Consider the following 87,430-nt stretch of genomic DNA (forward strand, 5'->3'; position numbering starts at 1 on the left):
TGTACCCGAAATTGCTGCAGTGGTCGCATTGGTGGCGGTGAACGCCGGAATATTTCCCGTACCGCTGGCACCAAGGCCAATGGCTGTATTGCTGTTTGTCCAGGCAAATGTCACTCCGGCGGGAGTTCCTGCCAATGTGTTTATCGGAACCGCTGCTCCTGCACAATAGGTCTGAGCAGCCTCAGCAGTTACAATCGGGGTTGGATTTACCGTTATGGTGTATGTTATTGGTGTACCAAGGCATCCGTTTGCTACTGGAGTGACGGTTATTGTTGATGTAATCGGAGCTGTAGTGGCGTTTGTTGCAGTAAAACCCGGTATTGATGCGACGCCTGTTCCGCTTGCAGCAAGGCCTATGGCTGTATTGCTGTTAGTCCAGTTGAAAGTAACACCGGCAGGTGTACCTGTAAGACCATTGGCCGGCGCAGCTGCACCAGCGCAATAAGTAAGGTTTGTTTCTGCATTGGCTGTCGGTATAGGATGTACTGTAACCAAAACTGTCGCAGTCCCGGTACATCCCGCAGCAGTGCCCGTTACCGTATAGGTAGTAGTCGCAATCGGTGAAACTGAAACCGGAGATCCGGTTAAGCCACCAGGATTCCATGCATATGTTGCTCCCGCAACACTACTTCCACCTGTTAATGATGAAGAAGCACCGTTACAGATAGCCACTGGGCTGGCTGTTGCTGTAATCGTCGGATTCGGATTGACAACAACCGTCGTTGTCACCGGCGCGCTAGCCACGCCACCAACAGTAATTACTAAGGAATAAACACCGGCATCAACCGTCTGAATATTCGTATGAGACGGGTTCATGGCTGTTGAAGAAAAGCTATGAGGTCCTGTCCAGGCATAAGTGGCTCCGGAAACAGGATTCGCAACCGTTAAGTTCAACGTTTGTCCAACACATAATGGACCGTTGTTTGAAATCGGTGGTGCTACGATCGAACAATCTGTTGTCCCGGTTCCACCTGTTTGGGAGAATTCGATATTGGTGGGTAAATCTTTGAAATTTGTAATAAGCAACACATAAATCTCTCCAACTAAAGCATTCGGGATGACAGCTGTCTCTGTTGCATTAATCGAATAACTGCAACTAATTCCAGAATTACTCATCAAATCCGAAGCACAGGCCGCAGTCAAAGATGTAAATGGTCCCCAGCAAATAAAGTCAACATCATAATCAGATTGAATAAAAATGCTCAGGTCTCCATCATTAGCGATCTGCAAATAATACCATGCAGGATTGGGGGTTGTTAACAAGCAGCCCACTGAACCCATATCCGGGACACCAACAGCTGCCGGATAATTATAAGTAGTACCAGTACAGAAAGGTTCGGAAGCATCGCAGGGTGTTGGAGGAGCACAACTTACTTCGGCTGACCAACCCGTACTTACTCCGCTACTTGTCGATGTAAAAACAAAAGTCAGGCAACCGTTTGAAGAAGCCACCACTCCCGGAGAAGTTGTACCAGAATAGGTTCCCATAACAGGAGAAGATGTATTCGGCCCATCATATATGGTAAGAATGTCGCCGGTTGCCGTAGAAAAAGTTGTGAAATCAACAATCATCTGTTCTCCTGCGTTGGCAGAACAATAAGTCATTGTGTAATTCTCATTATTTGCATAACTGCCTAACCCGGCACCACTATCATAAAAATAACCGCTGCAGGTTGTAACGGTTCCGTTATTTCCCATATTGGTGCCAGGCGGCGGAGCAATACAGGCAATATTTGCAGACCATCCTGCTTCCTGAATCGTTCCGTCAGAGGTAAAGGCAAATGTCAGACAGGATCCTGTAGAAGTCACTGTGCCAGGAGAGGTAGTTCCACTATAGGTCCCAATAATTGGAGAAGAAGTATTCGGTCCATCATAAATTATCAGGTCATCAATACTTTCAGTTTCAAAGGCTGTGAAATCCATCTCCATCAAATATCCTGCAGGAGTAGCACAATAAGTCACTACATAATTTGAGTTGGCAGCATAATCACTGTTGCCTCCATTATCCTGAAATTTGCCAGTACAGGTGCCGCTATATGTTGTATGTGGCACTGTTCCGATGCAAAGATCAAATGTTGATGTCTGGCCAGTTGTAGATGTCCATGTATAAACCCTGATATAATAGGTCTGACCGATTGTTAGCCCATTAACTGTATTTGAGTTCCCATCGCTGCAAAGAATATTGGTCAATGAAGCACAGGTGCCGCTGTAAACAGCAAAATTCATGTCGGTTGTTGAGCCGGCAACATTCAATAAATCAATCTCATGAGATGTTTCGGTTGCAACAAATGAAAACCAGACATCATCGTCATCTGTACCAAAGCAGGAATTTGTATTTGCCGAAGCAGTGGCTCCAGCTACAGTTCCAGAAGTTGTACTGCCGCAGTTCAAATCAGGATTAACTGTCACAGGAATTGCTGTAGCACATTCGTCGTTGGTGGCCGGCATGATGGGATATGTACAAATATCGAAAGTTGATGTTTGACCCGTAGTGGCAGTCCATGTATAGACCCTAACATAGTAAGTCTGGCCAATAGTCAGGCCTGTAAGGGTTCCGGAATTGTTATCACTGCATAAAAGCTCAGTTAGAGAAGCACAAGTGCCGCTGTAAACAGCAAAATACATGTCGATCGTTGACCCAGCTATATTCGTAAGACTAACAACATGTATAGTACTTTGAGCGACAAAAGAATACCAGACATCATCATTTGGAATGGCTCCGCACGCACTGGCCTGAGCCGATTGTGTCGATTGAAACACCGTTCCGCTGACTGAATTTGTACAACTGCCCGAAGGATTGACAGGTAAAAGTACCGCATTTGCACATTCATTATTGGCAGGCGGCGGTGCTACACAACTGATGTTGGCTGCCCATCCGGGTGTACTTGCATTGTTGTTATCTGTTGTCCAGACAAAAGTAAGACAAGTGCCCGATGATACTACCGTGCCGGGGCCTGTGGTCTGACTGTAAGTTCCCAATAATGGAGAAGCTGTATTTGGGCCATCATAAATTTTCAGGTTATCTGCGGCTTCATTGGTCTCAAAAACAGTGAATAAAAACTGCAACGATTGTGCAGTACCAGAGCAAAATGTCATTGTTCTGGTGCCGTTATTATCTATGTAATTGGTAGTGCTGCCCTGAGGATCGGAGAAAACACCCGAACAGGTTGTTACTGTGGAGCCGGTAACCAAAGGATATTGCGTAGGCGGTGCAACACAACTAATGGAGGCAATCCAGCCAATGTCTGCAACCGAAGCATCCGATTGCCAGACAAAGGTGAGCTGACCGGTTGGATTGGTTGCCGTAATTGTTCCCGGACCAGTGGTTCCGCCCCATGTCCCAAGCAACGGAGAAGCAGTCGATGGACCGTCGTATATTTTAAGAAAGTCATATGTGATGCTTTCAGTGTCAAAAGTTGTGAAGATAAATCGTAGCATCTGCCCGGCCGTCGAAGGCGTAAAGGTCATTTCAAACGATTCACTTAGGGCATAGTTTGCCGTTCCACCTGCATCATAAAAAGTGCCTGCGCAGGTCGTCTGATCCGTATTGGACATGTTGTAAGTCTGTCCTATACTTAAAATTGAAAAGAAAAATAACGAAAAAATGGGTAGAAATATCTTTTTCATTGTGATGTCAGGTTTTAAATTAATTCAATCAAAGAATTGTTCTTATTGTTTTTTTTCGTCGCTACTCACAAAATCAACCGAATACTCGTACCCGAACTCCTTTTGCGAAGAGAGTAACACGCTCTTGATTTCGTCCACGTAAGAAAATTCCTTCACTCTAACCCAAAGTATCTCTTTTTCAAAATACGCCGAAGTCTCCACAATGTATTCCTCCTGCTTCAACTTTTTCTCCAGCAATGCAAAATCGGCTTCAGATTTCACTCCTCGAACCGAATATGTGAGCAGAACGCCAGGTCCTTTCTTAGGGATATTCCTTGCCTGCGCAGAGAGTTCCTCTTTTTCACAAAGCACTCTGGCTTCCCATCCGGCCTCAAAACTTTCGGCTCCCGAATGGAACACAAAAGTCAGCGTTCCTGAAGCTGATTTTATATTTTCTTTTATTGAATTTGTACTGGTGTACGTGTCAATTAAATTTGTTTCGGAATAATCACCATCATACACTGCAAGCCAGTCTTCACTGTTTAGTCTGAATAAATTAAACTGAACCATCAGTTTTGCATCTGCAGAACCGGAATTGAGTGTAAAGACATAATCCTCACCAGTTGAGTAGTTTCCTTCTTTTCCGCCAGAATCATAAAAATAACCGGAACAGGTTTGCTCCGAACCGTTTTTAATGGTGAATGATTGCCCGTTTACCCCCTGTAAACATAACAAACCCAGCAGTGTGAGAATTGTAATTTTCATATTATTTTTTATTTGTTCCCCTTAAAAAAAAACAAGCCAAACCTGATAACCCCCCCCAGGATTACGCAGATATGGCCTCAAAATCACCGCAGCTGAAATCGTTATCTGTATAAAAGATTGAAAAAAAACAGGAAAGCTGAATCAGTTTTTGCTTTTTCACGCCTCTCACTCAAATTATTCATTCAGTTTTGGAAAATTTACCCCTAAGACCTTGCTAAAGTTTGAAAGTTTAATTTAAAATGAAAAATAATTAGCTGAATTATCAACAATGGTTGACAACTGGGGTTAATTCTTCTATAGAATCGCTACAACAACCTATTAATATAGTGAATATCAAGACCTTACAAATTGGTCAATTCTTCGTGCATATTTTCCCATCCATGCATGGTTTGCTCCAATTGTTTTTTCAGATTGGTGTATTGTGCAGCTAATTTGCTGTAATCCTGACTATTACCAATTTCTTCAGGGCTATTCAACTGATTTTCAATAATCAACATGGCAGATTCAATTTGGCTGATTGACTCTTCGGCCTCGGCAATTTGCTTTTCGATTTTTCGCTTCTGACGATCTTTCTCTTTGTTGTCGAGATATTGTTGCTTCGAGGCGCTGATTTCTTTTTCTGCTGAAGTGCCTTTTTGCGAGCGCTGCGCGTCGGCCTGCTCCTGATCACGGATCTCCATCAGCTCATTTATGTCATAGTCAAGCTGACGGATCTGATGGTCGCGAAATTCAAAAATTCGGGTAGTAAGCCCCGACAAAAAATCACGGTCGTGCGAAACCACTATCAGCGTACCATTAAAATGCAGCAAAGCACTCTTCAAAACGTCTTTGGCTGCCATGTCCAGGTGGTTGGTGGGTTCATCAAGCACCAGAAAATTGATGGGTTGCAACAGCATCTTGGCTAGTGCCAGCCGCGTTTTTTCACCGCCAGAAAGAACACTCACTTTTTTCTCAACATCTTCGCCACTGAACAAAAAACTGCCAAGAATATTCCGTAGCTTAGGCCTGGTATCATTATCCGCAACATCCTCCAGCGTCTCGAACAAGGTTTTATTCCGGTCGAGCATTTCCGTCTGATTCTGCGCGAAATATCCAATCTGAACATTGTGTCCCAGTTTCAGCTGCCCGCCAAAATCGATGGCGCTCATGATCATTTTCACTAAAGTCGATTTCCCCTGCCCGTTCTGTCCGACAAAAGCTATTCGCTCGTTACGCGCTATGATGAAATCGGAAGATTTTATCACCAGCTTTTCGCCATAAGACTTGGTTACCTGTTCCGCTTCAACCACAATTTTTCCACTCTCTTTGGCAGGAGCAAAACGGAAAGCCATTCGTGAGTGATCGGTCTCTTCGATTGAAATATCCTCGTATTTTTCAAGCCGCTTCACGCGCGACTGCACTTGTTTGGCTTTCGACGCCTTATAGCGAAATCGCTCAACAAAAGATTCTATCTGTGCAATTTCGCGCTGTTGGTTTTTCAGTTCGGCACTTTGTTGCTCAATACGTTCCTGCCTCAGTTCCACATAATCGGAATAGTTGGCCGGATAATCATATAGTTTTCCTTGTTGTATCTCAATGGTGCGTGTGGTCACATTATCGAGCAATACACGGTCGTGCGAAACCAGCATTACAGCACCGGGATAATTCTGCAAAAATCCTTCAAGCCAGCGAATACTCTCAATATCGAGGTGGTTGGTCGGTTCATCGAGCAACAACAGATCGGGGCGCTTCAACAACAATTTAGCAAGTTCTACGCGCATCTGCCAGCCACCGCTGAATTCCGCCATAGGCCTGAACATCTCTTCCCGTGCGAATCCCAGCCCTTTCAGCACTTTCTCGATTTCTTCCTGATAATTGCTTCCGCCCGTCAAATGGAGTCTTTCAGTAATTTCGTGCAACTTTTCGGACAAAGCCAGATACGAATCCGACTCATAGTCCTGACGTTCGGTGAGATCCTTTGTTAATCTGTCAGTTTCAGCAATCAGTTTTTGAACTGCTTCGAAGGCTGATTCAGCCTCTTCATATACGGTTTTAACCGATGTAAAACTGCGCTCCTGAACAAGATAGCCAACTGTTTTATCTTTTGGGAACCCAAGATGGCCGCTGTAGCTTGTATCCAAGCCCGCAATAATTTTCAGCAACGTTGATTTACCAGCCCCATTGCGGCCTACAAGTCCTATGCGATCACGCGAATTCACTACAAACCCGATGCGATCGAACAACACACGCCCCGGAAACTCTACCAGCAAATCATTGATTGAATACATGGTGCAAAAATAAGAAGAAAGATAACACAGTGGTCAGTAGCCAGCAGGATCGACGCATTAAACTCCACAAAAATCTGCAGGAATCGTAGGATCACAGAGTTCCACAGAGGTATCACAGAGTATCACAGAGTGACAAAATAGCAAAAGCCGGTTAACAGTGTACACAACGAGTTGTGTAAATCAATTACAGCACATCGAATTCTGAAAGCGCTCTTTCAGATTCACTTTGCTGTAATTGATACCGGCTTTTGCCGCGTAAATTCAACTCCGTGTGACTCCGTGTGTACTCCTTCAAACTCTGTGTAACAAAGGTTATAAAGGCATGACATTGTACGCTTGAAGTCGGCATCGGATGCATTAATCAGAAGTATATACAGGCATTTAAATGCGTTGGCCCTGCAGTAGCCAGTGCCCAATAGCGAGTATATTTGTAACAATTGTAAAGTGTTATGTCTTTAAGTCGTAACGTCTGTAACGAAAGATTTATCTCACAACTGGCTATTAACAACTGAAAACTAAAATTATTATCTTTGCTGCATCATCAAAAAATAATAGTCGTGAAAAATACATTCCTGTCCGAACGCATCACAAAAATGAGTGAGTCAGCCACACTGGCAATGACCAAGAAAAGTCGTGAAATGAAAGCTACCGGCATTGATGTTATCAACCTTAGCATCGGCGAGCCCGATTTTTTCGTTCCTGATTTTATTAAAGCTGCCGCCAAAAAAGCAGTCGATGACAACTTCTCATTTTATCCACCAGTTGCTGGTTACCCGCAACTGCGTCAGGCCATTTCAAACAAACTTAAACGTGACAATAATCTTGAATACGCACCTGAACAAATCGTCGTTTCAACTGGTGCCAAGCAGGCAATCTGTAACGTTTTTCTGGCTTGTCTCGATCCGGGCGACGAGGTAATCGTGCCTGCACCTTACTGGGTGAGCTATACCGAACTGATTAAACTCGCAGGCGGAGTTCCAGTCTATATTCCGACCACCATTGAAGATGATTTCAAAGTCACTCCGGAGCAGATCGAAAAAATGATTACGCCAAAAACAAAAGCATTCATTTTTTGTGCACCCAACAATCCTTCGGGAATGCTCTACACCCTTGATGAACTCAAGGCGCTGGCCGTTATGTTTGGCAAACATCCAGAAATCCTCATCATCTCGGATGAAATTTATGAGCTGATCAATTTCGATGGAAAAACATACAGCATTGGTATTTTCCCTGAAGTGAAAGACCGCACTGTGACTATCAATGGCCTTTCAAAAGCTTTTGCCATGCCGGGCTGGCGTATTGGCTACAGCGCTGCACCACTCGATATTTCAAAAGCCATCGAAAAAGTGCAGGGACAGGTAACTTCCGCAGCCAATGCCATCGCACAGATTGCCGGCGTTACGGCACTTCAGGTCGATCCCGCTCAGTGCGAAGATCTGCAGAAAATGAAACAGGCTTTCCTCCAACGTCGCGATTACGTTGTAAAACGTCTGGGCGATATTCCTGGCTTCAAACCAAATGTTCCAATGGGCGCATTTTATGTGTTTCCCAATGTTCAGCAATTGTACGGAAAATCCGACGGCACCACGGTTGTAAAAGACGACAGCGACCTGTGTATTTACATTCTCAACAAAGCGCATGTCGCACTGGTTCCCGGTTCTGCTTTCGGTGATCCCAACTGTATACGTTTCAGCTACGCAACCAGTATGGAAAACCTGACCAAAGCATTGGATTGGATTGAAAAAGCTATCAAAGAATTGAAATAAATTCATTTTTATTTTCAATCTTGTTATACCCTGAGCGCCGCTGTCATGCTGAGCGGAGTCGAAGCACAAACAGCGGCGCTTATTTCTTATAAAGCTACTCTCGCTCTCATTCTCACTCTGATTTTCCGCTCTCGCTCTCATATACTCTCTTTCTCGCTCTCACTCTCACACTGTTGTTTCCGGGGGGAATTGACTTATTAAAATGTGTCCTATGGCCAAAAGCAAAGTCGAATCCTGGTTTCTGAATACTGTTCAGGACAATAAAAAAATCAGCGCGCACTGCCTGTTGAATCCTGTGGTTACTGACAATTATGTAACACTCGGACAACTCACAGCATTGCGTTTTCTTGAGTGGGTATGCGATCATCCCGGAGGTGTGATTGCACTTCCGACTGGAAAAACACCAGAGTTTTTTATCAAATGGACACAGTTCTATCTCGAAAACTGGAGCCGTGAAATCAAAAAAGGCATATTGTCCGAAATTGGCTTCAAACCAAATGTGAAGCCCGATATGAAATCGCTGGAATTTTTTCAGCTCGATGAATTTTTTCCGATAGATCCGTCGCACGAACGCTCCTTCTCGCATTTCATCAATACTTTTTACATCAAAGGTTTTGGCCTCGACCGTCGAAAAGCGCATCTGATCAACACTTGCGACATGCCCGACCGTAGTCGTATGAATCTTTGCGAACTTTTTTCGGATGGCGAAATTGATCTGAGTCTGCGCACACGTCAGGTGAAATCAGAAAAGGAACTGCACAAAAAAAGAGCCATTCAATACATCGATCAGATGTGTGCCGAATACGAAGAATCCATCCGAAAAGCAGGCGGTATCGGCTTTTTCCTTGGGGGCATTGGGCCGGATGGTCACATTGCATTCAATATTCGTGGCAGCCGTCACGACTCGGTCACACGTCTCGATCACATCAATTACGAAACGCAGGCAGCCGCTGCATCCGATCTGGGTGGAATCGAAAATGTACGCCGCAAAGCTGTTGTTACCATGGGTCTGCAAACCATTACTGCCAATCCCGATTGTACTGCCATTATAATTGCTGCAGGCGCCTCAAAATCAAAAGTAGTGGCCGATGCTATATTGCATGAACCTTTACCGGAATTCCCGGCAACCAGCCTTCAGAAATTAAAGAATGCGCGCATGTTCATTACCCGAAGTGCCGCAGCAGGACTGATTGAGGAGAAATTTCCGGCATCGGCCGTTTCCGATCAGGCCATCAAAAACAAGATCCAGCGCGGACTTGATCTGCCTAAAGGGAAAGTGATCATGCACACCGCACCGCACCACGACGACATTGAATTGGCCTATTTTCCTGCCATCCATCATCTCGTGCGAAGCGACAAAAATGAAAATCATTTCGTGTATTGCACCAGTGGATTTACGGCAGTAACAAACATCTACCTCGCTTCGGTACTCGAAGCAACGGCCGCTTTCCTCAGTAGTAGCGACATTCAGGACAAAGCATCCGAAATAAAATTATTCGATATTTCATCCGGGAACTATGATATCACGGGCTATCTAAATGGTATCGCGCAGCAGCAAAAAGAAATTCAACTTTTACATATTGCCTGTCGCATGGTTCGCAATGTGGCTTCGCACCTGAATTCGCGCAGCTGGGAGAAAATAAAAAAATTCATTGAATCGATTTCAAACATCATTGCATCTCTCGAACCTGGCAGTAAAGAACCGGATGAAATCCATCTGGCCAAAGGCTGGGTGCGCGAATTCGAGGCCGAACTTGCCTGGGCGCATTTCGGATTGCCTGATTCCTACACGCATCACATGCGATTGAAATTTTACTCGGCCGATATTTTTCCGGAGTATCCTAACTACAACGAAGATGTGCTGCCGATTTTCAATCTGATGAAAAAAATAAAACCCGATGTAATTACACTGGCCATCGATCCCGAAGGAAGTGGACCTGATACACATTATAAATCGCTCATGGCAATTTCGACAGCCATCGACGAATATGTAAAGAAAACCGGACGCACCGATATCCGCATCTGGGGCTACCGCAACGTGTGGTCGCATTTCAAACTCGGCGAAGTAAATACCATCATTCCTGTTTCATTAAACTCGCTGGCAGTGTTACACAATATGTTCAACACCTGCTTCCTGAGCCAGCGCTCCGCCTCGTTTCCGAGCTATGAATTCGATGGGACCTTCAGCGAACTCGCACAGAAAATATGGGTTCAACAATTCAATGAACTTCGCACAATTCTGGGCGACAACTATTTTTACGAAAGCACCAGTCGTATGTTGAACCGCGCTTACGGAGCCATTTACATGAGCGATATGAGTTATCAGGAATTCACTGAATATCTGGTGCCACTCCGCAGACTACTTGAGTCGAAATCAATGCTGGAGAAATAGCGGAACGAGATACGAGATATGCATTAGGCATAAGTCATTAGGCGTAAGGCATAAGGCGTTGTGCGTTAAGCCATGGACCGCATGCCGCAAGCCTTCTCCAAAGCTCCTTGTCAGAGCTGATGGCTGACTACGCTTATTCCAGCCCGTACTTATCAATAAAATAAATCAGCGACGCCATTCCTGCGGCACCAAGCTGCATCTCACGGCGCACAATTTTATCAAATGTGTCTTTGGCCGAATGATGATATTCGAAATATCGTTGCGAATCGCACACAATGCCCGCAAGTGCAGTAACGCTCCCTTTCAGAAAACCTACATCCACCCCGCTGCCACCTTTATACCACAAATAAAATCCATAGGGTTCCAGCAATTTTTTCCAGGAGGTGATTTTGTTGTAAGCCGCTTCCGGTGCGTCAATTGAGAAACCAGTTGGTAACGCAACCCCTCGATCGCTCTCCAATGCAAACAGGTGCTTTTCACTTTTCGCTAACGCTTCTTCTGCGTATTTTTTTCCTCCGCGCTGATCCATTTCTTCATCAATGAACATTACCACACGCAAGGTATTATGCGGCTTGTAGCCAGTTTCAAAAAACAATCTTGCAACTTCGAGCGATTGCATGCATCCACCACCATCATCATGCGCACCGGCAGAATTATACCACGAATCGAGATGTCCGCCTACAGTGATAATTCGCTCCGGATGCGATATTCCACGTATTTCACCAATCACATTTCCTTGCTCAACTTCTGGTAGTTCTTTGCACGAACTGCTTAAAAATACTTTTGCCTGCGGATATTTCATCAACGCAGAATCAAGTTCTAATGCGTCTTTGGTGCTAATCGCAAATCCGGGAATTTTTATGTCAGTAGTTTTATAACGCATGATGCCGGTATGCGGGAAATCATCAATCGCTGTATTGATCGACCGCACCAAAACAGCCACTGCACCCAGCTTCGAAGCTTCATCTGCGCCCAGCACACGCATTGAGGAATTCTCGCCATACGCTCTGAAAGTATTCACGTATGTCTGATTCATTGGTCGGTTGAAATAAACAATCTTTCCATTTATGGTGGATGGATCTGCTTTCTTCATTTCATCCATACTATTGAAAATCACTACCTGAGCGGTAATCCCGCCTTCTGGCGTCTGCACCGATCCGCCAAGAATATCAACAGTCAACGGAAATTTCTCTTTGTCATTCAAAGTGTACCATGCTGTATCCTGCCCGGGAAGCCATTGCCGCACCATGCAAGGCTGAATATAAACCGAATCAAATGGCATGCTTTTCATTATCTGCAACATGTATTGCATTGCATTATCCATGGCTGGCAAACCAGCAAGACGGCCCGGAGCAACATTGCATAGCCCTTCAAGATTTTTGTAGGAGACTTCGCTTTTCAACGCATTGTCAAAAACAGATTTTATCATCAGGGAGTCCGCATCCTGCGCTGTTGTACAAAAAGCTGATGCTAAAATTATAACTAAAAGAAATAATCCTTTTTTCATAGATGTCGAGAAATTATATCAGAATAATTCTGCATTCTTAAATACGCCACTTTTCAGAATACCCTGCAGCTTTTTATTGCCAAGACCATCAATGATTGCATTGGCGTAACGATCATTGTGGACATCGCTGCCAACTGCAGAAACAAATCCTTTCGCTATCAAATCAAACGCTCTCTGCCGGACTTCAGAACCATAATAGCCACACAACGAAGGCAAATTAACCTGAAATACCACACCCGCTGAATGCAGATCAGCAAATATATTTTCATCAACCGGCCAGTAATTATAACGCTCCGGATGCGCCAGGACAGGCGTGTATCCTTTCATCATCACATCCTGAAGCAAATTTTTGAACATCGGGTGAGGATTGTAATAAGATACCTCCACCAAAACATATTTTTTTTCACCGAAAGAAATTAATCCTTCTTTGATGTGTTTTTCAAAACCATCATCAATCAGATATTCTGCAGCCACCTGCAATTCAAGTCCGGGTATTAAAGAAAATACAGATTTCTGCAACTTTTCAAAAACCGGAAAAATAGTTTCTATACCATTGCGATAATATTCAGCCTGCACATGAGGCGTGCAGACAATCTTCCGAAACCCGCATTCATACATACGTTTCAGAATATGCAATGACTCTTCTTCTGTCTTACAACCGTCATCTATGCCCGGAAGATAATGCGAGTGAATATCAGTCTTTAAAACTGAATAATCGACCAATTCAGGCTTTTGGAAAAAGTGACTAATCAAAGACATTTTTATTTTTCTTAAACCATTCTATTGTTTTACGAAGACCATTTTCAATTTCTGTATCAGGTTTGTATCCGATCAGATTCATGGCTTTGGCAATGCTCGCTGAAGATGAACGAATATCGCCCTGCCGCTCATTTTCATACACGACCTTCGATTTCCCACCACAAATTCCATTGACAACATTGAAAAGAGTATTCACTGAAGTTGAGCCACCACAGCCAATATTCATGACATTGTATCCAACCTGATCCAGCATGAACGCTGTGAGAATATTTGCATTGACAACATTGTCAACATATGTGAAATCACGGCTTTGCTCGCCATCACCAAATATTTTTGCATTTTCTTTTTTCAGCGCATGATCTATGAATAAAGGAATCACGGCAGCATAAGCGCCTTTCGGATTCTGACGCGGACCAAACACGTTGAAATATCGTAAACCTGTAATGCTCATGCCATAGAGATCGGTAAACACACTCGCATACAACTCATCTGTAACTTTACTAACAGCATAGGGCGACAATGGCTTCCCGGTTTTCTCTTCGGTCTTAGGTATCGTTGTGTCATCTCCATACACAGACGAAGACGAAGCAAAAACTACTTTTTTTACCTTATTAAGCCGACAAAGATGAAGTATATTTACAAATCCGTGAACATTGTTTATATCAGTGGCAGGTGGATTCTCAACCGAACGTGGGACACTGCCCAGCGCGGCCTGATGAAACAAAACATCTGCTTTAATGAAATGCGCCGCTATTGTATTGGCGTCATTAATATCTGCCTGCGCAAACGTGAATGCATCGTTGTCGAAATGATGCTTGATATTCTCAATGCTTCCTGTCAGCAAATTGTCGATGACAATAACGCGAGCAGCACCATGAGCCAGCAAAGCATCAGTTATATGCGAACCGATAAATCCTGCACCTCCGGTAACAATACATTTCTTTCCTTTGATTTTTGAAAATATACTACCTGTTTTCATACATTTCTTTATAATAATTCATATAACTTCCTGATGTAATTCTATCCAGCCATTCCTGATTTTTCAGATACCAGTCCACCGTTTTTTCAAGACCTTCTTCAAAGGTTACTGTTGGTTCCCAACCAAGCTCATTTTGAATTTTAGACGAATCAATGGCATATCGTAAATCGTGTCCAGCTCTGTCTTTTACATAGGTGATTAATTGTTCAGATGTGTGTGCTTCTCTTCCGAGCTTCGTATCCATTATACTACAAAGCAGCTTAACCAGATCAATATTTTTCCACTCGTTATTTCCACCTACATTGTAAGTTTCTCCAACTTTTCCTTCGTGAAAAACAAGATTAATAGCGGCGGCATGATCTTCCACATAAAGCCAGTCGCGTACATTTAAACCCTGTCCGTAAACAGGAAGCGGCTTGTTATGAATGATATTGTTAATGATAAGCGGAATCAATTTTTCCGGAAAATGGTATGGACCGTAATTATTGCTGCAGTTCGTAATCACTGTAGGCAAGCCATATGTATGATGATACGCCATCACAAAATGATCGCTCGATGCTTTGGCCGCAGAATAAGGGCTGCGTGGATCATAGGATGTTTCTTCACTAAACAAGCCGGTTTCGCCAAGTGAACCAAACACCTCATCGGTAGAAATATGATGGAATTTTTTACCATCCATGTTATCTTTCCAGAGATTCTTTGCGGCATTCAGAAGATTCACGGTTCCCATCACATTGGTCATGACAAACTCCGTTGGATTGATTATACTTCTGTCAACATGCGATTCAGCCGCAAGATGCACAATCCCGTCTGGTTTGTATTCGCTGAAAATTTTATTGATGTGTTCGAAATCACAGATGTCTGCTTTTATAAAAACATAATTGCTTTTTTTCTCAACATCGCGCAGATTATCTAGATTACCAGCATAAGTAAGTTTATCGAGATTAATAATTCTACACTCCGGATATTTATTTACAAATAACCGAACTACGTGAGATCCGATAAAACCTGCTCCTCCGGTAACAATAATGGTTTTTTTCATGATTTCTTTTCAATTTTATTTCTGTAATTTTGTTCCCACTTCCATGCTGAAAGCGTTATTTCATCGAGTGTTCGGGTAGGCTTGAACCCCAAAACTTTTTCAGCTTTTGTGGTATCGGCCCATACTTTTTCTATATCACCCGGACGACGATCAACAATTTCATAAGGAAGTTTAAGCCCGCTGGTCTTTTCAAAACTCTGAATGACTTCAAGCACTGTAAAACCATGTCCACTGCCAAGATTAAACACTTCAATATGATTGTCATTCATTTTTTCGCAATATTCAAGCGACTTCACATGCGCCTGAGCAAGGTCCGAAACGTGGATGTAATCACGCACTGCGGTACCATCTTTCGTTTCATAATCACCACCAAAAACCTTCAGTTTGTCGCGCAAGCCAATAGCTGTTTGTGTAATATATGGCATCAGATTATTCGGAACTCCGCGTGGCAACTCACCAATAAAAGACAATTCATGGGCTCCTGACGGATTGAAATATCTCAGCGAAACAATGCGCATTCCCGGTTGTGACTTGATGAAATTCGCAATGATTTCTTCTCCTATTTGTTTTGTATGTCCGTAAGGCGACCATGCCGGACTAAAAGGCGTATCCTCGGTTACAGGAAGTACCTCACTCTGTCCGTACACAGTGCAAGAAGAAGAAAAAACAAACGATTTTATTTTTCGTTCCTTGCAAAAACCAAGAACACTCACTAATGAGCCTACATTGTTTCGATAGTATTCAAGCGGATTTTCAACAGATTCACCAACACTTTTATACGCGGCAAAATGAATAACTCCATCAATATCATCCGGCAATTTATTCAACTCTTCGCGGTTGCCAACATCCATTCTGTAAAATTCAGGACCAGTTCCGGTGATTAAGAAAATCCGCGCCAGCACAGACTCTTCGCTGTTTGATAAATCATCAGCAATCACAACATCCAGTCCGGCATTGATTAATTCAACAACAGTGTGCGAGCCGATATAGCCAAGTCCGCCTGTTACCAGAATTTTTTTCATACTACTATAAACTCCAGTAGGTTAAGTTCTTTATATTGTGTCGCAGAATGCCTTTCACATCAATCAGAACACCTTTATCATCGGTCAGCAACGAAGCTATTTTCTCTTCATTCAGATCCATGTAAGCGTCATGCATTACTGCAAGCACCACTGCATCGTATTTTCCCTGCGGTCCCGATGCCAGTGGCAATCCGTATTCATGCTCAAACATTTTTGCATCGGCATGCGGATCGATCGCATCAACTTTCAATCCGTATGAAATTAGTTCATGGATTATATCAACTACTTTGCTGTTGCGGATGTCTGTAACGTTTTCCTTGAAGGTAACGCCCATTACAAGTACTTTGCTGTCGAGAATATTTCGACCTGCTTTGATGAGTTTTTTTACTAATTGTTTTGCCACATACGATCCCATACTGTCGTTCACAAAACGGCCTGCACGAATGATTTGCGGATGGTATTTATATTCCTGTGCTTTATGAACCAGATAATACGGATCAACTCCAATGCAATGTCCGCCAACAAGTCCCGGCTGAAATTTCAGAAAGTTCCACTTGGTGCCTGCTGCCTCAAGAACATCCAGTGTGTCAATTCCCATTCGTCCGAAAATAATTGAAAGCTCATTCATCAAACCAATGTTGATATCGCGCTGAGTGTTCTCAATGATTTTTGCAGCTTCAGCAACCTTAATGCTGGGCGCACGATGAACGCCGGCTTTGATCACAAGTTCGTAAATTTTTGCAACCTCTTCCAAAACTTCAGGGGTGTTCCCCGACACAATCTTTACAGTATTTGTGAGCGTATGCACTTTATCACCTGGATTGATGCGTTCCGGAGAATAACCAACATTGAAATCATGCGGAAATTTTAACCCGCTGAATTTCTCCATAATCGGAATGCAATCCTCTTCAGTTGCTCCCGGATAAACAGTTGATTCAAAAACAACCGTATCACCTTTTTTGAGAATCTTGCCAACCGTTTCACTTGCTTTCAACAGCGGTGTCAGATCAGGCAAATTATGATTATCAATGGGTGTTGGCACCGCAACTATATGAAAGGATGCGGCTTTGAGGTCATCCGTGTTGCATGTGTATGTTATTCTTCTATTCAAAAATTCTTCTGAAGGGATTTCATCACTCGGGTCAATGTTATTCTTCATGAGTTCAACCCGGTCCGGCTTAATGTCGAATCCGATAACATCGATGGTCCTTGCAAATTCAAGCGCAATGGGAAGACCTACATAACCGAGACCGATAACAGACAATTTTGTTTCGTGATTAAGTAGTTTTTCGTAAGTGTTCATGGTTGCTTTTTTTATTTATTGATTGTATTCAAAATCGGGTGATATTCACCACTAAGAGGAGCAATGGCTGAATTTCGAATGTTATACACCATTTCAATCGAGCGGCGTGCATCCTCAAGCCCAAAGCCATTTCCCGCAAGTATATGCCGGTAACTGTCAGTATGCAATTCAGTAAATCCCTCTGAAAATTCAAACTCAGAGCCATTCACACGAATTGAACGAAATGTCCTCTTTTGTCCTTTAACTTCTTCAGGAAGATCGTTCTCATCTATACTCAGAAACCAACGAACATTGGCGTTTTTTAATTTGAAATATCCTGCTGCCTTTTGATTATTGTGCAAGTGAACAACAGACTGTTCCACATCGCCAAAAATCCATGTCAGCATGTCGAAAAAATGAATTCCGATATTGGTTGCCACACCACCACTCTTGCTCACATCGCCTTTCCAGGAATGCTGATACCAGTGACCGCGACTTGTGATGTATGTCAGATCAACGTCGAAAAACTCATCTTTCTTTTGTTCAATATCTTCTTTCAATTTCCGGATTGAATCGTGAAGTCTGAGCTGAAGAATGTTGTTTATTTTCTTTCCGGTTTCGTTTTCGATTTCTGCAAGTGCATCAATGTTCCATGGGTTCAACACAAGCGGTTTTTCACAAATCACATCTGCCTGATTACGCATCGCCATGCGGATATGCGCATCGTGCAAATAGTTCGGAGAACAAATACTCACATAATCGATCTTGCTCTCGCCCGCTCTGCGAACTTTGTCGAGATGACGGTCGAATCGTTCCGACTCACTGAAGTAGTCTGCTTCCGGAAAAAAGGAATCGATTACACCAATTCCATCATAAGGGTCCAGCACCGCAGTCAGACGATGTCCGGTATCGCGGATGGCCTTCATATGTCGCGGCGCAATATAACCCGAAGCGCCAATCAGCGCAAAATTCAACGGCTTGCTCATTTTGTTTCTTTTGTTACGATGCCATTCCGCAAAATATATTTTTCCCCACTTTCGGGGCAATCGGCTGTTCCGTCTTCTCTGAAAATAAGGCGATGACCATATTCACTCACCCAACCCAGCTGCCTTCCCGGATTCCCAATCACCAAAGCAAATGGCAACACGTCTTTTGTCACAACAGTGCCGGCGCCAATCAGCGCGTATTCACCGATGGTATTACCGCAAACAATGGTCGCATTTGCGCCTATCGAAGCGCCCTTCTTTACAAGCGTTTGTTCGTATTTTTCGCGCCGTATTATTGCACTACGCGGATTTGAAATATTAGTGAACACCATGCTGGGTCCCAGAAACACATCGTCTTCGCAAATAACTCCTGTGTAAATCGATACGTTGTTCTGAACCTTTACGTTGTTGCCCAAAATTACTCCTGGCGATACAACTACGTTCTGACCAATGTTGCAGCCATTTCCAAGTGTGCATCCCGACATGATGTGCGAAAAATGCCAGATCTTGCAGCCTTCGCCAATAGTGCAGTTTTCATCTATAACACTGGTTGGATGTGCAAAATAATCTGCCATAATTATTTATTTAAAAATTCAAGAACAGAATCAGTGATGAACTTCAACTGTTCTGCATCAAGCTCTGTGTGCATCGGCAATGAAAATACATTTTCAGAAAGCCATTCTGTATTCGGGAAATCACCCTGCTTATAGCGTGGATCGAGATAAGCTTTCTGCAAATGCAATGGAACAGGATAATAAATCATGCATGGAATGCCACGTTCCTGAAGGAATGTGATCAGACCGTTTCTGTCAACACCTTGCCCGATAAGCGTGTATTGATGGAAAACATGACGCGATTTTTTGTAACGGAATGGGGTGATAAGTTTCGGATTGCCTGCAAATGCTTTATCATAATAATCTGCAGCGGCAATGCGGGCATTTATATAGTCATCCAAATGTTTCAGTTTAATATCAAGCACGGCAGCCTGAATACTGTCAAGACGACTGTTGACCCCAATTTCGTCATGATAATACCGGACTTTCATCCCGTGATTGACAACCACGCGCAGCTTTTCAGCAAGTGCATCATCGTTGGTAAACACAGCCCCACCATCACCAAAACAGCCAAGGTTTTTCGACGGAAAAAAGCTGGTACAGCCAAGATGTCCGATAGCACCGGTTTTCTTCGATGTTCCGTCTTCGAAATAATAATCAGACCCGATACTCTGGCAAGCATCTTCAATCACATACAGGTTGAATTCCTTCGCAATCGCCATTATCTCTTCCATTGGAGCGGACTGACCAAAAAGGTGTACTGGCACAATGGCTTTGGTTTTCGGAGTTATAGCCTTTCGTATAGCGTCAACTGATATGTTCATGGTGTCTTTCTCAACATCAACCAAAACTGGTGTCAGATGCAGCAGCGCTACAACTTCAGCAGTTGCAATAAAGGTGAATGATGTTGTAATGACTTCATCGCCCGGCTCCAGCCCAAGCGCCATCATGCTTACCTGCAACGCATCGGTGCCATTGGCACAGGGAATTACGTGCTTAACACCAAGATATTGTTCGAGATTTTTCTGGAATCGCTGAACAGCAGGACCGTTGATGAATGCTGTACTTGTAACAACTTCCATGATTGAGCTGTCTATTTCGCTCTTGATTTTTTCATACTGACCCTGAAGGTCAACCATTCTGATAGGCTTCATCCTCAATTTTTTTGCAAAGCTAATAAAAAGATGGTTTGCTTTATATAAGTGTATAGAATCAAATGTCAGGGTTAAGGTCGAGGTCAAGATCGAGGTCAAGAAACATAGTCACACTACTGGCGCGGTCCCGATAACAATCGGGATGTAATCCGTGACAGTGGCTGTCTTCCGCTTAATGCCCCGACGTTTTGTGCATTGCGCTCTGCGCATCGAGCTAACTAATACCTCACCACAACTCCGGTACTCGCACCATTTAAAATATCCTTCAGCGTGCTCTTGATCTCAACAATTTCCGGGTCATTTGTTTTTACAGCACGCACGTTTTTTTTAATATTCTTCACTTCATGCGGAGTCTCTATAATCGTTTTCACATTAATCATCGAGGCCACATCAACGCCCATGAAATCCTGTTTCAGCGGGCTATTATCTTGCTTATTAATTTGTTTCGCTATCAGCGGTCCAATGTTCTTTTTGCTGAATCTATGCTTGCCTGCTTTCATGTATTTTGGAACAATAAATCCATATTTCATTCCAGCCAGCTGCAACAGCGCTCTTTTAAAAACTTTGTGGTTTTTGAAACGAAACGATACCTGATAAATTCCCTTCTTCGTATCAGACTCAGCTTTAACATTGCTGATACCACTTACATTTTTCACCGCATTTTCAACCGTTTGCGGGAAATTCAGAATTTCATCAGATGGTTTAAACGCATCCATCCCTGTTTGCGATAGCGCGCTAAGATCAAGCTTCAGCGAATAATCTCCGCTTTTGTCAGGGTAAATAATAATCCTTTCCTCAAGCTCAATGCATGAGGTCAAAAGCAAAGCTGCCAGCGCAAGAAAAGCTGTTCGAAAATTATTGTACAATCGCATTGGGGTCAAATACTTTTTTCAAAATGTCATTGATACGGGCTGCCGGATCGGTGCGGATTTTCTTTTCTTCAACAGCAATCTGAGAGAATAAGGCTGCCAGTGCTTTTTCCGTCACATACTTCGACAAGTCAGTCTGAATCGGAGTTACCAAAGGAATTTTATTGTAGGTGCTGGTAATGTCTGCCCAGTATTTGGTGCAATTCACAGCATCCAAAGCTTTAGTAATTTCCGGCTTAAACAAGGCGGTAAGTGATGCGGTGGTTTTCGATTTGAAATATTCAGTTGCTGCATTTTCAGATCCTTTCAGAATGTTGACAGCATCGGTAATGGTCATTGATGTAATGGCATTCAGAAATATCGGACCAGCTTTGGCAACAGCGTTTTCAGCACCATGATTCATGGTTGCAATGAAATTATCGATCAACGTTTCCATCCCAAGTTGCTGTAGTTTTTCTTTTGCTTTTATAGCTTCCTGCGGGAATGGGATCAGGTACAGCGGATTTTTCAATATGCCGTCAGCTTTTCCAAGCATTCCAACAGCATTGTTTGTCCCTACGTTGAGTGCCTCTTTCAATCCATTTGCAACTTCACCTTCAGTGAGCACAACCGGCATGTTCGTAGGCAGATTCAGCTTGCCAAGGGTGTCGCAAGCAGTAAATAATACCAAAGCTGCAGCAAACGCAATAATGTATTTTTTCATGGCAAAAATATTTTCGTAAAGTTACAAAATCTGATTGATATTAATAACTTTACAATCACAATCAATATTTCAATAAATGGAAATGCCTCAGGGATCACTCATCAGCTACTTTAGTACGCTGGTAAAACAACACGGCGGAATCAATCTGGCACAAGGAATTCCAGGATTCAATCCACCACAGGAATTACTGGAAGAACTTAAAAATGTGGCTTTTGAAAACATTCATCAATATCCTCCTGGCATCGGGAACTTCGCGCTGACAGAGCAGCTGGTGAGCTTTTATTCTGAACAATATCCGCTGAAAAAAGAAAATATCATCATCCTGCAGGGCGCAACCGAAGCGCTGTGTCTGATTTTCATGTATGTTATGCGAAATAATAAAGGCCCTTTCACAACTTTATCATTTACTCCGCCTTACGAGTCGTACCGACAGCTGCCGAAGCAATTTGGAATGCCATTTATTGAGGTCGATCCCGATCAAAACGGAAATCTTCCACTCGAAAAAATTGCACAGCATATAGAAAAAGATAATGTGAAACTCATTTATCTTGCATCGCCCGGAAACCCGCATGGATTGGTGTTTTCAAAAGGAGATGTTAATGCAATAGCCGAATTATGTCAGCAAAAAAAGTGTTATCTGGTTTTCGATGCGGTTTACAGAACACTATATTATGAATCAAAACCCTACTCCCCTTTGTCAAAGCTGAATCCATATCTTTTTGTCGTCGACGGATTTTCGAAATGGTTTTCAATAACAGGCTGGCGGGTTGGTTTCCTCATGCACGATGAATCGCATTGTGCGGCATTACGCTCATTGCACGACTATACCGGACTCTGCACCAATTCAGTATTACAGGAAGCTCTGGCCAGATATATTTCAAAACATGATTTCGGAAAACAATACTCTGAAAAATTGAGAAACAGTCTCGCCGAAAATTATCGCTTTGCTTCTGAAAAACTCAACGGAATGGACTTTAACTGCAGAAAATCGGATGGAGGGTACTTCGTGTGGGCGGAGCTTCCACCGCGGTTTTCAAATGGGTTTGATTTTGCCGTTGACTTTTTTGAAAAACAAAAAGTAGCCATTGTTCCGGGAATTCACTTCAGCGAAAAGGCAAATACTATTGTTCGGTTCAATATCGCACGGCCGCTCCCTGAGCTATCTTCAGGGATGGAATTGCTAAGCGTCTTTCTTCAGAAAAAGAGCTGACAAATAATCCGGAAATTTATCGTTCAATATTCCTGATCGAGCCGTTTTCAGGGTCGAACAAAATATGGCGCAAATCAACTGGTAAATAATTAATGATTCCAAGCTGGCTGACAGCGACCTTTTCAATCAGCACCACTTCTCCATTCCCATTCCTGATTATGAAAACACAATCTTCGGGAATGTTATATGCCAACCCTTTGTTCTTGTTCCTTTTCGTATTTCCCATCGCGGTAGTTATCGCATCAGTACGGTCTTCTGATAATAACTGATAGTAATACATGCTCTCTGTGAACAAACTGTCTTCAACCGCTGATGCTCCTTCTGTTGTATAAAAGCTGAAGATAAAATTGTTTTCCACCGGTTTGTCAGGGTCAATATAAATTCGGTAATGTGTTGTGTATTCAACTGTTTTTCCAGTAAATAACGTCAGATACTCTTGCTGCATTTTATTGATTTCTCCCAGCATGGAATTAAAAGTATTCAAGTCGTAATCTACTTCCTGATAGCCTGAAATCAGATTCATTTTATTTTCTGAAATCAAACTGATATAATCCGCTGCATCTTTAGCCTTGTCTTCAAGCGACTTTTCAATGATGCTGTGTTGCAAAATCTGCTTTTCGATTGTAACAGTATCAAGAATAATTTTCTCAATAATTGTATCGGTTTTCACTTGAGTATTGCCGGTAGCAAAATGCTCAAATCCAAAACTTAAAGGCTTTGCTGAAACACCCTTGTCACTAATATGACTCGTACTCAATTCATTTTCCACTTCATCGGAAGTAGCATTCAGTGCCGTTATACAACCAAGCTCATTCAGAGTAAGCAGAAAATCTTCCTTGTTTTTCAACCCGCCTGTTTCAATATAAAAAAGTTTCGAAGTATCGGTTACAGCGAACGAATTCACCTGAATATTTTCAATGGAATAATCTGTTTTATTTTCAATTATAACATTGCTGATGCCGGTAAATTTCGCAGAATACTGCGCAAAAGGCCCTTTCAGATGATGGGTTTCCTTAACTGTTATATCGACTATTAACCGGGTTTTTGGTAGATAATATAAAACACCTTCTTTTTTCAGCTTGGTGTCACTCTTAACTGGGATGACTCTAAAAGAATGACATGAGCTCAGGCCAATTACCAATAATATGAGAATGCTTGTACGCATGGATTTTTTTTCAAAATTAATGAATTTCATCGAACTAAATCTATTACGGTTAAAGATTAAAACCTTTACCTTTGCAGCGGTATGAATACAAAATCAGCCATACGGCTCGGCAGCAATAAATCGCCTGTCATCATAAGCGAGAATCATGTAAAAGATTTCAGAAGGTGGTGGCAGCTCCGCATTGGAACACATAAAACAACTCCGGTAATTTTACTTATTGATGAGATTGTTTACGCCCTACATCATGACAAGATTGAAGACATTCTTAAAAATATGCCTGTTTCAGTATCCGAAATAAGGCAAATTGCTGGAGGTGAGAACTGCAAACAATTCGAAAATGCAGGTCGCATTCTGACAGACTGGATTTCTGCGGGTATTACTAAGGACACGGTAATTATATGTATTGGAGGCGGCTCCCTCACCGATCTGGGTGGTTTTATGGCTGCTATTTACAAACGCGGTCTGCGCACTGTCTACATCCCCACGTCGCTTTTATCAATGACCGACGCCTCCCTGGGTGGGAAAAACGCCATCAATTGCGGTGAGGCCAAAAATCAACTGGGCACAATCCGCTTTCCTGAATTCACGTTCATCACAACGGCCTGGTTTACATCATTACCCCCATCCGAAATGAAATCAGGATATGCCGAAATTATGAAACATGCATTGCTCGACGGTCGCAGTTTTATAAAAACAATGCTTGGCATCAGAAATGCCGAAATCGCGCCTTCTGCCCAATTACTTATTCGGAGCATTCGTGTGAAAATGAAAATTGTGACCGACGATCCATATGAAAAGCATGGAAGGCACTGGCTTAATCTTGGACACAGTTTTGGGCACGCCTACGAAAGTTATTTTAATTCTTTGGGCAAAAGTATTTCTCACGGACATGCCGTTGCTCTTGGCCTTGCAGAAGCATTGTGCTTTTCTGTAAAATTGTCAGGATTTCCTCCTGCTGTCGCAGCCGATATCACAAAGTGGTTGAAAGAACAATTCGATTTTAATAATCTTCCGGGCTGGAACGATATCAGCGCCTATATTCTAAAAGATAAAAAAAATCTGTCCTCAGGAATTCGTCTGGTGCTAATGAAATCGCCCGGCAAACCCGTTATTCAAGATATGGATGAAGCTGTTTGCAAAGACATTCATGCCGGTTTCCTGAGCCAATTGTAATTTATAGCGCATAAAAAAAGTGAGCCGAAGCTCACTTTACTGAAATATCGTTTCTTTAGAAATATAGAATTCTATTGTCCTCAATATCAGCTTTTCGCTGCAAAGACTTGAACAACTCATAGTTTACTTTAGACTGGAAAAACTGCATTTTCTGAGCCATAATTGCTTTGGGATCAGCAGGCTGCGGTTCAACAACATCAAGCACCGTGTAAACAAAAATTCCCATTTCACCTTTGACCGCTTTTGAAAGCTTGCCTTTTGGTGATGCAGTAATGTTTCCAATAATATCTGGCTCCGGGCCATATCCCGGCAACGAATATGTTGAAAAAGTTACATCAAATGTATCGACATCTGCTTGTATTTTTGTTGCCAGAGCTTCAACGGTAGCGGTTCCATTCAGCGCACTGTTCATCTTTTCCATCAGCATCTGAGCTTTCTTCTCTTTTTTGGCAAAGGGTTCTATAAGAGTCTTCACATCTTCAAAAGGAGCTTGTCCTTTTTCAGTCCGTGATTTCAAAACAGCGATAACATACTTGGTTTCTGTGTCAAGTGAAAATACTGTTGAAATTGCACTTGGCTCAGTTTCTTCGTTATAAGCCCAACGAACCACTTCACGCCCTTCAGCAATTCCTGCTAAAGTAAAATCCGTTGTTTTCACTTTGTCTGCAACACGTTTTGTATAGCCTTTATCAACAATGTTCTTTTCGAATGCTTCCGCTGTCTGACTTTCTGCAGCGAACACATTGGCCAGATTGTATATTGAATCACTCGTTGCAGGGCTTGGCTCAACCGTACGCTGAATTGTGGCGATCTTAACCTTGTTGATTGGTTTCGTTTTATCGATTACTTTAATAACATGATATCCAAACACAGTTTCCACCACAGTATAAGAACCATTAGCTCCTTCTACACAAGCCTTGTTGAATTCAGGGACCATCATTCCTTCCTGGAACCAGTCGAAATATCCTGCATTCTGTTTTACTGAGGGGTCATTACTGTTTGCAATTGCCACCTGCGAGAAGAACACACTGTCTTTGCCTCTGACAACAGCCAAAAGACTATCTGCGACAAATTTCGCCTCTTCTTTTGTTCTGACAACAGCCGAATCAGCATTAGCTGCACCCTGATAAGCAATCAGAATATGTGATGCTTTGAGTGAATCCGGAATCATTTTCCGATCAAGCAATTTGTGCATGTAATAAATATTGTTTTCGATATAAGGCGCTACAAAAGTGCCAATGCCAGCTCCAAACAATGTGTCGGCTTTTACAGGGAGAACCTCACGACGCAAATATGAGCTATCCCATGTGAAATCAATGTCTGCATTTGAATTGATGAAAGCCAGAACATCTGTATTGGCCGTCTTTGTGAAACGGGAATAAATGGTGTCGACTTTTTCCTTCACTATTTTGTGATCTGTTACAGATGGCTTGACATCGAATATCACAAAATCAACAGCTGCTGTGGGTTCATCAAAGACAAAATCAAATTTGTGCTCTTCATAATATTTTTTCAATTCCTCGTCGGTAACCGAAATAGTAGAATCACTAATTGAAGCATATCTCAACCCGGTATAAGTAGTTACAAATTTTCTGTTGCGGTCAGCATTTTCACGGTCAATGAAAGCCTTTGGCAAGTAAAAAGCTTTGTTTACCAACGATACATACTTGGTTCTGATTCTTTCTTCAATAATCATTTTTTCATACATCCGCCAGTTCTGCTGTTCCTCTGGCGTGCGCTCCTCAATGCTTTCAACATAAGTTGCAACCTGGTTGGGGTCAAAAACACCAGTTTCGGGGTTGGTAAAAAGCTGCTTGATCAATGGATGAACATACTTTCCGGTGAAAAGCTCTCCAAGCTCAGCATCACTTACAGCCAAACCCAGCTTATCATATTCCTCTGCAAGGATAAGGCTTTCAACCATTTTGTCATACACTTCGTTACTTATCTGAAAGTTGTCCGAGGATGTAAACTGGATATCCTGTCCATATTGCATCAAATATTGAGCTTTACGCTCTTCAACTTTTGCTGAAAAATCCTGATAATTGACTTTTTCACCAAAAACAACAGCCAGGGGTTCAACCGACTTTTTCCCTCCGCTTGATGTCATGAAATCGCTTAAAACAAAGAGTGCTAAAGCAACACCGATGATGCCGATGAGTAAACCCGAATGTTTCCGTATTTTTCCAATGGTAGCCATTCTTCTTATATTTTATTTAAAAAAACGAGTGCAAAGGTAATCATTTTGAACAAACAGTCCTATTCTGAGGCATTTTTATCGTCTTTAATTTCAATTTCCCCCTTGGGCCTCAGGATTCTGTACTGATCGAAACTTTCGTCCGATTCAAATCCATCACCCCAGATAATCTTGTCCGGAGTAATAATTTTTATAAAAACGTTGGAATAAACCCGGTTGGCCTTTTCATCCCAGATCAAATGGTCAGTATACATCTTTTCGGAATCTGCTGTAATGATAACAACATCATACTTGACCTCAATGCGCTGCAATTCGTCGAAACGCTCTCCATACCTTGCAGTCAACACAGTCTCCTCTCGCCCGAGCGAATCGTAAAAAATCACTTTCAAACCATCCGTCAGTTTAAGAATGCCTTTCTGATCCTTGCTTTCATACCTCTTCGTCACCGGAGCGGTAAGACAGGCCTCAATGTGGCCGCTGTCGCTATAATACATGGTCACATCCAATGCCTGTTCAACCGGAAGCGTGTCTTTGACGGCCACTTCCTGTATACTGTTCATGGAGTTGCCACATGAAAAAATCATTGTGACTGCAAAAGCAGCCACAATGATGATTTTTAATGATTTATAGTTGCGAACCACCGTATTATCGGCTTCTGACAACGGTCGACTCAGTGTACCAGCATGATACTGTGTAGCTGGATCCTACAGAGATATTTTCAAAAAACAGTTCTTCAGAGTTCGGAAATCCACCGTAGCAGGCATTGTAATTAGCATTTGCAGCATTAATGACGTTTTCGTCGGTCGAAACAGACTTGGCTTTTGCATATTTATCGGCGGCAGCCCAGTAGCCGGCTTTTTTGCTAACCGGAGTTTCGCCTCCGCAACTCGATGCCGTTGAATAATATAAGTCACCAATTAATAAATAAGGCCTTCCATCATTTGGATTCAGACTGGCCGACTGCAAAGCAGCATTGCGAGCGTTGGCAAATTGATTCAAATTGCGGTATGCGTCTGCAAGATTGAGGTACGCTTCGGCTTTCTGAATCGGATCTTCGAGACCACCAACAGCTTCGCTCAGATATTTAACTGCACTACTGAAATTCTTGATTTTCAAAAACGACTTTCCAAGAGCCAACGCGGAGGTAGGTGTTGGAGACTGTTTGTAGAGTTCTTCTGCAGCATTGAAATACAAGGGGTCTTCAGTGCAGCTTTTCTTTTCCATCAGCTGGGTTAGCTTCAGCAGCCAGTTCAGGTCTGATTTCTTTGTTTCAAATTTTGCACTATTGATGGCTATTATCTGCTCACAATTTGCCCATGGATCGAATAAGCTATTGATGTTGTTCTCAGCAATTTCGTAAATCTCAATTTTTCTATTGATTTTTACAGAATCTGCAGGATTGGCCTTGAGTTCCTGCCTGTAGATGTCCAGCTGATACTCTGCAACAGTCATTGCAACATCGTAATTTTCATAAATTATAGCAGTATCAAGCTTTCCGGCACGAATCATTTCATCGGTCACTTTGTAGAAGATTGACAGTACTGCAGCTTCACTTTCATTGCCCTGAACCTTTATGGATTTCTCAAGGGTATAATAAATAAGCTCAATCTCTTGAGGGCGATAGGTGTACAAATCATACCCTTTTCTGCCGAGAACATAACCTTCGCCATACATTCTTGCACAGCCAAAAGCTTCAATATTGCGATCATACAACAACATCAGCGTATCAATGCATAATTCTTTTGCAGCACTGTCAGGAGCATTGTCAATCATGTATCCGACAATACGCACTCCATCAAGGTAAAGGTTCTGACTAATCAATGGGGTATTGTCGAAACAATATCTCCAGGGACCCAGGGTATATTTAATTGCTTCCCCTTTGTATTTGGAGTCTCTCCATTGTTTAAAATTCTCGCGATACAGAGAGAAATTTTTTACGCCATTAACGCTATCGATGCCGTATTTTGGACCTTTAATGCTGCACGACAAAGGAAATCGGATGCTATCCTGAGCATTCACTGACTGAAACAATGGTAACATCAGTGCAAAAACAAGAATGAAATTTAAAACGGTTTTCATGACTCTATAATTCTAATTGTACTTTTTCTTTTCAAACCAACGCTCTTTCAGAGAAATTCCCAAAACAAACCTTATGTAGTTTTCCTCTATCAGATTCTGGTTGGTGGTCCCCATTTTCCCAAATTCAATGCCCGTTGTTATAACAGAACGTTGCAGTCGCGGATAAATGGATTTCAACGGCCAGGTGCAGCCAAAACTTATGCCAACTTTTGACAACTCCTCACCCTTAAGCGATAAATAAGTCTGATCGTAGTGCACCCCACCATACCACGTCATTCTTTTAATATACTTTTTAGTCGCCAAATTGTCCGGCGTGTATGAAAATCCGGCATTGACAGATAAACTGTTTTTCAATGAATCTGATTCGCCGAAAGCAGTGAATCCTGACCAGTCCTGCATTTTGAAATCAGCTCCGAATGACCAATTCTGGTCTTTAGTCAATAAAAAGCCGCCAGAAATGCTCATTGGCAGAGAAACGGAACCCTTTACTCCATCATTGACACCCGTCGTATCAATAATAATCTCATTGCCACCGACAGAATAGTATCGCATGGCGAGCAGACTCTGCTTTGCATTGAGTTCGCCCGGAAGGCCAAAAGCAGCACCCAGGATAAGTCTTGTTTTCTGTGGTGTCACAGAATCTCTTCTCAGAATAATTTCATATTGCACTCCAGCGTCGAATGCAAAGTCGCCAACATATCTCGATGACATTGTTTTTGTGTTGTAATAGGCAGAAGTATCAAAGACAATTCTTCGGGTCTGCGATAATGATCCAAAAACGTATGAAACATTTGCGCCAATACTCAGGTTGTCGAAAAGTTCAACTGCATGGCCCATCCAGAATTTGTTGAAGCCTCCACTCCCTTCATATTTCGCCGTATAATTTGCCAGCGAATCGATGGGAAACGTTGTCTCAAGATTGTATCCTACAGAACTATAAGGCTGAAGACCAAAGGCCATTCCCCAGTTTTTTGCGGCCTTAAAGGCAAACGAGAAACTATTCAAAGAACCTGACATTCGGTTGGATGTCTGAGAAGCAGTATTCTGATTCGAATAATTGCCTTTAAAACCACCGTTGAAAAGCATGGGAAGCGAATCCTGATCATGCAACAAGATAGTATAAGAAGCAGGGTTGAACGAATTAATTGCGTAGCGGTCGCGGAAAGCTGCTGTCAGTCCACCCATGGAAAAAGAAATAGGCTCTGTGTTATTTTGTAACTCTCCAAGTCCGTATCTGGAATAAGGCGATACCACAAAGGACTGAGCCTTAATTTGGAAGGTGGAGATAAGTAAAATCAGTACGACAAAGTAAATTTTCATGGATTCAGGTTCAGCAAATGATTCAGTCCTACAAGAACAATTTTTGGGACTGCAAAGATGTGATTTTCATGGGAAATATCAAAATATCCGGCATCTCCCCCACCTAAATAAACAGGGGCTTTGTTATCGTGTTCAACAAATTTGTCTATTCTGTATCGAATTTCAGCTAAACATCCATTCATTACACCACTCAGAATAGAATCTTTGGTCGACTTTCCCATTTCTTCGAATTTGTTCTCTGGCTCGATTAACGGCAGCTTTGCCGTAAAATTGTGCAGCGACCTCAACCGTAAACTGATTCCCGGACTGATGGCCCCGCCGGTATAATGTCCGTTGCTGTCAACATAATCAAATGTAATGGCAGTTCCAACCTGAATGACAAGAAAAGGAAATACACTTTTCGTTAGAAATGCTGCACCACAAACCGCGGCCCACCGATCTTCGCCCAAGGTTTCCATAGTCCTGTACTCAGACTTGACGGGAGCAATTTTACAATCCTTTACTGAAACAAAAGCATTGGACTTAAAATAATCCGTTTCAGATTCAGAAAGTGCCGTAACCGACGAAAATATTCTGCGCGAAGCCGGGAATTTTTTCAAAAGTGCTTCAATAAACTCAATCGAAAAAGATTCAGCGCCGGATTCCAGGATATTTTCACCTGAAAAAACAGCGTATTTACAGCGTGTATTCCCAATGTCGATGGTCAGATTCAAATTCACAGGGTAAAGGTACATCAAAAAAATTTTGTCAGATAAAAATATCGTTATATATTTGCACTCCCAAAAAGGAGGCGTCGTAGCTCAGTAGGTAGAGCAGCGGACTGAAAATCCGTGTGTCACTGGTTCAATTCCAGTCGATGCCACAAAAAAAGCCGGATTATTCCGGCTTTTTTCATTTGAGTCAGGTTTTTCACCAGACACCGATATAGCGATAGAATTCATCAGCATTTGAGTTGAAAGTAAAAGCGTCGTTGATGAGAAAAATATTTCCTTTATCGATAACAAACATGTAAGCAGTTTTAGCCAGTTTCAGACGGTTGGAGTCAAAGGTAAGCATCAACATGAGTTCGCGCAGCTGAGCTGAAGTGACCCCGCTGACAGAAATTGCGGTGTAGGCCATTCTAACCCGGGTTTCATCAAATGCTTCACGACGCATCGAAGAAAGCAGCATCCCAAAAGCATCGGGCGACATACCCATCGGAACATATCCGGTATTGCCATAAGAGTAACCACTGTAGTATCCACTGCTGCTTCCATAACTATCTCCATGTCCATTTCCATGCCCGTTTCCGTGTCCATTTCCGTGTCCATAACCGTTTCCGTTGCTGTAACCAGATACGGGATTGAGGTTTTCGGTACGAAGAATTACAAATACACCGAATCGGTCGATGGTGCCATAAATTCTTTTATTGGGCATGATGTCGACGGATCCTCTGAATAAGCGATCAACCATCAAACCACTCAGGGTCATTGATTCGCGGAAAACTTCCATGCCGTGGCGTCCGTGATCCAGCCGTGAAATAATAACTGAGCCAGCGTAACTATCATACTGACGACCGTCAATGACAACATAGAAATCGGCGTTTTCGTTGATTGTGATGGTCAATTCCGAATAAGCTGTTGCGAACATAGCCGGCATAAAGGCCATCAGGGCGAGTAAGAGTGTAAATTTTTTCATGGCTTGTTCCTCCTTAAATTTTTATGAACGAATTCAAAATTCATTTTCAAAGGTTGTGCCATAAAAAAGGGGAGTCGAAAAACAACTCCCCAAATAGTATTTAGTAAAAGCTCAGGTTATTCTAAAATGATTACTCTGCCATTAAAGACATGCCATAAACCGTCGCCGTATTTCACTTCGATGCGGTATGAATAAACACCGGGCGCTGATTTTGAACCATTTACCTTCCCGTCCCAGCCATCTTCAATATCCGCAGACTTGAAAACAAGCTTGCCCCAGCGATCAAAAATATGCATTGTATATGTGCTTTCATCCAGCCCGATTCCTATGCCAGAGGGCTTAAATACATCATTAAGACCATCTTCGTTGTAAGGCGAAAAGGCATTTGGAATATAGAAAGCAATATTCAGTTCAACATGAATAATTGTGTAACTTTTATCACTGCACCCATGATCAGAATAAACAGTCTGCCAAACAATGTAATCGCCTGCTTTAGAGAAAGAATGAGCAGGATTGGCCTCCGAAGAATAATTGCTGGAGCTTGTGAAATCGCTAAAGTCCCAGTAATAGGTGGCTGCAAGCGAGCTTAAATCGGTAAAAGTTACAACCGGATTGTCCATCGTAACCCAGGATGTGTCAGCAGTAAAATTTGACACGGGCAGCGCATAAACATCAACAATACCCATTTCGGATTTTATGTTCTCACAACCATGAATACTTATTACACCAAGAGTTGCATCGTATTTTCCGGGATTTGTAAACACCTTGGAAGGCATGGGCTGAGTTGAAGTCGTTCCATCGCTAAAAGACCAGTTATAAAAAGCAGCAGCCGGATTCACATTAGCAGAAAACTGCACATTCAAATCCTCACATCCATCAGCTGGTGAGGCATACAATTGAATATTTGGAATTTCATTCACTGTCACAATGGTCTCTGCTGTACCCGTACACCCATGAACATCGGTACCAGTTACCGAATAGGTTGTTGTTGCAGCAGGAGCAACCATCACCAATCCGACACTATCCGGCAATTGAGCCCAAACGTAGTCTTGAGCGCCTATGGCTTCGAGCTGAGTTGAATCTCCGCTACATATCTGAGGCGGGTTAGCCACTATCTGTACTATTGGTGTTGGGTTCACCGTTATATAAATTGAATCTGTCGAAGTACAGGCTCCCATATATGTTCCTGTAACCGAATAGTAACCGGAGGCAATTGGGAAAATCGTTGTTGAAGGAGATGTTGATCCATCACTCCAAACATAGAGATCAGCACCTGAAGCTGTAAGTGTAGTTGATTCGCCAAGACACAGGACTGAATCAGAGGTTGAAATTTCAACATCCTGCGTATTTACAAAAACTTTTACCGTGTCGCGGCAAATGTACTGTGATCCATCGCAAAATTCATAAGATGCAATAGCAATAAAAGTATCTGGCTGACTAATAAAAACAGTTTCCTGAGGATTATACCCTACCAGCGTTGAATTATTAAACCACGAAACGGTATAAGCAGGAGCCCCATTAGGCTTGAAACGCCAGGCCTCGTTGGCAGCTGTCCAATTCCCTGTGTTACGGCCGGGAGGCCAAAACGCCATTGATGCATTTGCGTTCTGTATTCCAAGAACACAATTGCCATTGTTAAAAGTGTAACATGTCGGTTTATTCAGGATATAAAACTCAATGACATTTGTTCCTTCATACAGGACTATTTGCATGGTCGTTTGCAACCCCGGACAATCATAATGGCACACATGATCGAAATTAAGAACAAACGTTCTGCAGGGATAACTTCCTAAAACACCATAACGAAGATTGCCACAACCACCTCCTCCAATATTTGGGTTGAAATTGATGTCATGCCATGCAAAAATAGCGTTCATCCACAATGCAGAACTGGGGAGACTAGCTGGAACCTGATAACCAGATGGAGAGTTTGCTTCAGTGAGATCAAATGTTATAATGCCATTGGTGCCAACTACGCATTGATTGTATGATTGTCCAAAAAAACAAAAAGCAAAAGGAAGGTTAATAATTCCCAGATATTCATCGTCGACATTACTTGGAATGGCAATGCCAGCGGTAAACGGAAATGGCGGAGCATAAGGAATACTTGATACAGTGTATGTATTGGTATGACCAACATTCAATACATTGGCCGTCAATGTAAGGTTTGTAGGACTACAAATGGTTGTATCGCCGGTGGTGAAAGTCGGGGACGGGCCGGCTTCGAGGGAAGGGCAACCCGGAGCCTGTGCCAGAGCGGCAAATGGTAAAAGCAACAGGGCAAGAAGGAGTGTTTTGTGTTTCATGATATTTGAAAGTCTGCAAATATAGAAAAATCTTACTATCTTTAGACAGTAAAATCAGCATAAGGTATATACGTATGAGACAAAAAATTGTTGCACAAAAAAGCGAATTATTACAGATAATTTCGGGGTCAAAAACATGCTTCGTTGCTATGGTAGATTCAGAGGGGAAACCGTACAATTTGCCGTTCAATTTCGGATTTGACGAAGATTACATTTATCTGCACAGCGGCACTGAAGGAAAGAAAATGACGATTCTTCGCTCCAATCCAAATGTTTGTATTGCTTTTTCAAACAGCGAAGAGATAGCTTATCAAAGTGCCGATGTGGCCTGCAGCCATTTTATGAAATACAAAAGTGTACTGGTCTGGGGGCCGGTCGAGTTTATTGATGACCCTGCAGAAAAAATCGCAGTCATGAATAAATTTATGAAACACTACACCGGCCGCGAGGATTTCAAATACAATATGCCCGCAATCAACAATGTACAAGTGTATCGTGTTTCAACCAAAAATATCAGCGGGAAAACGTACGGATTTTAAAAATCGTTTTTATAAAACCAGAGATTGCAAATTACTTTTTTTGATGCAGAAAAAACCTGTGCATCAAATAGTAAAACAATGCCCCGAATGATATTCCGACCAGCGCTCCAACAGCCACGTCGGCGGGATAATGAGCGCCGAGATAAATTCTGCTGTAAGCAACCATTCCTGCGAAACCAACAAACAGAATCCAGAACCAATAGCGGTAATTATGGCGAAGGATAAGCCATGTAAACGTTGCCAGGCCAAAACTGTTGGCTGCATGCGAAGAAATAAAACCATACTTTCCGCCACAGTAGCCATTTACAAGATGCACTGTTTCTTGCAGATCAAGATTATGACAGGGGCGATACCGAAGAAAAACATTTTTAAACAAATGAACGGAGGCCTGATCAGTAGCGGCTACAAGCAGCGGAACAAAGATGAGTAAAAGCCACCATTTGTTTTTCAGCACGCGGATACTGAGCACCAGCAGCAGAATATAAAACGGAATCCAGGTGTATTTATAACTTACCCAATAATAGAAAAAATCGGCCGCATCGGAGTGAGCTCCATTGATAAGGAGAAACAACTTCCGGTCGATATTTTCAAGAAATTCAATCATCCGATTTATTCTTCAGATTTATTCATCAGATTCCAAATGGCATCCTTCAGCTCAGGAATACCTATACCTGTTGCAGATGAAAAGAAAACAGGGTGATGATTTTTCAATTTCGTGGCAATTTTTTTCTTCTGAGCATCATCAATCAAATCGCATTTCGAAACGGAGACAATTTTGTCTTTCTGCATCAGTTGCGGATTGTAGAGTTTCAGTTCGTTGAGTAGAATTTTGTATTCCTTCAGCGCATCCTCGGAATCGGCCGGTATAAGAAATAATAAAATACTATTGCGTTCGATGTGGCGCAGGAAGCGGAGCCCAAGTCCCCTGCCCTCATGAGCCCCTTCAATAATTCCGGGAATATCGGCCATAACGAAAGAACGGTCGTCGCGATAAGGAACAACCCCCAAATTGGGAACCAGTGTGGTAAATGGATAATCTGCAATTTCAGGTTTGGCTGCAGAGACTACCGAAAGCAAGGTTGATTTCCCGGCATTGGGAAAACCAACCAGACCGACATCGGCCAGCAGCTTTAGTTCGAAGACGGTCCAACTTTCAAGAAAAGGTTCGCCCGGCTGAGAAAACCGCGGAGCCTGCATAGTTGCGGTTTTGAAAAAATCATTTCCTTTACCTCCGCGACCACCCTGGAGCAAAATAACTTCTTCGCCATGTTTGGTAATTTCGAAGAGTACTTCTTCGGTTTCGGAATCACGTGCAACAGTGCCAAGCGGAACGTCGATGTACACGTCTTTCCCATCGCGGCCTGTCTTGCGGTTTTCGCTTCCATTCTGGCCGTCTTCGGAATGAACATGTTTGGTATATTTCAAATGGAGCAATGTCCATAACTGCGAATTACCGCGAATAATAATATGACCGCCTCTGCCGCCGTTGCCACCGTCTGGTCCGCCCAAAGGTGTTACTTTAGAACGATAAAAATGCGCGGAACCAGCTCCACCCTTACCGCTTCGGCAGTAGATTTTCACATAATCGATAAAATTGCTTTCTGCCATGGTTTTTTTGTTTACATGTGGTTTCGGATGGTTTTGTCGATAGCTGCAGCAACCGAATCGATATGCTGATTACCGTCAACCGACACCAAACGTTTTGTTTTGCGATAGTATTCAATAACCGGCTGAGTCTGACTAAAATAAATCATCATGCGGTTATTCATAATTGATTCATTGTCATCGCTGCGTCCCGACGTTTTTCCACGTTCGAGCACACGATTCATTAATTCTTCTTCCGGAACAACGATTGAGACCACCAGCCCAATTTTCATTTTTCTCTTATCAAAAATACGGTCTAGCATCTGTGCCTGATACAGCGTTCGCGGAAAGCCGTCGAAAATAATTCCTATCGCGTTGCTGTGTTTAAGCGCATAGCGATATAATTCTTTGAGTATAATCTGATCGGGCACCAGCATGCCGCGACTGATAAATTTGTTGTAGAGTTCACCCATGGCAGATCCAGAGCTGATTTCGCGACGAATCAAGTCGCCGGTTGAAATATGCAAAAAACCGTGATTCTGCACAATTCTGGCAGCCTGAGTACCTTTTCCGCAGCCCGGAGGGCCAAAAATCACCATGTTGAACATAAGCTACCTCAGATTTTTAAAGGCGCGTTCAATTTCCGATTTCAGTCGCTGGTGCACCTCTTCTGCGTCGCCAGTGGCATCAATCTGCTTCAGAAGGTTTTTTCCTGAATAATAATCATATAAAGCGGCAGTGCGCTGTTCGTACACTTCAAGTCGATGAATTATTATGTCGAGGCTTCGGTCATATGAGCGGGCATTTTCCGTCTCCGCGCGCTTTGAAAGTCGTTTGATATTCTGCAGCGTAGGCGATTGAAATGAGTACACTTGTGTTACCTTTCCACCCATTTTTCGAAGTACACCGTCGAGAATATAGGCCTGAGCAATGGTAAGTGGAAATCCCTTGAAAATATATCCCTTTGCGTCAGGGTGCTTATTTATTTGCTCTTCAATCAGTTTGATAGCGATTTCATCAGGAACAATTTCACCACTGTCAACATATTCCTTTGCCATTCGGCCCAGTTCAGTGTTCATTTCAATTTCGTGGCGAAGCATGGAACCGGTAGAAACATACACCAGATTAAGCTCTTGTGCAATCCGTTTCGCCTGCGTCCCTTTTCCGGATCCAGGAGGGCCAAACACAATGAAATTGAACCAAATGCTATCGAGCGCTTTCTGAATAATTGTGTCAATTCGTTCAAAAACCAAATCCAATTCACCATTGCCATCCACCGAATGGAACTTCTGCATACTCATGTAGAATTCAGCAACAGGTCTGGTTTTATCCTCGTATTCTTTGAGCCGGTAATTAATTACATCCATGCTTTTGTCATCGGAGCGGTTTTCCCGCGAGGCACGATCTGAAAGTCGCTCCACGAGAACATTTCGCGGAACTTCTAGACAAATCATAGAAGTCAAAGATGAATTCATTCGCAGCATAAGACCTTCGAGAATATAGGCCTGAACAACAGTACGCGGAAATCCATCGAACAAATACCCGTTGGATTCAGGATTCATTTTGATTTTATTTTCGATGATCTGGACAATGATGTCATCGTCAACCAGACCGCCCTTTTCAATCACTTCCTTTGCCTGACGACCGAGCGCTGAATCGTTGGCAATTTCTTCGCGAAGCATATCTCCGGTAGAGATATACGTCAGCTTGTATTTTTCAAGCAGCTTTTTCGATTGGGTTCCTTTACCGCAGCCGGGGGGGCCGAACAAAGCAATATTGATCATAACTTATTCTGCAATTTTGTAAATGTCGCGCAGATTGCGGCCTTTACCATCATAGTCGAGACCAAAACCGATAATAAAATCGTTGGGGATCTCAATGCCGACATAGTGAATATAATAGTTGTGTTTGAAAGCCTTTGGCTTGTAGAGCAATGTTGCAATGAATACATCCTTTGCACCTGCCGCTTTGAGTTTGTCTTTGGCCATCAGCATGGTGAGTCCGGTATCGATAATATCCTCAATAATAACAATGGTGCGGTCTTCCACATCTTCGTTGAGGCTCATGAGTTCACGTACCGAATTTGAACTCGAGGTGCCTTCATAGCTGGCAAGTCGAACGAACGTAACGTCACAATCACCATTGAAGCGAGTGATCAATTCAGAAGCAAAAACAAATGCGCCATTCAGAACAACAATGAACAAAGGATTTTTCCCTTTCAGGTCCTCATTCATTTTTGCAGCCAGTTTTTCGATGGAAGAAATGATCTCTTCATTTTTCAAATACAGATTGAACTGGCGATTGTGTACGGTAACAGAATTCATGATCTTGAATTAAGGTGCAAATTTAGTGAATTTGTCCGGATTAAGAAGGCTTTTTCCTGTCGAACTAAAAACCCTCTACAGCGACAAAATAATTGCTCCGATTATGAGTAAACAAATAGAGTACTATCATTGCAAAATTATTCTTATGTTTGTAGGTTAAAACGAAATAGAATGGAAGCAAAAGTCAGCATTATAATGGGAAGTATGTCGGATTGGCCGGTTATGGAAAAAGCCGCGCAGTTTTTCGAAGAAAATATGATCCCATTTGAGATACATGCATTATCGGCCCACCGCACTCCAGAGCAAGTTGAAGCATTTGCAAAAGGAGCTGCCGGCAAGGGAATTAAAGTAATTATTGCAGCAGCAGGAATGGCCGCACATTTACCCGGAGTAATAGCGTCCATGACTTCAGCCCCGGTTATTGGCGTTCCCATTAAAAGTTCATTTGATGGACTTGATGCCCTTTTGGCAATTGTACAGATGCCTCCGGGAATTCCAGTTGCCACTGTTGGGGTCAATGGAGCTCTCAATGCAGCCATTCTGGCTGGTCAGATTCTTTCAGTCGCCGATGCTGAACTTGCCACAAGAATGATCACATACAAAGACAACCTTAAATCGAAAGTAATTCAGGCTAATGAAGAGCTTAAGCAAATAAACTTTAAGTTCAAGACAAATTAATCAGGCCAATATCCTGAATTTCTTTCGGATCGATAGTATCAATGCGTATTACAAATTTCATCTCAGCAATATGAAAAAGGCACTTTTAATATCTGTTTTCACTTTGTTTGCAGTTGCAGCAAATGCTCAGTACAACACATTCAACGCATCGCTTGCAGGCATGGGAGGAAGCGGAGTTGCGATTGATGAATTTCAGGCCGGCATGAACAATCAGGCTGCCTGGGGAGGTCTTGACAAAATTCATGTTGGACTCGGCTACAACTCAAGATTCATGCTTAAAGAGCTTTCGGATCGATATCTTTCTTTTGCAATGCCACTTGGAAAAGACAAGGGTGTGTTGGGATTAAACCTGAGTCAATTTGGCTATTCTCAGTTTAATATTACAAAAGCAGGACTCGGATTTGCAAGAAAGTTTGGACCCGATTTTTCTGTCGGATTGCAATTCGACGCCATTCATGCAGGAACAGCTGACGAAATGTATGGCAACACGACCGTATTTACATTTGAGGGAGGATTTCAATACCGGCTGAATGATAAAATTTCGCTGGGGACCGCTATCTTCAACCCCGTTCAGGTTGAATTAAATGAGAACACCGGCGAACAGCTGCCGGCCTCCATAAGTCTGGGGATGACATTCAGACCCGACAAAGTACTTATGCTTTCAGCCGATGTGGTGAAAGAGCAATATGAGCCAGCTTCGCTGCGTGCAGGATTCCTTTATTCTATAGGTGAGACTTTCTGCCTTCGCGCGGGGTTTTCAACCGGACCTTTCACGGTTTCAGGCGGAGCCGGACTGAAATTCAATAACCTAATGATTGACATTTCAACCTCATACCATCAGGTTTTGGGTATATCGCCGGCAATTACACTCTCATACTCATTTGAGACAAAATAATTATGAATATCACTAGAAACCTGATATTGCTGTTAATGCTTTGTGCATTTCCTGCTGCAGTTTTTGCCCAGGAGCCCATTGACAGCACCAACGAAAATTCAGTGGAAGACCGCATCGAAACAATTGCGGAGAATACTGATGCAGAAATTGATTATTCAAGTCTTACGGAAACACTGAAATATTTCAGAAAACATCCGATCAACCTGAATCGAACAGACCAGGCTGAATTGGAAGAACTTGGCCTTCTGAATGACATTCAGATTGACAATTTACTGCGACACATTGAAAAAAATGGCGCTCTGATTTCGTTGTATGAGTTGCAAAGTATCGACGGATTTGATCTGCCGACAATCTATTCTATTTTACCTTATGTGAAAATTACGGGCGACAGCAACCGCAAGACATGGAATTTCAACGAGATTCTTAATCAATCCAAAAGCACATTGTTTGTCAGATACACCAATATTTTACAACAGCAGACCGGGTATTCCCCCATCACCGACAGCGCCCTTGCAGAAAGTCCAAACTCAAGGTATCTTGGAAGCGATTACAAGCTCTATACCCGCTACAAGTTTGCTTATTACAATATGCTGAGTTTTGGTGTTACGGCTGAAAAAGATTATGGCGAAGAATTCTTCAAAGGCAGCCAGAAACAAGGGTTTGATTTCTACAGTGCGCATTTTTTCATCAAAGACATTGGTCCCCTGAGAGCACTGGCAGTAGGTGACTATGCGCTTCAATTTGGACAGGGACTAACGTTTTGGTCCGGATTATCTTACGGAAAATCGGCCGAGGCCATCAATATCAAAAAGAGCGGCCGAGGCATAGTTCCCTACAGTTCTGTCAATGAGAACTTATTTTTGCGTGGAGCTGCAGCCCAGTTTGATCTAAAACCTTTTTCGTTCTATGCCTGGGTGAGCCGGAAAATGCTGGATGCGAATGTCCAGGGCGGAGATTCGATGAATACAGAAGAGTTTGTTATCACCAGTCTTCAGGAATCAGGTCTCCACAATACGCAATCGACCATTGAGGATAAAGATCAGATTAGTGAACTTATTGTCGGAGGCCGCATGGAAGCGACAATTCGTAGAGTCAAAATTGGCACGACTGGTTACTACACCCGATTCGGACAATCAATAGCCCCTGGAGATCAGCTATACGAATATTACAACTTTTCAGGCAACGAGAATCTGAATTTTGGGCTGGACTACAGCTGGATCATAAAAAATGCAAACTTTTTCGGCGAAGCCGCTATAAGTAAAAGCGGAGGAAAGGCTTTTATTAATGGAATTATGCTCTCCCCCGACAGGTTATTTACCGTTTCGGTGCTGCACCGATATCTGGAACCCGACTACCATGTAATTTATGCCACAGCGCTCCAGGAAGCTTCAACTATTAAGAACGAGCATGGATTCTATTTTGGAAATGAGTTGAAATTCTCGCGCAAATGGCGCTTTAATTCGTACGTTGACTTATTTTCCTTTCCATGGCTGCGTTATGGAGTTGATGCACCTTCCAATGGCATTGAAATGCTGGCCCAAATAAATTTCAGACCAACAAAAAGAGCTGAATTCTACGCGCGCTTCCGTCAGGAAAACAAGGAAATGAGTGTCACTCAGGAACATATATCGGTGCTTGAACCAACTATCAAACGTTCGTACCGCATCAATGCTTCATTTCCAGTTTCAGAAAGTGTGACATTGAAATCACGTGCCGAATATCTGACCTATCAGGAAGGCACCGGAGAGCAGCGCGACGGTTTTCTTATTTATCAGGATGTCAACTTTCGCCACCCCGGCAGTACTATTTCGTTTAATGCGCGATATGCATTATTCGATACCGATACATACGACGAGCGTATTTATGCATATGAAAACGACGTATTATACGGCTATTCAATACCCGGGTTCTACAGCAAGGGGAGCCGCATGTATCTGACAGTTAGATGGTCAGCAACAAAGCATCTGGATTTCTGGGCGCGCATTGCTCAAACCACCTATGTAAATAAGGACGTAGTTGGCAGTGGGTTGGAAGAAATACAAGGACCCTCGAAAACCGAATTGAAGTTGCAAATGCGCATAACGTTTTAAGTTCTTTCGAAAATTGTTCTATTTTTGCCGAAGAAAATTCACTAAACCTTTCAAAATATGTTCAAAAATCATCCTAAAGGACTACTCGCAGCTGCATTGGCAAACATGGGCGAACGATTCGGGTTCTACACAATGATGGCCATTCTGGTTTTGTTTCTCCAGGCAAAGTTTGGACTCTCAGGACCTAATGCCGGAATCATTTACTCGATTTTTTACTTTTCCATTTACATTCTGGCTTTTGTTGGCGGTCTTATTGCCGATAAAACTAAAAACTTCAAGGGTACCATCCTCGTCGGACTTATTCTGATGGCGATTGGTTATTTCCTCATTGCCATTCCAACAGAGACCCCGGTTCCTCAGGGCTCTTTTGTTACGTTGCTTGCTATGACCTGTTTTGGTCTTTTTGTTATTGCTTTTGGTAATGGTTTGTTCAAAGGAAACCTGCAGGCACTGGTCGGACAGATGTACGATAATGAGCAGTATGGAAAAATGCGCGACTCTGGTTTTTCATTATTCTATATGTTCATCAATGTTGGGGCAATCTTTGCACCTCTGGCAGCGGTAGGAGTAAGAAACTGGTGGGTTAGTTCCCATGGTTTTGCCTATAACTCAGACCTTCCAGGCCTTTGCCACTCGCACCTTGATCAAACAATTTCAGCCGACGGAGCCACAAAGCTCGTTGACCTCGCTTCAAAAGCTGGTTTCACGGGTACAGACATGACTACCTTTGCCAATGAGTATTTGAATGTCTTCGCAACTGGTTTTCACTATGCTTTCGCTGTTGCTATTGGCGCTATGCTGATTTCGCTGGTCATTTATCTGACCAATAAAAAGAAATTCCCAAATCCGAAAACAAAGCAAGAAATTGCAGCCGGAGTTCAGGCTGGCGAAATGGATATCAAGGAAGTTAAACAACGCCTTTATGCACTATTTGCAGTATTTGCGGTTGTTATCTTCTTCTGGTTTTCGTTCCATCAGAACGGACTAACGCTGACCTATTTTGCCAAAGACTATACTGACCTGAGTCAGATAAACATCAATCTTGGCTTCACAAATTTAGTTGGGGCCGAGTTGTTTCAGTCAATCAATCCGTTCTTTGTCGTATTCCTTACTCCTGTAATTCTGGCTGTTTTTGCCGCTTTGCGCGCCAGAGGCAAAGAGCCTTCAACACCAAAGAAAATTGCCATCGGTATGGGTATTGCAGCATCTGCATATGTGCTAATGGCTGTTGGTTCGATGGGTGTTCCTACCAAAGAAGCTATCACTGAAATGGGTGGACTTCCCGATGCACAACGCATTACACCGTTGCTTCTGATTGGCACTTATTTTATTCTTACAGTGGCAGAGCTCTTCATTTCGCCATTGGGAATTTCATTCGTATCAAAAGTTGCCCCACCTAAATATCAGGGTATGATGCAGGGTCTTTGGCTTTGCGCAACTGCAATCGGTAATTCGCTCTTATTTATCGGTGCCATTTTATATGAGAACATTCCAATTTCTATGACATGGACCGTTTTCATCGTCGCATGCTGTATCTCAATGGGAACAATGTTCTTCATGCTGAGGTGGCTTGAACGGGTATCGAAATAAATCATTTGACTGTACTATTAAGGGAGTTGCTTCTTGGCAGCTCCTTTTTTTTAAATAATTATGCACCAGAAAGCATTTACCCTTCTTTCGGAATATCTGAAGGAAAAACACGGCGGTCGACTGCAAAAAGTGAGTGTTGATGCTGGTTTCACATGCCCAAACCGCGATGGATCTGCCGGAACAGGCGGCTGCACGTATTGCGATAATTCAGCTTTTAATCCATCCTATTGCTCGCCGGCAAAATCAATCCGGCAGCAAGTGTTGGAAGGAATCGAATTTCACGCAAAGCGCTACAGGCGGGCACAGCAATTTCTGGTCTATTTTCAGCCCTATTCCAACACGTATGCAGAAGTTAATAAGCTGCGGGCACTGTTTGCAGAAGCTTTAAATATTGAAGGAGTGGCGGGAATTTGCGTGAGCACACGCCCGGATTGTTTCTGTCAGGAAACTGCTGAACTTTTAGCCGAAATTGCCGAAAATAAAGTGGTTATGCTGGAGCTTGGGGTTGAAAGTATCCGGGACAAAACTTTGCAAAGAATAAACCGTGGACATGATTTTGCGGCAACAGAAGAAGCTTTTGAGCTGGCAAATTCGTTTAATCTTTTTGTCACCGGACATTATATTATTGGATTACCTGGCGAAAGCCGCGAAGAAATTCTTTCAGATGCATCAGTGTTGAACAAACTTCCCATGAATGCCCTGAAGCTTCACCAATTGCAGATAGTTCGCAATACAGCCATGGAAAAGGATTATCTGGATCATCCGGAAGACTATTTGCTGTTTGAATTGCCGGAATATGTCGATTTCATTGTTTCCTTTGCCGAGCGGCTGCGGCCGGATCTGTTGATTGATCGCTTTGCTGGAGAGGTTCCGCCATCCTTTTTGCGCGCACCCGACTGGGGCCTAGTCCGTTATGATCAGGTGCTGCAAATGATTGAAAAGAAATTTATTGAGCGAAATACGGTACAGGGCAGAGCCTGTGTGATATAAGATATAAGAAATGAGATATGTGATTTTTGATTTGAGCTTTAATTTATGATAGACTGATTTAGCGATGGAGCATTCTTTAATTATATTCAATTTATAATCTGCAAATTATACTTATACCCCTTCCTTCAAAAATCAAATATCTTAAATAAAATATCTTAAATAAAAAAAAGCCCCTTGCGGGGCTCACGTTATCTGTTATGATTTGGGGGGGCTTGTTTGAGTGAAAAGTAAATTTGTTTTCTCAACTTTCACGACACAAAGATATATCATGAAACAACACCTTTTTTTTCACTTATTCATGTTGCGGCAAATTGTGATAATCTACACCGAATTGAAAAACAAAGGCATTAAGAATTGCTAATACAATCATGTAGATCATTGTTTCACTGACCATTATACCCCTCAATGTTGTGATTGTTAAAAACATGGAAATTTTTCCATGCAAATTACGCGTCTTATCAAATTTGATATTAATTATTGCGGTTATTTATTTGCTTATCTGCAATTTACCGTTGCACTTTGACAAATATTTTTTTCAATCCAGTTTAGGCCTTTCTGACAATCAACTGCATATTTTCATAGGCTACAACCCTTATTTTTTCATCTTTTTCAATAAAACCTATTTGTGCGGTTGCATCGTATTGATCACTGTCGATTTCAATCTTGCCAGCGGGACGAAGAATTGTAAGAGCCGTGCCGGTCTTGCCAATAAGCTCTTTATAAGTGCTTTCCGAAGCTGAATACCCATCTGATGACCGCAATTCGTCGCTTAATCCCAACGTTGAGCCACCCACTTTAATCCGTACAATTTTTGAGCTTAGATAAAAAGATCCAACAAGTGCAGCCAAAATTGAAATGGAAACCAATGCAAAAGATCGGGCAACCGGCGTGTAGTCGCCATCAGGCATTGAAAGTCCGATATTTCCAACCAGTGCAAAAGTGAGTCCTCCAACAATCAGCACTATTCCTGAAACTCCGGCCACGCCGAAGCCAGGAATAACAAATACCTCTACCGCCAGTAATCCGATTCCTATAATGAATAAAAGAATTTCCCAGTTATTTGCCAGACCTTCAACGTATAATGGAGCAAAATAGAGCAATGCAGCAACAACGGATACCAATAAAGCAAAGCCAATACCAGGCGACTGCATTTCGAAGTATATACCGCCGATAATCAACATAATAAGCAACCCGCTAATGGCCGGATTGATCAGGAATCCAATGAATTTGTCCAGCGCAGAAATTTCCTGACGGACTATTTCATATTCTGAAATGCCATTCATTTTAATCACTTCTTCGATGCTTTCGGCCTGACCTTCGCAAAAGCCGTTGGCAATTGCTTCTTCGGTGGTAAATGTCAGCACTTTGCCTGAATCTACTACTCCTTCAATATAAACATCGGGATCAACCATCGCTTCGGCAATCATGGGGTCGCGGCCCTGGGCCTGGGCGGTGCTGCGCATCATCGAACGCATATAGCTCTGATACTTGTCGGGGGCGGCCTCCGAAGTTTCGGTAACAACAGTTGCTGCACCGATATTGGCTCCTTTACGCATATAAATGCTGTCGCAGGCTATGGAGATCAGCGCTCCCGCCGAAGCGGCGTTGTTGTCGATATAAACCCAAACCGGCTTTGGAAAATTCAGTAAGGCCGTCCGGATGCTGTCGGCTGCATCTACAAGCCCGCCGTAGGTATTGAGGTGAACCAAAACTATATCGGCATTTAAATCCCTGGCTTCCTGCAAGCCGTTTTTGGTCGTCCTCCACGAAGATGGGCCGATTTCATCGAAAATTTTCAGGACATAAATCTTGGTTTTGACACTATCCTGCGCAAAGGAACTGATGGTAAAAACCGGCAGGAATGCCAACAGAAGAAAAAGCAGTTTTTTATTGATAGTATTCATAGGTTACAAATGTTTTATTTGTCTGACCATCCTGAGACCAACTAATCATAACGAGGCTGCCGTTCTGATCGTAGTTATAGTAATATGTTTCGCTAATTTCATACAAAGCATTGGTGAAAGAGAAGGAATCAAGATTTCCGCCAGCGTCAAAAACAAAGGATTTTGAGATTTCTCCAACTGAAGAAATTATTTCTCCTTCATTATGCGTGAATTTTTCTGTAGATGATAATTCCAGCTCGTTTTCTCCAATTCCTTTTATGTGTTCGGCAGAACCCGAATACTCTTTAATTTCAAGCAGTTTTTTTTCGGCTGAATAAATGAAATGAGTCTCGGTAATCGTCCATCCTTTTTCAGTATTCCTGCTTACATATTGGGATACAAAGGAATTGTTTTTTTGGTTGAAGTTATACCTGACCGTATCCAAAGCATTTCCATAAGTATTAACCGCCATTTTCAGAAAACCATTGTTATCATATTGGAACGTATTTGCATATTTAAAGCCCGACTGATTCTCTTCTTTCACCAAATTCCCCGACTGATCGAATGAGAGAACCACCTGCTTTTCAATCTGCGAATTGTCTGCTCCTACTGTTGCCAGCATGATCGTTTTCACCTTTTTTTCTTTCACCTGCTGCAGATTGAGCCATGGATAGCTGAGCTCAACATAAGGATTCTGAGCATGCATGGAAGATAAAAGACATAAGGTAAAAGATAAAAGAAGAATATGTTTCATAAGCGTAGAAATTTAAAAAAAATAAGCTGTCCCATAAGCCGGATTCTGTGTTCTGCCGAAGCAGAATCTCATCATTTATCTGCGGTACATGTCGCCATGGACCTTTAGCAGCCTACCCCCCGGCATGGGCGAGCAGCCCTAAGCCGGTATACGTGGCTTTGCACCCCATGAGGTTTACCTTCTGCGGAGTCACCTCCGGCAGCTGTGAGCTCTTACCTCACAATTTCACCCTTACCCCGGCACAAGGCCGTGGCGGTATAATTTCTGTTGCACTGGCTGTCCCGCCGAAGCGGGCCTTCCCGTTAGGAAGCATGGTGCTCTGTGGTGTCCGGACTTTCCTCCCTTTATTAAAAACAAAGAGCGATGAGAGGAACAGCTTATCACAAAAATACATCGTTTTTCCGACATTAATGCATTTGACTTTCACGAATTTAAGAGATATATGCATTTTCCCATCATGTCTGTGCCACAATTTTTGTATTATTGTGGCAAAATAATTGAAAGGCCATCAGCCAAAACCCACTAAAACCTGCAGCCATGAAAAAGATACTTTTACTACTGTTAGTTGCTGCATTTGCTGCTTCCTGCACAAGTTCGAGAAAATACCTTGAACGCCAGCAATTTGATTACGCGATACAGAAAAGTTCCAAAAAACTGATGAAAAATCCGGATAAGGACAAACAGCTCGATGTTCTCACCCGCGCGTGGAAAGCCGCTAATCAGCGCGACATAGAGCGGATCAACTACTTGAAAACAACCGGGCAACCCGAAATCTGGGACGAGATTTTCCAGATCTTTAATCGCATGAAATGGAGACAAGATATTGTCCGTAACCTGCCACAGCCGGTTCTTTCATCGATCGGATACGTGTTTGTTGATTACACCAATGAAACGGTGAATGCTCAGCGAAATGCAGCTGAATTCTACTATCAGAAAGCCATGGTTCTGATGGAAACCGGTGACCGATTTTCAGCCCGCCAGGCCTACGATCAACTGTTGCAAACCAAACGTTTCTTTTCGACTTACAAAGATGTTGACCAGCAGATTCTGAAAGCTCAGGCCATGGGAACCGCCAATGTTCTTTTCATCTCGCGCAACAACTCGGGGCAGATGCTCCCTGAAGGTTTTCTCGATGAAATTCTTAAAGTATCTATGGGGGATTTAGAAGGTCGATTTGTACGGTATTTCAATACTTTTGACACCTCGAGACAATATCATTACAGAACTGTTCTGAACCTGACTAAAGTGGATGTGTCGCCCGAAAGTGTGCGTGAGTTTTTCTACGAAGAATCGAAAGAAGTTCAGGATGGATGGAACTATGTGCTCGACAGCCACGGCAATGTGATGAAAGATAGCCTCGGAAATGATATTAAAATCCCGAAAATGGTTGAAATCAGCTGCCAGGTTCACGAAACACAACTGCACAAACAGGCCATTGTCGGTGGCTATCTTGATATATATGACGCAGACAACACCCTTATAAAATCAGATCCTATCAACGCAGAAGTATTCTTTGACTATGCATTTGCCACTGCAAATGGCGACAAATCGATTCTGAAAGACGAAACCAAGCGCAAGCTCAATAATCCGCCAGCCGGTTTTCCAAACAGTTTTCAGATGATCTGGGACGCATCGGCCATTGTGAAAAATGTTGCGAAAGACATACTTGTACGTAACTCTTATATTTTCCAATAGTTGAAAGTATTTTCCGAAAGGTCTGAAGAAATTCAGGCCTTTTTTTATTTGCCAGACAACCTTGACTCCTTTGCAGTGTTCTAAGGTAAAGAAGAAAAATCATTTTGGGCATTGAAGAAATCATACACGGTTGTCTGAATGGGAAACGCTCTGCACAGGAAGCGCTCTATAAGCTGTATGGAGGCAAACTGTATGGTGTCTCCATGCGATATACCCGAAATCAGATGGAGGCAGAAGATGTGCTGCAGGATGGCTTTGTCAAAGTGTTTAAAAACATACGTAGTTTCAGAGACCTGGGTGAAAATTCGCTGTTTAACTGGATGAAAAGAATCATTGTCAATACAGCCATCAACTATCTGCGCGACCAGAAAAAACATCGCTATCAGGCCGATATTGATACAATGGATGAAATTGCTGAAAACGACACGGAAGATAGTTTTTTTGATGAACTCCGCACGCTGGTATCGCAGGATGAGATTCTGGGCCTGATCCGCAATCTGCCCGAAGGGTACCGGATGGTTTTCAACCTTTTTGCGATGGAGGGTTTTTCGCATCAGGAAATAGCCGAAATGTTGGGGGTTTCGGTAAGTACCTCCAAAACACAGTTGTTTAAAGCCCGCCAACAGATTATTGCCGGTATCAGAGAAATTGCCAGAAACAGAATGACCGTCCGAAATGTAATATAAGAAGCCATGGACAAGAATTTTTACAGAATTGATGAATTAAGCCGCGGAACGCTCGGCAATCTTGAAAAAGATCCGCCGCCGATGAGCTTTGACAAAATCCGCAAGCGTGTGTTCTGGTACTCCGTATGGAGCCTCGGAATCGGCTCTTTTTTGCGTCGTTTCTGGAGCATCCCGGTTGCAGCAGCAGTCGTAGCTGTCATTTTATACCAGATTCCTTCAGCCGGATCTTCCAACCAGGTGGGGAATTCTGCCTATACCGATGACACTTCAATCCCTTCGCAATATTCTCAGCAGGTAAATTTCAACACCTCTATATCTGGTCGTAATCAGAACGAAACCTTCAGTTATAATCCGACAAATAATGCATCTAAAAACAGCAACGACTTTTCATCCGCTGGCGAAAATCAGTATATAAGCCAGAACTCAACGGGTTCAATCTCCGGAATAAATAATGGAAAAACAAATCCAGAACAGGCACTCACGACAAATGATGATGAATTGCAGAATCCGATTACACAAAACAATGGGAATTCATTTTTCGATGATAATACAATTAAAACAATTGAGGATTTTTCTGCCGAAGTTTTTAATGCTCCTGAAAAAATGCCGGTGCGACATAATATCATTCCGTTTCAACATCAATCAATTCAGGCTCCATTCATAGTTGCAAAGATTAATAAATCAGGAAGTCAGATTAGCTGGTCAGGACTGGTTAAAACAGGAGTATTATATTCAGGACCGATGTTTTCCCCTGCATCTGAAAACAGACTGGATATCAACCGGAATTTTTCGCTTTCGACCCATTTCGGTTTAGAAGCCCGGGCCGATTTCGGAAAATGGTTCATTGCTGCGGGAGTGCAACAATCGACTTTTGACAACCGCTACGCTTCGGATCATTTACTGTACAATGCACGAACGGAGAATGTGCAAAATCTGACAAATCAATTCTGGCTGACCGATAGCATTGGCTACTGGCATTTTACATATGTGTCAGATACTACCATTCATGTATTGGATTCAGTCTGGGCCTGGGAAATTGACTCTGCATTGGTTCAGGAATTTGACACCATTAGTATCGCAAAATACGACACCTTGCAAAATGCCCGCTGGAAACGAAATATAAGATATCTGGAATTACCGGTAATGATCGGAAAAACAATTTCCGTAAGCCGGCTCACATTCGGACTTTCTGGAGGATTTGGATTCGGTATTCTGTATAATTCAGAAGGCGAATATTATTTAGGTGCCGAAAGTGGACAGGTGTTTTCAGTAATGGCGGCAGAAACGAAAAAAATCTGTTTTTCGTTTCTGGCAGCGGGTTCGGTATCCTATCTGCTGAATGAGCGGTGGGCCGTTGAAGTTGTGCCCTGGTACAGAAAAATGCTTACCCCTGTATTTTCAGGAGAAATGCAAGGAACTCAGAAACCGTGGTCAGCAGGGCTATCGGCCGGGATCCGGTATAATTTTTAATCGGTCCGGGCAACCTGTCGTAAACAAGGTGTTATTACTACAGAACAAAAAACTAACTCTTATGAAAAAACAATTATTCCTTTTGCTCTTTGGGCTGTTTTCACTCACAGCCTTTTCTCAGGGCCCGTGTCAGGCTGGGTTCTACACAACTCAGGATTCAACAAATCTGTATTTGTATGATAGTTCATTCAACACCGATTCGACAGCTATTAATGTCACCAACTGGCAATGGACCTTATCCGGGATGGGGCTCAGCTACACCTATTCTGTACAGGATCCCATCCAGCCATTGAACACTTTGCCAAATGGAAGTTATGCTGTGTGCTTGACCATTCAGACAGGGACCGGTTGCAGCAGCACTTATTGTGACAGCATTTTTGTCGGCCAGCAATCGGGTTGCCAGGCTAACTTCGGTTATTATAACACCGATAGTCTGTTCTATTTTACTGACTATTCCTTCACGACCGGTGGAGGCAACATTGTTAGCTGGAACTGGACATTTAACGGTGGTACCCCCTCTGCTTCAACGCAGCAGAATCCAGTGATTACTTTCCCGAGTCCCAACACAACCTACACTGTAGCGCTCACCATTACAACGGACAACGGCTGCAGTGACACTTACCAATCATATGTGTATTATTCAGATTCAATGAGTTGTATTTATTACGTTGATGCGCTCACATACCCTGTCACAACGATTGGGGGCAGCGATGGAGCAATTGATGTAACAGTTCATGGTGGCACCCCTCCCTATTATTTTCAATGGAATAACGGTGCAGCAACCGAAGATCTTTACGGTTTGCCATCCGGAACGTATACGGCAAATGTCTGGTCATCGGATACCACATGCCCGGCTTTCACAATATCAGCCTATATTCCCGAACCATATGACAGTGGCAACGTGTATGTAGACACACTGTACGCCCCGGCTGTTGACAGTTGTCTGAATTTTATTCCGGACAGCTTTTACATCAGCGGCATCAGCACAACAGGCAGCAATGCGACTGTGACATGGATCTTCACTGGTGGAGGACAATCAGCAACAGTAACCATAGATTATACTTTTACAAATTATGGGGCGCAGGTTGTTGTTGTCACCCTCAATTGCGATTCAAGCCGATACCAGTCAACCTACATGAGCTACATTTTTATACACAGCGCTGTTGGAATCGAAGAAGAAACAAATCTGCCGGTTTACCCCAATCCTGCTACCGATGTACTAAATTTGCCTGATAACAGCCAGTATGATCTGATCAGAATCATTTCATCTAATGGCTCAGTAGTAAAGGAATTTGTTCATCCTGAAAATCAGATAGAAATAAATGATCTTCCGGCAGGAATATACTATGTACAGGCTGTTTCGGCTAGCCAGATCATCTGCACCCAACTTTCAATACTCAAATAACCTTTCTGACTTTTCATTAAAAAGGCTGTCTTCTCAGGCAGCCTTTTTTTGCTTTTATTGAAATGGATTAGATCCGTGCTTTACTATATTTTCCTCAGGATGGTCATCTGAGTATTTTTTGCAGTCGATTTCTACAGAAATCGGTTTCGAAGGTTTCTCGAAGTCTTTTGTGGAAAGATCAATTGATTTATCAGCATATACTTTTTGCATAAATAAAGCCCAGATGGGAAGTGCCATATTGGCGCCCTGACCCAGTCCCGTGCTGATGAAGTGAACCTGCATATCTTCGGCTCCAACCCAACAACCAGCAACCAACTCTGGTGTAAGCCCCATAAACCAGCCATCACTATTGTCATCTGTTGTTCCGGTTTTACCGGCTATGGGGTGTTTGATATTATAAACGGATCTTATACGTCCAGATGTTCCTCCATCAACCACACCCTTCATGAGTTCTATCATCAGATAAGCAGTCTCTTCGCTCATGGCTTCCTGGCGACGGGGTACAAAATTTGAAAGAATATTTCCATCTTTATCCTCAATGCGGGTAACAAAAATCGGTTCTGTATAAATTCCTTTGTTCACGTAGGTTGTCTGAGCACCTACCATTTCGTAAACTGTGAGCTCCGGAACTCCAAGACAGATAGCATAAACAGCAGGAATCGGGCTGGTGACGCCCATTTTGCGGGCAAGGCGAATGACCGCTTCTGGCGAAGACCTTTTGATCAGGTATGCAGAGGCCCAGTTGATGGAGCCCGCCAACGCATAGCGCAAAGTAACCATTTCACCTTCCTTGATTTTGCCAGAGTTTTTTGGAGACCAGGTTTTCCCGTTACCTAAATCGATGGTTACAGGAATCATTGGGATTTTTGTGCAGGGCGAAAACTGTCCGTCGGCCATGGCAACGGAATAAACAAAAGGCTTAAACGTGGATCCCACCTGACGACGGCTCAGACAAACATGATCGAACTTGAAATACTTATAATTTATTCCGCCAACATAAGCCTTCACGAAACCGGTTTGAGGTTCAACGGCCATAAATCCGGCATGAAGGAACCATTTGTAGTACTTTATCGAATCCATGGGAGTCATAATCGTGTCGAACTCACCTTTCCAGCTGAAAAGCCGCATTGGGACCTTCTCGTTGAACACTTTGTTGATCTGGGCTTCAGAAAACCCGTCGTTTTTCATTGTAATGTAACGGTCCGAACGACGTTTGGATACTTCCATGATTTTATCCACATCTTCCTGGCGGTAAAGACTTGTAAAAGGAGCTTGCCGTGCATGTTTCACTTCTTTGTAAAACTGAGGCTGCAGTGTTTTGCCGAGATGTTCTGCAACGGCTTCTTCGGCATATACCTGCATACGCGAATCAATGGTCGTGTAAATCTTCAACCCATCCGTGTAGAGATTGTATTTTGTACCATCCGGCTTGGTGTTTTTATTACACCAGCCATACAATGGATTGTTGTCCCACTGGTTTCTGGCAATCTGATACTCTTCTTCACTGAGAAAGTCATTGCGCTTAGGCTCTGATTCATTCATTGCTTTACGCAGGTACTCGCGAAAATAAGTAGCCATCCCTGATTTGTGATCCTGCAATTTATACTTGCCTGTGGATAGCGGAAGATCTTTGAGCGAGTCAAGTTGCACCATGGTGATAAAACCATATTTTGCCATCTGGCTCATTACAACAAACCTGCGTTTTACAGCATTTTCGGGATTCCGCACCGGGTTGAATTTCGATGGAGCCTGAAGCATTCCCACCAGCATTGCGCTTTCCTGAATATTGAGCGAATCCGGGGCTTTATCAAAGTATGTTTTAGCTGCTGATTTAATTCCAAAAGACTGACTGCCGAAATCAACCGTGTTGAGATACATGGCAATAATTTCTTCCTTGGTATAGTTGCGCTCGAGTCTGATAGCGGTTACCCACTCCTTGAACTTCGTTTTTATAAGCTCAAGTTTTGACATATCCACATCACGTGGGAAAAGGTTTTTGGCCAGCTGCTGAGTGATGGTGCTACCGCCGCCACTGCTGCGGTTTCCCCCGGCAATGGTTTTTACAAATACGCGGAATAATCCACGGACATCGACTCCGGAATGTCGTTCGAAACGGACATCCTCTGTTGCAATGAGTGCCTGAACCAGAAAAGGAGAAAGTTGCTGATATTCTACATTGGTTCGGTTTTCAAAGTAAAATTTTCCAAGAAGCTCCTGATCGCTCGAGTAAATTTCAGAAGCGAGATTATTGCTTGGGTTTTCAAGTTGTTCAAAAGAAGGGATGGGGCCTAGCATTCCAAGCGACACGCCGATAAAAAACAGATAAAAGAAGGCTGCGGCAACAAAAAAAGTTCGCCACATCCGCCTGATATATCTGGCGAAATCAGGTGAAACATTTGAACCTTTGACCTTTGCTAAAAAGTTTCTGGTGGTTTTCATGCCTAAAGTTTAGTCGGAGATATGCGAATGCCAATATCTGTAATGCCTTCAAGCACAGTATCGCGCATAGCTTGCTGAAATTCGAAAGAATACAATCCTGTTTTCGGGAACACAAATTTGCGGCTGATAAGCACTTCGTTGCTTCTGAGATAGCCACTGCCTTCGCCGATCCACCTGCCGTCAGGTTCTGCCAAAATGAACTCAATAGTGTCGCGCGTAATGCTGTCGCCCGGCATCGTTGTGGTGATAAATGTGAACAAATTACTGTGTGAATAATCGGTGTTATGACGAATAAGCACATAGAAATCGTACATGCTTTTTGTATCTGAAACTTCAAAGTCGAATTTGGCCGGATAATTCATATCCCAGCGGGCATCTGGAATTTCCTTCATTTTATAATACAGCGAATCGTCGCAGCTTGAAAGTACAATTGAAATAAATACAGCAGCAATTAACAACGATCTTTTCATTAGTCAGCAAGTTTAGAAAAATCATCTCTCCCAACAACGCGGTCATCTTCCATTTTATTTTCAAGACTTATCGCAAATTCTTCAAGATTATCAGGTATCTGATTGGCTTTATTCATCTGCTGCACCTTGGCGACATTTTCAACAGGAACAGCCATCAGATTTCCCGGAGAGTTTGAATAAGAGTACCACATAAGGCTTTTGAAAATATCACTCTTGACATGAAATGCAAGGCCTTTTTTGGTTTTCAGCGCTACATTGTGATCAGGAAAAGACCTGAGAATTTCCTGGTAAACAGGGGTTTCGTAATTCAGACAACATTTGAGTTTGCCGCACAAGCCTGCCAATTTCTGTGGATTGAGCGATAGTTGCTGAATTCTAGCCGCATTGGTTGTGACCGATTGAAACTGATGAATAAAAGTGCTGCAGCACAATTCGCGGCCGCAAGTCCCGATTCCGCCCAACTTTCCAGATTCCTGACGGGCTCCAATCTGGCGCATTTCAACACGGATTTTGAATTCATCCGCCATTAATTTGATCAGCTCGCGAAAATCGACACGGTCTTCGGCAGTATAATAGAAAATGGCTTTGGTATTGTCGCCCTGAAACTCAACATCATTTAGCTTCATGTTGATTCTCAATTCCTTGATAATAGCCAATGATCGACGCATGGTTGAAAATTCCCGCTCTATAGCCTGATACCATTTTTCGACATCTGCGGGTTTCGCCTTACGATACACTTTTTTCATCTGAGCGTCGTCGGGATTGGCTTTTTTGCGTTTCATCTGACGCATAACCTCCGGGCCAGCCAGCGAAACTATCCCAATATCATGTCCCGGAGATGCTTCAACGGCAACAACATCGCCTGCAGCAACCGATAAACCAGGGCTAAGACGGAAAAAATCTTTATGGTTATTTTTAAATCTGACTTCAATGCAATCGAATTGCAAAGCAGTTCCCATGTTTTTAATGCCATTAAAGGCCGTTTCAGCTGAAACCTTACAGCACCCCGATGAAAACTTCATCTCGCTGATATTGTCCTTTTGATGTACACAAAGCCCGCGGGCTATAAAATTCGGTATATGGCAGTTGTCTGTTTTCATAACATAAAGGGGGCAAAGGTACAATATAATGTGGAAATGCCGAATAGGAATGTGAAAATGTGGGGCTTCGCCCATGTGAACCTTTGCCAATGTGAGAATATTAGATTGTCACTTTTGTCCCTTCGACAAGCTCACGACAGAGCTTTTTACTTTTGTCTTGTTACTTTTATCTTTTGTCTTGTTTAGGATGTGGGAATGTGTTGATGCATCAGGCGTAAGGCGATAGGCATCAGGCGTAAGGCATGCGGCTTAGAAGGATCACATGGAAAATGCGAAATCAGAAATACGAGACACGAAATACGAATGGCCGATGCGATGCGGTGATGCGGTGGTGTGAAGATTTGGGGCTCAAGTGAAACGTGACATGTTCGCCCATGTGAGGATTTGCCAATGTGAGAATATTAGAATGTCACTTTTGTCCCTTCGACAGGCTTAAGACAGAGCTTTTTACTTTTGTCTTTTTACTTTTATCTTTTGTCTTGTTTAGGATGTGGGGATGTGTAACGTTTGTATCGAGTAACAAAAATAAAATTACAACCTGAACATCCGGCCGATGTTAAAACTCAGATCGGTAAAAATCAGCTTCGGATTTCCGTTGCGTTCGATATGAAAAATGGCTTCATCAATACTGGTGCGGAAAAAATCGAGATTATCCTTGTGTACGTAAGCCGCGAATTTGCTGAAGAATTTTTCGTCCTCAGGATTATAGAATTTGATCTTTTTCAGATCGGCGCCCAATTGAAAAGTATTGGTCAGTTTTCGCGCACTCTCTGCAAAAATATGTTTCTGTTTCTCGCGTCCCAATGTGGAGAATTCGGCCGACATTTCAAAAATAGCTTTACCATTCAGCGCAAAACAAGTCCTCATCCAATTGCGGAAAAAATCAGAAACCATAATCATTTCATCGCGATTCTGCAAATAATCAAACGCTTTTTCCAGATTTCCTTCACTATTATAGATGGCATCGAAAATATCATTTTCGGGACGGTCGCTAAAATGTTCGCGCAAAAAACCATAACTCTGTTGCGATGTTGGAGCTTCGATTCGCGTTGTCTGAACGCGTGAAAGGATAGTCGGCAAAATCAGATCGTGGTTTTCGGCAATAAGCAAAAACAAAGTGTTGTCAGATGGCTCCTCAAGTGTTTTGAGGATTTTTGGAGCTGCATTATACTGGATTTTTTCAACCATCCAGACAATAATCACCTTGATTTTTGCCTCATGATTCTTATATTGCAGTCTTCCGATAATATCATTGATGTCATCAACAGAAATGAGACCCTGTTTGTTTTCAACCTGTATGTGCTCATACCAGGAATTCAAATTTACAATGCCCGACTTGTTTTTGACAAAGGAACGCCAATCGGCCATGTAGTCGCGACTCAGTTCTCTTTTGTCTGCTTTCACTACCGGAAAAAGGAAATGCAGATCAGGGTGCTCCATCGATGCAAAACGCCTGCACGATGAACATTCGCCACAACTATCTGCTTTCAGGCCATCCGCGTCATCAAAATATTTCCGGTCAGTACAGTTCAGAAACTGGGCAAAAGCTAAGGCAACCATAAGTTTCCCGCTACCCGGAGGGCCAATAAACATCTGCGCATGGGCAATCCGCTGCTCTTCAGCTGATGTAATCAGCTTGTTGAGCACCTTAATATTGCCTGGTATATCTCTGAAAAGCATTCGGAAATTTTTTACGAAAATACGGCAAAAAAAATTATTTTCATTAAAAAATACATTTGGTAAAATATCCGCATGCCAAAAGGCGTTATCAATAACAGAGTGAGTTCCAAAAACTGTTCTTTTCAAAATCCTTTTGTTTGGATAGCTCTCATGGTGGGTAATGTGATGCCCGGGGAACAACCCCGGGCATTTTTTATTGCCGGATTGGTCGGCACAATCGGTAGTTAAGTATATATTTAAGGGTGATTTGCGGTTTTAACAATAGCCGCCCATTAAAATATTCTATTTTTGTAACAATAAATAAACCGTCATGAGAAAAATTTTTCTTTTAAGCTGGTTGTTCATCTTCGTTTTTGCAACAACCTCTGTAGCCCAGGATGAAGGGTATACATTCACCGACACCAAAACCGTAAAAGCAACTTCGGTAAAGGATCAGTACAGATCGGGCACCTGCTGGAGCTTTTCGGCGCTGGGTTTTTACGAAGCTGAACTGCTCCGTCTTGGTAAAGGAGATTTTGATCTTTCCGAAGCTTTTGTGATTCGTCACTCTTATATTGACAAAGCTGAACGCTATCTTCGTTTCCGCGGAGCACTGAATTTCGGCGGGGGCGGCGCTTTTCACGATGTTACGAATGTCATGAAAACCTATGGAATGGTTCCGGAAGCTGCTTACAAAGGATTAAACTATGGAACAGATAAATTCGACCACAGCGAACTCGATGCCGTGCTCAAAGGTTACATGGATGCCATTGTGAAGAATGAATCTGCCACACCTACTACCGCATGGAAAGCCGGCTTCATTGCTATTCTCGATGCTTATCTCGGACCAGAACCTACTGAATTCGAATACAACGGAAAGAAATATACGCCAAAATCTTTTCAGGAAATGCTGGGCTTGAATTTCGATGATTATATCGAGGTTTCTTCTTTTACGCACCATCCTTTCTATGAAGAATTTGTTCTTGAAGTTCCCGACAACTGGAGCCACGATATGTCATGGAATATTCAGATGAACGAACTTACTGAAATAATAGAGTATTCTATCAACAACGGATACACCGTAGCGTGGGCAAGCGATGTTTCGGAAAAAGGCTTCAGCTGGACCAATGGGGTTGCTGTTGTTCCGGATGCAAAACGCGATGACCTTTCAGGTACTGAGCGCGAAAAATGGGAAAAGCTTACTACAAAAGAAAAATCAGCTCAGCTTTATTCATTCGAGAAACCAATGAAAGAAATTGAAGTTACCCAGGAAATGCGTCAGAATGAATTTAATAATTTCAAAACCACCGACGATCACGGAATGCTGCTCACTGGCATTGCCAAAGATCAGAACGGAACCGTATATTTCAAAGTAAAAAACAGCTGGGACGCAGTTGGAAAATACGAGGGGTATTTTTACGTTTCCAAAGCATTTGTTATGCTGAAAACCACTGATATGCTCATTCACAAAAAGGGTGTACCGCCAGCTATTCTGAAAAAGCTGAAACTGTAATAGATTAATTTCAAAATACAACCGGCCAGCGATCTTGGCCGGTTTTTTATTGCCGAAAAATTTGGCCTACCCTATATTTTCATGACAAGCATCAATAAAAAACATTCCAACTTTCAAATGAATATTTCTCCTGAGCACTTTTTTTAATATTATTTTTGCGCATAGATTAAAATGACATGAAAAACATACTCATTCTCGGAGCCGGTCTTTCGGCATCAACACTCATAAGATATCTTCTGCAAAAAAGCGAAGAGCATCAGTGGACTGTTACTGTTGCCGACAGGGATCTGGCTACTGCAAAAAGAAAAACCGACGGTTACAAAAACGGAAAAGCAGTTTCATTCGACATAGCTGATGAAGCCGAACTTGCAACCCTGATAAAGGAAAATGACCTTATCGTAAGCATGATGCCAGCCTTTTTTCATCCGGTGGTGGCCAAACAATGCCTCAACTTTTCGAAGCATCTTTTCACAGCTTCGTATGTGTCGCCGGAAATGAAATCCTTCAATGAAGAAGCTACGGCAAAAAACCTGATATTCTTTAATGAATGCGGCGTTGACCCGGGCATCGATCATATGTCGGCTATGAAAGTGATTGATGAAATCCGTGCAAATGGCGGAAAAATTACCGGATTTGAGTCAAACTGTGGCGGTCTGATCGCACCGGAATTTGATACCAATCCATGGAATTACAAATTCACCTGGAACGCACGAAACGTAATTCTTGCCGGACAAGCCGGAGCACGCTTCCTGCATAATGGGAAATATAAATACATCCCCTACACTCGGCTCTACGAACGCATTGACAAAACATCCGTTTTAAACTTCGGCGAATTTGAAATTTATGCAAACCGCGATTCGCTGAGTTATAAAGAAGTGTACGGCCTCGAAGATGTTCAAACCATTGTACGCGGGACCATGCGCCGTCCGGGATATTGTACTGCATGGAATTGTTTTGTGCAACTCGGAGTCTGCGACGACACCTACGAATTGGAAAATCCGGAAAAGCTCACCTATCGCAGCTTTATTGAATCATTTCTTCCTGAAAAACATGGGGTCAGTGTTGAAGATAATTTCTGCCAGTATCTGAATATTGACAGGAATGGTGACATATTCAAAAAAATGGAATGGCTGGGATTGTTCACGGAAACTCCTGTAGGAGCCGGTTTCAAAACGCCTGCTCAAATTCTGCAAAGCATTATAGAGCCGAAATGGCAGCTCGAAAAAAACGATCTCGATCTTCTCGTAATACAACATACATTTGACTATGAGCTGAACGGAAAGAAATTCCGCCGCATGTCATCGATGGGAATCATTGGCACCGACACCGTTCACACAGCAATGTCAATCACTGTTGGAACACCTTTGGCCATTGCTATTGAATTATTCCTTACCGGAAAAATTACCGGTAAAGGTGTACAGATTCCGGTAAAACCTGAATACTACAATCCAATTCTTGATGGGCTGAAACCGTTTGGTGTCGAGTTCTTCGAAGAAGAGCAAGAGATTTGAGATATCAGATATTTGAATTTAGATTTTTGAAGTAAGTATAGCCCTACGAAAGAGTTTGTTGGGCTACATCAATAATTACGATTGAGCTATGCCCAAAGCAAAGCTGCTTGTTTCTTCACTGCAAATGTCACAACTACTTTAATAATTGAAAATCAACAGAAGCAAGTTTGAGTTCCCGGGCAAGCCTTAATCAGCTTCGAAAGGCAAATACTGCGCGACCCGGGATCTCATTCTATACTGCAGACTTCTTCTGCTAATTTACGCTGTCTCCTTCGATACACCGCAAGCAGATATCTCGCAAAGAGCTACGAGTGCGGCACTCAGGATGACAGCAACTAAAAGTGTAATTTTTTATTTAGGTTGGAAAACGCGTTTTGCTGGTGCTTGTCGCGTAATGTCAGCATGACTGCACGCGGGTCTCAGGAAGACAGCGGAGACGCTGGGCGTAATCCCGATTAGAAAATCTGCGTGACCTTGACTTCAATCTTGACCTCTATCTTAACCTTAACCTGGGCGCGCGGCTCCTGCTTGCAGCAGCTTGCCACGTTTTACATGGTTTTACGTTGACGCGTGCCCACTTATTCTACTCCGCAAACTTCCGCAAATAGGCAGTCAAATCGGAAGCAATATCAAGCTTTAGTTTTTTTGAAAGCCGGTTCTTTTTTATTTTAATTGAGGCCTCCGAAATGCCCATCACATGCGCGATTTCCTTATTGCTGAGATTAATCAGAATATAAGCGCAGAGTTTTTGTTCGCCCTGTGTAACGTCGGGATGGGTTTCGGAAAGTATTTTAAAAAAACCGGGATAGACCTGTTCAAAATGATAGAAATAATTGTTCCAGACAGCTTCATCGCCTGCATTCATGCGGATAATGCTCTGTATTTTTTTAAGATTTGCCGAACCAGCAACTTCAGCATTTGTATCAATTAAAAGACTCACATTCTTATCAATTTCCTGCAGCGTTTCATTTTTTGTAACAATATGCATGGTCATCGATGTGAGTTGTCGCTCTTTGGTTTGCAGATCGTTGGTCAGTTTTTCATGTTCAAGTTGAGCAATGATGGCCTTACTTTCAAGCTCGTCAGCCAGTCTTCTTTTTTCGCTTTCGGCCAGTGCATGTTTCTGATCAAGCATTCGGGTACGATTGCGAAAATAGATAAAAAGCAGAACAAAAAAGATCAAAGCTACTGCAATAATGGCAATTATAAGCCACTGAACACGGCTCTGGAGCTTCATCTGCCGGTCGAGCAACAGTTTTTCCTTTTGCCATTTATTCTGCTGCATCGATAAAATGAAATCGGCGAAATCACCTTCAGTTGTTTGAGCTTCGATTTTTTCGGTGATGTCCTTGTACTTTTTCAAATACTCGTAGGCTTGTGTAATTTCGCCCTGCGATTCAAAATAATCAGAATACAATTTATAAATCTCAGGAAGCTGCGCCGAAGCACCACTTGACATGGCAAATCCGAGCGCAGAATCAAGACAAAGAGCTGCGTAATCATAATCTGAATTCCGCAGTAATGTTCTGCCAAGATTCGTATAAGTGAGTGATAGCTGCGATTCCGGGATGCTGTCTTTAAACAGAATTGATTCTTTATAATAATAAACAGCGCTGTCGGTCTGGCCTGAGTTTTCGAAAATAACACCTATGTTATTGAATGCCGTTGCTATTCCCACTTCGTAATCATTACGCACTGCAATACCGAGCGCTTCGCGATGCAACGACATTGCAGTATCGTACATCTGAAGCTTTTCATATAACGAACCAATATTGTTTTTAAGATCAACAATGTTTCTGAATTTATTGTCTCTGGTCTGAATTTTCAACGATTGATTAAAAAAGAAAATACTGTAATGGTATTTGCTTATAGAGTACGACACAACCCCCAGATTGTTGTATACAAGCGAGATTCCAATGGTATCATCCAACAGACGATAGTATTCAAGCGAGCGGATGAAACTCTGCAAAGCCATGTCATTGACACCACGTGTAAATAAAACGATGCCCTGCAAATTGTAACATTCGGCCAGTCCTTTGTCGTAATTCAGATGCGTGCATTCATCAATGAGTATTTCAGCTTCGCGCAAAGCCTGTAAGGGCTCTGAATTGGTCTTTTCGCGCGCAGAAAGTATGCGTTTATCAATGTCATCGTGTTGCGCAAAAGTCAACACCGTAATAAACAAAAGAAAAATATGCAATAAGACTTTTTTCACCATTCAAAATTATGCATTTTTCACATCCAGATTGTCACGTAATTCATTCCCAATAATCATAAACGCCATTACCGCCAGAACTATTGCCAAACCGGGCAACAATGCAAGGTAAGCGCTATCGAGCACCAAATGACTATAGTATTCTTTCACCATTCCACCCCAGGTTGCTACCGGTGGTTGGACTCCAATTCCAAGAAAACTGAGCCCGGCCTCAGTCATAATCGCCGATGAAAACGAAGATGCAGCCAGCACAATCACTGGTCCACGAATGCCCGGCAATATATGACGAAAAATTATTTTCCTTTTTCTTATTCCAAGTGCTGTTGCGGCTTCTATGTAATCACGTTCTTTGATCGACATCACCTGACCACGCACAACACGCGCAATATCGACCCAGAATGTAACTCCAATGGCAACAAAAATCTGCCAGAAACCTTTGCCCAATGCGAATGTAACAGCAATCACAAGCAGAATCGTCGGCAGCGACCACACAACACTGAAAAGCCAGACTAAAAAGCGATCGATAATTCCGCCATAAAATCCGGCAATGGCTCCAAGCGTAATTCCAATAATTAATGCTATGAAAACCGCAACCAGACCAACGGTAATGCTAACGCGCGATCCCAGAACAATGCGACTCAAATAGTCGCGTCCGAAACGATCGGTGCCAAGTAAGAATTTCTTTTTAACAATCATGTTGGAGACAATAAACTTCTCCAGCTCAATTCCTGAAGCCACCGCCAAATCGCCGTTCTGAGCCGTCCACGCATTTTGCAGCTGCCGGCAGTCATAAACTTCAGTCAACCCTTCGTTTGGATTCAGACCTGTGTAGGTTTCGATGTACAAACTATCTTTTCTGAAATAATAGCTAAAAATGGCTTTGCTGCTCACCGACATAGGTTCGCCCCCAAGCAGCTTTTCCAAGAAAGAAACTTTTTCTGCCGCCGGCATTGGAATTTCAAGGAACTTACATTCGAAACCCGGCTTCTGCAAAGCAATTTCAACATGCTGGCTATTAGCGTTGCTTGTTGCATCGGGAATAATGAAATAGCCAAATACCGCAACCAGAGCCATCAGAACGATGTAGCTCAATGCGATGTAGCCCAGAATAGTTTTGATTAACTTGCGTTTCATTATTTCAGATAACAATGACAAAGATATATAATTCGTTATAACAGTAATAATTGGTTTTGAGTTCCCTTTATACTCCGAAATGGCTCTCCTCAATCATTATTTTTAGTACCTTTAACCCCATAAAACCACATTATGAAAACCCTGATAACATTCAGTCTCGTGGTGCTCAGCATGATCGTTTCGGCACAGGATATTCCTGTTGCAACAGCCGAGCAGTTCAACCGTTTCAAGGAAAGCACAACCTATCTTGTCAGATACGATGACCCATTCAGTTCGTTCGACAGCTACATGACAGAGGATATGGCGAAAGTCTGGAAAATCACACCCTACAAAATCATTTCTCCCGCTGAGTTTGAAACACTCAGTAAAGACAAAAAAAATTCGTTCATTTTCCTTTCCGAAATTTTCAAAGAAGAAGGTGATAAAACCGCTACATGGAATCTGCTGAATATCACACTCGGATCTAATGCCGGAAGTGCCAATATGAATTCGATGCCCGACCTTGGCAGCGCGCCACTGAGCTATGTTTCGGAAGAAGACGACAACGAAACTGAATACCTGTATAAACTCGCCGGGATGCTTCGATTCTTTCAGTATTACATCAAATACAATATTGAAAATCCGGGGTCTGACATAAAAACTGTGGTAAAATCAAACAAATCGAAGATCGCCGGAAAAGAGCTATGGCTGCTTGAGAGCGACATGGCAGCGGACGTAAATACTACGGATAAAATCAGCAAATTCTATTCGGGCAGCGTGAAATTTGTGAGCCCCGAAGAAATACGTTCGGCCATACATGAAGGCAAAAGCAATGTTGTTTTTCTCCACCAGATTGCACCCGGAAACAGCGGCGGAAAATGGTGCATGAAATTTCTGATTTCAGCAGCCGACGGCTGCCCGCTGTATTACGACATGACAACCATCGGCAGTGGAAAAGATGATGGATTTTCGTCAGCCGATTTCAAATCAATCAATTAATTTTTCTCAGAATATTTTTATGAGCGACGACAAAAAAATCATTTTCTCCATGGTGGGTGTGAATAAAATTTATCCACCCCAGAAGCAAGTACTCAAAAACATTTACCTTTCATTCTTCTACGGAGCCAAAATTGGCGTTTTGGGTCTCAATGGAAGTGGTAAATCATCATTGCTGAAAATCATTGCCGGCACTGAAGCGCCCACCGAAGGCGATGTGGTTTTTTCTCCGGGATATTCCATCGGAATGCTTGATCAGGAGCCACATCTCGACGATGACAAAACCGTAAAGCAAATTGTTGAAGAAGCCGTTCAACCGGTGGTCGATATTCTGAAAGAATACGAAGACGTCAATAATAAATTTTCTGAACCCATGAGCGACGATGAAATGAATGCCCTCATCGTCCGTCAGGGAGAGCTTACTGAACTTATTGAACAAAACGACGCATGGGAGCTCGACTCGCGTCTGGAACGAGCCATGGATGCGCTCAACTGTCCGCCATCGGATCAGTTTGTGAAAAATCTCAGCGGTGGAGAGCGCCGACGTGTTGCGCTGGTGAGGCTGCTGTTGCAAAAACCCGACATCCTGCTACTCGATGAGCCCACCAACCACCTTGATGCCGAATCGGTTCAGTGGCTCGAAAAACATTTGCAGGATTATCAGGGAACTGTCATTGCTGTTACCCACGACCGTTATTTTCTGGACAATGTAGCCGGCTGGATTCTCGAGCTCGATCGCGGCGAAGGCATCCCATGGAAAGGAAACTACAGCAGCTGGCTCGAGCAGAAATCTGCGCGACTGGCGCAGGAAGAAAAAACCGAATCGAAACGACGCAAAACTTTGGAGCGCGAACTTGAATGGATTCGCATGGCACCATCGGCCCGTCACGCCAAAGGAAAAGCACGTCTGAACGCCTACGAAAAACTGTTGAGCCAGGATGTAAAGGAAAAAGAATCAAAACTGGAGTTGTTCATTCCCGACGGTCCAAGACTTGGAAGCCAGGTGATTGAAGCCAGTAATATCAGCAAAGCTTTTGACAATAAATTACTGTTCGAAAATCTGAGTTTTGCTGTTCCGCCAAACGCCATTGTTGGCATCATCGGCCCCAACGGCGCAGGTAAAACAACATTATTCAGACTTATTATGGGTCTTGATAAAACCGACACAGGTACTTTTGTTGTTGGTGAAACAGTAAAACTGGGTTATGTTGACCAGTCGCATGCCTCGATTGATCCTGATAAAACCGTATATCAGGCTCTCAGCAACGGAGTTGACACCATTCGTGTCGGCGGCCGCGAAATCAATGCCCGGGCTTATGTGAGCAGGTTCAACTTCAACGGGCCCGATCAGGAAAAGAAATGCGGAGTACTTTCAGGAGGTGAGCGCAACCGCCTGCATCTGGCACTGGCACTTAAAGAAGAAGCCAATGTACTTTTGCTCGATGAGCCATCAAACGACATTGACATCAACACCCTGCGGGCACTCGAAGAAGGCATAGATTCCTTTGCTGGCTGCGCTATGGTTATCAGTCACGACCGATGGTTTCTCGATCGTATATGCACACATATAATGGCTTTCGAAGGCGATTCATCTGTGGTGTTTTTCGAAGGTAGCTTTAGCGAATACGAGGAAAACCGCAAAAAACGACAGGGGGACTCACCTGTAAGATTCAAATACAAAAAGCTTTCTGTTTAACAATATTTACGGGTTAAAAGTTGCTTTTTATAATACAAATTGACTAACTTGCAATAAAATTAAAGGTCATGAATGAAATAGTTGTCGGAATCGATTTTTCAAAAGGGGCTCTCAATGCACTCAAATACGCGTCACTCCTCGCCAGGGGTTTTAAATGCAAAATCACTATGCTGTGGGTTGATAAACCTTTTAATCCGGACAGCGTGTACATTGATGGCGAAAACTTCCGCGAGGGTGTTCATAAGCGCTTTGCAGAACTTATTGAAGAATACACACCGCTTGTCGGAAAAGACAATATTCAATATAAAATCCGCACAGGCAAAGTGTATGATGAAATTGCGGCCTATGCCAAACTGAACAAATGCCGCTTTGTGGTCATCGGAACCCATGGCATCAGTGGGTTTGAGGAATTATGGATTGGATCCAATGCCAACCGGGTGGTTTCCATTGCTCCCTGCCCCGCATTTACGCTGCGTCAGGATTTTTTAGTGTCCAATGCAATCCGTAAAATTGTTGTACCCATCGACCGGACCGCTGAAACAGAAATGAAAGTACCCTTCGCCATCGAAGTAGCAAAAGCATTCAATGCAGAGATTATTCTGATGAAGCTATACTCAACCAATGTTCCGCTGCTGAAGAAAAAAGTAGATGATATTGCCGACGACATTTCCGCCAAACTCCTTAAAGAAAAAATCAAGGTCAGCGTTGTGGAAAAAATCATAGTCAATATCACCAGTGATGTTCTTTCAGTGATTGAAAAAAACGATGCCGATTTACTGATAATAATGACTGAACAACAGAATCGTGCATCCAATATCATGCTTGGTGAAATGGCTCAGCAACTCGTTAACAACAGTCCGGTCCCGGTTCTCAGCATTCATCCCGACGATAAAACATCCAATTAATTTCAAGCGCTTTTCATGTACCCTGATTCACTCCACCGGATTGCCGAAGAAGCATTCCAGATTCCTGTTTCCAACGTTTTCATGCTTCCTGCATCCGGCTCCAGCAGGCGATATTTTCGGATAACATTCAGCGACGGCAAAACTGTTCTGGCCGCCGAAAATGCAGAAATACGCGAGAATAAAGCATTTATTTCTTTTGCAAAACACTTCGGCTCACAGGGATTACCGGTGCCTGAAATCCTGCATGAACACAGCGATGGGCAATTGTATTTTCAATCCGATCTGGGCAACGAAACATTATATGATTTCCTTTCTAAAAACGGACATAGCAATGAAAAAGTCCTGCATTATTACCAGCGTGCAGTCGATTATCTTTTGAAATTTCAATTCTGCCTGTCCCCCGATTACTCACTTTGCTTTCCGCGCGACCGTTTTGACCGCACCAGCATGATGTGGGATCTGAATTATTTCAAATACTATTTCCTGAAACTCGCCAATGTTCCATTCGACGAGCAAAAACTGGAACAAGATTTTTCTGCTTTCTGCAATGCATTGAACGAAGTCCCTTCCGGATTTTTTATGTACCGCGATTTTCAGTCACGCAACATAATGACTGCCGCCGATGATCTGGCTTTCGTTGATTTTCAGGGTGGACGGCGCGGGCCACTTCAATACGACCTTGCCTCGCTTCTTTACGATGCCAAAGCCAATCTCAGCAACGATTTCCGAAAACAAATTTTTGATTATTACAACAAAAAACTGACTCAACAACATCCTGAGCATAGCGAGCAATTTCAAAAATACTATTATCATTTCGTAATGCTCCGCATCATGCAGGCGTTTGGTGCATATGGCTACCGTGGCTATTATGAAAAAAAATCGCATTTCCTGCAGTCAGTGCCACTTGCAGCAGCTAACATCAAGTATTTACTCGGAGTCATTGGCTTTGGAAATGAATTTCCGGAATTATTAAAAATGTGGACACACATTGCTGAAGAATTCTATAATAATGACTCACCTGAACTTGAAAACGGCGTTCTTCATGTCGATGTTTCGAGTTTCTCGTATCGTAAAGGATATCCTTCGGGAAGTCCCGATCATGGAGGCGGATTTATTTTTGATTGCCGCGCACTACCGAATCCCGGACGCGAAGAACAATTTAAAACCCGCACCGGCAAAGATAAAGACGTTGCTGATTGGCTCCTGGAAAAACAGGAAGTTGCCGGATTTTTGAACGCTTGTTCTGATCTGGTGCAGCTTTCAGTAAATAATTATCTTGAAAGAAAATTCAAACATCTATCTGTCGCCTTTGGGTGTACAGGCGGTCAGCACCGTTCAGTCTACTGTGCAGAGAGTATGGCGCGATTGCTTGAAGAAAAATATGGTGAAAATATAAGACTGTCACTGCATCACAGGGAATTTTCGTAGCAGCGCAATAAACAAGCGACAAAATTGTCTAAATACACAAATCTGGTTATGGACATTGCTTTACTAAAGAAGGGTGATCAGCGGGCTTTTCAGGAGCTCATTGATTCTACACACAGCGATGTTTTCAAACTGGCCCTGAAATTCACTTCAAGCCGCGACGATGCAAAGGATATTTCACAGGAAGTGTATCTCGAAGCATTCAGAAATATCGGCGATTTCAGAGAAGATGCCAATATTAAAACCTGGTTATACAGAATTACCGTCAACCGCTCGCTCAATCTTATAAAAAAAAATAAGTCGAAATTTCAATCCATCAGCATTGATCGCGAAAACGAAAGTGTCGCTGGCATTACTGCTTCCGCACATTTTGCTGCCGACAAACCATTGGAGAACAAAGAGCTGCGCATACTACTTAATACAGCACTTGATCAGCTGCCGGAAAATCAACGCTCAGCTTTTCTTTTATTCAACCACGATGGAATGAGTTACAATGAAATTGCCGAAATATTAAACACTTCGCTGAGTGCTGTTGAATCGCTTATTTTCAGATCCAAAGCCAATCTCCGGAAGTTGCTCGGGGATTATTACAAAAATAATTATCAGGGAACGCAAGTTTTGAAATCAAATGATGTCAAATGAACATTCAAACAAAATGAACTGCTACGATTTCAACCATATAATTGACCTGGGAATTATTCCGGAAGAGCAACAAACACTCTTGCAGGAACACATGACGACATGCCCACAGTGCAGAAATTATTATTTACTGGTTTACAACAGTGTTGAAAACGCACATGAATTACTGAGCAACGAAGGCCCGGAACAGGGATTGGCTGCCGCAATCGGACATTTTGTTTTCAACGCAGCCCGTCAGACAAAAGCAATTCCGATGTGGATAAAATTATCATCAGCAGCTGCTGCCATTGTTTGCGGACTATTAATAGGAAGTGTCGCCTATGACGCACGTATGCAATCGGAGCAGAATCAGGAATATTCCTATTTAAGCACTGAAAATGACACGCTCTACATGGCCGAAACAACTGAAATAATGTATCGTTCATTTCTTACTGAAAACGAAGAATAATATATATGAAAAACAAAAACACCATAATCTGGATTCTGGCGATAATCAGCACCATCTCAACAACAGCGCTCATCACGCTATGGCTCATCAGACCTGCAGCGCCGGAGATGCGCCCGTTCCATCATAAACCAGATAGTGATTGCAGCAAAACAAAACAATGCGAAAACCGGATGGTGGAAAAACTGAACATGAATCCGGAACAGGCCGAAAAATATATGGCTCAGCGCAAAACACACCACGAAAAAATTGATCCGGTGTTTGATTCGCTTCGTTCACTTCGCACAAAGCTATTTGAAGAAATGGATAAATCAACTCCCGATTCAGCTGTAATAAATTCCTGCATTGCGAAAATTTCGGAACAGGAAGCCATTGTTCAGCGCGAAGGTGTAGATCATATTCTTTATATGAAGAGTTTCCTCGATCCGGTGCAATTCGATTCACTTTTGAGCATTCATTCTCACGCCATGATGCCCATGGGAAAAACGATGCATAAGGATAAAAAACGACATTGCAATTAAACTAAAACAAATAAAAACACACACATGAAACAGATTTTTTTAATGGCGGTTATTGCAGTTTTTGCAATCACATTCAGCACAGCTCAGGCGCAGCAGGGACAACCCAAAGCAGGTTGCGGCGAAGGTCAGCAAATGCACAAAGCAGGTGGATGCAGCTGCATTCCTAATCTCACCGACGAGCAGATGAAACAAATGGAACCGATGAAACTTGCATTTCAGAAAAAGAAATTAGATTTCCACAATCAGATTCAGGCCAAAAAAGCTCAGCTGATTGTTGTTTCAACAGGTGACAAGATTAATAAAGAGGAAGCTTATAAACTTATTGACGAAATTGTAGCTCTGAAAGCAACTATGGATAAAGCGCAGTTTGATCATAAAATGGCTGTCAGAGCAATTCTGACACCTGAGCAACAACTTGCTTTTGATATGCATGCTGCTAAAGGTGGCGACAATTGTGGCGGAAAAAATGGTCAGGGACAAGGCAACTTTCATGGCGGCCATGGCCAAATGATGGGTGCTGGATGCCAGGACAAAGCTGGTAAGCCAAATAGTTCATGCTGCCCTGATGGACAGAAAGCTGCCGGATGCAGCGGATCAGGCAAAGGAATGCAGCACGGACAAGGCGGTTGTTCAGGAAAATAATTCCGCTTTCAATATTATTTTAAAGGCCTTCCTTTTGGAGGGCTTTTTTATTTATTCACAACCCTTGAAGGGTTTGAAACCCTTCAAGGGTTTTTAAACAACAGCACCACCACCTGCGCAGATATTGCTTCGCCACGTCCTACGGCATCGACACCTTCGTTGGTTTTGGCTTTCACCGATACATGTGTGCGGTCCGTATTCAGCGCAGCAGCAATATTTTCGGCCATCTGCATTTTGAAAGGCATCAGCTTTGGCCGCTCTGCAACAACGACTGCGTCGATATTAATGATTTTATATCCCGCTGCAGAAACAAGTTCCATTGTTTTTTTCAGCAGAATCATGCTGTCAATTCCCTTATATGCGGGATCGGTATCGGGAAAATGCGAACCTATGTCGCCCAGTGCCAGAGCGCCAAGCAGCGCATCACACAAAGCATGAATTAACACATCGGCATCGCTGTGTCCGGATAATCCAAAATCAGAAGGGATATTGACTCCGCCAATAATCAATGGTCGTCCGGGCACCGTACGGTGAAGGTCATAACCAATTCCCTGGCGGATTTCCATTATTTAGTTGGCGTTGCTTACTTTATCGAAATTGAAAACCAGCGTAAAACGAAGTGTGTTTTCAAGCGGATTGCGCTGCTCCAATGGAATCAGATAGGAGAAATCGAGACCAAACACATTGTAGCGTAAGCCCGCTCCCAGCGTAATATATTTACGGTTTCCCTTGTTGGGATGCTCGTAGAAAAATCCAGCGCGAAGTGCAAACTGCTGATCGTACCAGTATTCTGTACCCAAACAAAAACTGAGCTCCTGCATTTCTTCCTTAAAACCTCCTGGCGCGTCTGAAAATGAGCCAAACATGCCGCTTACAATGGATCGTTTTGGATCTTTACCATCGGCTATGATATAATCACCATTCACATCCTTGATGGGCTGACCAGCTGAATCCTCAGCGTAGATGGGCGGTGTAGGCACAAGCAGTTTGTTGAAATCGAAAGTAAACATCAGCTGGTTATAATCGTCAAGGTCTAATGTGAGTGAAGGCCCAAGACGCATATTGATCGGAATAAACGAGCGGTCCTGATTTTCGGTATAAGTAATTTTTGCACCAATGTTTGAAATGTCGGCACCAAACGCAAGAACAGCAGGTGTTTTGCCCAATTCAATTTCTTTTTGGTAGAAAAAAGCAATGTCTGTTGCAATAGATTGTCCGGGTTTTGACTGTGCTCCGTTTACAAAAATGCCTCCCGTAAGATTTGAATAGATATATCTCAGTGCAATAGCACCACTGATATAATCCGAAAACTTACGGCTATATGCTGCATCAACGGCAAATTCGTTTGGACTGAACTGCCCGATTTCTGTTCCAACATTGTCGGTGAAAACAATGTTTCCAAGAGAGAAATAACGCAAAGAGCCGGCAATAACCTGGTCATCGTCGAGTTTTTTGTAACCGGTGAGATAACCCAAGCTAATATCATTGACCAGCTGACTAAGCCAGGGACTGTAAGAAACAGAGAACCCAACGTTTTTATCAATGAAGGCATATTTTGCCGGATTGTAATGCATGGAATAAACATCAGGAGAGGTTCCTGCACCGGCATCACCCATGGCGCCACCTCTGGCGTCGGGAGCAATCAGGAGAAAAGGAACTGCAGTTGTGATAGTGTTTATGCCGTATGCCTGTTCAGTAAGGTCCTGACTCGATTGCGACCAAGCGCTATTGGCCGAAGCCAGCAGCACTACCAAAGAAAATATTGAAACGAGGAACTTCATACAAAATCTGTTATTTGGGTTTGCAAAATTACAATTTATTATTTACTTCAAAATTACCAGCTTTTCCGACTTCTCGGCATACTGGCCATCAGAATTCTTCACGCGCAGACGATAAATATACACCCCCCGGGCAAGCGGTGAACCATAGTCGTCTTTACCATCCCATTCAATCGGATCTGCGCGAAAACCATTGGTGTTTACGTTGCGCGCAATCGTTTTTACAAGTTTTCCGGTTATGGTGAAAACCTGAATCTGAACATCGAGTCCACAGCAAGGCTGATTGTGCTCAAACCAGAATTCTGTTTGCGTAGTGAACGGGTTGGGATAATTCAGAACATGTGTCAGGGCCAGTCCGGCCGATGATGAAACAATGAATTCAATGCTGGCCTCAGAAGAGTTATTGAGAATATCCCAGGCTTTCAGTACAATTGTGTGCGGCCCTTCCGAAAGAGATTTGAACGGATATCGCACTGTGCCATTGGTATAACTGTCTTTCTCTGCTTCGTAATAGTCGTTGAGTAAAACAGACTCAGCAGAATTGCCATCGAGTGTGGCTGTAATATCATGGCCGATTCCGGTGCCAACCGTATTTATACCGCTCTCATCGCTCAGGTTGGCCAGAATCACCGGGTTCTCGTTGGTAGTTCCACCGCTCACAAAGAGTTCGGAATTGAGAAACAAATTGATCTCCGGGCCTGCGTTATCATCAAGAATTGTATCCGAGCTGCCACCGATAATGAAATCTTCATACCAGCCGGTAGCGTCGATGCTGCCATTCTCAGCATAATAGCTTATTCTTCCGTTTCCGTATGAATATTGAATATCCTTGGGTACAATGAACGAAAAGCTGAAATCACCATTGATTATGCTTGCTTTCCCTTTGTAAATAACACTCTTCTGGAGCATAAACGGTGCTACATGATTTACGGCCGGATCGTTGGCAAGCGTTTTCAGTTCAATGGATTTGTCATACACAGTCGGATACAATGTGCCATTGAAATCAGTCATTTTCACTCCTGCAGGATCTGCAATGTAACCTTTGATGGTCACATGTTTCAATGCCGAAATGGTATCATTGAAGCCGGATACACTCGTGCCGTTTATTTCCGTTGTTATCACCTGATTTTCCGGTATCGACATCGTTAGTGCCGGATCGCCCATCAGCATGAAATTTCGCAATTGCAGTACTGAGCCATTTTCTGTTTTCGAATAAGCTGTCAATTCGCCCAAGGATAGGTAGCGTCCACTGCTTATGTCGAATGCCACGTTGTAGAACGAATTGTTAAAAGCATTGTTTTGGCCTGAATAAGAAAGACGCGTTGTCGTAATCAAGGAAATACCACCTCCATTGGGATTCAGAAAAACATATTCGCCTGCAGAAGTCCTGCCTGGGTCATCGAATCGGCTGAATTCGCAGGTGGCCGTAATAAACACAGGCATATTGCAGCCATTGGTCCAGCCCTGAATGGTCGGCACATCGAGAATTCTTTCCAAAGTCCACCCGACTTCACCACCATGACCGGTGTAGTTAACAATCAGTGCTCCTTTTTCAACCCGCTGCCGGATCGCATCGTTCGCTTCCGGGCATCGTTCTCCACCCGTTGTACTGACTTGTTTATATGCATCCAGATAAACCTTGTCTATGTTCAGAAAATCATTCACTGTGTCAAGTCTTTCAGCAATTCCATCTGCCTGATCAAAATGCGAATTATTGTCTCCGTCGTCAGCTACAAAGCAAATCTGATTGCGCCAGTCGGCCATGTTTGAAACAATGCAGGCCCCTTCTGAGCAATCGTTTCCGGAGGATACAATTTTGATTTCCGAGGTGTATTTCCGGAGCTTGGCAACAACAGCATCGGCTTCCTCGGTTGAGTTTACTGGCAAACGGCCAATTGCAATATCAAGACTGCCATTGCAATCATATCCTTCGTTGTCATCCAACAGACCAAAGTAATCGTCGGAAGCATACGAATCAGGTGGTGAAAAAGAATTCAATGATTCAAAAGTCGGAACCAGATTGTTGTTGTCGGTGATTCTGTTTTTGTAATCGTACGATGCGTCTCCCAGCAATAAAAGAAATTTTGGCATTTCGTCCGGCGAAAACGCGCGATCGTAAAACATTTTCACAAAGTCGCGAATTGCTGACGGATCTTGCTTGCCTCCGGAAAATTCGTTGTAAATTTCTTCCGGAGAAACCACCAGATAACTATACCCTTCCTTCTGCTCATGCAATTGCCCTATCGAAGCGGCCTGTGAACGGAAAGTCGGATACGTGACGATTAAATAATCTGTTTGTGTAAGTGCATGTAGATTCTGATTATCAACTGTTCCGACATAAGCCGGTGTATGAAAAAGAACACCATTATAAGCAATGAACTGTTTCAGTGAATCGTTCGGAATCCGGAACGAATAAGAGCCCGAGGCAAGGTTTCCCTCAACCAGGGCCGGTTTCAGCGGATTGCTGATGTCCCATATCTGAAGTGAATTGTCGGCATTTGCAACCGAATATTCGGCAATATTTCCAGCACCACTTATGTTCGGATTTCTGAAAACCATCTGGTTTCCTGCAAAGGTCAGATTGCGCCATGATGAAACTTCAACATAATCAAGCCAGCCCATGGCTTCGGCATTTCCATTCTGATAATAAGAAATCGTTACCGGAACAGATGGCGAAGCCGGGAAAAACGATAAAAAAGAACTACCTGTTTTTGCATAATCACTGGTGTAGCCAGAGGTTGATGCAATAACTGCTGTATCAACATGCGATCCTGACGAAATGGTGAAATAGCTAGCACTGGAAGAGCGGCCAGCCATTACTGTGCGGACAGTCACGAGCGAATCGGTACAGACATTAGCAAACGAAAAAGTATAGTTCTTTGATAATGAGGTCGATTCGAATACATCGCCAAACCAGTTTTTGCCGCTTTTTATCAGATTGTATTGATTTTGCTCATATGCAGAGAAATCCAGAAAGTTCGATACGTTGTGCGTGGCTGGGTCTGTCACCGAAGCAATTGTGCCGATGCGCAATCCCGGGCCATTGTCAAAAGTGAGAAAACAGACGTTTTTATCATTGAAAAGATTGTAATCGTGAACAAAGGAGTCTCCCGATTCCTGAGTCCAGTAAAGTATCCCTTCGGTGTAAAACAGAAAATAATCGCCCGGATCAAAAGTTCCGTCAGAACCGTCATTGACAAAAATGGCATTTTCTACAAGGTCGTCATATCTGGCTTCAGCATTATTCTCCGGGAGCATTCTCGGTCCATTGTTGAACAAACGAATATTGGCAGAATTAATGGATGAGACGTCAATGCCCCAATCCTCGAGGTTTTCGTAGCTGATTTTATGAATGCCCGCCTGCGAAGTATTTATTTTAAACCAGGTTCCGCTTTCCAGGATCGAGGCCGAAGCATACGTTCTTTTCGATGAAGGCGTATCTGTTTTGCCGGACACTTCCTGACCGTCCAGTTGATAACTCACCAGACGCTCAATTTCGCCAGTCGATTTGTTTTTACGGAGACAACCAATAAAAACGCTGGTGTATAATGTTTTTCTTATTTCGGAGGTTCTGGTTCTGACAGAAAAATTTTCAGGGATATCAGCAATAATTTCTGCAGGTAAAACCGATGCGTCGATTTTTTCGACAACTATATTATTTAATGTAGGCTGAAATGAGTTTTGAGCTGAAGAAATTTTCACATTCTCTACAAAACACGGTATTTTATCGAAATCCGTCAACACCGTGTTAGAGAAAGGGAACAAAGCCGTTTCGCTCCTCTTCGGTTCCGAAAAGCGATTTTGCTGCGCATTTAGCAACACGCTGAAAATCATTAATATAGAGAAACTCAGAAATCGCATATTTGAGAAATTCAGGTAAGTATCGGCAAAATAACAACAATCCACTGGAATTATTGTCCCAACAACGTTAAAATATAAATTTGAAAGGAATATTTGCAAAAAGTCAAAACGGATTAATAAATTCTCTTATCTTTGTAACCTTTCAGAGAAAAACCAAGTATAAAATTTTCAGACCAAAGTTGGTGTTTTTCTGAAAAGTATTTATATTTTTGTCATTAAATTCTACATCCATGACAGGACGTTTTACGCGGATAATATTAACTACAGCAGTAATTGCTGTTATGTCGATATGGGAAGTAAAGGCCCAGGATCCACATTTTTCGCAATACTACGCCAATCCGTTGTATCTTAATCCGGCTATGGCAGGTGCTCCCATCTGTCCGCGCATGATTTTGAATTACAGAAACCAATGGCCTGGTATTTCCGGTCAATATGTCACCTACAATGCGTCGTATGACCAGCATGTAGACGCCCTTTCAGGCGGAATCGGTGTTTTGGTCAACGTTGACCGCGCAGGAGAAGGAACGCTGAGCACGACCATGGCCAGCGGAATTTATTCCTACAAACTCGATCTGAACCGAAAATTGTCTCTCAAAGCCGGTATTCAGGCTACGTTCCTGCAGAAAAACCTTGACTGGACAAAACTCACATTCCCGGATCAGATTGATCCGCGCCATGGATTTGTTTTCAACACCAATGAAGTTTATCCCGAAGACGGCCTGACCAAAACTGTAGCAGATTTTGGTACTGGACTCGTGTTATACAGTGAACGATTCTTTGCCGGTGTCGCTGCTCATCACCTTACCACACCAAATGAAGGATTCATAAGTTATTCAGAATTGCCGCTCAAATGGACTGCACATGCAGGAGCCATCATCAGCATCGAAGGTGACAATAGCCGCAAACGTACGGTTGAAGAAACCAGTCTTTCTCCTAACATCATGTTTCAGAAACAGGGGCAGTTTGAGCAATTCAACTACGGTTGCTATCTGAATAAATATCCATTTGTTGTTGGTACCTGGTTTCGTCAGAGTCTTGACAATCCAGATGCAGTCATTGTGTTGCTCGGATTTGTTCAGCCAACATTCAAATTTGGTTACAGCTACGACCTGACTGTTTCAAAACTGACCAATGCTTCTGGTGGTGCCCATGAATTTTCTTTGACCCTTCAGTTTGAATGTTCACCAAAGCAAAAAAGGGTAAGACCTATCACATGTCCGTCATTCTAACACAATAACAGGCAGGTGTTTTTAGTTATTAAATAATATTGAACCGAAAATTTCACGAACATGCTCAATAAAAACAGGATTTTAAAAGGGTTTCTCGTTCTGGGGCTAATCTCTCTGTCGCTGTCTTCATGCTACAAAGAGCGGTCTCGTACCACAGCGTGGTATTACAACGATCCTAAATGGGGTGGCTTCGAAGTTGTCCCTTACGATCAACAGGAAACAGGCCCCGGTCTCATCCTGATCGAAGGCGGGACCTTTGTTATGGGCCGCACCGAACAGGAAGTTCCATACAAATGGGATAATATTCCACGCCGTGTAACTGTGTCATCCTTTTATATGGATATGGCCGAAGTTTCAAACGTTGATTATCGCGAGTATCTTTACTGGCTGTCACGCGTTTTCGGCGTTGATTATCCCGAAGTAATTGATCAGGCTTTGCCTGACACTCTTGTATGGCGCTCACGCCTCGGCTATAACGAGCCCTACGTGGAGTATTATCTCCGCCATCCGGCATATGCGTTCTATCCTGTGGTAGGTGTTAGCTGGGTACAAGCCAATCGCTATTGCGAATGGAGAACCGACCGCGTTAACGAATATATCATGATTCGTGAAGGCATCCTTAAAATTGACCCCAACCAGCAAAACGAAGAGAACTTCAATACCGATGCGTATCTGGCCGGCCAATTCGAAGGTGTCGTTAAAAATGACCTCTACGATCTTAATCCCAACGGCTCAGGAACACGTAAAGTTCGTATGGAAGACGGTATCATGCTGCCGAAGTACAGACTCCCAACCGAAGCAGAATGGGAATTTGCCGCTCTTGGACTCATCGGAAACACGCTGTTTGAGCGCGTTATTGAGCGCAGAATCTATCCGTGGAACGGTCACCTGCTCCGCACCGATTATTACAAAAACATGGGCGAATTCGTAGCCAACTTCAAACGTGGCCGCGGAGACAACATGGGTGTTGCCGGCAATCTCAACGATGCCGCCGATATCACAGCACCCGTTTATTCATACTGGCCAAACGACTACGGACTTTATAATATGTCCGGTAACGTGGCTGAATGGGTACTCGACGTTTATCGTCCACTTTCATACGAAGATTTCGACGACTTCCGTTCATTCCGTGGTAACGAGTTCAAAACCAAGGTTACGGACGAAGAAGGTCTGATTGCAGAAAAAGATAGCCTCGGACGTATCCAGTGGAGACCTGTCAATCAGGAAGAAGCTGCTAATCGCCGCAACTATCGTTACTCCGATAACCGCAATTTCCTTGACGGCGACTATTCATCCTCTATTTATTATGGCGATGACATGATGAAAGAAGGCGAATACGAAAACAAGCTGATGTACGAATATTCAAAATCATCTATGGTCAACAACACCGCCCGCGTTTACAAAGGTGGATCATGGAAAGACCGTGCATACTGGCTCAGCCCGGGAACTCGCCGCTACCTCGATCAGGAACTCTCTACCGATTTTATCGGATTCCGTTGCGCCATGATTCGTGTGGGTAGCCCAATCGGATTTTAATAAATCGAAAAATACTTAACTTTACCCCCATCTAACCCATGGGGGTTTTTTTATGGATATAAATCAACTCTATCAAAAAATCAGGACGTCGGCAGGTATTTCTACCGACACCCGCACTCTTAGACCGGGTATGGTCTTCTTTGCGTTGAAAGGAGACACTTTCGACGCCAATGAATTCGTGCAGCAGGCCATTGACGCCGGCGCGGCGCTTGTTGTGACACAGAATCCAGCATTCATTGATAATCCGGCCTGTTTCTACACGACCGATTCTCTCAACACCTTACAGGAAGCAGCAGTAATCAGACGTAATCTGCTGAAAGCAGTGGTCATTGGTATTACCGGTACAAACGGGAAAACCACAACCAAGGAACTCATTCGGGAAGCTCTTTCAACCGCAGGGACCGTGTATTCGACTCAGGGGAATCTCAATAATCATATCGGCGTTCCGCTCACACTCTTATCTATAAAAGATGATGCGAATTTTGCCATTGTCGAAATGGGGGCCAATCATCCGGGTGAAATTGAGTTTCTGTGCAACATTGCACGTCCCGACTTTGGAATAATTACAAACATCGGGCGGGCACACCTCGACGGATTTGGCAGCTTTGAAGGTGTTGTGAAAACAAAATCAGAGTTATACAAATACATTAAAGAACACAACGGAAAAATCTTTGCAAATGAAGATGATCTGTTTCTGATCTCACTTTCCGAAGGATATGACAGAATTCTATTTGGTACAAAAAGTCTTGTTGCCACAACGGTAAGTGATGGGAATCCACATCTGCGCTGCCACTGGAGCTGGAATAATAAAAAATATTTCACCGAAACCAAACTCACTGGTTATTACAATTTGCCCAATCTGCTTGCAGCTGTGTCAATAGGGTTGTATTTCGGCGCAGATCCGGAATTGCTGAGCAAAAAACTGTCGGAATACACTCCTTCAAACATGCGATCACAATGGGTCGAAACGGATAGAAACCATTTGATTCTGGATGCATACAACGCCAATCCATCAAGCATGGCTGTAGCACTCAATAATTTCGCGCAGTTACGAACAGAAAAAAAACTTCCGATTTTGGGCGACATGCTTGAACTTGGCTCCTACAGCAACACAGAGCATCGTGCAATTCTTGAGCTACTTACAGAACTCAGGTTCACTTCGGCAATTCTGATTGGACCTTGTTTCAGTAAATTCAGAAATGAATTTCCGGCTTTTCTGTTCTTCAATGACGCAGCAGAGGCCCGAACGGCACTAACAAAAAACGTGACCAGCAAATTCACCATTCTGCTCAAAGGTTCGCGCGGGATTGGCGTTGATGCACTTAAAGATATTTTCTGATGGAAAAATTCAATATTTATGAATGGAATACAGGCGTGGGAATGATGTCGGGCACTTCGCTTGATGGCATTGACATTGCCATTTGTTCGTTTCGATTCAATAATAATAAATGGGAATACAGAATTGATGATGCGGTCACATTTCCGTATGTGGACGAAGTGAAGTCGTTGATTCTGGAAATGCCTGGTATGAGTGGTTCAGAGCTGGTCATCGCAGACCGGAAGCTAGGAAAATATTACGGGCAATTACTTTCAGGATATCTGATGGCCATGGGCGAAACGCCCTTATTTGTTGCTTCGCATGGACACACCATTTTTCATGAACCTGTCCAAGGCATGACGTATCAGGCAGGACATGGCGCTGCCATCGCTGCAGAAACCGGATTGCCGGTGGTCTGTGATTTCCGGAGCAGCGACGTAGCACTGGGAGGACAAGGCGCGCCACTGGTGCCGATCGGCGATGAATTGCTGTTCACTGATTTTGATGCACTTGTGAATCTGGGCGGTTTCGCAAATATTTCAATGCGCTTGAATAATGAACGAATTGCTTACGATATTTGTCCGGTCAATATTGTTTTGAATCATTTTGCACACAAGCTTGGCCACGAATATGACCGTTCCGGAGCGTTGGCTGCCAGCGGGACAGCCGATAAACACCTGCTTGCCAAACTCGATGCCCTTCCCTATTATTCGGCCAGTCATCCCAAGTCGCTTGGAAGGGAATGGGTGGAAACAGAATTCCTGCCAATGATTGAAAACAGCGGCATTAAAAACACGAATGATATTCTATGTACATTAGCACTACATGCGGCAGGGCAGATAGTCCGAGCCTGCGGCGAAAATAAATCAGTGCTGTTTACAGGAGGTGGAATCAAAAATAATTTTCTCGCTGACACTATCAAGGAATCACTGCAAGAGCGCATGATCATTCCTGATGAAACGACCATTGATTTTAAAGAAGCACTGATTTTTGCGTTTATGGGCTGGCTGCGGCTGAATAAAAAACCCAACACAATCCCTTCTGCAACTGGCGCCAGTAAAGCAATCAGCGCCGGTGCGGTTTTCATACCGTAAAAATTTTTAACGTAGTGAAATATTTTTCATTTCTTCAGCGTTTTAATTAACATGCCGCTGTTGACAATAAACATTGGTTGTAAAAATCCTGAAAGCTAATACAAGGTACTTTTACTTCAAAATCACTCACTATGTTTTCGAATATTCTTCTTCAGATTGTTAAGGGCGGAGATTCGGTTGCAGCAGCCACCGCCGATACAGTACAAAAGACCGTTGAAACTGCAAGTCAGCAATACGACACTCTTTCATTTTGGGATCTGGCTCTAAAAGGTGGCCCTGTAATGATTCCCATTGCATTACTGCTCATCATTGCCGTTTATATTTTCTTTGACCGATACATAGCAACCAGCAAAGCCGCGAAAGAAGACAGCGGATTCATGGCCAATATTAAGCACTTCATCACTGAAGGAAAAATTGATCAGGCAAAGGCCATGTGCCTGAGTAATCCGACCCCGATGGCACGCATGATTGAAAAAGGAATTTCACGTATTGGACGACCATTAAATGACATCACCTCGGCCATCGAAAATGAAGGAAAACTTCAAGTTGCGCGACTGGAAAAAAGCATCGCATTCTTGTCAACAATTTCCGGAGTCGGGCCAATGATTGGGTTTTTAGGAACAGTAACCGGTATGATCACAGCATTTTACGACCTTTCAAAATCAGGAAACAACCTTGATATTGCATTGCTTTCGGGAGGCATTTACGAAGCAATGGTAACAACCGTTGCCGGTTTAATCGTGGGTATTCTTGCCACACTGGCCTACAACGTTATTGTTGCACGCGTTGAAAAAATCGTTTATATCCTCGAAGCACGTTCTACCGAATTTATGGATATTCTGAACGAACCGGCATAAAACAACACTTATGAATATCAAAACAAGAAATAAACGATCAACAGATTTCAATTCAGCATCCATGTCGGACCTGGTGTTTCTGTTGCTGATATTCTTCATGCTGACATCGACTTTAGTTAGTCCGAACGCAATAAAATTACTGCTTCCAAGCAGCACCAGCGAACGAGTTCCGGTTGAAAAAAAAGCGGTAAATGTCTACATTGATGATCAGTTTCAATATTCCATCGACCAGGTCATTCTCGATGCAGCAGGACTTCGTGAAGGAATTAAATCAAGGCTCGACGGGCAAACAGAAGCATCTGTAGTTCTACGTTCCGACGCTACAGTGCCAATTCAGTTTGCAGTAAACGTTATCGATGTAGTAAACTCAATCAACAAGGAAAAGGGAACCAAGCATAAAGTAATTCTGGCTACAAGACCCGAAGACAAACTGTAACAGCTAATAAACACAATCATGAAATCGAAAAGAAAAATATCATCGGCATTGTTGACATTGGCATTCTGCGGTGGCATTGTTGTTTTGCTTTTTCTGTTCGCTTTCCGAACTCCGCTACCTCTTCCCGAAGAAGAAGGAGTAGTGATTGAAACCAATGCTGGCGGCGGTGGCGGCGGATCAGATGAATATTTCGATCAGGAATTTTATGAAGAAATGTCAAGCGACAATGTTGGAGAAACCAATGATGATGTAATCACACAGGATGTAGAAAATGTAAATTATAACGCAGGTCAGCAAAACACAACCACCAATGATAGACCAAAAGTGGATAACCGCATCAGTAATTTCAGCTGGGGGCAAGGAAACGGTACCGGAACTGGCACTGGAAGCGGAACAGGATCTGGCACAGGAACAGGATCCGGCACAGGCGTAGGCCCCGGCGATGGCCCTGGCACTGGCCCCGGAAGCGGTCCCGGCTATTCACTGAAGGGACGTGGTGCCAAAAGCATTCCTACGCCCAAATACACCGAAGATGATCAGGGAAAAGTAGTCGTGACAATTTGGGTCGATCGTGAAGGAAAAGTAACACGTGCAGAACCCGGCGCCATTGGTACAACCGTTTCAAATCCTTCATTGTGGACCGCCGCAAAAAATGCAGCTCTTCAGGCAAAATTTTCTACAAATGAAAGCGCTCCTGAAGTGCAGAAAGGTACAATTACTTATACCTTTATAAAGCTGAATTAATCACAGTTCATAAAGTATAAAGGCACTTCAATCATCGTACTGAAGCGGCTTTATAAACTTTACATACTTTCTACTTTCCACTTTCTTTGGGAGGATAATCGAGCGAATAATGCAACCCCCTGCTCTCTTTACGTTCCAGCGCCATTTTGATGATCAGATATCCAACTGAAATCATATTGCGAAGTTCGCAGATTTCTTTTGTTACAACCGATTTTTTATACAGGTCTTCTGTTTCTTCATACAGGATTTTCAGGCGGTCTAATGCGCGTTTTAAGCGAAGATTGGAGCGCACAATTCCGACATAGCTACCCATGATGGAATTAAGCTCTTTTCGTGTTTGTGTGATGAGCACCATTTCCTCGTTCAGCGCAGTTCCTTCAGCATCCCAGACAGGGATTTCGTTGTTATACTCAATATGTTTAACTGCTTCGATGGCATCCATAGCAGCCCGATGACTGAATACGGCAGCCTCAAGCAATGAATTGGAAGCAAGTCGGTTTGCTCCATGCAAGCCAGTGCAAGACACTTCACCAGTCGCGTACAAATTTTTAATATTATTGCGACCAGATTCATCAACCTTTATTCCGCCGCACTGATAGTGGGCTGCAGGCACTACCGGAATCATGTCGCGCGAAATATCAACGCCTTTGCTCAGACAATGCGCAAAAATTGTTGGGAAATGATCCAGCAACATTTTCTTTCCGAGATGCCGTGCATCCAGGTATAAATGATCGGCACCACTGACTTTCATTTCATTATCGATGGCACGGGCAACAATATCTCGAGGCGCCAGCGACTGACGTGCGTCGTATTTCTGCATAAATTCCTTGCCGTCGTAGGTCTTCAGAATTGCTCCGGCACCGCGCAGAGCCTCAGTTATAAGAAATGCAGGTTTTTCGGTTGGATAATAAAAAGCCGTTGGATGAAACTGTACAAATTCCATATTTTCCACAGCGCCCTTGGCACGGTACACCATAGCGACTCCGTCTCCGGTAGCCACTTCCGGGTTAGTAGTAACCCCATAAACATTACCGCTGCCACCGGTAGCAATCAGTGTGATTTTCGAAATATAAGTATCGACTTTCCCGGTTTCCGGATTTAAAACATAGGCTCCAAAGCAAGTAATATTCTCGGATTTCTTGGTGACGTTTTTTCCCAAATGATGCTCCGTTATTATTTCAATCGTGAAATAATTCTCAAGCACGGTAATATTTGGATGCTCGCGAATCTGTTGTGTAAGCGCGCGCTGGATCTCGGCTCCGGTACGATCCTTATAATGAAATATTCTTTTTTCACTGTGGCCTCCTTCTCTGGCCAGATCATATTCACCGTCGGTATTCTTGTCGAACTGTGTTCCAAAATTTATCATCTCTATGATTCGTTCAGTGCTTTCTTCGATAGTGAATCGGACAACATTTTCATTGTTGAGTCCTGCGCCAGCAATAATGGTGTCGCGAATATGTTTTTCGTACGAGTCAGGGCCATACATCACGCCTGCAATTCCTCCCTGTGCATAATGAGTGGCGGTTTCATCCAAAGCTGATTTTGTAAGAATGACAACCTTGCCATAAGGCGCCACTTTCAGTGCATATGTAAGACCGGCGATGCCACTGCCGATGATCAGAAAATCGCAGTATTGCTTCATCTGTTCAGATGTTGATAATATACAAATTTACAAATTCTGAAAGAACCAAATAAATGCGCCGGATCAACGCATTTAAATAACTGCACATACTTCTGATTAGCTCATCCGATGCCGTCTTCAAGCATACAATGCCCTGCCTTTACAACCTTTGTTACACAGAGTTTAAAGGAGTACACACAGAGTATCCTTTAGATTTGCCCCCGAATACATTTCAACGCAAATTCGTAGAAGTATTTCAAAATTCGGATTCAATTAACCGGAGGAATAGAGGTGAACTAAA

The 87,430-nt window shown here is 43.0% G+C and carries 69 protein-coding genes, 1 tRNA gene, 1 other RNA gene and 1 pseudogene; 32 read left to right on the top strand and 40 right to left on the bottom strand.

Annotated elements, in window-relative coordinates:
- The 3 genes and pseudogenes from A2W93_12620 to A2W93_12630 form a co-directional block, all read right to left on the bottom strand.
- A pseudogene (locus A2W93_12620) lies at positions 1-3,555 on the bottom strand (hypothetical protein).
- 114 nt (positions 3,556-3,669) lie between these two features.
- Positions 3,670-4,371 (bottom strand): hypothetical protein, encoded by a 702-nt coding sequence (locus A2W93_12625; protein OFY54627.1) that lies wholly within the window; start codon positions 4,369-4,371, stop codon positions 3,670-3,672.
- A gap of 341 nt (positions 4,372-4,712) precedes the next feature.
- The gene (locus tag A2W93_12630) at positions 4,713-6,638 is read right to left on the bottom strand and encodes a glycosyl transferase family 2 (protein OFY54628.1); all 1,926 of its coding nucleotides are present in this window, start codon (positions 6,636-6,638) and stop codon (positions 4,713-4,715) included.
- Between the two features lie 557 nt (positions 6,639-7,195).
- Between A2W93_12630 and A2W93_12635 the strand changes: the two genes are divergently transcribed.
- Both A2W93_12635 and A2W93_12640 read left to right on the top strand, forming a co-directional pair.
- Positions 7,196-8,404 carry an aspartate aminotransferase gene (locus A2W93_12635; GenBank protein OFY54629.1) on the top strand — a complete coding sequence of 403 codons (1,209 nt, stop codon included), beginning with the start codon at positions 7,196-7,198 and terminating at the stop codon, positions 8,402-8,404.
- 202 nt (positions 8,405-8,606) lie between these two features.
- Complete coding sequence (locus A2W93_12640) at positions 8,607-10,796, top strand: hypothetical protein (protein OFY54630.1); 2,190 nt, start codon at positions 8,607-8,609, stop codon at positions 10,794-10,796.
- 133 nt (positions 10,797-10,929) lie between these two features.
- Here the strand turns inward: A2W93_12640 and A2W93_12645 are convergent, their stop codons facing one another.
- From A2W93_12645 to A2W93_12695, 11 genes are all read right to left on the bottom strand, one after another.
- Positions 10,930-12,303 (bottom strand): hypothetical protein, encoded by a 1,374-nt coding sequence (locus A2W93_12645; protein OFY54631.1) that lies wholly within the window; start codon positions 12,301-12,303, stop codon positions 10,930-10,932.
- An 18-nt stretch (positions 12,304-12,321) separates the two neighbouring features.
- A complete protein-coding gene (locus A2W93_12650) occupies positions 12,322-13,062 on the bottom strand; it encodes a hypothetical protein (protein OFY54632.1) in 741 nt (246 codons plus the stop codon).
- Positions 13,049-14,041 (bottom strand): hypothetical protein, encoded by a 993-nt coding sequence (locus tag A2W93_12655; protein ID OFY54633.1) that lies wholly within the window; start codon positions 14,039-14,041, stop codon positions 13,049-13,051. The genes A2W93_12650 and A2W93_12655 overlap by 14 nt, the downstream gene beginning before the upstream one ends.
- Positions 14,028-15,083, bottom strand: a complete 1,056-nt coding sequence (locus tag A2W93_12660; GenBank protein ID OFY54634.1) for a dTDP-glucose 4,6-dehydratase — start codon at positions 15,081-15,083, stop codon at positions 14,028-14,030. Before A2W93_12660 ends, A2W93_12655 begins: the two co-directional genes overlap by 14 nt.
- Complete coding sequence (locus A2W93_12665) at positions 15,080-16,105, bottom strand: UDP-glucose 4-epimerase GalE (protein ID OFY54635.1); 1,026 nt, start codon at positions 16,103-16,105, stop codon at positions 15,080-15,082. The genes A2W93_12660 and A2W93_12665 overlap by 4 nt, the downstream gene beginning before the upstream one ends.
- Before the next feature lie 4 nt (positions 16,106-16,109).
- Positions 16,110-17,408: a UDP-N-acetyl-D-galactosamine dehydrogenase gene (locus tag A2W93_12670; protein OFY54636.1), complete on the bottom strand. Its 1,299-nt coding sequence runs from the start codon at positions 17,406-17,408 to the stop codon at positions 16,110-16,112.
- An 11-nt stretch (positions 17,409-17,419) separates the two neighbouring features.
- Positions 17,420-18,373, bottom strand: coding sequence for an oxidoreductase (locus A2W93_12675; protein OFY54637.1), 954 nt, complete (start codon positions 18,371-18,373; stop codon positions 17,420-17,422).
- Positions 18,370-18,948, bottom strand: a complete 579-nt coding sequence (locus A2W93_12680) for a hexapeptide transferase (protein ID OFY54638.1) — start codon at positions 18,946-18,948, stop codon at positions 18,370-18,372. The genes A2W93_12675 and A2W93_12680 overlap by 4 nt, the downstream gene beginning before the upstream one ends.
- Positions 18,949-18,950: 2 nt before the next feature.
- Positions 18,951-20,081 carry a transcriptional regulator gene (locus A2W93_12685; GenBank protein OFY54639.1) on the bottom strand — a complete coding sequence of 377 codons (1,131 nt, stop codon included), beginning with the start codon at positions 20,079-20,081 and terminating at the stop codon, positions 18,951-18,953.
- Positions 20,082-20,299: 218 nt separating this feature from the next.
- On the bottom strand, positions 20,300-20,953 hold the full coding sequence (locus tag A2W93_12690) for a hypothetical protein (protein OFY54640.1): 654 nt from the start codon (positions 20,951-20,953) through the stop codon (positions 20,300-20,302).
- Entirely contained in the window at positions 20,937-21,653 is a 717-nt protein-coding gene (locus tag A2W93_12695) for a hypothetical protein (protein OFY54641.1), read from the bottom strand. The genes A2W93_12690 and A2W93_12695 overlap by 17 nt, the downstream gene beginning before the upstream one ends.
- 76 nt (positions 21,654-21,729) lie before the next feature.
- Between A2W93_12695 and A2W93_12700 the strand changes: the two genes are divergently transcribed.
- Positions 21,730-22,863 (top strand): hypothetical protein, encoded by a 1,134-nt coding sequence (locus A2W93_12700; protein OFY54642.1) that lies wholly within the window; start codon positions 21,730-21,732, stop codon positions 22,861-22,863.
- A gap of 16 nt (positions 22,864-22,879) precedes the next feature.
- Here A2W93_12700 and A2W93_12705 read toward each other — a convergent pair whose 3' ends face one another.
- Complete coding sequence (locus A2W93_12705; GenBank protein ID OFY54643.1) at positions 22,880-24,058, bottom strand: hypothetical protein; 1,179 nt, start codon at positions 24,056-24,058, stop codon at positions 22,880-22,882.
- A gap of 51 nt (positions 24,059-24,109) precedes the next feature.
- Between A2W93_12705 and A2W93_12710 the strand changes: the two genes are divergently transcribed.
- Positions 24,110-25,201: a hypothetical protein gene (locus tag A2W93_12710; GenBank protein ID OFY54644.1), complete on the top strand. Its 1,092-nt coding sequence runs from the start codon at positions 24,110-24,112 to the stop codon at positions 25,199-25,201.
- Positions 25,202-25,256: 55 nt separating this feature from the next.
- On the opposite strand, the gene A2W93_12715 is transcribed toward A2W93_12710, so the two are convergent.
- From A2W93_12715 to A2W93_12735, 5 genes are read right to left on the bottom strand one after another with little or no spacing between them, the layout of a single operon-like run.
- Positions 25,257-27,401, bottom strand: coding sequence for a hypothetical protein (locus A2W93_12715; protein ID OFY54645.1), 2,145 nt, complete (start codon positions 27,399-27,401; stop codon positions 25,257-25,259).
- A gap of 59 nt (positions 27,402-27,460) precedes the next feature.
- A complete protein-coding gene (locus A2W93_12720; protein ID OFY54646.1) occupies positions 27,461-28,060 on the bottom strand; it encodes an LPS export ABC transporter periplasmic protein LptC in 600 nt (199 codons plus the stop codon).
- Entirely contained in the window at positions 28,044-29,477 is a 1,434-nt protein-coding gene (locus A2W93_12725; protein ID OFY54647.1) for a hypothetical protein, read from the bottom strand. Before A2W93_12725 ends, A2W93_12720 begins: the two co-directional genes overlap by 17 nt.
- Before the next feature lie 12 nt (positions 29,478-29,489).
- Positions 29,490-30,797 carry a hypothetical protein gene (locus tag A2W93_12730; protein OFY54648.1) on the bottom strand — a complete coding sequence of 436 codons (1,308 nt, stop codon included), beginning with the start codon at positions 30,795-30,797 and terminating at the stop codon, positions 29,490-29,492.
- On the bottom strand, positions 30,794-31,510 hold the full coding sequence (locus A2W93_12735; GenBank protein OFY54694.1) for a hypothetical protein: 717 nt from the start codon (positions 31,508-31,510) through the stop codon (positions 30,794-30,796). The genes A2W93_12730 and A2W93_12735 overlap by 4 nt, the downstream gene beginning before the upstream one ends.
- Before the next feature lie 76 nt (positions 31,511-31,586).
- On the opposite strand from A2W93_12735, the gene A2W93_12740 reads away from it, so the two are divergent.
- A tRNA-Phe gene (locus A2W93_12740) sits at positions 31,587-31,662 on the top strand.
- Positions 31,663-31,706: 44 nt separating this feature from the next.
- Here the strand turns inward: A2W93_12740 and A2W93_12745 are convergent.
- Both A2W93_12745 and A2W93_12750 read right to left on the bottom strand, forming a co-directional pair.
- Positions 31,707-32,474, bottom strand: a complete 768-nt coding sequence (locus tag A2W93_12745; protein OFY54649.1) for a hypothetical protein — start codon at positions 32,472-32,474, stop codon at positions 31,707-31,709.
- A 116-nt stretch (positions 32,475-32,590) separates the two neighbouring features.
- Positions 32,591-34,780, bottom strand: a complete 2,190-nt coding sequence (locus A2W93_12750) for a hypothetical protein (protein ID OFY54650.1) — start codon at positions 34,778-34,780, stop codon at positions 32,591-32,593.
- A gap of 74 nt (positions 34,781-34,854) precedes the next feature.
- On the opposite strand from A2W93_12750, the gene A2W93_12755 reads away from it, so the two are divergent.
- Positions 34,855-35,319, top strand: a complete 465-nt coding sequence (locus tag A2W93_12755) for a hypothetical protein (GenBank protein OFY54651.1) — start codon at positions 34,855-34,857, stop codon at positions 35,317-35,319.
- Positions 35,320-35,350: 31 nt separating this feature from the next.
- Here the strand turns inward: A2W93_12755 and A2W93_12760 are convergent, their stop codons facing one another.
- From A2W93_12760 to A2W93_12780, 5 genes are read right to left on the bottom strand one after another with little or no spacing between them, the layout of a single operon-like run.
- The gene (locus A2W93_12760) at positions 35,351-35,923 is read right to left on the bottom strand and encodes a hypothetical protein (GenBank protein ID OFY54652.1); all 573 of its coding nucleotides are present in this window, start codon (positions 35,921-35,923) and stop codon (positions 35,351-35,353) included.
- Positions 35,924-35,928: 5 nt separating this feature from the next.
- The gene (locus A2W93_12765; protein OFY54653.1) at positions 35,929-36,927 is read right to left on the bottom strand and encodes a GTPase ObgE; all 999 of its coding nucleotides are present in this window, start codon (positions 36,925-36,927) and stop codon (positions 35,929-35,931) included.
- A gap of 11 nt (positions 36,928-36,938) precedes the next feature.
- Positions 36,939-37,511 carry an adenylate kinase gene (locus A2W93_12770; protein ID OFY54654.1) on the bottom strand — a complete coding sequence of 191 codons (573 nt, stop codon included), beginning with the start codon at positions 37,509-37,511 and terminating at the stop codon, positions 36,939-36,941.
- Positions 37,512-37,514: 3 nt separating this feature from the next.
- The gene (locus A2W93_12775; protein OFY54655.1) at positions 37,515-38,687 is read right to left on the bottom strand and encodes a hypothetical protein; all 1,173 of its coding nucleotides are present in this window, start codon (positions 38,685-38,687) and stop codon (positions 37,515-37,517) included.
- Between the two features lie 3 nt (positions 38,688-38,690).
- Positions 38,691-39,227 (bottom strand): hypoxanthine phosphoribosyltransferase, encoded by a 537-nt coding sequence (locus A2W93_12780; GenBank protein OFY54656.1) that lies wholly within the window; start codon positions 39,225-39,227, stop codon positions 38,691-38,693.
- 171 nt (positions 39,228-39,398) lie between these two features.
- Between A2W93_12780 and A2W93_12785 the strand changes: the two genes are divergently transcribed.
- The 5 genes from A2W93_12785 (at position 39,399) to A2W93_12805 (ending at position 45,470) form a co-directional block, all read left to right on the top strand.
- The gene (locus A2W93_12785) at positions 39,399-39,905 is read left to right on the top strand and encodes a 5-(carboxyamino)imidazole ribonucleotide mutase (protein ID OFY54657.1); all 507 of its coding nucleotides are present in this window, start codon (positions 39,399-39,401) and stop codon (positions 39,903-39,905) included.
- A gap of 70 nt (positions 39,906-39,975) precedes the next feature.
- Positions 39,976-40,800, top strand: a complete 825-nt coding sequence (locus A2W93_12790; protein ID OFY54658.1) for a hypothetical protein — start codon at positions 39,976-39,978, stop codon at positions 40,798-40,800.
- A gap of 2 nt (positions 40,801-40,802) precedes the next feature.
- A complete protein-coding gene (locus A2W93_12795; protein ID OFY54659.1) occupies positions 40,803-42,890 on the top strand; it encodes a hypothetical protein in 2,088 nt (695 codons plus the stop codon).
- Positions 42,891-42,947: 57 nt separating this feature from the next.
- On the top strand, positions 42,948-44,480 hold the full coding sequence (locus tag A2W93_12800; protein ID OFY54660.1) for a symporter: 1,533 nt from the start codon (positions 42,948-42,950) through the stop codon (positions 44,478-44,480).
- 60 nt (positions 44,481-44,540) lie between these two features.
- Positions 44,541-45,470 (top strand): TIGR01212 family radical SAM protein, encoded by a 930-nt coding sequence (locus A2W93_12805; GenBank protein ID OFY54661.1) that lies wholly within the window; start codon positions 44,541-44,543, stop codon positions 45,468-45,470.
- Between the two features lie 545 nt (positions 45,471-46,015).
- Here A2W93_12805 and A2W93_12810 read toward each other — a convergent pair.
- From A2W93_12810 to rnpB, 3 genes are all read right to left on the bottom strand, one after another.
- Positions 46,016-47,374, bottom strand: coding sequence for a serine protease (locus A2W93_12810; GenBank protein OFY54662.1), 1,359 nt, complete (start codon positions 47,372-47,374; stop codon positions 46,016-46,018).
- Entirely contained in the window at positions 47,358-48,059 is a 702-nt protein-coding gene (locus A2W93_12815; GenBank protein ID OFY54663.1) for a hypothetical protein, read from the bottom strand. The genes A2W93_12810 and A2W93_12815 overlap by 17 nt, the downstream gene beginning before the upstream one ends.
- A 66-nt stretch (positions 48,060-48,125) precedes the next feature.
- Positions 48,126-48,487: RNase P RNA component class A (gene rnpB, locus A2W93_12820), an RNA gene on the bottom strand.
- A 157-nt stretch (positions 48,488-48,644) separates the two neighbouring features.
- On the opposite strand from rnpB, the gene A2W93_12825 reads away from it, so the two are divergent.
- From A2W93_12825 to A2W93_12840, 4 genes are all read left to right on the top strand, one after another.
- Positions 48,645-49,802, top strand: coding sequence for a hypothetical protein (locus tag A2W93_12825; GenBank protein ID OFY54664.1), 1,158 nt, complete (start codon positions 48,645-48,647; stop codon positions 49,800-49,802).
- Positions 49,803-49,906: 104 nt separating this feature from the next.
- Entirely contained in the window at positions 49,907-50,488 is a 582-nt protein-coding gene (locus A2W93_12830; protein OFY54665.1) for a hypothetical protein, read from the top strand.
- A gap of 6 nt (positions 50,489-50,494) precedes the next feature.
- The gene (locus tag A2W93_12835; protein ID OFY54666.1) at positions 50,495-51,958 is read left to right on the top strand and encodes a hypothetical protein; all 1,464 of its coding nucleotides are present in this window, start codon (positions 50,495-50,497) and stop codon (positions 51,956-51,958) included.
- A 61-nt stretch (positions 51,959-52,019) separates the two neighbouring features.
- Positions 52,020-53,363: a hypothetical protein gene (locus tag A2W93_12840; GenBank protein ID OFY54667.1), complete on the top strand. Its 1,344-nt coding sequence runs from the start codon at positions 52,020-52,022 to the stop codon at positions 53,361-53,363.
- A 54-nt stretch (positions 53,364-53,417) separates the two neighbouring features.
- Here A2W93_12840 and A2W93_12845 read toward each other — a convergent pair whose 3' ends face one another.
- The 4 genes from A2W93_12845 to A2W93_12860 all read right to left on the bottom strand — a co-directional run bounded on the left by A2W93_12845 (position 53,418) and on the right by A2W93_12860 (position 59,052).
- Positions 53,418-55,724: a penicillin-binding protein gene (locus tag A2W93_12845; protein OFY54695.1), complete on the bottom strand. Its 2,307-nt coding sequence runs from the start codon at positions 55,722-55,724 to the stop codon at positions 53,418-53,420.
- A gap of 80 nt (positions 55,725-55,804) precedes the next feature.
- Complete coding sequence (locus tag A2W93_12850; protein OFY54668.1) at positions 55,805-56,272, bottom strand: hypothetical protein; 468 nt, start codon at positions 56,270-56,272, stop codon at positions 55,805-55,807.
- Positions 56,272-57,372 carry a hypothetical protein gene (locus A2W93_12855; protein OFY54669.1) on the bottom strand — a complete coding sequence of 367 codons (1,101 nt, stop codon included), beginning with the start codon at positions 57,370-57,372 and terminating at the stop codon, positions 56,272-56,274. The genes A2W93_12850 and A2W93_12855 overlap by 1 nt, the downstream gene beginning before the upstream one ends.
- Positions 57,373-57,903: 531 nt before the next feature.
- Complete coding sequence (locus tag A2W93_12860; protein ID OFY54670.1) at positions 57,904-59,052, bottom strand: hypothetical protein; 1,149 nt, start codon at positions 59,050-59,052, stop codon at positions 57,904-57,906.
- A gap of 310 nt (positions 59,053-59,362) precedes the next feature.
- On the opposite strand from A2W93_12860, the gene A2W93_12865 reads away from it, so the two are divergent.
- Positions 59,363-60,544 carry an aminopeptidase gene (locus tag A2W93_12865; protein OFY54671.1) on the top strand — a complete coding sequence of 394 codons (1,182 nt, stop codon included), beginning with the start codon at positions 59,363-59,365 and terminating at the stop codon, positions 60,542-60,544.
- 176 nt (positions 60,545-60,720) lie between these two features.
- Entirely contained in the window at positions 60,721-62,055 is a 1,335-nt protein-coding gene (locus A2W93_12870; protein ID OFY54672.1) for a saccharopine dehydrogenase, read from the top strand.
- Positions 62,056-62,638: 583 nt separating this feature from the next.
- Here the strand turns inward: A2W93_12870 and A2W93_12875 are convergent.
- Both A2W93_12875 and A2W93_12880 read right to left on the bottom strand, forming a co-directional pair.
- A complete protein-coding gene (locus A2W93_12875; protein ID OFY54673.1) occupies positions 62,639-64,255 on the bottom strand; it encodes a hypothetical protein in 1,617 nt (538 codons plus the stop codon).
- A gap of 24 nt (positions 64,256-64,279) precedes the next feature.
- The gene (locus A2W93_12880) at positions 64,280-65,404 is read right to left on the bottom strand and encodes a peptide transporter (GenBank protein ID OFY54674.1); all 1,125 of its coding nucleotides are present in this window, start codon (positions 65,402-65,404) and stop codon (positions 64,280-64,282) included.
- Between the two features lie 132 nt (positions 65,405-65,536).
- Between A2W93_12880 and A2W93_12885 the strand changes: the two genes are divergently transcribed.
- From A2W93_12885 to A2W93_12920, 8 genes are all read left to right on the top strand, one after another.
- A complete protein-coding gene (locus tag A2W93_12885; GenBank protein ID OFY54675.1) occupies positions 65,537-66,382 on the top strand; it encodes a hypothetical protein in 846 nt (281 codons plus the stop codon).
- Between the two features lie 19 nt (positions 66,383-66,401).
- Positions 66,402-68,075 carry an energy-dependent translational throttle protein EttA gene (locus A2W93_12890; GenBank protein ID OFY54676.1) on the top strand — a complete coding sequence of 558 codons (1,674 nt, stop codon included), beginning with the start codon at positions 66,402-66,404 and terminating at the stop codon, positions 68,073-68,075.
- Positions 68,076-68,143: 68 nt separating this feature from the next.
- Positions 68,144-68,980: a hypothetical protein gene (locus A2W93_12895; GenBank protein ID OFY54677.1), complete on the top strand. Its 837-nt coding sequence runs from the start codon at positions 68,144-68,146 to the stop codon at positions 68,978-68,980.
- 15 nt (positions 68,981-68,995) lie between these two features.
- Positions 68,996-70,408, top strand: a complete 1,413-nt coding sequence (locus A2W93_12900; GenBank protein ID OFY54678.1) for a hypothetical protein — start codon at positions 68,996-68,998, stop codon at positions 70,406-70,408.
- Positions 70,409-70,456: 48 nt separating this feature from the next.
- Positions 70,457-71,047: a hypothetical protein gene (locus A2W93_12905; GenBank protein ID OFY54679.1), complete on the top strand. Its 591-nt coding sequence runs from the start codon at positions 70,457-70,459 to the stop codon at positions 71,045-71,047.
- Entirely contained in the window at positions 71,034-71,492 is a 459-nt protein-coding gene (locus A2W93_12910; GenBank protein OFY54680.1) for a hypothetical protein, read from the top strand. Before A2W93_12905 ends, A2W93_12910 begins: the two co-directional genes overlap by 14 nt.
- Positions 71,493-71,497: 5 nt before the next feature.
- Entirely contained in the window at positions 71,498-72,010 is a 513-nt protein-coding gene (locus tag A2W93_12915) for a hypothetical protein (protein ID OFY54681.1), read from the top strand.
- A 24-nt stretch (positions 72,011-72,034) separates the two neighbouring features.
- On the top strand, positions 72,035-72,652 hold the full coding sequence (locus tag A2W93_12920) for a hypothetical protein (protein OFY54682.1): 618 nt from the start codon (positions 72,035-72,037) through the stop codon (positions 72,650-72,652).
- An 83-nt stretch (positions 72,653-72,735) separates the two neighbouring features.
- Here A2W93_12920 and A2W93_12925 read toward each other — a convergent pair whose 3' ends face one another.
- The 3 genes from A2W93_12925 to A2W93_12935 are packed head-to-tail and all read right to left on the bottom strand — an operon-like array spanning position 72,736 to position 78,291.
- Positions 72,736-73,218 carry a 2-C-methyl-D-erythritol 2,4-cyclodiphosphate synthase gene (locus A2W93_12925; GenBank protein OFY54683.1) on the bottom strand — a complete coding sequence of 161 codons (483 nt, stop codon included), beginning with the start codon at positions 73,216-73,218 and terminating at the stop codon, positions 72,736-72,738.
- 3 nt (positions 73,219-73,221) lie between these two features.
- Positions 73,222-74,433 carry a hypothetical protein gene (locus tag A2W93_12930; GenBank protein ID OFY54684.1) on the bottom strand — a complete coding sequence of 404 codons (1,212 nt, stop codon included), beginning with the start codon at positions 74,431-74,433 and terminating at the stop codon, positions 73,222-73,224.
- A gap of 42 nt (positions 74,434-74,475) precedes the next feature.
- A complete protein-coding gene (locus A2W93_12935; GenBank protein ID OFY54685.1) occupies positions 74,476-78,291 on the bottom strand; it encodes a hypothetical protein in 3,816 nt (1,271 codons plus the stop codon).
- A gap of 230 nt (positions 78,292-78,521) precedes the next feature.
- Here A2W93_12935 and A2W93_12940 point away from each other — a divergent pair, with 230 nt between their 5' ends.
- The 7 genes from A2W93_12940 (at position 78,522) to A2W93_12970 (ending at position 85,505) form a co-directional block, all read left to right on the top strand.
- Complete coding sequence (locus tag A2W93_12940) at positions 78,522-79,520, top strand: hypothetical protein (GenBank protein ID OFY54686.1); 999 nt, start codon at positions 78,522-78,524, stop codon at positions 79,518-79,520.
- Positions 79,521-79,580: 60 nt separating this feature from the next.
- Positions 79,581-81,056, top strand: a complete 1,476-nt coding sequence (locus tag A2W93_12945; GenBank protein OFY54687.1) for a gliding motility lipoprotein GldJ — start codon at positions 79,581-79,583, stop codon at positions 81,054-81,056.
- A 52-nt stretch (positions 81,057-81,108) separates the two neighbouring features.
- Positions 81,109-82,395 carry a hypothetical protein gene (locus A2W93_12950; GenBank protein ID OFY54688.1) on the top strand — a complete coding sequence of 429 codons (1,287 nt, stop codon included), beginning with the start codon at positions 81,109-81,111 and terminating at the stop codon, positions 82,393-82,395.
- Positions 82,395-83,468, top strand: a complete 1,074-nt coding sequence (locus A2W93_12955) for an anhydro-N-acetylmuramic acid kinase (protein ID OFY54689.1) — start codon at positions 82,395-82,397, stop codon at positions 83,466-83,468. Before A2W93_12950 ends, A2W93_12955 begins: the two co-directional genes overlap by 1 nt.
- 131 nt (positions 83,469-83,599) lie before the next feature.
- Positions 83,600-84,325: a biopolymer transporter ExbB gene (locus tag A2W93_12960; GenBank protein OFY54690.1), complete on the top strand. Its 726-nt coding sequence runs from the start codon at positions 83,600-83,602 to the stop codon at positions 84,323-84,325.
- A gap of 10 nt (positions 84,326-84,335) precedes the next feature.
- Entirely contained in the window at positions 84,336-84,761 is a 426-nt protein-coding gene (locus tag A2W93_12965; protein ID OFY54691.1) for a hypothetical protein, read from the top strand.
- A gap of 18 nt (positions 84,762-84,779) precedes the next feature.
- Positions 84,780-85,505 (top strand): hypothetical protein, encoded by a 726-nt coding sequence (locus tag A2W93_12970; GenBank protein OFY54692.1) that lies wholly within the window; start codon positions 84,780-84,782, stop codon positions 85,503-85,505.
- Between the two features lie 70 nt (positions 85,506-85,575).
- Here the strand turns inward: A2W93_12970 and A2W93_12975 are convergent, their stop codons facing one another.
- Positions 85,576-87,150, bottom strand: coding sequence for an L-aspartate oxidase (locus A2W93_12975; GenBank protein ID OFY54693.1), 1,575 nt, complete (start codon positions 87,148-87,150; stop codon positions 85,576-85,578).
- Positions 87,151-87,430: the final 280 nt, after the last annotated feature.

It is taken from the genome of Bacteroidetes bacterium GWF2_43_63 (genome assembly GCA_001769275.1).
Taxonomy (GTDB): Bacteria; Bacteroidota; Bacteroidia; order Bacteroidales; family DTU049; genus GWF2-43-63.

Coding starts and splice junctions, on each gene's coding strand:
- A2W93_12845 (OFY54695.1), bottom strand. CDS start 55,724: ATGTGGCGAACTTTTTTTGTTGCCGCAGCCTTCTTTTATCTGTTTTTT.
- A2W93_12915 (OFY54681.1), top strand. CDS start 71,498: ATGAAAAACAAAAACACCATAATCTGGATTCTGGCGATAATCAGCACC.
- A2W93_12955 (OFY54689.1), top strand. CDS start 82,395: ATGGAAAAATTCAATATTTATGAATGGAATACAGGCGTGGGAATGATG.
- A2W93_12655 (OFY54633.1), bottom strand. CDS start 14,041: ATGAAAACAGGTAGTATATTTTCAAAAATCAAAGGAAAGAAATGTATT.
- A2W93_12660 (OFY54634.1), bottom strand. CDS start 15,083: ATGAAAAAAACCATTATTGTTACCGGAGGAGCAGGTTTTATCGGATCT.
- A2W93_12860 (OFY54670.1), bottom strand. CDS start 59,052: ATGCTTTTCAGAGATATACCAGGCAATATTAAGGTGCTCAACAAGCTG.
- A2W93_12630 (OFY54628.1), bottom strand. CDS start 6,638: ATGTATTCAATCAATGATTTGCTGGTAGAGTTTCCGGGGCGTGTGTTG.
- A2W93_12835 (OFY54666.1), top strand. CDS start 50,495: ATGGACAAGAATTTTTACAGAATTGATGAATTAAGCCGCGGAACGCTC.
- A2W93_12760 (OFY54652.1), bottom strand. CDS start 35,923: ATGATTGAATTTCTTGAAAATATCGACCGGAAGTTGTTTCTCCTTATC.
- A2W93_12960 (OFY54690.1), top strand. CDS start 83,600: ATGTTTTCGAATATTCTTCTTCAGATTGTTAAGGGCGGAGATTCGGTT.
- A2W93_12690 (OFY54640.1), bottom strand. CDS start 20,953: ATGCGATTGTACAATAATTTTCGAACAGCTTTTCTTGCGCTGGCAGCT.
- A2W93_12775 (OFY54655.1), bottom strand. CDS start 38,687: ATGATCAATATTGCTTTGTTCGGCCCCCCCGGCTGCGGTAAAGGAACC.
- A2W93_12930 (OFY54684.1), bottom strand. CDS start 74,433: ATGAAGTTCCTCGTTTCAATATTTTCTTTGGTAGTGCTGCTGGCTTCG.
- A2W93_12910 (OFY54680.1), top strand. CDS start 71,034: ATGATGTCAAATGAACATTCAAACAAAATGAACTGCTACGATTTCAAC.
- A2W93_12870 (OFY54672.1), top strand. CDS start 60,721: ATGAAAAACATACTCATTCTCGGAGCCGGTCTTTCGGCATCAACACTC.
- A2W93_12680 (OFY54638.1), bottom strand. CDS start 18,948: ATGGCAGATTATTTTGCACATCCAACCAGTGTTATAGATGAAAACTGC.
- A2W93_12705 (OFY54643.1), bottom strand. CDS start 24,058: ATGAAATTCATTAATTTTGAAAAAAAATCCATGCGTACAAGCATTCTC.
- A2W93_12785 (OFY54657.1), top strand. CDS start 39,399: ATGGAAGCAAAAGTCAGCATTATAATGGGAAGTATGTCGGATTGGCCG.
- A2W93_12650 (OFY54632.1), bottom strand. CDS start 13,062: ATGTCTTTGATTAGTCACTTTTTCCAAAAGCCTGAATTGGTCGATTAT.
- A2W93_12935 (OFY54685.1), bottom strand. CDS start 78,291: ATGCGATTTCTGAGTTTCTCTATATTAATGATTTTCAGCGTGTTGCTA.
- A2W93_12645 (OFY54631.1), bottom strand. CDS start 12,303: ATGAAAAAAGGATTATTTCTTTTAGTTATAATTTTAGCATCAGCTTTT.
- A2W93_12710 (OFY54644.1), top strand. CDS start 24,110: ATGAATACAAAATCAGCCATACGGCTCGGCAGCAATAAATCGCCTGTC.
- A2W93_12795 (OFY54659.1), top strand. CDS start 40,803: ATGAATATCACTAGAAACCTGATATTGCTGTTAATGCTTTGTGCATTT.
- A2W93_12805 (OFY54661.1), top strand. CDS start 44,541: ATGCACCAGAAAGCATTTACCCTTCTTTCGGAATATCTGAAGGAAAAA.
- A2W93_12885 (OFY54675.1), top strand. CDS start 65,537: ATGAAAACCCTGATAACATTCAGTCTCGTGGTGCTCAGCATGATCGTT.
- A2W93_12770 (OFY54654.1), bottom strand. CDS start 37,511: ATGTTCAACATGGTGATTTTTGGCCCTCCGGGCTGCGGAAAAGGTACT.
- A2W93_12825 (OFY54664.1), top strand. CDS start 48,645: ATGAAAAAGATACTTTTACTACTGTTAGTTGCTGCATTTGCTGCTTCC.
- A2W93_12880 (OFY54674.1), bottom strand. CDS start 65,404: ATGAAACGCAAGTTAATCAAAACTATTCTGGGCTACATCGCATTGAGC.
- A2W93_12810 (OFY54662.1), bottom strand. CDS start 47,374: ATGAATACTATCAATAAAAAACTGCTTTTTCTTCTGTTGGCATTCCTG.
- A2W93_12700 (OFY54642.1), top strand. CDS start 21,730: ATGGAAATGCCTCAGGGATCACTCATCAGCTACTTTAGTACGCTGGTA.
- A2W93_12840 (OFY54667.1), top strand. CDS start 52,020: ATGAAAAAACAATTATTCCTTTTGCTCTTTGGGCTGTTTTCACTCACA.
- A2W93_12675 (OFY54637.1), bottom strand. CDS start 18,373: ATGAGCAAGCCGTTGAATTTTGCGCTGATTGGCGCTTCGGGTTATATT.
- A2W93_12750 (OFY54650.1), bottom strand. CDS start 34,780: ATGAAACACAAAACACTCCTTCTTGCCCTGTTGCTTTTACCATTTGCC.
- A2W93_12850 (OFY54668.1), bottom strand. CDS start 56,272: ATGAAAAGATCGTTGTTAATTGCTGCTGTATTTATTTCAATTGTACTT.
- A2W93_12640 (OFY54630.1), top strand. CDS start 8,607: ATGTGTCCTATGGCCAAAAGCAAAGTCGAATCCTGGTTTCTGAATACT.
- A2W93_12695 (OFY54641.1), bottom strand. CDS start 21,653: ATGAAAAAATACATTATTGCGTTTGCTGCAGCTTTGGTATTATTTACT.
- A2W93_12815 (OFY54663.1), bottom strand. CDS start 48,059: ATGCATGCTCAGAATCCTTATGTTGAGCTCAGCTATCCATGGCTCAAT.
- A2W93_12940 (OFY54686.1), top strand. CDS start 78,522: ATGACAGGACGTTTTACGCGGATAATATTAACTACAGCAGTAATTGCT.
- A2W93_12715 (OFY54645.1), bottom strand. CDS start 27,401: ATGGCTACCATTGGAAAAATACGGAAACATTCGGGTTTACTCATCGGC.
- A2W93_12905 (OFY54679.1), top strand. CDS start 70,457: ATGGACATTGCTTTACTAAAGAAGGGTGATCAGCGGGCTTTTCAGGAG.
- A2W93_12725 (OFY54647.1), bottom strand. CDS start 29,477: ATGAAAACCGTTTTAAATTTCATTCTTGTTTTTGCACTGATGTTACCA.
- A2W93_12950 (OFY54688.1), top strand. CDS start 81,109: ATGGATATAAATCAACTCTATCAAAAAATCAGGACGTCGGCAGGTATT.
- A2W93_12800 (OFY54660.1), top strand. CDS start 42,948: ATGTTCAAAAATCATCCTAAAGGACTACTCGCAGCTGCATTGGCAAAC.
- A2W93_12670 (OFY54636.1), bottom strand. CDS start 17,408: ATGAACACTTACGAAAAACTACTTAATCACGAAACAAAATTGTCTGTT.
- A2W93_12890 (OFY54676.1), top strand. CDS start 66,402: ATGAGCGACGACAAAAAAATCATTTTCTCCATGGTGGGTGTGAATAAA.
- A2W93_12895 (OFY54677.1), top strand. CDS start 68,144: ATGAATGAAATAGTTGTCGGAATCGATTTTTCAAAAGGGGCTCTCAAT.
- A2W93_12975 (OFY54693.1), bottom strand. CDS start 87,150: ATGAAGCAATACTGCGATTTTCTGATCATCGGCAGTGGCATCGCCGGT.
- A2W93_12755 (OFY54651.1), top strand. CDS start 34,855: ATGAGACAAAAAATTGTTGCACAAAAAAGCGAATTATTACAGATAATT.
- A2W93_12625 (OFY54627.1), bottom strand. CDS start 4,371: ATGAAAATTACAATTCTCACACTGCTGGGTTTGTTATGTTTACAGGGG.
- A2W93_12730 (OFY54648.1), bottom strand. CDS start 30,797: ATGAAAATTTACTTTGTCGTACTGATTTTACTTATCTCCACCTTCCAA.
- A2W93_12965 (OFY54691.1), top strand. CDS start 84,336: ATGAATATCAAAACAAGAAATAAACGATCAACAGATTTCAATTCAGCA.
- A2W93_12925 (OFY54683.1), bottom strand. CDS start 73,218: ATGGAAATCCGCCAGGGAATTGGTTATGACCTTCACCGTACGGTGCCC.
- A2W93_12765 (OFY54653.1), bottom strand. CDS start 36,927: ATGGCAGAAAGCAATTTTATCGATTATGTGAAAATCTACTGCCGAAGC.
- A2W93_12665 (OFY54635.1), bottom strand. CDS start 16,105: ATGAAAAAAATTCTGGTAACAGGCGGACTTGGCTATATCGGCTCGCAC.
- A2W93_12865 (OFY54671.1), top strand. CDS start 59,363: ATGAGAAAAATTTTTCTTTTAAGCTGGTTGTTCATCTTCGTTTTTGCA.
- A2W93_12685 (OFY54639.1), bottom strand. CDS start 20,081: ATGAAGCCTATCAGAATGGTTGACCTTCAGGGTCAGTATGAAAAAATC.
- A2W93_12790 (OFY54658.1), top strand. CDS start 39,976: ATGAAAAAGGCACTTTTAATATCTGTTTTCACTTTGTTTGCAGTTGCA.
- A2W93_12945 (OFY54687.1), top strand. CDS start 79,581: ATGCTCAATAAAAACAGGATTTTAAAAGGGTTTCTCGTTCTGGGGCTA.
- A2W93_12780 (OFY54656.1), bottom strand. CDS start 39,227: ATGAATTCTGTTACCGTACACAATCGCCAGTTCAATCTGTATTTGAAA.
- A2W93_12745 (OFY54649.1), bottom strand. CDS start 32,474: ATGAAAAAATTTACACTCTTACTCGCCCTGATGGCCTTTATGCCGGCT.
- A2W93_12920 (OFY54682.1), top strand. CDS start 72,035: ATGAAACAGATTTTTTTAATGGCGGTTATTGCAGTTTTTGCAATCACA.
- A2W93_12900 (OFY54678.1), top strand. CDS start 68,996: ATGTACCCTGATTCACTCCACCGGATTGCCGAAGAAGCATTCCAGATT.
- A2W93_12855 (OFY54669.1), bottom strand. CDS start 57,372: ATGAAAACAGACAACTGCCATATACCGAATTTTATAGCCCGCGGGCTT.
- A2W93_12970 (OFY54692.1), top strand. CDS start 84,780: ATGAAATCGAAAAGAAAAATATCATCGGCATTGTTGACATTGGCATTC.